At 71.5% G+C, this 82,476-nt stretch carries 79 protein-coding genes and 1 pseudogene; 45 read left to right on the top strand and 35 right to left on the bottom strand.

Annotation, left to right across the window (positions count from 1 at the left end):
• The first annotated feature begins 245 nt into the window (after window positions 1–245).
• Together ACZ7MG_RS20110 and ACZ7MG_RS20105 are read left to right on the top strand one after the other, a co-directional pair.
• Window positions 246–1,439, top strand: coding sequence for an acyl-CoA dehydrogenase family protein (locus ACZ7MG_RS20110; protein WP_471393449.1), 1,194 nt, complete (start codon window positions 246–248; stop codon window positions 1,437–1,439).
• Window positions 1,440–1,458: 19 nt separating this feature from the next.
• Window positions 1,459–2,508 (top strand): Zn-dependent alcohol dehydrogenase, encoded by a 1,050-nt coding sequence (locus ACZ7MG_RS20105; RefSeq protein WP_471393452.1) that lies wholly within the window; start codon window positions 1,459–1,461, stop codon window positions 2,506–2,508.
• 10 nt (window positions 2,509–2,518) lie between these two features.
• On the opposite strand, the gene ACZ7MG_RS20100 is transcribed toward ACZ7MG_RS20105, so the two are convergent.
• On the bottom strand, window positions 2,519–3,544 hold the full coding sequence (locus tag ACZ7MG_RS20100; protein WP_471393455.1) for a GlxA family transcriptional regulator: 1,026 nt from the start codon (window positions 3,542–3,544) through the stop codon (window positions 2,519–2,521).
• 71 nt (window positions 3,545–3,615) lie between these two features.
• On the opposite strand from ACZ7MG_RS20100, the gene ACZ7MG_RS20095 reads away from it, so the two are divergent.
• Window positions 3,616–4,971 (top strand): MFS transporter, encoded by a 1,356-nt coding sequence (locus ACZ7MG_RS20095; protein WP_471393458.1) that lies wholly within the window; start codon window positions 3,616–3,618, stop codon window positions 4,969–4,971.
• 85 nt (window positions 4,972–5,056) lie between these two features.
• A complete protein-coding gene (locus ACZ7MG_RS20090) occupies window positions 5,057–5,605 on the top strand; it encodes a hypothetical protein (protein WP_471393461.1) in 549 nt (182 codons plus the stop codon).
• Here the strand turns inward: ACZ7MG_RS20090 and ACZ7MG_RS20085 are convergent.
• The 4 genes from ACZ7MG_RS20085 to ACZ7MG_RS20070 form a co-directional block, all read right to left on the bottom strand.
• Window positions 5,602–6,282 carry a flavin reductase family protein gene (locus ACZ7MG_RS20085; RefSeq protein WP_471393881.1) on the bottom strand — a complete coding sequence of 227 codons (681 nt, stop codon included), beginning with the start codon at window positions 6,280–6,282 and terminating at the stop codon, window positions 5,602–5,604. The two genes, ACZ7MG_RS20090 and ACZ7MG_RS20085, sit on opposite strands and share 4 nt — an antisense overlap.
• A gap of 72 nt (window positions 6,283–6,354) precedes the next feature.
• Window positions 6,355–7,239: an enoyl-CoA hydratase/isomerase family protein gene (locus tag ACZ7MG_RS20080; protein ID WP_471393463.1), complete on the bottom strand. Its 885-nt coding sequence runs from the start codon at window positions 7,237–7,239 to the stop codon at window positions 6,355–6,357.
• A gap of 76 nt (window positions 7,240–7,315) precedes the next feature.
• Complete coding sequence (locus tag ACZ7MG_RS20075) at window positions 7,316–9,586, bottom strand: acetate--CoA ligase family protein (protein ID WP_471393466.1); 2,271 nt, start codon at window positions 9,584–9,586, stop codon at window positions 7,316–7,318.
• Between the two features lie 260 nt (window positions 9,587–9,846).
• Window positions 9,847–11,079, bottom strand: coding sequence for a flavin-containing monooxygenase (locus ACZ7MG_RS20070; protein WP_471393469.1), 1,233 nt, complete (start codon window positions 11,077–11,079; stop codon window positions 9,847–9,849).
• A gap of 345 nt (window positions 11,080–11,424) precedes the next feature.
• Between ACZ7MG_RS20070 and ACZ7MG_RS20065 the strand changes: the two genes are divergently transcribed.
• The 5 genes from ACZ7MG_RS20065 (at window position 11,425) to ACZ7MG_RS20045 (ending at window position 15,278) form a co-directional block, all read left to right on the top strand.
• On the top strand, window positions 11,425–12,816 hold the full coding sequence (locus ACZ7MG_RS20065; protein WP_471393883.1) for an AAA family ATPase: 1,392 nt from the start codon (window positions 11,425–11,427) through the stop codon (window positions 12,814–12,816).
• Between the two features lie 128 nt (window positions 12,817–12,944).
• Window positions 12,945–13,394, top strand: a complete 450-nt coding sequence (locus ACZ7MG_RS20060; protein ID WP_471393471.1) for a DoxX family protein — start codon at window positions 12,945–12,947, stop codon at window positions 13,392–13,394.
• On the top strand, window positions 13,394–13,810 hold the full coding sequence (locus tag ACZ7MG_RS20055) for a Zn-ribbon domain-containing OB-fold protein (protein WP_471393473.1): 417 nt from the start codon (window positions 13,394–13,396) through the stop codon (window positions 13,808–13,810). Before ACZ7MG_RS20060 ends, ACZ7MG_RS20055 begins: the two co-directional genes overlap by 1 nt.
• 24 nt (window positions 13,811–13,834) lie before the next feature.
• Window positions 13,835–14,446, top strand: coding sequence for a GNAT family N-acetyltransferase (locus ACZ7MG_RS20050; protein ID WP_471393476.1), 612 nt, complete (start codon window positions 13,835–13,837; stop codon window positions 14,444–14,446).
• The gene (locus ACZ7MG_RS20045) at window positions 14,433–15,278 is read left to right on the top strand and encodes a class I SAM-dependent DNA methyltransferase (protein WP_471393479.1); all 846 of its coding nucleotides are present in this window, start codon (window positions 14,433–14,435) and stop codon (window positions 15,276–15,278) included. Before ACZ7MG_RS20050 ends, ACZ7MG_RS20045 begins: the two co-directional genes overlap by 14 nt.
• 14 nt (window positions 15,279–15,292) lie before the next feature.
• Here ACZ7MG_RS20045 and ACZ7MG_RS20040 read toward each other — a convergent pair whose 3' ends face one another.
• The 5 genes from ACZ7MG_RS20040 to ACZ7MG_RS20020 form a co-directional block, all read right to left on the bottom strand.
• Entirely contained in the window at window positions 15,293–16,006 is a 714-nt protein-coding gene (locus tag ACZ7MG_RS20040; RefSeq protein WP_471393482.1) for a pyridoxine/pyridoxamine 5'-phosphate oxidase, read from the bottom strand.
• Window positions 16,007–16,019: 13 nt separating this feature from the next.
• On the bottom strand, window positions 16,020–16,445 hold the full coding sequence (locus ACZ7MG_RS20035; protein ID WP_471393485.1) for a pyridoxamine 5'-phosphate oxidase family protein: 426 nt from the start codon (window positions 16,443–16,445) through the stop codon (window positions 16,020–16,022).
• 137 nt (window positions 16,446–16,582) lie between these two features.
• Window positions 16,583–16,921, bottom strand: coding sequence for an XRE family transcriptional regulator (locus ACZ7MG_RS20030; protein ID WP_471393487.1), 339 nt, complete (start codon window positions 16,919–16,921; stop codon window positions 16,583–16,585).
• Entirely contained in the window at window positions 16,918–17,295 is a 378-nt protein-coding gene (locus ACZ7MG_RS20025; protein WP_471393489.1) for a type II toxin-antitoxin system RelE/ParE family toxin, read from the bottom strand. The genes ACZ7MG_RS20030 and ACZ7MG_RS20025 overlap by 4 nt, the downstream gene beginning before the upstream one ends.
• Window positions 17,296–17,373: 78 nt before the next feature.
• A complete protein-coding gene (locus tag ACZ7MG_RS20020; protein WP_471393492.1) occupies window positions 17,374–18,579 on the bottom strand; it encodes a thiolase C-terminal domain-containing protein in 1,206 nt (401 codons plus the stop codon).
• Window positions 18,580–18,703: 124 nt separating this feature from the next.
• Here ACZ7MG_RS20020 and ACZ7MG_RS20015 point away from each other — a divergent pair, with 124 nt between their 5' ends.
• Together ACZ7MG_RS20015 and ACZ7MG_RS20010 are read left to right on the top strand one after the other, a co-directional pair.
• Complete coding sequence (locus ACZ7MG_RS20015) at window positions 18,704–19,954, top strand: acyl-CoA dehydrogenase family protein (RefSeq protein ID WP_471393494.1); 1,251 nt, start codon at window positions 18,704–18,706, stop codon at window positions 19,952–19,954.
• Between the two features lie 26 nt (window positions 19,955–19,980).
• On the top strand, window positions 19,981–20,457 hold the full coding sequence (locus ACZ7MG_RS20010; protein WP_471393496.1) for a nitroreductase/quinone reductase family protein: 477 nt from the start codon (window positions 19,981–19,983) through the stop codon (window positions 20,455–20,457).
• Window positions 20,458–20,589: 132 nt separating this feature from the next.
• On the opposite strand, the gene ACZ7MG_RS20005 is transcribed toward ACZ7MG_RS20010, so the two are convergent.
• Window positions 20,590–21,237, bottom strand: a complete 648-nt coding sequence (locus ACZ7MG_RS20005) for a TetR family transcriptional regulator (RefSeq protein ID WP_471393498.1) — start codon at window positions 21,235–21,237, stop codon at window positions 20,590–20,592.
• 448 nt (window positions 21,238–21,685) lie between these two features.
• On the opposite strand from ACZ7MG_RS20005, the gene kbpA reads away from it, so the two are divergent.
• The 3 genes from kbpA (at window position 21,686) to ACZ7MG_RS19990 (ending at window position 25,586) form a co-directional block, all read left to right on the top strand.
• Window positions 21,686–22,585, top strand: coding sequence for an AfsK-binding protein KbpA (gene kbpA / locus ACZ7MG_RS20000; protein ID WP_471393501.1), 900 nt, complete (start codon window positions 21,686–21,688; stop codon window positions 22,583–22,585).
• A gap of 350 nt (window positions 22,586–22,935) precedes the next feature.
• Complete coding sequence (locus tag ACZ7MG_RS19995; protein ID WP_471393502.1) at window positions 22,936–25,278, top strand: outer membrane protein assembly factor BamB family protein; 2,343 nt, start codon at window positions 22,936–22,938, stop codon at window positions 25,276–25,278.
• 80 nt (window positions 25,279–25,358) lie between these two features.
• A complete protein-coding gene (locus ACZ7MG_RS19990) occupies window positions 25,359–25,586 on the top strand; it encodes a type II toxin-antitoxin system VapB family antitoxin (RefSeq protein WP_471393505.1) in 228 nt (75 codons plus the stop codon).
• Window positions 25,587–26,035: 449 nt separating this feature from the next.
• On the opposite strand, the gene ACZ7MG_RS19985 is transcribed toward ACZ7MG_RS19990, so the two are convergent.
• Window positions 26,036–26,482, bottom strand: a complete 447-nt coding sequence (locus ACZ7MG_RS19985) for an ATP-binding protein (RefSeq protein ID WP_471393507.1) — start codon at window positions 26,480–26,482, stop codon at window positions 26,036–26,038.
• 191 nt (window positions 26,483–26,673) lie between these two features.
• Between ACZ7MG_RS19985 and ACZ7MG_RS19980 the strand changes: the two genes are divergently transcribed.
• The 6 genes from ACZ7MG_RS19980 to ACZ7MG_RS19955 all read left to right on the top strand — a co-directional run bounded on the left by ACZ7MG_RS19980 (window position 26,674) and on the right by ACZ7MG_RS19955 (window position 31,091).
• Window positions 26,674–27,543 carry a helix-turn-helix domain-containing protein gene (locus ACZ7MG_RS19980; RefSeq protein ID WP_471393509.1) on the top strand — a complete coding sequence of 290 codons (870 nt, stop codon included), beginning with the start codon at window positions 26,674–26,676 and terminating at the stop codon, window positions 27,541–27,543.
• A complete protein-coding gene (locus ACZ7MG_RS19975) occupies window positions 27,540–27,749 on the top strand; it encodes a DUF397 domain-containing protein (RefSeq protein WP_471393512.1) in 210 nt (69 codons plus the stop codon). The genes ACZ7MG_RS19980 and ACZ7MG_RS19975 overlap by 4 nt, the downstream gene beginning before the upstream one ends.
• A gap of 82 nt (window positions 27,750–27,831) precedes the next feature.
• Entirely contained in the window at window positions 27,832–28,416 is a 585-nt protein-coding gene (locus ACZ7MG_RS19970; RefSeq protein WP_471393885.1) for a hypothetical protein, read from the top strand.
• Between the two features lie 56 nt (window positions 28,417–28,472).
• Complete coding sequence (locus tag ACZ7MG_RS19965; protein WP_471393514.1) at window positions 28,473–29,219, top strand: RNA polymerase sigma factor; 747 nt, start codon at window positions 28,473–28,475, stop codon at window positions 29,217–29,219.
• Window positions 29,216–30,460, top strand: coding sequence for a CU044_5270 family protein (locus tag ACZ7MG_RS19960; RefSeq protein WP_471393516.1), 1,245 nt, complete (start codon window positions 29,216–29,218; stop codon window positions 30,458–30,460). The genes ACZ7MG_RS19965 and ACZ7MG_RS19960 overlap by 4 nt, the downstream gene beginning before the upstream one ends.
• Window positions 30,461–30,572: 112 nt before the next feature.
• On the top strand, window positions 30,573–31,091 hold the full coding sequence (locus ACZ7MG_RS19955; RefSeq protein WP_471393518.1) for a hypothetical protein: 519 nt from the start codon (window positions 30,573–30,575) through the stop codon (window positions 31,089–31,091).
• Window positions 31,092–31,111: 20 nt separating this feature from the next.
• Here the strand turns inward: ACZ7MG_RS19955 and ACZ7MG_RS19950 are convergent, their stop codons facing one another.
• From ACZ7MG_RS19950 to ACZ7MG_RS19940, 3 genes are read right to left on the bottom strand one after another with little or no spacing between them, the layout of a single operon-like run.
• Window positions 31,112–31,897, bottom strand: a complete 786-nt coding sequence (locus tag ACZ7MG_RS19950; RefSeq protein ID WP_471393521.1) for an enoyl-CoA hydratase/isomerase family protein — start codon at window positions 31,895–31,897, stop codon at window positions 31,112–31,114.
• Window positions 31,894–32,310 carry a Zn-ribbon domain-containing OB-fold protein gene (locus ACZ7MG_RS19945; protein ID WP_471393888.1) on the bottom strand — a complete coding sequence of 139 codons (417 nt, stop codon included), beginning with the start codon at window positions 32,308–32,310 and terminating at the stop codon, window positions 31,894–31,896. The genes ACZ7MG_RS19950 and ACZ7MG_RS19945 overlap by 4 nt, the downstream gene beginning before the upstream one ends.
• Window positions 32,311–32,331: 21 nt before the next feature.
• On the bottom strand, window positions 32,332–33,480 hold the full coding sequence (locus ACZ7MG_RS19940; RefSeq protein WP_471393523.1) for a lipid-transfer protein: 1,149 nt from the start codon (window positions 33,478–33,480) through the stop codon (window positions 32,332–32,334).
• A 138-nt stretch (window positions 33,481–33,618) separates the two neighbouring features.
• On the opposite strand from ACZ7MG_RS19940, the gene ACZ7MG_RS19935 reads away from it, so the two are divergent.
• Window positions 33,619–35,274, top strand: a complete 1,656-nt coding sequence (locus ACZ7MG_RS19935) for a fatty acid--CoA ligase family protein (RefSeq protein ID WP_471393890.1) — start codon at window positions 33,619–33,621, stop codon at window positions 35,272–35,274.
• A gap of 38 nt (window positions 35,275–35,312) precedes the next feature.
• Here ACZ7MG_RS19935 and ACZ7MG_RS19930 read toward each other — a convergent pair whose 3' ends face one another.
• From ACZ7MG_RS19930 to afsR, 3 genes are all read right to left on the bottom strand, one after another.
• On the bottom strand, window positions 35,313–35,750 hold the full coding sequence (locus tag ACZ7MG_RS19930; protein ID WP_471393526.1) for a DUF6247 family protein: 438 nt from the start codon (window positions 35,748–35,750) through the stop codon (window positions 35,313–35,315).
• A gap of 70 nt (window positions 35,751–35,820) precedes the next feature.
• Entirely contained in the window at window positions 35,821–36,069 is a 249-nt protein-coding gene (locus tag ACZ7MG_RS19925; RefSeq protein WP_471393528.1) for a hypothetical protein, read from the bottom strand.
• Between the two features lie 295 nt (window positions 36,070–36,364).
• Window positions 36,365–39,370: an SARP-family global regulator AfsR gene (gene afsR / locus ACZ7MG_RS19920; RefSeq protein WP_471393531.1), complete on the bottom strand. Its 3,006-nt coding sequence runs from the start codon at window positions 39,368–39,370 to the stop codon at window positions 36,365–36,367.
• Between the two features lie 189 nt (window positions 39,371–39,559).
• Between afsR and ACZ7MG_RS19915 the strand changes: the two genes are divergently transcribed.
• Together ACZ7MG_RS19915 and ACZ7MG_RS19910 are read left to right on the top strand one after the other, a co-directional pair.
• A complete protein-coding gene (locus ACZ7MG_RS19915; protein WP_471393533.1) occupies window positions 39,560–40,864 on the top strand; it encodes an amidohydrolase family protein in 1,305 nt (434 codons plus the stop codon).
• Window positions 40,865–41,061: 197 nt separating this feature from the next.
• Window positions 41,062–42,018, top strand: coding sequence for an LLM class F420-dependent oxidoreductase (locus ACZ7MG_RS19910; RefSeq protein WP_471393535.1), 957 nt, complete (start codon window positions 41,062–41,064; stop codon window positions 42,016–42,018).
• A gap of 103 nt (window positions 42,019–42,121) precedes the next feature.
• Here ACZ7MG_RS19910 and ACZ7MG_RS19905 read toward each other — a convergent pair whose 3' ends face one another.
• From ACZ7MG_RS19905 to ACZ7MG_RS19895, 3 genes are all read right to left on the bottom strand, one after another.
• Complete coding sequence (locus ACZ7MG_RS19905) at window positions 42,122–42,520, bottom strand: hypothetical protein (protein WP_471393538.1); 399 nt, start codon at window positions 42,518–42,520, stop codon at window positions 42,122–42,124.
• Window positions 42,521–42,691: 171 nt separating this feature from the next.
• Window positions 42,692–43,141, bottom strand: coding sequence for a hypothetical protein (locus ACZ7MG_RS19900; RefSeq protein WP_471393541.1), 450 nt, complete (start codon window positions 43,139–43,141; stop codon window positions 42,692–42,694).
• Window positions 43,142–43,179: 38 nt separating this feature from the next.
• Window positions 43,180–43,980, bottom strand: coding sequence for a hypothetical protein (locus ACZ7MG_RS19895; RefSeq protein ID WP_471393543.1), 801 nt, complete (start codon window positions 43,978–43,980; stop codon window positions 43,180–43,182).
• A 359-nt stretch (window positions 43,981–44,339) separates the two neighbouring features.
• On the opposite strand from ACZ7MG_RS19895, the gene ACZ7MG_RS19890 reads away from it, so the two are divergent.
• Entirely contained in the window at window positions 44,340–45,017 is a 678-nt protein-coding gene (locus ACZ7MG_RS19890; protein ID WP_471393893.1) for a LuxR C-terminal-related transcriptional regulator, read from the top strand.
• 109 nt (window positions 45,018–45,126) lie between these two features.
• Here the strand turns inward: ACZ7MG_RS19890 and ACZ7MG_RS19885 are convergent, their stop codons facing one another.
• Window positions 45,127–45,918, bottom strand: coding sequence for a hypothetical protein (locus ACZ7MG_RS19885; protein ID WP_471393545.1), 792 nt, complete (start codon window positions 45,916–45,918; stop codon window positions 45,127–45,129).
• Between the two features lie 60 nt (window positions 45,919–45,978).
• Complete coding sequence (locus ACZ7MG_RS19880) at window positions 45,979–46,716, bottom strand: hypothetical protein (protein ID WP_471393548.1); 738 nt, start codon at window positions 46,714–46,716, stop codon at window positions 45,979–45,981.
• 197 nt (window positions 46,717–46,913) lie between these two features.
• On the opposite strand from ACZ7MG_RS19880, the gene ACZ7MG_RS19875 reads away from it, so the two are divergent.
• From ACZ7MG_RS19875 to ACZ7MG_RS19850, 6 genes are all read left to right on the top strand, one after another.
• Window positions 46,914–47,669: an SDR family NAD(P)-dependent oxidoreductase gene (locus ACZ7MG_RS19875; RefSeq protein ID WP_471393550.1), complete on the top strand. Its 756-nt coding sequence runs from the start codon at window positions 46,914–46,916 to the stop codon at window positions 47,667–47,669.
• A gap of 146 nt (window positions 47,670–47,815) precedes the next feature.
• A complete protein-coding gene (locus ACZ7MG_RS19870) occupies window positions 47,816–48,934 on the top strand; it encodes an LLM class flavin-dependent oxidoreductase (protein ID WP_471393553.1) in 1,119 nt (372 codons plus the stop codon).
• A 107-nt stretch (window positions 48,935–49,041) separates the two neighbouring features.
• Complete coding sequence (locus ACZ7MG_RS19865; protein WP_471393555.1) at window positions 49,042–50,772, top strand: N-acyl-D-amino-acid deacylase family protein; 1,731 nt, start codon at window positions 49,042–49,044, stop codon at window positions 50,770–50,772.
• Window positions 50,769–52,235 (top strand): aldehyde dehydrogenase family protein, encoded by a 1,467-nt coding sequence (locus ACZ7MG_RS19860; protein ID WP_471393556.1) that lies wholly within the window; start codon window positions 50,769–50,771, stop codon window positions 52,233–52,235. Before ACZ7MG_RS19865 ends, ACZ7MG_RS19860 begins: the two co-directional genes overlap by 4 nt.
• A gap of 120 nt (window positions 52,236–52,355) precedes the next feature.
• Window positions 52,356–52,946, top strand: a complete 591-nt coding sequence (locus ACZ7MG_RS19855; RefSeq protein WP_471393557.1) for a hypothetical protein — start codon at window positions 52,356–52,358, stop codon at window positions 52,944–52,946.
• Entirely contained in the window at window positions 52,946–53,479 is a 534-nt protein-coding gene (locus ACZ7MG_RS19850; protein WP_471393559.1) for a P-loop nucleotide/nucleoside kinase family protein, read from the top strand. The genes ACZ7MG_RS19855 and ACZ7MG_RS19850 overlap by 1 nt, the downstream gene beginning before the upstream one ends.
• 21 nt (window positions 53,480–53,500) lie before the next feature.
• Here the strand turns inward: ACZ7MG_RS19850 and ACZ7MG_RS19845 are convergent, their stop codons facing one another.
• Window positions 53,501–54,067 carry a hypothetical protein gene (locus ACZ7MG_RS19845; RefSeq protein ID WP_471393561.1) on the bottom strand — a complete coding sequence of 189 codons (567 nt, stop codon included), beginning with the start codon at window positions 54,065–54,067 and terminating at the stop codon, window positions 53,501–53,503.
• 99 nt (window positions 54,068–54,166) lie between these two features.
• Between ACZ7MG_RS19845 and ACZ7MG_RS19840 the strand changes: the two are divergent.
• From ACZ7MG_RS19840 to ACZ7MG_RS19830, 3 genes and pseudogenes are all read left to right on the top strand, one after another.
• Window positions 54,167–54,589: pseudogene (locus ACZ7MG_RS19840) on the top strand (SAM-dependent methyltransferase); the annotation flags it as partial.
• A 58-nt stretch (window positions 54,590–54,647) separates the two neighbouring features.
• Window positions 54,648–55,436, top strand: coding sequence for an alpha/beta fold hydrolase (locus ACZ7MG_RS19835; protein ID WP_471393562.1), 789 nt, complete (start codon window positions 54,648–54,650; stop codon window positions 55,434–55,436).
• Between the two features lie 62 nt (window positions 55,437–55,498).
• Window positions 55,499–55,822, top strand: coding sequence for a hypothetical protein (locus ACZ7MG_RS19830; RefSeq protein ID WP_471393565.1), 324 nt, complete (start codon window positions 55,499–55,501; stop codon window positions 55,820–55,822).
• A gap of 34 nt (window positions 55,823–55,856) precedes the next feature.
• Here the strand turns inward: ACZ7MG_RS19830 and ACZ7MG_RS19825 are convergent, their stop codons facing one another.
• Entirely contained in the window at window positions 55,857–56,834 is a 978-nt protein-coding gene (locus ACZ7MG_RS19825; protein ID WP_471393566.1) for a phage baseplate protein, read from the bottom strand.
• A gap of 165 nt (window positions 56,835–56,999) precedes the next feature.
• Window positions 57,000–57,395, bottom strand: a complete 396-nt coding sequence (locus ACZ7MG_RS19820; RefSeq protein ID WP_471393569.1) for a nitroreductase/quinone reductase family protein — start codon at window positions 57,393–57,395, stop codon at window positions 57,000–57,002.
• A 74-nt stretch (window positions 57,396–57,469) separates the two neighbouring features.
• Here ACZ7MG_RS19820 and ACZ7MG_RS19815 point away from each other — a divergent pair, with 74 nt between their 5' ends.
• Window positions 57,470–58,402: an endonuclease/exonuclease/phosphatase family protein gene (locus ACZ7MG_RS19815; protein ID WP_471393571.1), complete on the top strand. Its 933-nt coding sequence runs from the start codon at window positions 57,470–57,472 to the stop codon at window positions 58,400–58,402.
• A 58-nt stretch (window positions 58,403–58,460) separates the two neighbouring features.
• Here the strand turns inward: ACZ7MG_RS19815 and ACZ7MG_RS19810 are convergent, their stop codons facing one another.
• Window positions 58,461–59,291, bottom strand: a complete 831-nt coding sequence (locus ACZ7MG_RS19810; protein WP_471393573.1) for an SAM-dependent methyltransferase — start codon at window positions 59,289–59,291, stop codon at window positions 58,461–58,463.
• A gap of 182 nt (window positions 59,292–59,473) precedes the next feature.
• Window positions 59,474–61,048 carry a CehA/McbA family metallohydrolase gene (locus ACZ7MG_RS19805; RefSeq protein ID WP_471393895.1) on the bottom strand — a complete coding sequence of 525 codons (1,575 nt, stop codon included), beginning with the start codon at window positions 61,046–61,048 and terminating at the stop codon, window positions 59,474–59,476.
• 272 nt (window positions 61,049–61,320) lie between these two features.
• Here ACZ7MG_RS19805 and ACZ7MG_RS19800 point away from each other — a divergent pair, with 272 nt between their 5' ends.
• The 5 genes from ACZ7MG_RS19800 (at window position 61,321) to ACZ7MG_RS19780 (ending at window position 69,808) form a co-directional block, all read left to right on the top strand.
• Window positions 61,321–62,208, top strand: coding sequence for a serine hydrolase domain-containing protein (locus tag ACZ7MG_RS19800; RefSeq protein WP_471393575.1), 888 nt, complete (start codon window positions 61,321–61,323; stop codon window positions 62,206–62,208).
• Between the two features lie 147 nt (window positions 62,209–62,355).
• Window positions 62,356–63,213 (top strand): LLM class F420-dependent oxidoreductase, encoded by an 858-nt coding sequence (locus tag ACZ7MG_RS19795; protein ID WP_471393577.1) that lies wholly within the window; start codon window positions 62,356–62,358, stop codon window positions 63,211–63,213.
• A 342-nt stretch (window positions 63,214–63,555) separates the two neighbouring features.
• Window positions 63,556–66,228, top strand: a complete 2,673-nt coding sequence (locus tag ACZ7MG_RS19790) for a bifunctional FO biosynthesis protein CofGH (RefSeq protein ID WP_471393579.1) — start codon at window positions 63,556–63,558, stop codon at window positions 66,226–66,228.
• 151 nt (window positions 66,229–66,379) lie between these two features.
• The gene (locus tag ACZ7MG_RS19785) at window positions 66,380–68,512 is read left to right on the top strand and encodes a LamG domain-containing protein (protein WP_471393581.1); all 2,133 of its coding nucleotides are present in this window, start codon (window positions 66,380–66,382) and stop codon (window positions 68,510–68,512) included.
• Between the two features lie 372 nt (window positions 68,513–68,884).
• Entirely contained in the window at window positions 68,885–69,808 is a 924-nt protein-coding gene (locus tag ACZ7MG_RS19780; protein ID WP_471393582.1) for a helix-turn-helix domain-containing protein, read from the top strand.
• Between the two features lie 68 nt (window positions 69,809–69,876).
• Here the strand turns inward: ACZ7MG_RS19780 and ACZ7MG_RS19775 are convergent, their stop codons facing one another.
• The gene (locus ACZ7MG_RS19775; RefSeq protein ID WP_471393584.1) at window positions 69,877–70,398 is read right to left on the bottom strand and encodes a DUF2165 domain-containing protein; all 522 of its coding nucleotides are present in this window, start codon (window positions 70,396–70,398) and stop codon (window positions 69,877–69,879) included.
• 176 nt (window positions 70,399–70,574) lie between these two features.
• Between ACZ7MG_RS19775 and ACZ7MG_RS19770 the strand changes: the two genes are divergently transcribed.
• The 4 genes from ACZ7MG_RS19770 to cpt all read left to right on the top strand — a co-directional run bounded on the left by ACZ7MG_RS19770 (window position 70,575) and on the right by cpt (window position 75,968).
• Window positions 70,575–73,286: a tetratricopeptide repeat protein gene (locus ACZ7MG_RS19770; RefSeq protein WP_471393587.1), complete on the top strand. Its 2,712-nt coding sequence runs from the start codon at window positions 70,575–70,577 to the stop codon at window positions 73,284–73,286.
• Window positions 73,287–73,541: 255 nt separating this feature from the next.
• Window positions 73,542–74,657: an ADP-ribosylglycohydrolase family protein gene (locus tag ACZ7MG_RS19765; RefSeq protein WP_471393589.1), complete on the top strand. Its 1,116-nt coding sequence runs from the start codon at window positions 73,542–73,544 to the stop codon at window positions 74,655–74,657.
• Between the two features lie 88 nt (window positions 74,658–74,745).
• Window positions 74,746–75,204 carry a GNAT family N-acetyltransferase gene (locus ACZ7MG_RS19760; protein ID WP_471393591.1) on the top strand — a complete coding sequence of 153 codons (459 nt, stop codon included), beginning with the start codon at window positions 74,746–74,748 and terminating at the stop codon, window positions 75,202–75,204.
• A 230-nt stretch (window positions 75,205–75,434) separates the two neighbouring features.
• Window positions 75,435–75,968 carry a chloramphenicol phosphotransferase CPT gene (gene cpt / locus ACZ7MG_RS19755; protein ID WP_471393594.1) on the top strand — a complete coding sequence of 178 codons (534 nt, stop codon included), beginning with the start codon at window positions 75,435–75,437 and terminating at the stop codon, window positions 75,966–75,968.
• Between the two features lie 28 nt (window positions 75,969–75,996).
• Here cpt and ACZ7MG_RS19750 read toward each other — a convergent pair whose 3' ends face one another.
• The 3 genes from ACZ7MG_RS19750 to ACZ7MG_RS19740 all read right to left on the bottom strand — a co-directional run bounded on the left by ACZ7MG_RS19750 (window position 75,997) and on the right by ACZ7MG_RS19740 (window position 79,331).
• Entirely contained in the window at window positions 75,997–76,536 is a 540-nt protein-coding gene (locus tag ACZ7MG_RS19750; protein ID WP_471393596.1) for a hypothetical protein, read from the bottom strand.
• A 213-nt stretch (window positions 76,537–76,749) separates the two neighbouring features.
• On the bottom strand, window positions 76,750–78,333 hold the full coding sequence (locus ACZ7MG_RS19745; RefSeq protein WP_471393599.1) for a sodium:solute symporter family protein: 1,584 nt from the start codon (window positions 78,331–78,333) through the stop codon (window positions 76,750–76,752).
• A 209-nt stretch (window positions 78,334–78,542) separates the two neighbouring features.
• Window positions 78,543–79,331: an SDR family oxidoreductase gene (locus tag ACZ7MG_RS19740; protein WP_471393601.1), complete on the bottom strand. Its 789-nt coding sequence runs from the start codon at window positions 79,329–79,331 to the stop codon at window positions 78,543–78,545.
• Window positions 79,332–79,455: 124 nt separating this feature from the next.
• Here ACZ7MG_RS19740 and ACZ7MG_RS19735 point away from each other — a divergent pair, with 124 nt between their 5' ends.
• Window positions 79,456–80,313: a hypothetical protein gene (locus ACZ7MG_RS19735; RefSeq protein WP_471393603.1), complete on the top strand. Its 858-nt coding sequence runs from the start codon at window positions 79,456–79,458 to the stop codon at window positions 80,311–80,313.
• A gap of 64 nt (window positions 80,314–80,377) precedes the next feature.
• Here ACZ7MG_RS19735 and ACZ7MG_RS19730 read toward each other — a convergent pair whose 3' ends face one another.
• Window positions 80,378–80,512 carry a hypothetical protein gene (locus ACZ7MG_RS19730; RefSeq protein WP_471393604.1) on the bottom strand — a complete coding sequence of 45 codons (135 nt, stop codon included), beginning with the start codon at window positions 80,510–80,512 and terminating at the stop codon, window positions 80,378–80,380.
• 41 nt (window positions 80,513–80,553) lie between these two features.
• Between ACZ7MG_RS19730 and ACZ7MG_RS19725 the strand changes: the two genes are divergently transcribed.
• The gene (locus tag ACZ7MG_RS19725; protein WP_471393607.1) at window positions 80,554–80,868 is read left to right on the top strand and encodes a Scr1 family TA system antitoxin-like transcriptional regulator; all 315 of its coding nucleotides are present in this window, start codon (window positions 80,554–80,556) and stop codon (window positions 80,866–80,868) included.
• A gap of 84 nt (window positions 80,869–80,952) precedes the next feature.
• Here the strand turns inward: ACZ7MG_RS19725 and ACZ7MG_RS19720 are convergent, their stop codons facing one another.
• Complete coding sequence (locus ACZ7MG_RS19720) at window positions 80,953–81,144, bottom strand: DUF397 domain-containing protein (RefSeq protein ID WP_471393609.1); 192 nt, start codon at window positions 81,142–81,144, stop codon at window positions 80,953–80,955.
• 232 nt (window positions 81,145–81,376) lie between these two features.
• Window positions 81,377–82,234, bottom strand: a complete 858-nt coding sequence (locus ACZ7MG_RS19715; protein ID WP_471393610.1) for a helix-turn-helix domain-containing protein — start codon at window positions 82,232–82,234, stop codon at window positions 81,377–81,379.
• Window positions 82,235–82,476: the final 242 nt, after the last annotated feature.

Below are 82,476 nucleotides of genomic sequence, written 5' to 3'. Positions count from 1 at the left end.
CCCTCCCAATCTCTCCTTTCCCGTGCGTTGGCGGGTGCGGGTCCGGTGGGGGCTGGTCGCGCAGTTCCCCGCGCCCCTGAAAAGCCGGGGCTGCGCCCCGTGCTTTTCAACCCCCGTCCCCAGGTTGCCTTTCAGGGCTGCGGGTGCCTGGTCCTTTAGGGGCGCGGGGAACTGCGCGAGAAGCCCCGCCGGGCCCGCGGTCGGCAACGCACCACCATCACCACGGCGGTCATCTTGGAGGTGGCATGGACTTCGGGTTCGGGGAAGAGGATGAGGCGTTTCGGGGGGAGGTCAAGGCATGGTTGGGGGCGCACGCCGGCGTGGGCGCGGAGCGGCGTGCGTGGGAGCGGATGCTCGGGGCCGCCGGGTGGATCGGGCTCGGGTGGGCGGAGGGCGGGTACGGGAACCGTACGGCCACGCTCACCCAGCAGGTCGTATGGGCGGAGGAGTACGCGCGGGCCGACGTACCCACCCGGTCGGGCCACATCGGCGAGAAGCTGCTCGCGCCGACGCTGATCGCGTTCGGGAGCGAGGAGCAGAAGCGGCGGTTCCTGCCCCCGATCGCACGGGGCGACGAGCTCTGGTGCCAGGGGTACAGCGAACCCGGCGCCGGGTCCGACCTCGCCGGCGTACGGACCAGGGCGGAGCGCGCGGAGGACGGGGCGTCGTACCGGATCACGGGGCAGAAGATCTGGACCTCGCTCGCCCATGAGGCCGACTGGTGCTTCGTGCTGGCCCGGACCGAGGCGGGGTCCCGGCGGCACCACGGACTGTCGCTGCTGCTCGTGCCGATGGACCAGCCGGGCCGGATCGAGGTGCGGCCGATCCGGCAGCTGACCGGGACGAGCGAGTTCAACGAGGTGTTCTTCGACGGGGCGCACGCCCGCGCGGAGCATGTGGTCGGCGGCGAGGGCAACGGCTGGCGCGTCGCCATGGGGCTCCTCGGCTTCGAGCGCGGGGTGTCGACCCTGGCCCAGCAGATCGGGTTCGAGGCGGAGTTGGGGGGCGTCGTACGGGCTGCCGTGGACAGCGGGGCGGCGGACGACCCCGTCGTACGCGATCGACTCGTACGGCAGTGGGCGGAGTTGAAGGTCATGCGGTGGAACGCCCTGCGGACGCTCGGTGGGGCGGAAGGGGGCGCGGAGCCGGGTGCGCCGAGTGTGGCCAAGCTGCTGTGGGGGCGGTGGCACCGGCGGCTCGGGGAGCTGGCGATGGAGGTGCGGGGCGCGGGGGCGGTGGTCGGGCCCCGGGAGTGGTCGGCCCAGGAGCCGTACGTGCTCGATCCGTTCCAGTACCTGTTCCTGTTCAGCCGGGCCGACACCGTCTACGGCGGTTCGGACGAGGTGCAGCGCACGATCATCGCCGAGCGCGTGCTCGGTCTGCCGAGGGAGCCGAGAGAGCAGCGAGAGCCGAGAGAGCAGGGACAGTCGAGAGGCTGAGACGCTGAGAGGCGGAGCCATGCGCGGAGTGGTGTTCGACGGGAAACGGGCCGAGGTCGTCGACGACCTGGAGGTACGGGAGCCGGGCCCCGGTGAGGTGCGGGTGGCGGTCTCGGCCGCCGGGCTCTGTCACAGCGATCTGTCGGTGGTGGACGGGACGATCCCCTTCCCCGTTCCCGTGGTGCTCGGGCACGAGGGCGCGGGCGTCGTCGAGGAGGTGGGGGCGGGGGTCCGGCACGTCCGGCCCGGGGACCATGTGGCCCTGTCCACCCTCGCCAACTGCGGGGCCTGCGCCGACTGCGACCGGGGGCGGCCGACCATGTGCCGGCGGGCCATCGGGCGGCCCACCCGGCCGTTCTCGCGGGGCGGGCGGGAGGTGTTCCAGTTCGCCGCGAACTCCGCCTTCGCGGAGCGGACCGTGGTCAAGGCCGTGCAGGCCGTACGGATCCCGGACGACATCCCGCTGACCTCCGCCGCGCTGATCGGCTGCGGGGTGCTGACCGGGGTGGGCGCGGTCCTCAACCGGGCGCGGGTCGACCGGGGGGAGAGCGTCGTCGTGATCGGGGTCGGCGGGATCGGGCTCAACGTCGTCCAGGGGGCGCGGATCGCGGGGGCCACGCGGATCGTCGCCGTGGACGCCAACCCGGAGAAGGCGGCGGTGGCACGGCTGTTCGGGGCCACGCACTTCCTCACCTCCGTGGACGGCGTGCGGGAGATCCTCCCCACCGGCGCCGACCACGCGTTCGAGTGCGTCGGCCGCGTCGCACTCGTCCGCCAGGCCATCGACCTCCTCGACCGCCATGGCCAGGCGGTCCTCCTGGGCGTACCGCCCGCGACCGCCGAGGCGTCCTTCCTCGTCTCCTCCCTCTACCTCGACAAGTCGATCCTGGGCTGCCGCTACGGCTCCGCACGGCCCCAGCACGACATCGCCCTCTACGCCGACCTGTACCGCGAGGGCCGACTGCTGCTGGACGAGCTGGTCACGGCCACGTACCCGGTGGAGGACTTCGCGAAGGCGGCCGAGGACGCGGGCGAGGGCCGGGTGGCACGGGCGGTGCTCACGTTCTGAGCGTCCCGCGTCACGTACGGCTGTCGCGGAACGTCCGGCGGTAGGTCGTCGGGGTCACGCCCAGGACGCCCTGCAAGTGCTGGCGCAGGGACTGGGGTGTGCCGAAGCCCGCGTCGTGGGCGATCTGGTCGATGGTGAGGTCGGTGGATTCCAGGAGGTGGCGGGCGCGTTCGACGCGCTGCCGGGTGAGCCACTGGCCGGGGCTGATGCCGGCCTCCTCGCGGAAGCGGCGGGTGAAGGTGCGCACGGACATGGACTCCCGCGCGGCCATGTTGCGGAGCTGGATCGGCTCGTGGAGGCGGGCCAGGGCCCAGGCGCGCGCGGCGGTCGTGGTCGAGGTCTGCGGCTCGGGCAGGGGCCGCTCGATGTACTGCGCCTGCCCGCCGTCCCGGTGCGGCGGTACGACCGTGCGCCGGGCCACGTCGTTGGCGACGGCGGTGCCGTGGTCGCGTCGGACGAGATGCACGCACAGGTCGATCCCGGCCGCGACGCCCGCCGAGGTGAGGATGTCACCGTCGTCGACGAAGAGGACGTCCGCGTCGACCCGTACCTTCGGGAAGAGCCGCTGGAAGTGCTCGGCGTGGAACCAGTGCGTGGTCGCCGGGCGGCCGTCGAGGTAGCCCGCGGCGGCCAGGACGTAGCCGCCGGTGCAGATGGAGACCAGCCGGGTGCCGGGGCGGATGTGGGCGAGGGCGGCGGCCAGTTCCGGGGTGAGGACGCCCTCCTCGTGGACCGGGCCCACCTCGTACGAGGCGGGGACGACGACCGTGTCGGCGGTGGCGAGGGTCTCCGGGCCGTTCGCGACGAGGATCTCGAAGTCGGCGTCCGTCTCCACCGGGCCGGGCGGCCGGACCGAGCAGGTGACGATGTCGTACAGCGACCGCCCCGCCGCGTCCCGCGCCTTGCCGAAGATGCGCTGCGGGATGCCGAGTTCGAAGGGGAGCAGGCCGTCGAGGGCCAGCACGACGACGCGGTGGCGGCCGTCAGGTGCGGGGGTGGGCTGGGTAGGCGGCTCGGTGGTCGGCTCGGCGGTCATGGCCCGATCCTAGCGAAGGCTGTCCCTCCGGCCACTCGTCCGGGATGACCGCAGGTCGGAAGCTTGACGTCATGACCCAGACAGCGGACGACGCCCCGATCGCCCAGCCGGAGCCCGAGAGCGACGCCGACGACCCTCGTGACGCGGCCGCCGCTGCCGTTCGTCCCGGCCGTGTCCGGATCCACCGTGCCTGGTTCGTCGCCGCCGTCACCTTCGTGACGATCATCGGGGCGGCGGCCTTCCGTTCGCTGCCGGGGCTGTTGATCGATCCGTTGCATCAGGAGTTCGACTGGTCGCGTGGCACGATCGCGTCGGCGGTCTCGATCAACCTGGCGCTGTACGGGCTGACGGCCCCCTTCGCCGCCGCGCTGATGGACCGCTTCGGTATCCGGCGGGTCGTCGCGGTGGCGCTGACGGTGATCGCGGTCGGGGCCGGTTCGACGGTGTGGATGACCTCGGCCTGGCAGCTGATGCTCTGCTGGGGCCTGCTGGTGGGGCTCGGCTCCGGCTCGATGGCGCTGGCGTTCGCGGCGACCGTCACCGACCGCTGGTTCACCGAACGGCGTGGCCTCGTCTCCGGCATCCTGACCGCCGCCTCGGCCTCCGGCCAGCTGATCTTCCTGCCGCTGCTGTCGTGGATCGTCTCGGAGCACGGCTGGCGGCCCGCCTCCGTCACCGTGGCCCTCGCCGCGCTGGCCGTCGTCCCCTTCGTCTGGCTGCTGCTGCGCGACCATCCGGCGGAGGTGGGGCTGAAGCCGTACGGGGCGAAGGAGTTCGTGCCGAAGCCGGCGCCGGTGCGGGGGGCCGCGCGGCGGGCGGTGACGGTGCTGTTCTCGGCGATGCGGACGGGGCCGTTCTGGTTGCTGGCCGGGACGTTCGCGATCTGCGGCGCCTCCACCAACGGCCTCATCCAGACGCACTTCATCCCCGCCGCCCACGACGCGCACATGCCCGTCACGGCTGCGGCCTCGCTGCTCGCGGTCATCGGCGTCTTCGATGTCCTCGGCACGATCGCCTCGGGCTGGTTCACGGACCGCTTCGACTCCCGGCGGCTGCTGGCGGTGTACTACGCGTTCCGGGGCGTCTCGCTCCTCTTCCTCCCCCTCCTGCTGGCACCCACCGTCCAGCTCCCGATGATCTTCTTCATCGTCTTCTACGGCCTCGACTGGGTCGCCACCGTCCCGCCCACCATGGCCCTGTGCCGCGAGCACTACGGCGAGGACAGCGCCATCGTCTTCGGCTGGGTCCTCGCCTCCCACCAGGTCGGCGCCGCCCTCGTCGCCTTCCTCGGCGGCCTCGCCCGCGACACCTTCGGTACGTACGACGTCGTCTGGTACGCCTCGGGCGCGCTGTGCGCGGCGGCGGCGCTGATGGCGCTGGTGATCCGGCGGCGGCCGGCGGGACGGTTCGGGGCGGCGACCGCCTGACCCCTCCCGCCGCTCCGGCCGGGCCCCGCGCGGAGCAACCGTTTCGGCCGGGGCACACTCCCTGTAGGAGGGGAGGGAGCCGGTGATGTACATGGCAACGGCGGGGGCGGTGGACGAGGACGCGGCCGGGCGGGGTGCCGCGCCGTCGGCGGTGTCCATGGCGGTGCTCGGCGTGGAGGGCGCGCTGCTGTGCGCGGTGCTGTCCCTGGCCGCGCTCGACGGCGACTCGGGGCCGGGCGACGCGCTCGGTGGGTCGTCCTTCGGGGCTCTCCTGCTCTCCCCGCTGCTCCTGCTGCTCGTCCTCTTCGCGGCCACCGTACTGACCGTGGCGTACGTCCTCCCGGCCGTCCTGCTCGCCCACTGGACCGCCCGGCAGCTCACCGGCCGTACCGCCTGGTGGTGGATCCCGCCCGCCTGCACCCTGTGGGTACTGCCCGCCCTCGCCGTCCCCTCCTGGCACCTCACCGCCCTCGTCCTGTACGCGGCGGTCCTGCCCCCCGCCCTCGCCGCTCACCACACCCTCGTACGGGCCGAGGCGGGCCGCCCCGTCCAGCCCTGCGCGTCGATCCTCACCTGGGGCGCGTTGGCCGTGCTGTGTGTGGTGGTCGTGGGTGGCGTGGTGACGTCGGCCTAGTCGGTCGTGAAACCGCCGAACCGCCCTCTGTGGAACAGCAGGGGCGCCACCGTCTCGTCGTCCGTCCCCAGCGACTCCACCCGGCCCACCACGATCAGGTGGTCGCCGCCGGTGTGGACGGCCTGGATCGTGCAGTCGATCCAGGCCGTGGCGCCGATGAGGCGGGGCGAGCCCGTGGTCGGCGCGGGGGTGTGGGGGACCCCGGCGAACTTGTCCGTGCCGCTCGCCGCGAAACGCCGGCACAACTCGCCCTGGTCCGCGCCGAGTACGTTCACGCAGAAGACGCCCGCGCGCGCGATGCGGGGCCAGGTCGTCGACGTACGGCCGACCATGAAGACCACGAGGGGCGGGTCCAGGGAGAGCGCGGAGAAGGACTGGCAGGCGAAGCCGGCGGGGCGGAGGTCGGTCGGGTGGCTGTCGGGGGCCCCGTCGCTGGTGTCGGCCTCCGGGGCCGGTGCCGGGGCGGTGATCACTGTGACGCCCGTCGCGAAGGTGCCCAGGACGCGGCGGAACTCGGTCTGGTCGACCGGGGCCCGCTCGTGCTCGCCGACACAGCGCAGGTCGGGGCGGGGGAGCGCGTCCACGGCCGGTGGTCCGCTCGTCGTCCTGCGGCTCCTGTCCGCCGGGTCCGCTCTCAGGTAGCGGACGGCGGCGGCTGCCATTCCCGCGTGTCCCATCATGTCTACGATTGAAGCTGACGGACCGTCAGAAGTGAAGTGCCGTTGCCTGTCAAGGTTGTTCGACTGCCGTCAGCGGCCCTCGAAGCGCGGTGTCCGTCGCTCCACGAAGCTCGTCACGCCCTCCTGCGCGTCGGCCGTCGTCATGTTGATCTCCTGGGCGGCGGCCTCGGCGGCGAAGGCGGTGGCGCGGTCGGTGTCGAGGGAGGAGTTGACCAAGTGTTTGGTCAAGGCGAGGGCGCGCGTCGGGCCGGCGGCCAGACGTTCCGCCCATTCCCGGGCCGTCTTCTCCAGGTCCTGGGCGGGGACGACACGGTTGACGAGACCGAGGCGCTCCGCGTCGGCGGCGGACAGGGCGTCGCCGAAGAACATCAGCTCCTTCGCCCGGTGGGGGCCGATGAGGCGGGGGAGCAGATACGCGCCGCCGCCGTCGGGGACCAGTCCGCGCCGTACGAACACCTCGATGAAACGGGCCCCTTCGGCCGCCAGGACCAGGTCGCAGGCGAGGGCGAGGTGGGCGCCGAGGCCGGCCGCGGTGCCGTTGACCGCCGCGATCACCGGCTTCTCGCAGTCGAGGACGGCCGCGACGAGGCGCTGGGCGCCGAGCCGGATCATGCGCGCCACGTCACCGGGCGCCCGCGCCCCACCGTCCGCCGCGCCACCGTCCGCCGCGCCGCCGTTCGCCGCCCCGCCCCGCAGGTCCGCTCCCGCGCAGAAGCCGCGGCCCGTCGCGGTGATGACGACAGCGCGGACGGCGGGGTCGGCGGAGGCGTCGGAGAGGAGGCCGATGAGGCGTTCTCGCTGGTCGGGGGTGAGGGCGTTCATCGCCTCGGGGCGGTTGAGCGTGATCCACGAGACGGCGTTGTCAGTGGCGTGCTGTAACAATGAGTCACGGGATTTTTCCGGCTGTTCGGGCTGTTCCGGCAGTTCCGGCTGTTCGAGGGGGGAGTTGGACATGTGGGTGCTCCTGTTCTTACGGGGAGTGAGGGGAGCGGTGGGGGAGGTGCTGGGGGCGTGGTGGCGCCGGCGGCGCTCAGCGGCACACCGCCAGCGCGTCCAGGGCCACCGCCCCTTGCCCCCTCGGCAGCACCATCAGCGGGTTGATGTCCAGCTCCGCGATGTCGTCCCCGAGTTCCAGCGCCATGCGCTGCACCCGGAGCACGACCTCCACGAGGGCGTCCACGTCGGCCGGGGGAGCCCCGCGGACCCCGTCCAGCAGGGCCCGCCCGCGCAGTTCGGCGAGCATGGCGTGGGCCTGGTCCTCGGCGAACGGAGGGACGCGTACGGCGGAGTCGCGCAGGACCTCCACGAGGACACCGCCGAGGCCGACCGTGACCGTGGGCCCGAAGAGGTCGTCATGGGTGACGCCCACGACCATCTCCACGCCCCGCTCGACCATCTGGCACACCAGCACCCCGTCCAGGGGGACGTCCTCGTAGCGGGCGATGTCGGTGAGTTCGCGATAGGCGTCGCGGATCTGGCTCGCGGAGGTCAGCCCGATCTTCACCAGGCCGAGTTCCGTCTTGTGGGCGATACGGGCGCCGGACGCCTTCATCACCACCGGGTAGCCGACGAGGCTCGCCGCGCGTACGGCCGCCGCCGCGCTGGTCACCAACTGCTCGCGCGGCACCCGTATCCCGTACGCGCGCAGCAGCTGCTTGGCCGCGTGCTCGCTCAGCTGCTGCCCCGGCCGCATCAGCGCCTTCGCCTTGCGGAAGGAGGGCGAGGGGGAGCGCGGCGCCTCGTCGAAGGGGGAGCGGTAGGCGGTGGTGAAGCGGCTGTGGTCGAGGTGGGCGCGGACGGCCGTGATGCAGTTGGCGAAGGTACGGAAGGTCGCCACCCGGGACGAGCCGAGCAGCGTCTCGCGGTACGCGGCCTCGGTGCCCACCGGCGACCCCCACACCACGCACACCAGCTTGTCCGTCCGCTCGGCCGCGGCCACCAGGTCCTGGGCGAGTTTGTCGCTCATGGGCGGGAAGGGGCCGGTGATGGGACAGATCAGCACCCCCACCTCCGGGTCGTCGAGGATCGCGTCCAGGATGCGGGGGCCGCGCCAGTCGCCCACGGGGTGGCCGCCGTTGTCGACGGGGTTGGCCACGCTCAGATAGTCGGGGATCCACTGGTGCAGCTCGGCCTGCTTGGCCGCGGAGAGCGTGGGCAGGGGCAGCCCGGCCTCGGTGGCCAGGTCGGCGAAGTGCGCGCCCGTGCCGCCCGAGATCGAATACACGACGACGCCCTCGGGCCGGGGGTCGGCGGCTGAACCCGGAGTGGTCGAGGCCGGGGTGCGAGGACGGCGTGCCCGGGCCAACAGGGTGGCGGTGTCCTGGAGTTCGTCGAGGCCGTCGACGCGGATCACGCCGTACTGCCGCATCGCCGCGTCGACCACCGCGTCCGCGCCGGTCAGCTTGCCGGTGTGGGAGGCGGCGGTGCGGGCGCCGGTCTCGGTGCGGCCGACCTTGACGGCGACGACGGGGACACCGCGCCGGGCGGCCCGGTCTGCGGCGAGGAGGAAGGCGCGGCCGTCCTTGAGGCCCTCGACGTAGGCGGCGATGGCGCCCACCTCGGGGCGTTCGGCGAAGTAGGAGATGAAGTCGGCGGTCTCCAGATCGGCCTCGTTGCCGGTGGGGGCCCAGTGGGAGAGGCGGATACCGAGTTCCTGGAGGGCGAAGACGGGGCGGCCCTGGTGGCCGGACTGGGTGATGAGCGCGATGGCCGGCCCGTCGAGGTCGTCCCGGAACCGCTCGAAGGCGTTGAGGTTGGTGTTGGGGCCGAGCAGCCGCAGACCGTCGGCGCGGGCCACAGCGGCGGCCAGCCGCTCCTGCGCGGCGGCGCCCTCCGCACCGGTCTCGGCGAAACCGGAGGCGAAGGCGACGGCGAACCTCACCTTGGCCGCGGCCAGTTCGTCGATCACCGGGAGGGGGTCGGAGAGGAGCAGGACGGCGAGGTCGACCTGTTCGGGCAGGGCGGCGACGGAAGGGACGCAAGGGATGCCGAAGACCGACTCGCGGGTGGGGTGCACCGGGTGGAGCCGGGCGCCGACCCGTTCCGACCAGGCGAGCAACTGCCGGGTGATGCCGGTGTTGGGCCGGCCCTCCGCGTCCGAGGCGCCGACGACGGCGACGGATTCCGGGCGGAAGAAACGGTCCAGATCGGGGACGTCGGCGTACAGCGGGCGCCCGCTGACGTCCAGGTCGCCGGCCTCGGCGGGCCTGCCGTGCACGACCTGCGCGGGATGTTCGCCGCACGCGACGGTCCGGGCCCGGCGGGAGTCGGTGGTGAGGGTGCCGTGGGTTGATCCAAGCATCGGTCCGCCCGCTCCTGTGTGACAGCCAATTCAGTGACGTGACGAGTGACGTGTCGTGACGTGACGTGAAGAGCGACGTGACGCGTTCACGAATCTGACGACACGTCAGATTTCAGACTACTGAACTGACGCCCAGTCAGGAATGGGCGTGCGAGCAAAGTTACGCGGCGGTAAGGGGGTTCGAAGGGGTTGTACCCGCGCGGGGCGCGGGTCAGACGTGTACGACGGGGCCGGTGTGGAGGTGGTGTGCGGCCGTCGGCTCAGGGGGTGGTGCGGACGCGGACCGTGATCGCGTCGCGGGTGGCGACGCCGCCCCTCTTCGCGACGGCCTTGGCGATCTTCTCGGCGTCGAGGGCGAGTTCGCGGAACATGCCGCTGATGGGGTTGGTGAAGCCGGTGAAGTAGAGGCCGGGCGCGTTCTCGGGGGAACGGGCGCCGTGCACGACCGGTCTGCCGCGGCCGTCGAGGACGTCGAGGTGTCCGACGAGCCCCTCCAGGGCGCGACGGTAACCGGTGGCGGCGATCACGGCGTCGGTCTCGATCCGGCCGCCGTCGCCGAGGACGACCTTGCCGTCCTCGAACCCGTCGACCGGGCCGACGATCTCGACCTTGCCCTTGCGTACGGCGTCGATGAGGCCGACGTCCTGCACGGGGATGGAGCCGTCGGTGACCCGGGAGTAGAGGCCGGTGTCGGGGCGGGACAGGCCGTGCGCCGACAGGTCCGGCACGCTGAGCTTCGCCATCGGCTTGGCGAGCCGGTCCACCAGGGCGACCGGCAGCCGCCGTACGAGGACGCCCGTGTACTGGGCCGCCCACCCGGCGGTCGACCGGCGCACGATGTGGGGGGCCGTCCGCACCGCGAGCCGTACGCGCCGGGCGCCGCCCTCGACGAGGTCGACGGCGATCTCGGCACCGGTGTTGCCGATGCCGACGACGAGGACGTCACGGCCGGCGTAGGGCTCGGGGTTGCGGTACGCGGAGGCGTGCACCAGGTTGCCGGTGTACCCGTCCCGGCCGGGCCAGTCGGGGAGGTGGGGTGTGTGGTTGTGGCCGGTGGCGACGACGACCGCGCTGCCGGTCAGTTCGCGGCCCCCGGTGGCGTGCAGCAGCCAGCCGGTGCCGTCGGCGGTCCGCTCGACCCGGGAGACCTCGACGCCGGTCACGATCTCCAACTGGTGCACCTCGGCGTACTTCTCCAGGTACCGCACCACGTTGTCCCGCGACACCCACCGGCCGAATCGGCGCGGCATGGGCAGGCCGGGCAGGCCCGACAGCCGCCGGGTCGTGTGCAGGTGCAGCCGGTCGTAGTGCCGCCGCCAGGACGCCCCGACCCCGTCCGCCTTCTCCAGCACCACGGCCCGCACCCCCTGCGCCCGCAACGCGTACGCCACGGCCAGCCCACCGGGACCGCCGCCGATCACATAGACGGGGCGGTCCGAGGCGGCAGGGGTCACGGATCCCGCGGATTCAGCGGATGTTCTGGAGTCGGCCATGTGCCAGAGCGTATTCACGCCCTCACTTGTTGGGTCTCGGTCAAGACCGGAATTGGTTGCGGATTGATCACGGCTGTAGGAGGGCTGGGTGGGATCTGTGGCGTAGGTCTCTTGGAACGTGGAGGGGGCGTGGTGGTGAACGTGCGGTTCGATCAGTGAGGGGTGCGCTCCTTAGGAGTACACTCCTTAGGAGTGTGTTCCTAAGGAGTGCTCGTGAAGCGTCCAGCTGAGGCGGTCAAGCCTGTTCACGTGTTCGACCGGGGGCCCGAGTGGGCGGCGCTCGCCGCCTTCGTGGACCGGCCCCTGCCGCAGGCCATGCTCGGGGTGGTCAGCGGTCGGCGCCGGATGGGCAAGACGTACCTGCTGAGGGCCCTCGTCGAACAGCGAGGGGGCTTCTACTTCGGGGCCACGGCGGGCACCGCCACGGAGTCGCTGCGTCAGTTCAGCGCCGCTCTGGCCGAGCACGTGGGTTCCCCGGCGTCCTTCTCCTTCGCGACGTGGGACGACGCCATCACCTATCTCTTCGGCCTCGCGCACCCGAACGAAGAAGGAGCGGGAGAGACGCCCTCGCGTCTCGTCGTCATCGACGAGTTCCCGTATCTGGTGAAGGTCGCCCCCGAACTCCCCTCCCTCATCCAGCGCGAGATCGATCGTCATCAGACGACGGCGAGCGGAATGCGGCTGCTCCTCTGCGGTTCGGCGATGTCGGTCATGGGCGGGCTGCTGGCGAGCACGGCGCCCCTCCGGGGCCGGGCTCAGCTCGAACTAGTCGTGAGGCCCTTCGGGTACCGGGCCGCCGCGGAGTTCTGGGGCGTGGCCGAGGACCCCGCCCTCGCGGCCCGGCTGCACGCCGTCGTCGGCGGTACGCCCGCGTACCGCCGACAGTTCCTGGCGGACGACGTGCCCGAGAGCCTGCGCGCGTTCGACGACTGGATCTGCCGTACGGTCCTCTCGCCGTTCAGCCCGCTCTTCCGTGAGGCGCGCTATCTGCTGGCCGAGGAGGCCGACATCCGGGACACCGCCCTGTACCACTCGGTCCTCGCGGCCGTGGCGCAGGGCAACGCGACGCGGGGCGGCATCGCGGGGTACATCGGCCGCAAGTCCGTGGACATCTCGCACCCGCTGAACGTCCTGGAGGACAGCCACCTCCTGGTGCGGGAGTCCGACATCTTCCGGACCGGCAAGTCGCAGTACCGCATCACCGAACCGCTGATCAACTTCTATGAGGCCGTCATGCGGCCCGCCTGGGCCCGGCTGGAGAGCGGTCAGGCCGCGGAGGTGTGGGGGCAGGCGGCCGAGCGGTTCGCGGCGCAGGTGGCCGGCCCGCACTTCGAGGCCGTGTGCCGGGAGTACGTGATCGGGCCGGGCCGGTCGCTGCTCAGCGCGTCCCTGGGTGAGGTCGGCACCGGGATCGTGACCGACTCGGCCGCCCGGAAGCAGATCCAGGTCGACGTGGCCGTGGTCGAGCCGGGCTCCGGCGGGCGCCGGCCCTCTGTCGCCCTTCTGGGGGAAGCGAAGTGGGGCACCGTGATGGGAGTCGGCCATCTGGAGCGACTCGGCCGGGCCCGTGAGCTGCTCGCCGCGCGGGGGTTCGACACCGGACACTGCGGGCTGGCGTTCTTCAGCGCCGCGGGCTTCAGTGACGCGCTGCGCACCGAGGCGGAGCGGGGCGGAGTTCTGCTGGTCGGTCTGGACGAGCTCTACGGGCGGGCGATGCCGACCGGGTTCGTGCCCTAGGCCCGTCGGGTCGGGTCGGCCCGTCCGTCCCCCTTGCGGATGTACCCCCCGTCCGCTGAACTGACGTACCGTCAGATACTCCTTCGGGAACCCGCGCGGATACGGAAGGGCGGCGATGTCCGGTGTCCATGGACACGATCTGGCTCAGCGGTGCCGAGTGGCTGGCGGTCCTGCGGATCGGGCTCGGGCTGTGGTGGCTGGAGAGTTGGCGGCACAAGGACAAGAAGGCCTGGTTCCGGGAGGGGGCCGGGATCGCGTGGGCGGCGGGGGTGGCGGAGAAGCATCGGTGGGGGGCCGTGCGGAGCGGGTTCGACGTGGTCGTCAGGCCCCGGCCCAAGGTCATGGCCCATGTCGTCGTGTACGCCGAACTCGCCCTCGGACTCGGGCTGATCCTCGGCGTGCTCACGCCGGTCGCGCTGGTCGGCGGCCTGGTGCTCAACCTGCTCTACCTCGTCCTGATGATCCACGACTGGGCCGAGCAGGGGCAGAACTCGATGATGGCGCTGATCTCGGTGGTGGGGCTGTTCGGGATGTCCTGGCAGACGTGGTCCGTCGACAGCGCGCTGGGATGGTTCTGATGGGCGCGCGGTTCGATCTGCCGGAGGTCGACGCGTTCAGCCGTACGTACTGGGAGGCCGCCGCCGACGGGCGGTTGCTGCTGCGGCGTTGTGGGGCCGCGGGGTGCGGGCGCGCCCATCACTGTCCGCGGGAGTTCTGCCCGTACTGCTGGAGCGAGGACGTGCGCTGGGAGGAGGCCTCCGGGCGCGCCACGCTCTACACCTGGTCCGTCGTCCACCGCAACGACCTGCCGCCCTTCGGGGAGCGGACGCCGTACGTCGCCGCCGTCGTCGATCTCGTCGAGGGGCCGCGGATGATGACCGAGGTGGACGAAGACGGTAGCGGGGGCTGGGAGTTGTGGGCCGGGATGGAGCTTGAGGTCGGCTTTCGGGACGTCGGGGGGTTTGTGGTGCCCGTATTTCGCGCGCGCTCGTGACGGGGTGCGCGTTTCAATGGGGTGATGAGCCGTACTGATGAGCGAACCGCCGCCGAGCCGCACGGCTACGGCCTGCGGCTGTGTGCCTGGGACGCCGGGTCGGAGGCGGACGTCGAGGCGTGGTTCCGGGGGCGTACCGATCCGGACTTCCGGCGGTGGAACACACCGCTGCTGTGGGACGAGAGCTTCGAGGGCGCCCGGGAGTCCCTGCGGCAGCGGGTCGAGTCCGACGCGGAGGGGAAGACCGTGGCGTTCCGGATCACGGACGCCGCGACCGGCGTGACGCTCGGACAGGTCGGGCTGAGCGGTATCGACGCGCATCTGCGCCGGGCCGTCGTCGGCTACTGGGTGCTGCCCGAGGCCCGCGGCCGCCGCGTCGCCACCCGCGCCCTCGACCTCGCCGCGCGCTGGACCTTCACCGAACTCGGCATCCACCGGCTCGAACTGGACCATGTCGTCGACCACGCCGCGTCCTGCCGCATCGCCGAGCTGTGCGGCTTCCGGTACGAGGGGACCATGCGCGGGGCGGCGTTCGACGAGGGACGCCACGACGCCTTCCGCGACGCCCATCTGCACGCACGACTGGCCACGGACCCGGCACCTGAGGGGATTTGGGGAACTGATGAGCGCGCATGACGGAAACAGCCAGGGGGGCGGCTTCGCGGACGGCTACGAGGGCGGCTACGAGGACGTCGCCGACCCCGACGGGTACTTCGGCGAGGACGTCGCCGCGCACTACGACGACCCCTCCGGTGATCCCTTCGACGACGTGTTCGGCCCGGAGGCCGTGGACCCCGTCGTGGAGCTGATCGCCGGTCTCGCGGAGGCGCCCGGCGTCGAAGGGGGCGCGCGGGCGCTGGAGTTCGGGATCGGGACCGGGCGGATCGCCCTGCCGCTCGCCCGGCGGGGGGTTCCGGTGCACGGTATCGACCTGTCGCGGGCCATGGTGGAGCGGCTGCGGGCCAAGCCGGGCGGCGCTGACATCGGCGTCACCATCGGGGACTTCGCCACGACCCGGGTGGACGGGCCCGGCTTCACCGTCGCCTACCTCGTCTTCAACACGATCAACAACCTGACCACGCAGGACGCCCAGGTGGACTGCTTCCGCAACGCCGCCGCGCATCTCGTGCCCGGCGGCCGTTTCGTGATCGAGGTCGGGGTGCCGGACCTGCGGCGGCTGCCGCCGGGGCAGAACGCGGTGCCGTTCCGGGTCGGGCCGGCGCGGCTGGGGTTCGACACGTACGACGTGGCGACACAGGGGATGCGGTCGCACCACATGACGCTCGTCGAGGGCCGGCCGGTGTACCGGTCGATCCCGTTCCGGTACGTCTGGCCGGCCGAGCTGGACCTGATGGCCCGGCTGGCCGGGATGCGGCTGCGGGACCGGTGGGAGGGGTGGAAGGGGGAGCCGTTCACGCACGACAGCACCCGGCATGTGTCCGTGTGGGAGAAGGTCGAGAAAGTCTGAGGGCTGTGCCGCCGTCAGGGCCACAGCAGTTCCGTGGTCCAACGGCCGCCCTCCCGGCGGTAGTCGAGCCGTACGTGGCGGCGCCGGGCGTCGCCCTGGAAGAACTCCACCTCGTCCGGTTCCACGAGGTACGCCGTCCAGGACGGTACGGCGACGTCCGGTTCCCGCTCGGCCCGGGTCCAGGCGGACTCCGAGGCGCGCTCCAACTCCTCGTAGGAGCCGAGGACTTCGCTCTGCCGGCCGACGAGGGCGGCGGCCAGCGCACCCGTCGAGCGGGCGTGCAGGTCGGCGTGGGCGACCTCGGCGGGTTCGACGGTGACCGGGCCGCGCACCCGGACCTGGCGGCCGAGCAGGGGCCAGTAGAAGCCGAGGGACGCGTACGGGCGGGCCGCGAGCTGGCGTCCCTTGCGGCTGCCGGAGTGGGAGGCGAAGTGCCAGCCGCGGGCGTCCACGTCGTGCAGCATCACCGTACGGACGTCCGGCCGGCCCTCCGCGTCCGCCGTGGCCAGCGACATCGTGTGCGGCTCCACCTCCCCGGCCGCCACGGCCTCGCCGAACCAGGCGGCGAAGAGCGCCACCGGCTCGGCCGGGGCCGCCGCCGGGTCGAACGACGGCAGGGCGCTGACCTGCGGATCCCACACCCGCAGCCCGCGCAGGGCCCGGCCGACCTCGGACGGCTCGGAGGGGGGCCGGGACTGGGACTGAGAGGGGGAAGGGGGTTCGATCATGGGTGGGACGGTCTCACACCGAGCCCAGATCGGACGAGACCCACCTCTCGGGACGCATCCGGACGATGACCTGCTCGCCGTGGTTCTTCGACGCGAACTCCACGTACCCGTCGACCTTCTCGGCGGGCAGATAGCGGGCGGAGATCTCCCGGAGGTCGTCCGGGGTGGCGGGGGTCGTGCCGGTGACCGGGCCCTCGACGGAGACGTAGCGGATGGTGGGTTCGAGCCGGTCGATCATCAGGGAGAAGCGTCCGGCGGCCTGGATCAGCTGGTTCTTGCGGCTGTCCCGCCCGGTCATGACCCAGATGTCGCCGCCGGGTGCGTACTGGTACCAGATCGGCACCGTCAGCGGTGCCCTCCCCTCTCCGGCGTCCACCGCCAGCGCGGCCACCTGGGCCTCGGCCAGAAACTCCTCGCGCTCCTTGCGGGACAGTGCCATGCCACTACCTCCGGAATGCTCAGCGACGCCTCGGGACGACTCCTCCGCCGATACGCTTCAGCACCCCCGCCCCGCCCCCTATTCCGGCCCCCCACCCCACGACCCACCCCACGACACCACCCACCCGCCCACCACGGTCACCCGACGGTGTAGGCCGCGTCGCCGAAGTCCGCGATCACCCTTAGCTCCCCGCCCAGCGCACGGACGTAGGCCCGCAGGGTCGCCACCTCGGTGCGGTCGATCTCGCCGTTCTCGATGGCCGAGATACGAGGTGCCGAGACCCCCATGGAGTCCGCGATGTCACGCTGCGTGAGATCTTGCTCCCGCCGGACTTCGGCGAGCTTGTAGGCGCGGATTTCGGCGAGGAGACGGTCCATGTCGGCCCGCTTCTCCTCGTCCGATCGCACCGGCAGCCCGGCGGCCCGCCGCTGCTCGTCGGCTCGGCGCTTGACTTCCTCCCAGCGGATGGTGCTCATTCGTACTCCCTCGTATCCAGTTCGGCGATGTGGTCCTGGTACCGCTTCTCGGCGATCGGGATGTTGGTGTCGTACCAGCCGCTCCAGTTTCCGGCCTTGTCCCCGGCGACCAACAGGACGGCCCGGCGTACGGGATCGAAGGCGAACAGGATCCGAATTTCAGACCTGCCGGATGAGCCGGGCCTCAGTTCCTTGAGGTGATGCTGTTCCGCGCCCTTGATCCGGTCGACGAGCGGGCGGCCGAGTGTGGGGCCGAGCAGAGCAAGAGCATCGATGGCGTCCTCCACCTGATCTGCACTGCCATCGTCGGATTTGACCAGATCACCGAACCACGTCGCCACTTCCGCGACGAGAATCACTTCCCATTGAGACATGCGAAGGAAATTAATGCAAGCATTAATCTGGTGGCTCTGATCAGGCCTGATTCACCCGAACGGGTAGCCGGGAGAGCCTCATCCCCGTCCCAGTACCACCGTTCCCGAGGAGCAGAACCAGCCGCCCGTGCCGGAGGCGACGGCGAGGTGGGGGAGGTGGCCGGTGGGGGTGTGGAGCTGGTGGGTGCCGGCCTCGCCGCGTAGTTGGCGTACGGCTTCGACGAGGAGGAAGAGGCCGCGCATGCCGGGGTGTTGGGCGGAGAGGCCGCCGCCGTCGGTGTTGACGGGGAGGTCGCCGGTGAGGGTCAGGCGGTTCTTCTCCACGAAGGCGCCGCCCTCGCCCTTGGCGCAGAAGCCGAGGTCCTCCAGGGTCACGAGGGTCATATAGGTGAACGCGTCGTAGATCTCCGCGAAGTCGATCTCGGCCGGGGTGACCCCCGCGCGCTCGAAGGCCAGCCGCCCGCTGACCGCCGCCGGGGAGATGGTGAAGTCGTCCCACTCGGACATGGTCGTGTGGGAGACGTACTCACCGGTGCCGAGGATCCAGACGGGGGTGGTCGGCCGGCAGTCCCGTACGTACTCCTCGGCCGCCAGCAGGACCGCCGCGCCCCCGTCGGAGCGGATGCAGCAGTGCAGCTTGGTGAACGGGTCCGCGATGGGCGGGGAGGAGAGGACGTCGTCGACCGTGATCGGGGTGCGGAACATCGCCTCCGGGTTCGCCGCCGCGTTCGCCCGTGCCTGGACGGCCACCGAGGCCAGCTGTTCCAGGGTCGTCCCGTACTCGTGCATATGGCGGCGCGCGGCCATGGCGTACTTGGCGATCAGGGTGTGCCCGTAGGGGACCTCGTACTGCAGGGGGCCGCGCGCCCCGAAGGAGAGGTTGCCGGTGCGGCGGCCCGCCTTGACGTCCGCGCGGGCCGTGGAGCCGTAGACGAGGAGGACGACGTTCGCGTGCCCGGCGGCGATCGCGTCCGCCGCGTGCGCCGCCATGACCTCCCAGGTCGCGCCCCCGACGGACGTGGAGTCCACCCAGGTGGGCCGCAGGCCCAGATACTCCGCCACCTCCACCGGCGCCAGCGTGCCCAGACCGGCCGAGGCCAGCCCGTCGATCGCCGTGCGCTCCAGCCCCGCGTCGGCGAGCGCCCGGCGCGCGGCCTGCGCGTGGAGCGCGTACGGGGTCGCGTACGGGGTGGAGTGTTGGGTTGAGTGCGGGGTCGTGTCGTCCAACCGGCCGCAGTCGGAGAGTGCGGCACCGACGATCGCGACCTTCCGGCCTCCAGTCATGAAACTGACGGTACATCAGATGTGCCGCCCGGCAACCCTGTGCTTCCGGTGGCTTCTTGCCTAATATGACGGACCGTCAGATCTATCGGGAGTCGTAGCTGGGGGAGCAGAAGGGGGACCGGCCATGGATGCCCGCTTCACCGCCGAGCAGGAGGAGATCCGGCGCACGGTACGGGAGTTGCTGATCAAGCGCTGCGGCCCCGAGGACGTCCGGGCCGCCGTGCGCACCGGGGAGGGGTACGACGGCGCGCTCTGGGCCGCCCTCTCCGAACAGCTCGGACTGCCGGGCCTCGCCCTCCCCGAGACGTACGGCGGTGTCGGATGCTCGGTGACCGAACTCGCCCTGGCGGGAGAGGAGTTGGGCCGGACGCTCACCCCCTCCCCGCTGTTGTCCACCGCCGTCCTCGTCGCCCCCCTGATCCTCGCCCTCGGCACCGAGCGGCAGCGCGCCGAGCTGCTGCCCCGCCTCGCCTCGGGCCGCCTCACCGCGGCCCTCGCCGTACCGGGCCCCGTCCTCACCACCGCCCTGGCGCTGACCGGCGACAACGGGGGCGCGTGGGCCGGCGGCGGCCGGGCGGGGGGCGTGCAGGCGCGGCGCGTCGGGGACGGATGGCGGCTCTACGGCGAGGCCGCGCAGGTCCTCGACGGGCACAGCGCGGGGCTGCTGCTGGTGGCCGCGCACGCCGGCGGGTACGCCCGCTCGCGGACGCTGCTGTTCCTGGTGCGGGCGGAGGGGGAGGCGGGTCCCGGCCGGGGGCTCGTACGGGCGCGGCAGACTTCCATCGACGAGACCCGGCCGGTGGCTCGGCTCCAACTCCGGGATGTGGGCGGGGAGTTGCTGGGCACCGTCGATGGTGGCGGCGTGGACGTGCCGCGTGCCCTGGCCCGGGTCGGGGACCTGGCCGCCGCCGTGCTCGCCGCCGAAGCCGTGGGGGCGGCCGACCGGGCGTTGGAGCGGACGGTCGCGTACACGCGGCAGCGGGAGCAGTTCGGGCGGCCGATCGGGTCGTTCCAGGCGGTGAAGCACCGGCTGGCGGATGTGTACGTGGGGGTGCGGGCGGCCCGGTCGGCGGCGTACTACGCGGCCTGGGCCGCCGCCGCCCCCGCGTCCGGCGGGGAAGGCGGCGAGCGGGTCGGCGGGCTGGCGCTCGCCCAGGCGCTGGAGGCGTTGCGGGTGGCCGCCGGGGAGGCGATCCAGTTGCACGGGGGGATCGGGTTCACCTGGGAGCACGAGGCGCATCTGTACTTCAAGCGGGCGGCCGGGGACGAGGCGCTCTTCGGGCCGGTGCACCGGCTGCGGGGGCGGGCGGCCGACGCGGCGGGGGTCTTCACGGCCACCGGTGGACGGGACGTACGCGGGGAGGTGCGGGGCTGATGACTTCGCGGAACGGGAGCAGAGGTATGGCCGGGATGGGTGTGCGGCTGGTGCAGAAGGTGTCGTCGGCCCCGGTGTTCGCCCGGGTCGCGCCGCATGTCATCCCGGCGCTGGACCGGGCCGTGCACCGGGTCACCCGGGGGCGGGTGCTGCTCAGCGCGCAGCTGCTGCCCGGGGTGGTCCTGACGGCGACCGGGGCGCGCAGCGGGGTGCCGCGGCGGACTCCGCTGGCCTGTATGCCTGAGGAGGGGAAGGGCAGTTGGGTGCTCGTCGGGTCGAACTTCGGCCGCCCCGGGCACCCCGCCTGGAGCGCCAACCTGCTGGCCCACCCCGACGCCGAGATCAACTGGAAGGGCCAGGACATCCCCGTCACCGCGCATCTGCTGGCGGGTGCGGAACGGGCCGCCGCGTGGCAGGAGTTGCTGCGGTTCTGGCCGCCGTACTCGACGTATCAGGCCCGGGTGGACCGGGAGATACGGGTGTTCCGGATCGTACGGCGGTGAGGGCGCCCCCTGGCCCGGTCGCCGTCCCCCGAGTCTTCAAGTCCCCCTGAACGCGGCAGGCGGCACGCCTCGGTGGAGGGTGCCGGCTGCGTGACAGGAATCGCGTCCGGGGCGTGCCCGGGTGCTCCCGCCCTACTTCGTGGGTTTCTTGCCGGTGATGCCCAGGTGGACCAACAGGGCCAGGTTGGGCTTCAGTTCGGCCTGCTTGACGCCCCAGGTCTGGAAACCCTTCTGGTGTCCGGAGACCGAGGCGAGCATCGCGACGAGGGAACCGGCGACGGCCCCCGGGTTGACGTCCTTGTCGACGCGGCCCTTGGCCTGGAGTTCGGCGACCGTCTCCGAGAGGGAGTTGGTGACCGAGTTCAGGATCTTCATCCGGATCTTGTAGAAGCGTTTGTCGCCCTCGGCGGCGCCCAGGTCGACGACGCGGAGGATCGCGTCGTTCTTGCGCCAGAACTCCAGGAAGCCGTCGACGAGTTCCTGGGCGGTCTGCCAGCCGGCCTTGCCGACCCAGGAGCGGCCTTCGAGGAGGCTCGTCAAGGTGGCGCCCTCGGTGGCCATTTGCTCGGCGATCTCCAGGACGGCGCCCTCGACGTCCGGGAAGTACTGGTAGAAGGTCGCGGGTGAAGTGCCCGCCTTCCGGGCGACATCAATGACTTTGACGTCCCGGTAGGGCGACGAGCTGAGCATCTCGCTGAGGCAGTCGAGCAGCTTCTGCCGGGTCGCCTGCCCTCGTCGGCCGGCCACGCGGCCGTCGACGGTACGCACTTGTCCTGTCATGCCGTCAGCTTACCGAGGGGTGATCGGAGCGCGATTCGGCCGACTGCAAATGGGGAGTGGGGGCTTTCACCAAGGGGTTCGCCGGGAGACCGCCGGGCGCGTTGGCGTATTTCTTTCGCCCCCGCCGTGCCCTCCGGGTGGGGGCGGGTGGGTGAGCGGGGGTTCGGGTGCGTTTTCGGGTGCGGGTCCGGTGGGGGCTGGTCGCGCAGTTCCCCGCGCCCCTGAAAAGCAGGGGCTGCGCCCCCTGCTTTTCATCCCCGCCACCGGTCGCCTTCAGGCCGCGGAGGCCTGGTCTTTCAGGCCCGCAGGGGCCTGGTCGTTTAGGGGCGCGGGGAACTGCGCGAGCAACCCCCACTCACCCGCACCCGGCGACGCACCCGTACCCCCGAGCTCCCTCCGCGCGAGATCCCGACGCGCGCATCCCCAGGGTCCCCCTTAGCTTGGCCCTATGGCCGATGAGACGGGAGTCGCCGCCGACACGGGAAGCCCGTATCCCGAGGGTGTGCCCTGCTGGGTGGATGCCCAGTTGCCTGACGTGGAGGCGGGGAAGCGTTTCTACGGGGAACTCTTCGGGTGGGCCTTCAAGGTCGCACCCGGCGACGGCGCGCACGAGGTGTGGGCGCACATCGAGGGCGCCCCCGTCGCCGCCCTCGCGCCCAAGCCCGACGGCCGCCTCCCCACCGTGTGGACCGTGCACTTCGCGACCCCGGACGCGTTCGCGCTCACCGCCCGGATCACCGCGGCCGGCGGTCAGGTGATCACCCCGCCGACCCCGGTCGGCACGCTCGGCACGGCCGCGCTGGCCACCGACCCGGAGAACGCCGTCTTCGGTCTCTGGCAGGCCGGGACGCACCACGGGTTCGGCCGCCGCCACGAGCCCGGCACGTTCGTCTGGGCCGAGCTGTACACACGGGACACCCAGGCGGCCAACTCCTTCTACGCGCACCTCTTCCACGACGCGCTCTTCGGCCCGGACGCGGCCCCGGACTTCGGCCGGGCGACCCTCACGGACGTCTTCCCGGCCGAGATGCCCCCGCACTTCCTGGTCCACTTCGGGACGGACGACTGCGAGGCCGCGCTCGGGACCGTCAGCCGGCTGGGGGGCCGGGTACAGGTGCCGCCGTTCGAGACCTCGTACGGAAATGTGGCGGTCGTCACGGACAATCAAGGGGCGTCGTTCGCGCTGCTCCAGCGGAGGAACGCGGGCGGCTGGCGGGAGGCGTCGCAGGGGTCGGATCAGGTCGAACAGCGTCCGGACGAGCTGCGGCAGCAGGGGGACGGGGAGGCCGAGGACGAGACCCCGGCGGGCGGCGAGCGCGGGGCGCGCGGTCCGGCGGACGACGGCTGACCAGCGAGAAGGCGGTGGGCGACCGGGAGCGGGGGCGCGGGTCGGGCCGTACGCTCCCGGGGGCGTGACGGGGGAGTGACCAGGGGGTTGCGCGGGCGGACGTACGGGGTTGTGCGCCGGTGGTACGCGGCCCGCCGAACTGTCCCACCATCCGGGCTCCCGCTTCCCGAGAGGCGGACGACGTGGTTTTGTCCTGAGACACCCCGTTCCGCGCCCGGGTTAGCAACCTGCCCCCGGTAGCAGGAAGAATCGGGGTGCGTGCCGCCAGGGCGGTGCGGTGGTGAGACGCTGCACGGGGTCGCGTACAACTACGAGGACGACGCGGTCCGTACGGGGAGGTGGCAGGGCAAGTGGTGGATCAGCTGACGCAGCACGATCCGCGGCGGATCGGGCCGTTCGAGGTGCTGGGACGGCTGGGTGCCGGCGGCATGGGGCTGGTCTATCTGGCGCGCTCCGCGTCGGGCCGGCGGGTGGCGATCAAGACCGTGCGGACGGAACTGGCGGAGGACCAGCTCTTCCGGGTCCGTTTCACCCGCGAGGTCGAGGCGGCCCGCGCGGTGTCCGGCTTCTACACGGCCGCCGTGGTCGACGCCGACCCCCGCGCCGCCGTGCCGTGGCTGGCGACCGCGTACGTCCCCGCGCCCTCCCTCGAAGAGATAGTGAACGACTGCGGACCGATGCCGGTCCAGGCCGTCCGCTGGTTCGCCGCGGGTGTGGCCGAGGCCCTGCAGTCCATCCACGGCGCCGGACTCGTCCACCGCGACCTGAAGCCGTCCAACGTGCTCGTCGTCGAGGACGGGCCGCGCGTGATCGACTTCGGTATCGCCTCCGGCGTTTCGAACACGCGTTTGACGATGACGAACGTCGCCGTCGGGACGCCCGCGTACATGTCGCCCGAGCAGGCGAAGGACTCACGGAGCGTCACCGGCGCGAGCGATGTCTTCTCGCTCGGCTCGATGCTGGTGTTCGCCGCCACCGGGCACGCGCCGTTCCACGGGGCCAACCCCGTCGAGACCGTCTTCATGCTGCTGCGGGAGGGGCCGGACCTCTCCGGGCTTCCGGAGGATCTGCGCCCCCTCATCGAGTCCTGTATGCAGATGGACCCGACCGCGCGCCCCAACCCCGCCGACCTCCAGGCCCAGCTGGCGCCCCATCTCTTCGGCTCCGGCTCGGACGACAGCGGTACGGCGTCGGCGTGGCTGCCTGAGAAGGCGGTCAGCCTGATCGAGACCCGCCGCGGCGGCCGTGCGGCGCCCAAACAGCAGACCTCCGCCGGTCGCAGCGGCGGCGGGGCCCGTCCCGCGCCCGTACCGCCGCCCCCGCCCTCGTACGACCCCGCGCCCGTCGGTCTCGGCGCCCCCGACACCGGGCCGGTACGGCTCGCCGGCGGGCAGGTGCCCATCGGTCCCGGTCCGCGGGTCGCCGACGCCCGCGCCGCCGCCGTGAAGGCGCCGCCTCCCGAGGCCGGCCTCGCCGCCTCCTGGTCCCGGCCGCGCGCCGGTGTGAACGGCGCCGACCCCGCGCCCTCCGCGACCGCCCCGCCCGCCCCCGAACCGGCCGCCTCCGGCTGGCGCCCCTGGCGTTTCCGCATGTCGAACGACGTCTGGGGCACCCCGTCGGTCGCCGACGACCTCGTCTACGTCACCTCCTTCGAGGTGCACGCCCTGGATGTGGCCACCGGTCGGCGCCGCTTCAAGACCCGGGACGTCGCCTGGTCGATGGCGGTCGCGGACGGCCGTATCCACGCCTCCGACGGCCCGACCCTCTTCGCGCTCGACGCCCGCGAGGGCGCGGACCTGTGGCGGCTGTCCACGGAGGCCTGGGTGTACTCCCTGAAGGCCGACCGGGGCACGGTCGTCACCGCGACGCGGGGCGGCGGCGTCCAGGGCTGGGAGGCCTCCAACGGGCAGAAGCTGTGGGAGCTGACCGGCGCGCAGACCGACTTCGAGTCGCCGGAGGCCGGGCCGGTCGTCCAGGACGGCACGGTGTACGTCTGGAAGGACGCCCGGCTGCGCGCGCTGGAGGCCCGTACGGGTGAGGAGCGCTGGTCGTACCCCATCGGCGACGCGGCGTCCTGCGGCGGCGTCCCGGTCCGGCTGACCCCGGCCTCGGACGGCTACGTCTACATCTCCGCGGGCAGCCGGGTCCTCGCCATCGACATCGCGGGCGGGCATGTCCGCTGGCACTTCGAGGCACCGGCGGTGTTCCTGTCCGCGCCCACGTTCGCGCCGGGCCCGGCGGTCACGGGCGGCGGCGTCTACCTCGCCGACTACCTCGGCACGGTCTACGCCCTCGACGCGACGGACGGCCGCGACCGCTGGCGCATCGCGACCGAGTCCCGCTCCGCGGTGGACCCGGTCCTCGTCGCCGCCGGACACGTCCACGTCGGCAGCGGCAAGGGCCTCTACACCCTCGACGCGGTCACGGGCACGCCCAAGTGGCGCTTCCAGGCGGGCGGCGAGATCGTCGGCTCCCCGTCGGTCGCGGACGGCCGTATCCACTTCGGCTCCACGGACCACTTGCTCTACACCCTGAAGGCCGACGACGGCCGCCTCCGCTGGAAGCTCGCCACGGGCGGCGAGATCACCGGCTCCCCCGTCGTCAAGGACGGTGTCGTGTACGCGTGCAGCAAGGACCGCTGCGTGTACGCCCTGGACGCGGAGAAGGGGACGGGGACGGCGCGGACGTCGTAGGGGCGCCGGTGAGCAGGCGGCGGCGTGGTGCTGGGGCGTGCCTGGACCCGGAGACCGGGTCTCCACGCGAAGGGAGTCCATTGGCCAGAACCGTCATCGACCTCGATGAAGAAATGGTCGCCGAGGCCATGCGCATCTTCGGTGCCAGAACGAAGGCGGAAGCCGTCCGTCTGGCGATGGAGGACACCGTGAAGAGGCACCTCCGGCAGGAGGGCTTCGACGCGATCGAGGCCGGCGAATTCGACTTCAGCGAGATCGTCGAGAACACCGGGCCGCGCAACGCGGACGGTTCCCTCCAGCGTGCTTGACGCGGGGAAGTCGTCATCGCCTCTCTCGATCGCGCGAGCGTACGGTTCTGGCAGCCGCGCGGTGCCGGTCGGCGAGCCGCGCCGAGTCGTGACAGTGGCGGCTCGGTGTGCGGCGGCATTCGTGGCAGACGAGGACGTGGTCGAGCCAGTCGTCGAACGCGGCTCTGACCGGGGACGGGCCTGGGGGCGGGGCATGCGCTTCGTTCAGGCCCATTTCGGCGGCCTCTCTCCCAAGTGGGCCGTCACGTACGGCCGTACGAGGTCCCGTTCGGTGTGCTCGGGAGGCTCGGCGGGTGGGTTCACGTGTGCACGGGGTGGATTCCAGCAGGGGTCGCGGGGCGGCATCGGCAACCACCGTCCGTAGGCCGCCCAGTGGCTTGCCGCGCGGGCGGCCCAGCGGCGCCACCGGGCGCGTTCGGGGTTGAGCGGCGCAGGGGGCGCCGGGGGCGTCAACTGCCGCACGGTGACTGCTCCCCGGGCAGCACGAAGTAGGCCCACACGCACTTGGTGAAAGGCCGTACGTCGTGGCCCCACCGCTCGGACAGCGCGTGCACGAGTACGAGTCCGCGCCCGCCGTCGCCCTCCGGGGTGCCCTCGGTGTAGGGCGCCGGAAGTCGCTCCCGGTCGGGGTCCGACACCTCAAGCAGCAGCCCACAGCCCCGGATGGAAACGGCCACCTCGATCTCGGCGAGGGGCACTCGGCAGTGGCGTACGGCGTTGGTGACCAGCTCGGTCGCCACGGTCGCGATGTCATCGGCGAGTTCGGCGTCGACGGCCCAGTCCTTGAGGACGCGCCGCACGTTGGCACGGGCTTCGGGGACGTGTCTTCTGCGCTTGGGGATACGGAAGCTGTCGCGACGCGGGTGGGTGTGGCTGCGGGCGGTGGGTGCGGGCATGGCGAGGGACCCCCTGACGTGTCGTCAAGACCGGCCGCTGGGGAGCGGCGCGTGCTTCGAAGCTAGGTCCAAATTCGGGACTCGTGCAATGAGAACGACTGAATACATGCACCGGTGCGGCTCGATGGAGTGATGCGGTCCTACGGTTGACGCCGGACGTGGCATGGTTTCCGGAGGAGAGGGGAGCGTTCATGCCCGCAGGTGGACGGCCGACCGTGCGCAGTAGGCGGTTGGGATCGGCGCTGAGGAGCTACCGGCTGACGGCCAAGCTCGACCAGCCGCAAGCAGCCGAGGTGATCGCGTCGAGTCAGGCCAGGATCAGCCGCATCGAGACAGGGCACGCCACCCCTCGCGTCATCGAGGTGCGGCTGCTGCTGGATGCGTACGGCATGGCCGACCTGGAAGTCCGCGACAAGCTGGAGGACTTGGCCAAGCACTCGAAGAACCGGGGCTGGTGGCTCGAACACGCGGAGCATCTACGGCCGGACTACCTCGACCACATCGCGTTGGAGGACGACGCGACGTACATCCGTGAATGGTCTCCGGTGCTGGTGCCAGGGCTTCTGCAGACCCAGGCCTACGCGGAGGCGGTCATCTCGGAGACACCCCACTACATCGCTCCGGACCGGATCGCCCATCTGGTGAAGGTGCGTACGGGGAGGCAGGCGAAGATCGAGGAGGGCGGTGCGACGTACGCCGTCATCATCTGGGAGGCGGTGATCACGCATCCTGTGGTGAGCCCCGAACTCCATCGGGAGCAGCTCACCAGGATCCTGGAGGTGGGGAAGCGGAAGAACGTCACCGTGCAGGTGCTGCCGTTCAGCGCGGGAGCGCTGGCAGGGCTCACCGATCCCTTCTCCTCCTTCAGCTTCGAAGCCGAGCCGGTCGTCGAAGCGGTGACCCTGGAGAACCTGCGCGGCACTTCGGTCCTCGAAGCACCCGAGGACCTCGCGGCTTACGCCCATGCGCACGACCATCTACGATCGGCAGCACTGGCACCCGACGCCAGTGCGCGGCTCGTCCGGAGCGCACTGCGAAGTAGCAAGGAAGACGCATCGTGACCGAGGTCATAGGCCCCTTCCGGAAGTCCTCCCACTCCGGAGGGGAGGGCAACTGCGTCAAGGTCGCCCCCCTCCCCACCGGCGCCCGAGCCGTCCGCGACAGCAAGGACCCCGGCCGCCCCCTCCTCCACTTCGGCCCCGACAGCTGGCACGCCTTCCTCGACGGGGCCAAGGGCGGAGCCTTTGGCTGGGCGGCCGTGTCCTAGGTGGCTGGAGAAAGCTTTGCGGGACGGGTTTTCCGACGGGTTCTTCACGCGGCTGGCGCACGAAGCGCATCCCGTGGACCTGATGTGTCTCTATCTGCGGCATGGCTCGGTCGAACGGATCCCCGGTCTGTTGGCCGGACGGGAGACGTTGTCGTTCGAGTACCTGAGTCGGCGCGTCCGCGCCGTGGACCGCTGGACCCATGACGACGCGGACACGTTCTCGCTCCGCGTCAGGAGGAAAATCCGCGGGCGGCTGTACGGCCTGGAGTTCAGGATCTATTTCATCGGCGGTGAGCCGTATGCCGACGCGGTGATTCCGTTCGGCGCGGCTGTCGACCTGCCCCGGTTCATGCACCGGTTCCGTGCGCACTACGCCTCTGGAGGAGCCCCGGGTGACTGGGACTTCGACGTGTACACCGATGTGCGTGATCTGCGGGAGAGTGTCGTGCTGTTCGGCAACCACCGCGAGGCCTGGTTCCAGGTCCACCGGGGCCGGCTGGTGACCGGCCGCCTGCACGGGAACCGGTTCGGGACGAACGCCCAACTCCACGCGGGAGGAGTGATGTTCCCCGACCGCCTCGCCGCCGTCGCGGCCACCTCGGCCGAAGCCCGGGCATACCGGCGGTATGTGGCCAGGCTCCGCGATCCACTTCCCCTGCCCCTGTAATAAGTGGGCCCCCGCGCGCATTGCTCGGTGAGACAGCCGAGATGAAGGGGCGGCGCGTGACGGATGCGCAACGGTTCAGGGAGATCTACGAGGAGTGCTATCCACGCGTCCTCGCCTATGCCACCAGCCTCGTGGGGCGGCAGGTGGGGGAGGACATCACCAGCGAGACGTTCACCGTGGCGTGGCGGCGGGTGCGGGACATGCCCGACCCCGCGCTGCCATGGCTGCTCGGCGTCGCGCGCAACCTGGTGCGTGAGCTGCGGCGGAGGGACAGTCATCAGTACACCCTCGCCGCCGAGGAGGCCCGCCGGATCGGCCGGGGTGAACACGCCGACGTCGGCGATGTCGCGGCGGACGTCACCGACCGGGCCGCCGCGCTGCAGGCACTCGCGAGCCTGTCCGACGCCGACCGGGAACTGCTGACGCTCATCGCCTGGCACGGGCTGAGCACCAAGCAGGCCGCACGCGTCCTCGGCTGCACCACCGCGACGCTGACCGTCCGGCTGCACCGGGCCCGCCGCCGGCTGGAGAGGGCCTTGGAAGCCCTGGATCCGACACAGCGGGCGGACAACACGGCCACGGCACCCGCACGGGATGCGGCACCCGCACGAGATGCGGCACCCGCACGAGGCGCGGCACCCGCACGAGGCGCGGCATCCGCATGGGGCGCGAAGCTCGCACCGGACGCGGCACCCGCACGAGACGCGGCACCCGCACCGGACACCGCACCGGCACGAGACACCGCACCCGCCCCACTCGCCCACACCCCCCGCCGCCCCGGCCGAAAGGGAGCACTCACGTGAACACTCGTACACACAACACCCGTGGACGGTCCGGGCGTACCGACGTCATGGCCGTGCTCGCCGACGCGCGGCCCGACGAGCTGGACCCGTCCCGGCTCGCGGGATCCGCGCGGCAGCGGGCGGACCTGGCGCGGATCATGGCCATGGCCGAGGCGGCGGACGAGCGCCCGGCGCGGGGCGGGGTGCCGGGGTGGTTCCGGGGCGGGATCCGGCCGCTCGGGGCCATGGCCGCCCTCGCGGCCGTCACCGCGTCCGCCGTGGTGGTGAGCACGCTCGACCGGGATCCGCTGGGCGTACGCCCCGGCGCACCCGCGCAGACCTCCGCCGCCGAGCCGGACTCGTCGACCGCCGATGTCCGCCTCGAACTGCTCAGCGCGGCGAAGAAGGCCGGCGCGGCGGCCGGTACGGGGACGTACTGGCAGACCACCACCCGCTCGGAGGACGTGAACGTCGTGGGCGCGGCCGGAGGCAAGGGCGGGCTCTTCGCCGTGCGTGACACGGGGACCTCGGAGTGGTCGGTGGGCGTGCGCCCGGGGACCCGGAGTCTGATGGTCACCGGTCTGGACGCCGAGATCACCCCCAGGACCGAGGCTGACGAGGCCCGCTGGAAGGCCGCCGGTTCCCCCGCGTCGCTGGAGGCGGAGGTCCCCGGGAACGAGGGCGGCGGCACGCTCGGGTACACCCTCGGCACCCGCCCGCCGCTGGTGATGCGGACGGACGCCGACGACAAGATCTATGCCATTGGTCCCCGGAATGTTTCCTACCAGGACCTGCTCGAACTCCCCTCCGACACCGCCGAGTTGCGCCGAGCGCTGGAGCGCGGGTACGCGGAGGAGGGCGACGGCGCCGAGATCACCGACCGTACGGCCTATGTGCTGCGCCAGGCGGCCGACCTCATCACCATGCCGGTGAAGCCCGCCGTCCGGGCCGCCGCGTACCGGGTGATCGCGGAGCAGCCCGGCGTCCGGGGGCTGGGGCGGGTCGCCGATCCGCTCGGGCGCGAGGGTGTCGGCGTCGCGTTCCCCGGTACCCACGCGACACCGCTGGGGAGCGTGGAACAGCGGGTGATCGTGGACCCGGCCACCGGCGAACTGCTCTGCGACCTGCTCGTCCTGACCGAACCCTCCGCCAGGGCCGGGGAGGCCGGTCTCGACGCCGGCACGACAGTCAACTACACGGCCACGACCAGCATGGGCTGGGGCGAGCGGCAGATCACGGTGCCGGAGGACGCCCGGAACTGAGTGCGGTCGGCTGGTCCCCCGTGCTGTTAGGGTGACGTGCGCCTGTCAGCGGAGTGATCGTGTTTGCGGGCGTATACATCAAAGTGACGCTACTCAACGGGGGTTGAGCAACGTGAAATCTCGTCATGTCCGGGCTGTCGCCGTCTTCGGTATCGCCGTCTTCGCCCTGACCGGAGCCCGCGGCTCCAGCGGGGGAGGCTGCTCCGGCGGCTCCTCCTCGTCCCACTCGTCCGGCTCGTCCAGCTCCAGCGGTGGGAGTGACAGCGACAGCAGCAGCGGGGGCACGACCACCACGGGCGGGAGCACCACCACGGGGACGGGTGGGACGTCCAGCGAGCAGCGGAGGCTCGCGCGGGATCTGCAGATCGAGGCCTGTGAGTACGACAACGGCCCGGTCGCCCGTGTCCGCGCCACCAACAGTTCGGGCAGCAACTACACCTACAGTTTCGATGTCGAGTTCACGGACGCGAGCGGGAGCGTCCTCCACACCGCTGAGGACAACGGGATCCTTTCCGTGCCCGCGGGTTCGTCCGACTTCATCGAGGTCACTGTGCCCGCGAGCGTCGTGAGCGACAGCGACTTCGGCGGCGGCAGCTGCAAGCTCGCCGATCTGTCGGGCTACGCCGCGTGAGCGGCTGACAGCCGGCGTTTCTACCTGATCCAGGGCTTGCGGGCCGTCGTCCGGCGGCCCGCGAACAGCCCGGACTGGCGGTCCTCCGGCAGGTTGCCCAGCGACACCAGGTGCGGGGCGTACGCCAGCGCGTGCGCCCTCGCCGCCTCCCGGGCCGACCAGCAGGCGCGCACCGTGCCCTGGACGGCCTCCGGGGGATACCCGGCGATGACCTCGGCGCAGCGCACAGCCGCGGCGACCGACTCGCCGGGTTCCGTCACCTCCGACACCAGGCCCACCTCGTACGCCCGGCGCGCGGACATCCGCTCGGCGGTGCCCATCAGCGCCATCCGGGCGGCCTCCCCGTACGGCATGCGCTGGGCCATCAGGATCGACTCGAAGGCGCTGACCATGCCGTAGGTGGTGTGGGGGTCGAAGAAGGTGGCGGCGGGGTCGGCGACGAGGAAGTCCGCCTCGCCGAGCAGGTAGAAGGCGCCTCCGCAGGCCATGCCGTTCACGGCTGCGATCAGTGGTTTCCAGAGGTCGTTCGACTTGGGGCCTACGCGGAGGAGCGGGTCCTCGATCGTGTAGGGGGAGTTCGGTTGGGGGACCGCCGAGGCCGCGTCCCGGTCCAGGCCCGTGCAGAAGGCGCGGTCGCCGGCGCCGGTCACGACGATCGCCCGTACGGTGTCGTCGTATCTCAACTCCCGCCACGCGAGGGTGAGTTGCTCTGCCGTCGGTAGGTCGATCGCGTTCAGTTTCTCCGGGCGGTTCAGGGTCAGGAGCGCTACGCCCGTGTCCTTGTCCGTCGTCGTCAGCAGGGTCATGGGCGCTCCAGTACCCACTGGGGGAGGCCCGTGGACGTGAACACCACCTGCACCCTCGCGCCGATCCGGATCCGCTCCACCGGTACCGAGTCCAGACGGGCGCCCGGGGCGGTCACCAGGTTGCCGACCAGGCGGATGCGGGGGGCGTCGAGGAGTTCGACGAGGACGACGTTGTACGGGGCCTGCTCGGCGTAGTCCGGGAGGAGGGGTGGATGGGGGCGGACGTACGACCAGATGCGGCCCCGGCCGCCGACCCGGTGCCAGTCGGTCGCGAAGGAGCGGCAGTGGGGGCAGCAGGGGCGGGGCGGGAAACGGGGTTCGCCGCAGTCGGCGCAGGCCTGGACGCGGAGTTCGCCCCGGGCGGCGTACCTCCAGAAGGGGGCGCCGTCGTCGTCCACGACGGGGGACAGCAGGGACACGGTTCGCTCAACTCCTCAGTTCCTCAGTAGCAGGGCCGATGTCGGGACACCCTCGCCCGCCGTGACCAGGCACGTCGCCGCGTCCGGTACCTGGGCGGTGCTCGTGCCGCGCAGCTGCCGGACGCCCTCGGTGATCAGGTTGAAGCCGTGGACGTACGCCTCGCTGAGGCCGCCGCCGGAGGTGTTGAGGGGCAGCCGGCCGCCGATCTCCAGGGCGCCGCCCTCGGTGTAGGCGCCGCCCTCGCCGCGTGCGCAGAAGCCGTAGCCCTCCAGGGAGAGGGGGATGAGGGCGGTGAACGCGTCGTAGATCTGGGCGACGTCGATGTCGTCCGGGGTGAGGTCCGCGTGTTTCCAGAGGTGGCGGGCGGCGGTCCAGGCGGGGCCGGTCAGCGGGTCGTCGTTCCAGTAGTTGACCATGCCGTGGTGCTGGGCGGGCAGGCCCTGGGCGGCGGAGTGGACGTAGACGGGGGTGCGGCGGCAGTCGCGGGCGCGCTCGGCGCTCACCACCACGCACGCCAACGCCCCGTCCGTTTCGAGGCAGTTGTCGAAGAGGCAGAGGGGCTCGCTGATCCAGCGGGAGTTCATGTACATCTCGCGGGTCAGCGGGCGGTCGTACATCATCGCGGCCGGGTTCTGGTTGGCGCGGTTGCGGCAGGCCAGGGCGACGTTGAAGAGGTGGTCGCGGGTGGTGCCGTACTCGTGCATATGGCGGCGGGCCAGCATGGCTATCTCGTCGGCGGGGCGGAGCAGGCCGTAGGGGCGGGTCCACTGGGCGGGCGTGGGGAGTTGGACCGTGGTGTTCTTCCACGGGCGGGGGCCCGAGCCGCGTTTGCGGGACCGCCAGGCGACGCCGACCGTGGCCTGGCCGGTGGCGATCGCGGCGGCGAGATGCGCGACCGTGGCGCACGAACCGCCGCCGCCGTAGCCGACCTTGCTGAAGAAGGTGAGGTCGCCGAAGCCGACCGCCTTCGCCACCTCGACCTCGTCCGTCTCCTCCATCGTGTAGGAGGCGAGCGCGTCCACCTCGTCGGGCGCGATACCCGCGTCGTCGAGTGCGGCGAGGATCGCTCGGCACGCCAACGCCCGTTCATTCTCCGGGAGTTGCTTGGCAAAAGGGGTCTGGCCGATGCCGACGATCGCCGTCGCGTCCTTGAGTACGGTCATGGGCGCACACCTCCGCACAGGCAAGGACACTGGGGGATTCCGGCTGCTGACAGTCCGTCAGCGTACAGCTAATCTGACGGGTAGTCAGCTACGGAGTCAGCTACTGGTTTCTCGGTACGGAGGCCTGCTGTGAGCGCTGTGAGCGGTGACGTGGAGGGGCGCGGAGACCTGGTGTGGGGGACCGTCCCGGGGCTGGTCCGCTCGGCGGCCGAGCGGTTCGGCGGGGTCGAGGCCGTCGTCGACGGGCGTACGCGGGTGTCGTACGCGGAGCTGGGCGCGCGGGTCGAGCGCGCGGCGGCGGCGTGTGTCGCCAACGGGGTCCGGGTCGGCGACCGGGTCGCGCTCTGGGCGCCCAACTCCCTCGACTGGATCGTGTCCGCGCTCGGCGCGGTCTCGGCGGGCGCGGTGCTCGTGCCGCTCAACACCCGCTTCAAGGGCGGCGAGGCGGCGGACGTGCTCGCGCGCAGCCGGGCGAAGCTGCTGTTCATCACCGGGACGTTCCTGGGGACGTCGTACGTGGCCTCGCTCCGGCGCGCGGCGGGCGCGGACGGGGGGCGGCTGCGGGCGCCGGGCGCCGGGAGCGTGTGCGAGCGGCCGGGGCCGCTGCCCGGGCTCCCGCATCTGGAGCAGGTGGTGGTGCTCTCGGACGACGCGCCCGCCGACTTCCGCACCTGGAAGGACTTCCTCGCGAGCGGTGACGGGGTGGGGGCGGCGGAGGTACGGGCGCGGTCGGCCGAGCTGACGGGCGACTCGCCCTCCGACCTCGTCTTCACCTCCGGCACGACCGGCCGCCCCAAGGGCGCGGTGATCACCCACGCGCAGACGCTGCGGGCGTACGAGGTGTGGTGCGACCTCGCCGGACTCCGGCAGGGCGACCGCTATCTCATCGTGAACCCGTTCTTCCACACCTTCGGCTACAAGGCGGGCGTGATCGCCTGCCTGATGCGGGGCGCGACGATGATCCCGCAGCCGGTGTTCAACGTGGAGACGGCGATGGCGAACGTGGCGGCCGAGCGGGTCTCCGTCCTCCCCGGCCCGCCCACCCTCCACCAGTCCCTCCTGGACCACCCCGCCCGCGACGACTACGACCTCGGCGCGCTGCGGCTGGTGGTGACGGGCGCGGCGGTGGTGCCGCTGCGGCTGGTCGAACAACTGCGGGCGGAGCTGCGGGTGGAGACCGTACTGACGGCGTACGGGCTCTCCGAGGCGTCCGGCATCGTGACGATGTGCCGGCGCGGCGACGAGCCGTCGGTGATCGCGTCGACGTCCGGGCGGGCGATCCCGGGGACGGAGGTGCGGGTCGTCGATCCGCTGGGGTCCGCCCTGCCGCCCGGTACACCCGGGGAGGTCCTCGTCCGTGGCTTCAACGTCATGCGCGGCTACTTCGAGGACCCCGCCGAGACCGCCCGCGCGGTCACCGCCGACGGCTGGCTCCGCACGGGGGACGTGGGGGTGCTCGACGAGGACGGCAACCTCCGGATCACCGACCGGATCAAGGACATGTTCATCGTCGGCGGCTTCAACGCGTACCCGGCCGAGATCGAGCAACTGCTGGGCCTGCACCCGGATGTGGCGGACGTCGCCGTCATCGGCGTACCGGACGCGCGGCTCGGCGAGGTCGGCAAGGCGTACGTCGTACGGCGGCCGGGGTCCCTCCTCACCTCCGACGACCTGATCGCCTGGTCCCGCCGCGAGATGGCCAACTACAAGGTGCCGAGGGCGGTGGACTTCCTGGCGGAGCTGCCGCGGAACGCGAGCGGGAAGGTGGTGAAGGGGGAGTTGCGGGGGAGGTGAGAGGCCCGGGGGCCGGCCGGGATCGGGTGCGGCCGGGCTCAGCCCGTGGTGAGTGACTCCCGGGCGGTGGCGTGGAGGGTGTGGATCTCGTCCATGGCCTCGCGCCAGGCGGGGTCGTCGGGGTCGACGGTGCGGGCGGTGTGTTCGGCGGCGCGCAGCCGGGCGGCGGTGGCGGGGACCCTGGCGATCTCGACGGCCACGGCCCAGGTCTCCAGGAACCGGGTGATCGGGCCGAGGCTGCCCGTGCGGGCGGCCACGGTGATCGCCTCGTCCTTCTGCCGTTCCATCTCGGGGAGGCGGTGCGGGGCCACCCGCTCCAGGGCCGCGCGCAGTGCCGGTGGTGTCCGCTCCGGCCGTGGGGCGACGGGAGCGCCGGGCCCGGCCTCCGTTGCGACCATCGTGGTCCCTTCCTCGGTCACACCGGTGACGACGCGGCTGATCACGCCGCTGATCGCGCCGGTTCGGTTCCCGGACACACCTCGGCCGCGGTGGCTCCCCCTCCGCGCCACCGCGGCCGATCCCCGTGGGTACGGAAGTCCGGTGTGCCTACTTGCCGCCGTCGAGGTCGAGGGCGGGCGGGGCGGGCATGCTGTTGTCCAGGGTGGTGAGGGCGTCGGTGTCGACCGGCTCGCTGGGCATGCTGTTGTCCAGCGGCTTGACCACCGGGTTCTTCTTCGGCGGCGTGGGCATGCTGTTGTCCATCGTCGTGATGGTCTCGGCCTCGGACCTGGCCGGCTCGCCGGGCATGCTGTTGTCCAGCGTGGTGACGTCCGAGTCCGTCTTCTTGTCGCTCATGGCCTGTGTTCCTCTGCTGTGGTGACCAGTCAGGAACGCCCGTCCGGAAGCTCCCCCGAGGGCCGCCGGACGGGCGTGTCGGAGCCGCACCCTAACCGGTTGCGCTCCCGTTCAGACCGCCTGCCCCCCGACGCGACGGTCTGGCACGTAAGAGACTGCCGGGCGGAGATAAACGAATGCTGAACGGCCTCGATCGCGCCGCCGATCGACCACGACCGCCCCCGCGCGACCGAGCCCTTCCCCGCGCGACCGCGCCCTTTCCCCGCGCGCGCCCCGCCCGTGCGCGGCCCCGCGCTCAGGCCGCCGTGGAGGGGGCGATCAGGGCGCGCACGGCGGCGGCCTCCTCGGCGGCACCGCTCTGTTCGTACAGGTTGATCGCGTCCCGCCAGCAGGCGTTCGCCCGGTCCGTCTGTCCGACCGTGGACAGGGCCCGCCCGAGGAGCGTCACGATGTGACCGCGCATCCGGTCGCCCCCGACACAGCCCAGCGCGAGCGCCTGTTCGGCGTGCTGGGCGGCGCGCGCGGGGCGTTGGGCGGCGAGGTGCACCTCGGCCTTGCGGAAGTGGGTGTTCCCCTCCCAGAGCCGCTGCCGGTGCTCGGCGAAGATGTACTGGGCGTCCGAGAACTGATCGAGCGCCTCGCTGTGACGGCCCGCGCTGGTCAGCGCCAGACCGAGGGCGAGATGCGCGTTGCCGCGGCGCATGGGCCGGCCCATCTCGGCGTGCACGTCGAGGCTGTGCCGGGCGATCTCGATCGCCTTCGTGACGTTGCCCATGCCCAGGTACGCCCGGGAGAGGTTGGCCAGGGTCACCGCCTCGTTGAGCCGGTTGCCGGCCGCCCGGTAGCCCTCGATCGCCTGCTCCAGGAAGGTCTTGCCGTCCGTGTAGCGGCCCTGGTGCATGGAGATGAGTCCCCAGTCGTTGGCCACCCAGCTGGAGGCGACGTCCTGGGCGCTGGCCGTGAGGTCCATGGCGAGCTGTGCCTGGTCCCCGGCCTGCTGGATGCGTCCCGAGACCAGTAAGACGTTGGTCAGCATCGTGCGCGCCCGGCCCTCCGCCCGCACGTCCCCCGCCGCCCGCGTCGCGTCGCACATCGCGCGCGCCGTGGCCTCGTACTGGTGGGAGTTGGCGCCGGACTCCGTGAGGTCCTTCGCGGCCCACAGCAGATCGACCGCGCGGCGCAGCCGGTCCGTGCCGGCGGACTGGCGGACGCAGGCCAGCAGACAGGCCGCCTCGTTGTAGAGCCAGTCGAGCGCGGCGGAGCCCTCGGCGAAGCGCAGGCCCGGATAGTCGGTGGGCTCCAGGTGGTCCACGAGCCGGTCGCCGGGACGTTCGATCGCGTACACCCGCGACGCCGTCGCCAGATAGAAGTCCAGCAGCCGCGACATCGCCGACTCCCGCTCGCTCGGCGGCTGTTCGTCGCGTTCCGCGCATGCACGCGCGTAGAGGCGGACGAGATCGTGGAAGCGGTAGCGGCCGGGGGCGGCGGATTCCAGGAGGGAGGTGTCGACGAGGATTTCGAGCAGGTCCTCGGTGTCCTCCTGCGGCAGATCCAGTACGGCGGCCGCGGCGGCCAGGGAGATGTCGGGGCCGTCGGCGAGGCCGAGGAGGCGGAACGCCCGTGCCTGGGCCGGTTCCAGCTGGCCGTAGCCCAGTTCGAAGGTGGCCTTCACCGCCAGGTCGCCGGCCTGGAGTTCGTCCAGGCGGCGGCGCTCGTCCGCCAGCTTCGCCGCCAGGACGGACACCGTCCAGGTGCGGCGCGCCGCGAGGCGGGAGGCCGCGATGCGGAGGGCGAGGGGAAGGAAACCGCAGGCGGCGACGACATCGAGCGCGGCCTTGCGCTCCGCCGCGACCCGCTCCTCGCCGACGATCTTCGTGAAGAGCTGGAGCGCCTCGTCGGGTGACATCACATCGAGGTCGACGAGATGGGCCCCGGCCAGGTCCACCATGCGCACCCGGGCGGTGACGAGGGCCGCGCAGCCCGCCGTACCGGGCAGCAGGGGCCGTACCTGGGCGGCGTCCCGCGCGTTGTCGAGCAGGACCAGCACCCGGCGGCCGTCCAGGACGGACCGGTACAGCGCGGCCCGCTCCTCCAGGGAGTCGGGGATCGCGGAGTCGGCCGTGCCGAGCGCCCGCAGGAACGAGCCGAGGACCGTCTCCGGCTCGGCGGGCCGGGCGCCGGCGCCCTGGAGGTCGACGTACAGCTGGCCGTCCGGGAAGTCCGCTCTGGCCCGGTGCGCCACATGCACCGCGAGGGTCGTCTTGCCGACCCCGCCGATGCCCGCCAGCGCGGACACGGCCATCACCTGGCCCTCGGCGCCGGACGCCTCCGCCAACACCTTCCTCAGGTCGCCCACGAAGGAAGCGCGGCCGGTGAAGTCCGGGACGGTGGCGGGGAGTTGAGCGGGGCGGACCGGGGTGGCGGCGGGTTCCGGGGCGAGCGGCGCGGAGGGTTCGGCCAGGCCCGGGTCCGCCTGAAGGATGCGCTGCTGCAACTCCCGCAGCCCCGGGCGCGGGTCCACGCCCAGCTCGTCGGCGAGCAGCCGGCGGGTGTCGGCGTACACCGCGAGGGCCTCCGCCTGCCGCCCGCTGCGGTACAGCGCCAGCATCAGCAGTTCGCGCAGCCGCTCCCGCAAAGGGTGCGCGGCGGTGAGGGCGGTCAGCTCCGAGACCGCCTCCGCGTGGCAGCCCTGCTCCAGGTCCATGTCCAGCCTGGTCTCGACGAGTTGGAGCCGCCACTCGTCGAGCCGGGCCCGCTGCGTCTCCGCGTACGGCCCCGGAACGCTCGCCAGGACCTCCCCGTCCCACAACCCCAGCGCCTTGTTGAGGAGTTGGCGGGCATGGCACAGATCGCCGGAGCTCTTGGCCTTCTCCGCGTCGGCCGCCAGCTCCTGGGCGACCGCGAGGTCCAGCGCGCCGCCGGCCGGCCCGCGGACCGCGTACCCGCCGGACTCGCTGACCAGGACGTCCGGGGAGAGCGCCTTGCGCAGCCGCGAGGCGTACGTCCGTACGGCGGCCAGCGCCTGCGACGGCGGATCGTCGCCCCACAGGGCGTCGATCAGCTCGCTCGCGGTGGCCGTCCGCCCCTCGCGCAGCAACAGTGCGGCCAGCAGGGCGCGTTGCTGGGGCGAACCGGTGGCCAGGGGTTCGGCTCCGCGCCAGGCCCGTACGGGACCGAGCACGCTGAAGCGCAGCTCGGCCGAGGCCTGGGCGTCCGGTTGCGGAAGCTCAGCGGCCACGGCAACCCTTTGCTCCGGCACTCGCGGCCCACCGACCTCCGGCACTCCCGGTTCACCGCCCATCGACAGCCCCCTAAGGCTTACCTGACAACCAGGCCAGTTTGCCTTGTTCATGGCAGATCCGTCAGCCGTGCGAGAGGTCGATCACAGGGAGGCGCGCGGGATATCACGAGGCTCACACACGTTCTTCGCAGCCGGGTTGTCGGTGAACCATTACTGACGGGTCGTCAGATCAGCGCTACCGTGGCGGACATGGACACCATGGAGACGAGCGCCAAGGATCCCGCCCCTACCCCCGGCCCTGCCCCCGACGCCGCCCGCGCCCCGGCGGACGCCGATCCGGTCCCCTTCCCGAAGATCATCTCCGTCGACGACCACACGGTGGAGCCGCCGCACGTCTGGCAGGACCGGCTGCCGAAGAAGTACCTGGACATCGGGCCCCGCGTGGTCCGCGCGCCGTTGAAGGAGATGACGTTCCTCGGCGGCCGCTTCAAGCCCGTCATGGGCGCCCCCGGCGACGACGGCCCGATCGGCGACTGGTGGGTCTACGAGGACCTGCACCGCCCGCTGACCCGCCTGGACACGGCGGTGGGATACAGCAGGGACGAGATCAAACTGGAGATCATCACCTACGAGCAGATGCGCCCCGGCTCGTACGACGTCCCGCAGCGGCTCGCGGACATGGACGTCAACCACGTCCAGTCGGCCCTCTGCTTCCCGACCTTCCCGCGCTTCTGTGGCCAGACGTTCACCGAGGCCGCCGACCATGAGCTGGGGCTGCTCGGGGTCCGGGCGTACAACGACTGGATGGTGGAGGAGTGGTGCGGGCCGCAGGCTCAGGGGCGCCTGATCCCCCTCACCCTCATCCCCCTCTGGGACGCGGAGCTGGCGGCGGCGGAGGTGCGCCGCAACGCGGCCCGCGGGGTCCGGGCGGTGGCCTTCTCCGAGATACCCCCGCACCTGGGCCTGCCCTCCGTCCACACCGACGACTGGGACCCCTTCCTCGCCGCCTGCGACGAGACGGGCACGGTCGTGGCGATGCACATCGGCTCGTCCAGCCGGATGCCGTCCACGTCGGCGGACGCGCCGCCCGCCGTGGGCTCGACGATCACCTTCGCCAACTGCTGCTTCTCGATGGTCGACTGGCTGATGAGCGGCAAGTTCGAACGCTTCCCCAACCTCAAGGTCATGTACGCGGAGGGGCAGATCGGCTGGATCCCCTACATCCTGGAGCGCGCGGACGTGGTGTGGGAGGAGAACCGGGGCTGGGGTGGCGTCGCCGACAAGGTCCACCGGCCGCCGTCCGAACTCTTCGCCGACCACGTCTACGGCTGCTTCTTCGACGACGCGTTCGGGCTCCGCAACCTCGACGCGATCGGCGTCGGCAATGTCCTCTACGAGACCGACTACCCCCACTCCGACTCCACCTGGCCCGAGTCCCGGCAGGTCGGGGAGGCGCAGATGGGGCACCTGGACGCGGACGTGGTGGACCGCATCGTGCGCCGCAACGCGATCGAGTTGCTGGGGCTCACGGGGGAGGGGCTCTGGGCGGGGTAGGGGGTGGGGGTGATGTTCGGGGGGTGAGATGCGGGGTGCGTTGCCGGGTGTGCGTCCGGTGGGGCTTCTCGCGCAGTTCCCCGCGCCCCTGAAAAGCAGGGGCTGCGCCCCGTGCTTTTCACGCTGAGCGGCCGAAGCGTTGGCTGACGGACACCGAGGACCCAACGGACCCAACGGACCCATCACCAGGAGTGACCGTGCGAACACCTCAGGACAGCGGCCCGGGTCGGCCCGGCCGACTCGCCTACGGAATACAGCTCCCCGTCCAGTCCCAGAGCACCCTCTACGCCGAGCCCTGGGAGGCGGACGCCGGTCCGGAGGACCTGGCCGAGATCGCGCGGGCCGCCGACCGGGCGGGGTTCGCGTACATCGCCGTCTGCGACCACGTGGCCATCCCGCGCCGCCTCGCCCCCGCGATGGGCACGGTCTGGTACGACCCGGTCGCCACGCTCGCCTACCTGGCCGCCGTCACCGAACGGGTCCGGCTGCTCAGCCATGTCGCGGTCGTCGGCCTGCGCCACCCCCTCCTCACCGCCAAGCAGTACGCCACCCTCGACCATCTCTCCGGGGGCCGGCTGATCCTCGGTGTGGGCGCCGGACACGTCCGGGAGGAGTTCGAGGCGCTGGGGGTGGACTTCGACCGCCGGGGAGCCGTGCTGGACGAGTGTGTCGACGCGCTGCGGGCCGCCCTGGGCCCGGACGAATTCCCCTCCCACCACGGCAAGTCGTACGACTTCGAGGACCTGGGCCAGCGCCCCCGCCCCGCCCAGGACCGGGTACCGGTCTGGGTGGGCGGTTCGTCCCCCGCCGCCGTACGCCGGGCCGCCGTCCGTGGCGACGGCTGGCTCCCCCAGGGCGACCCCCGCGACCGTCTCCCGGCTCAGATCACCCGCCTCCGCCGGCTCCGGGAGAAGTCCGGCGTCACGACCCCCCTCACCATCGGCGCGATCACCGAGCCGCTGTACGTGGGCGAGCCGAACCGGGACGTCGGCCACCGCACCCTCACGGGCAGCCCGACCGCGATCGCCGAGTCCTTGCGGGCGTACGGGGCGATGGGGGTGGACCAGATCCAGGTGCGCTTCCGCAGCCGTAGTCGGGACGAACTCACGGATCAGGTCGGGCAGTTCGGTGAGGAGGTGGCCCCGTTGCTGTGAGGACTGCGGGGCCGGCCCCGTCTCTCACCCCGCCCGACAAGCCGTGACGGCCCGCCGGACGAACCGGCGAGCCGTCACGGACGACGTGGATCTAGATCTGGATCTAGGCCACGCCCGAGCCGTACCCGAAGTGGGCCGTGTTGCTGCCCCAGTACTCGTACACGGTCACGTTGACGGCCGTCTCCTCCAGGAAGAAGTTGCCGATCGCCGGCTCGCATTCCCCGTTGTTGGACGGATCGGTCACGACGTACGCGACGGCGCCGTCACCGTCGTAGCCCTGCACCACGGCCTCGGTACCGCGGCCGTCGGTCGTGTTGTCGCAGACGGTGATCTTCTCGAGGCCCGGGTAGCCGTTCAGATCGGCGTCGAAGTACACGGCACCGCTCGAATTGCTCGTGTACACCCAGCCGCTGTTGGACGACGCGTGTGCCTGGGTGGCGAGGCCGATCGTCGACATCAGCGCGATTCCGGCCACCATCGAGGCTCTTCGCAACGTTCGCATGATTCCCTCCCGTTTCTGCTTCGCCTCCGTCGGAGGCACCGAGAATTCAGCTGTGGGAGATCTTTCGTCCGTGCGATGACCCTGGCAAGGCGGTGGCAGGGGTTGTGGACGCTGCGGCAACCGGCTGTGAACTCTGTGGCAACGAAGGGGAGTTGAGGCCCATGGTGTACCTCAGTCGGCGGTCGGCCACATCTGGACAACCCACACCTCAAGGGGATCGTCGTGCGGCCCTTCGGGAGGGAAGGGGTCCAGTGACAGCGAAGCCTCGACATGATCCCGCCCTCGGCAGAGCAGCCGCAGGTGATAGCGCCCCGGCTGCAGCCGGATCTCGCCGTAGCAGACGCCATTCAGGTCGAGCACCGAGAGGCGATCGGCCATCGGAGAACGGAAAGCCCGTTCGTACTCCCAAGTGCCTGATGGCCGAGAAGCGGGACCGTCCCACACCTCCAATCGCACCAGTGGGTAGAAATCGTTGTCGCTGGAGGTGAGACTCCAGCCTTCCCCGGGGATCTGAACAAGGTCGTCCTCAGCCGGCGCCTGTTCGAAGAGGATGGGGCCGATCTGGATGGTCCTGTAGAACACACGCGGACGGACATCAACAGCGTCGATCATGGTGGGCACTTACTTTTCCCCTCGTCGAGCGAGCAGGACCCCTCAGGCTAGCCCCGACCTGAGAGATCGCGTGACGAGCGCCAAGGCTGACCCCAACTCACCGGTCGCATCAGGTGCAGATCCTCTCCCCAGGCGTCCAGCACCGTGCCGTGTCCTGCCCCTCGGGCGACGGATTCGACCCGGGCGAAGAGACGGCGCTGTGCGGGTGCGTCGGCCGTGTCCGAGATGTGGGCCAGGGCGTCGAGGAGGGTGGCCGTGTTCCAGTCGGGGAGGGGGAACCGGGTCAGTTCCCACTCCAGGTACTTGTTGTAGGGGCGGGGTCGGCGGTCCAGCGCGAAGAGGAACTCCAGCAGGGAGGGGATGCTGTCGGCGGCGTCTAGGCGGGCCGCGAGGGGGTGTCCGTCGCGGGCGTTCTTGAGGGCGCGGTAGAGGGAGTTGGCGTAGGCGTCGAGCCAGGCGCCCGCCTGCTGGAAGGCCTCGTCCGGGTCGAGCCGGGCCTTGGCGGCCAGGACGCGGGCGATCTCTCCGTCCAGGCGGTCGAGGACGATCCGGGCGCGGGCGAGGGCGTAGCGCTCGAAGCCGGGCATGCCGACGGCGCGGAACTCGTCGAGGGTGAGGAGGACGAGGTCGAGTTCCGGGGTGCGGTGGCCCGCGAAGCGGGTGGTGAGGTCCGTGGGACGCGTGGGCGCGTCGTTGGCCAGGACGACGTACAGATCGTGGTCCGAGTGGACGGTGGGCATGCCCTCGTGGGCCTGGGAGCCCTTGAGGACGAGGCCGACCACGGCCGGGTCGGCGGCGGCGAGTTCGATGAACTCCCGGTAGGACATGGTGGATTGACGAGGCGTCATGGTGCGAACTCCGGTGTGACGGTGGCGGACATGGCCAACCGGGCGGCCCCGGGACTCGCCGGGGTCACCCGCACCCTCTGCGGTGGCACACGGCCAACCGCCCGTCGGATCAACGCACGTGGGGAGCCTAGCGGCGGACCGGTCGTCGCGCAGGGCTCGTACCGGAGATCGGCCCCGGACTGAATTATTGAATGTTCGAGCAATTTACGCCGGAGCCACGTATGTAAGGGCGTCATGGCTTCGGCGGAAGGACCCGCGAGGTGCGATCCCCCCGGCACGTCAGAACGTCCCAGCACGCAGGCACCACCGGTTCGGCTGTTCCCGTACGTCCGCCCCGGCTCCCCGCTCACCATCCCCGCATACCGGCGCAGCCCTCCACCGGCCCTGACTCCGGCGGCCTGTCCGTCGCGCTCGCCTGCGCCGAGGAGCAGTGGCCGCACGACGACTGGCCGGCCCCCGACGACCAGTACGTCGACAGCGCGCTGCACGTCCCGCCGCCGTACCGCGCGCTGCCCGAGACCGAGGTGGACGTCGTGGTTCTGCGCTGCGAGGACCCCTCGGTGTCCTTCGCGGCGCTGCTGAAGGCCATGGGTTCCATGAGCGCGCCGGTGATCGTCGTCAGCCCGAGGCGGGACCCCGAGACGGTGGTGGAGGTGTTCCGGGGCGGGGCCGGATATCTCGTCGAGGGCGACTACTGCACCTGCATGCTCTCCTCGGCGGTCGTCGCCGCCACGGTCGGCCACACCTATCTCTCGCCCGCCGCCTGCTCCGCCCTCCGGGACGCGGCCCGACGGATGCCCGGCCAGGAGGAAGCGGCGAGAGAGCGGCTGCGCTCCCTGCTCTCCCCGCGGGAACGCCAGATCATGGAACTGCTCTCCACCGGCCTCGGCGCCCAGGAGATCGGACTGCGGCTGCGGCTCAGCGAGAAGACCGTCCGCAACAACCTCAGCAACATCTACGCCAAGCTCGACGCCCGGGGGAGTACGGAGGCCGTCCTGCGCTGGCTCGGCGCGACGACCCCCGGGGTTCGCGTCTGAGAACGATCAGAGAAACGTCGTAAAAGACGCCGGAGAAAAACGGCCAATGGCGAGAAGACGAGGCCCCCGCGCACATGCACGGGGGCCAATTCGGGTTCTCTGTATCCGGTTACTCCACCGCGATATCCGTCAGTGCCACCTCGACGTCCGTCACATTCGTGCCGCCCTCGCCGAAACCGGGCTCCGCGCGGACGCTTCCCTCGCTGTTCAGGATTCCGTTGGCCTGGGGCGTCCCGCACTGCACATTGCGGAGCCAGAGACGGCCGTCCGGGGTGCCGTTGGAGAGGAGCTGCGGATAGAAGGCGTGGATGGTGGTGGCGTTCTCGCTGGGGGAGAAGAACACCTTCTGACCGTCCTGCTCGTCCTTGTACGTGGCGCGGAGGAAGCCGCTCACATCGGTGCGCTTGTGGGACCACATGAAGAAGGCGATGTGGTCGGGCTTCACCACATCACTGCGCTTGAAGGTGAACGAGGACGACGTCTCGTCGGTCTTGATGTTGAAGTCCGTGACGTTGAAGGTGACACCGACCTCGAAGAACGAGTTCCCCAGCTTGGTGTCGCCGCTGACGCTGAAGCCCTCCTCCAGCTGGATGACCCGGGCCACGGAGGCCGTTCCGCTGAATTCCTTCTTCGCCTCGGTGTCGATACCGCAGTTGTCGGTGACGGTGGTGACCCGTTCGTTGGGGCCGAAGCTGTCGCGCTTGTTCTGGACGGGAACGAACTCGCAGTTCTCCAGCTTGTTCGAGTCCGTACGGCAGTCCGTGGCCACCTCGTCGGGGGTCGCGGCGCCGGCGCTGTACATCAGCGGGACGGCCATGCCGAGGGCCACGACCGGCGCCAGGGCGAGGGTGATGCGCTTCTTCTTGCTCCGGTGGTTGCCGCTGCGGCCGGTGCGTGACATGCGTGTCTCCTGTGCGAGGGGAGGGGGGAAGGGGGGTCGGAGGGGGTGTCGGGCAGGGCCTCAGCAGTCGGTCAGTACGGCCTTGGAGGTGCCGTCCACGAGCCCGGGGGTGCCCGCCGCGCCGGGGCGGATGACCGGTCCCTCGACGACGTCCGGGGCCACGAAGTTCTTCTCGGGAGAGGGGTTCACGGCGAAGGACCCGGGGTCGGCGTCGATCCGTACCCGCCATTCACCGGTCATCCGCTGCATCTTCGGCGTGAACGTGACGTGCAGGACCTTTCCGACGGGCACCTGCCGCTGTTCCGACTCGGTCGCGGTCGCCGACTTGGTGGTCAGGTCGAGCGTGCCCTTGTGCTTGACCCAGGAAAGACCGATGGCGCCGAACAGCCCGCCGAGCGCGCCCTGCTGGGTGGCGGTGTAACGGCCCTGGCCCTGACCCACCGTCTGGGAGAACTCGGTGGTGACCTCGGACGGTTCGGTGGCGTTCGGCTCGCAGTTGGGGAAGTCGACCGTCACCTTCTCCGTGGGGCCGTCGAAGGTCTCGAAGTTCGTCTCGACGAAATCGCAGTTGTCGGCGGCGAAACCGTCGGCGAAACCGCCTCCGAAATCGCTCACCGACTGCTGCTTTCCATTGAGGACGGCGGACCTCTCGCACATCGCGACGATCTGCTCGGGCGTCTTCTCGTCGGCCGCGTTGGCCGACGGCAGCAGGACGGTCGCGACGGCGGTCACGGTCACGATGGAGGCGCCGATCGTGACGTAACGGACCTTCTTGTTCCTGAAGCGCCTTTTGGCCATGACCGGTTCTCTCCTTGGGGGTGGCTTTACCTTCCGTTGGAGAATTATTGAGGTCTCCATCAATGCGCCGACAGGGTCAAATGTCCCTACTTCCAGGTCACTTGGCGTTGCATATGCGAGTGACATGACGACATCTGACGCTCTATCAGATTCGGCGGTACGCTGACCTCGGCCAACGCACCCCGAAGGGAGTCCCCATGGGCAAGCTCGACGGACGTGTCGTCCTCGTCACAGGTGCCGCGCGCGGTCAGGGCGAACAGGAGGCCCGGCTGTTCCGGGCGGAGGGCGCCGAGGTCGTCGTCGCCGACGTCCTCGACGACCAGGGGGAGGCCCTCGCCAAGGAGATCGGCGCGCTCTACGTCCACCTCGACGTGAGCGAAGAGGGCGACTGGGCGTCCGCCGTGGCCGCCGCCAAGAACGCGTACGGCCGGGTCGACGGCCTCGTCAACAACGCCGGCGTGCTGCGCTTCAACTCCCTCGTCGACACCCCCCTCGACGAGTTCATGCAGGTCGTACGGGTCAACCAGGTCGGCGTCTTCCTCGGTATCAAGACCCTCGCCCCCGAGATCGAGGCGGCCGGCGGCGGCACCATCGTCAACACCGCCTCGTACACGGGCATGACGGGGATGGCGTACGTCGGCGCGTACGCCGCGACCAAGCACGCGATCGTCGGCCTCACCCGCGTCGCCGCGCTGGAGCTGGCCCGCAAGGGCATCCGGGTCAACGCGGTCTGCCCCGGCTCCATCGACACCGCGATGACCGACCCGGGCGACGAGGCGTCCGCCGAGGCCGTCGCCAGGCTCTACCGCAAACGGGTGCCGCTCGGCCGGATCGGCCGCGCCGAGGAGGTCGCCCGGCTCGCCCTCTTCCTCTCCTGCGAGGACTCCTCGTACATCACCGGGCAGCCCTTCGTGATCGACGGCGGCTGGCTGGCGGGGGTGAGTCTGGGCTGATGTCCCGGCCGACATCCGAGCTGATCCTCGGCCGACGTCTGGGCTGACGACGCGTCAGCTATTGACCCTCCACGGAGCCGATGGAACAGTCGGCCTATCAGAATCTGACGTACCGTCAGATCAGGCCGTGGGGACGGTGAACCTCCGTGGAATTCGGGCTCTTTGTACAGGGATACGTGGGCAAGCGGGCCGAGACCGACCCGCTCGCGGAGCACAAGGCGCTGATGGAGGAGACCGAGTACGTCATCCAGGCCGACAAGTCCGGTTTCAAGTACGCGTGGGCCTCCGAGCACCACTTCCTGGAGGAGTACTCCCACCTGTCGGCCAACGACGTGTTCCTCGGGTACCTGGCCCACGCCACGGACCGCATCCACCTCGGCTCCGGCATCTTCAACCCGCTCGCCCAGGTCAACCACCCCGTGAAGGTCGCCGAGAAGGTGACCATGCTCGACCATCTCAGCGAGGGCCGCTTCGAGTTCGGCAGCGGGCGCGGGGCCGGTTCGCACGAGATCCTCGGGTTCATCCCCGGGGTGACCGACATGAACTACACCAAGGAGATCTGGGAAGAGACCATCGCCGAGTTCCCCAAAATGTGGCTCCAGGACGAGTACGTCGGCTTCCAGGGCAAGCACTGGTCCCTGCCACCGCGCAAGATCCTGCCCAAGCCGTACGGGAAGTCGCACCCCGCGATGTGGTACGCCGCCGGGTCGCCACCGTCGTACTCCATGGCCGCGCGCAAGGGGCTCGGGGTGCTCGGCTTCAGTGTGCAGAAGGTCTCCGACATGGAGTGGGTGCTGGAGCAGTACAAGACGGCGATCGTCGACGCCGAGCCGATCGGTGACTTCGTCAACGACAACGTGATGGTGACGACGACCGCGATCTGCGCGCCCACGCACGACGAGGCGGTGCGGATCGCGGTCAACGGCGGGCTGCACTATCTGCCGTCGCTGGTGTTCCGGTACCACGACACGTTCCCCCGGCCGGACGGGTTCCCGGTGTGGCCGGAGACGCTGCCCGAGTACAACGAGGAGTTCATCGAACTGCTCATCGAGGAAGAGCTGTTGATCTGCGGGGATCCGGACGAGGTGGTCCGGCAGTGCAAGCGGTGGGAGCAGGCGGGGGCGGATCAGTTGAGCTTCGGGCTGCCGGTGGGGGTGCCGAAGGACGCGACGCTGCAGACGATTCGGCTTGTCGGGGAGCACGTGATTCCGAAGATCGATACGGATCCTGTGCATCGGACTTCGCGGTTCCGGGCGGCGGGGTGAGGTTCGTATGGCGGCTGCGGGTTCGATGTGGTTGCTCGCGCAGTTCCCCGCGCCCCTAAAAGCTTCCCGGCACCCCAATCTCACCAGGCACCCGGAAGGAGTGAGTCGTGCTCGACCATGTCGTCAAAGGTGTGACCGTCGTCGATGGGACCGGTGCGCCCGCGTACATCGCTGATGTGGGGATACGGGACGGGCGTATCGCCGTCATCGGGGACGTGACGGAGGAGGCGCGGTCGTCGGAGGACGCGCGCGGGCTCGTGCTCGCGCCCGGCTTCGTGGACCCCCACACGCACTACGACGCGCAGTTGTTCTGGGACCCGTACGCGACGCCCTCGCTCAATCACGGGGTGACCACGGTCGCGGGCGGGAACTGCGGGTTCACGCTCGCGCCGCTCAACCCCGACCGGCCCGAGGACGCGGACTACACGCGGCGGATGATGTCCAAGGTCGAGGGGATGTCGCTGGTCGCGCTGGAGGAGGGGGCACCCTGGAACTGGAACGGGTTCGGGGAGTACCTGGACGCGCTGGAGGGGCGGATCGCGGTCAACGCCGGGTTCATGGTGGGGCATTGTGCGCTGCGGCGGTATGTGATGGGCCCGGACGCGATCGGCGGGCAGCCGAGCGGTGAGCAACTGGACGCGATGCTGCGGCTGTTCCACGAGGCGATGGAGGCGGGGGCGTGGGGGCTGTCCACCACGCAGTCGTCGACGCACAGCGACGGGGACGGGCAGCCGGTCGCCTCCCGGCACGCGAAGCCCGACGAACTCATCGCGCTGTCACGGGCGGTGGGCGAGCACGAGGGCACCCAGATCGAGGCGATCGTGGCCGGGTGCCTGGACCAGTTCAGCGACGAGGAGATCGACCTCTTCGTCGAGATGAGCGCGGTCGCCGGGCGCCCCCTCAACTGGAACGTCCTCACCATCGACTCCGCCGTCCCCGAGCGCGTGCCCAGGCAGCTGGAGGCGAGCGAGCGGGCACGGAAGGCCGGGGGCCGGGTGGTCGCCCTGACCATGCCGATCCTCACGCCGATGAACATGTCGCTGGGCACGTTCTGCGCGCTGAACCTGATCCCCGGCTGGGGGCCGATCCTGGGCCTGCCCGTGCCCGAGCGGATCGAGCGTCTGCGCGACCCGGCCGTACGGGCGGAGATGCTGCGGCGCGCGGACAGCAAGGAGGCGGGTGTCTTCCGGCGGCTCGCCAACTTCGGGCGGTACGTCATCGGCGACACCTACAGCGAGGCCAACGAGGGCCTCACCGGGCGGGTCGTCAAGGACATCGCGGCCGAGCGCGGCCAGGAACCGTTCGAGTGCCTGGTCGAGATCTGCGCCGCCGACGACCTCCGTACGGTCCTGTGGCCCATGCCCACCGACAACGACCCCGGCTCCTGGACCCTGCGCGCCGAGACCTGGCGGCACGAGGACGTCCTCCTCGGCGGCTCCGACGCGGGCGCCCATCTGGACCGGATGTGCGGCGCCCCGTACACCACCCGGTTCATCGGGGACTGTCTGCGCGGCCGGAAGCTCGTCGGGCTCGAACAGGCGGTGAAGATGCTGACCGACGACCCGGCACGCCTCTTCGGCCTGCGTGAACGGGGTCAGGTGCGGGAGGGGTGGCATGCGGACCTCGTCCTCTTCGACCCGGAGCGCGTCGACGCCGGCAAGGCCACCCTGGTGCACGACCTGCCGGGCGACAGCCCGCGCCTGGACTCCCGCGCGATCGGCGTACGGGCGGTCTGGGTCAACGGCGTCGAGGCGATCCGCGACGACGTGGTGACCGGGTCGGTGCCCGGGAAGGTGCTGCGCAGCGGGCGGGACACGCGGACGGTGAGTACGAGGTGAGTCCCGAGGGGTCTTCGGAGCGGCGGCGGTTGTTCATCGGCGGCTCCTGGGTGGAGCCCGGCGGTGGGCACTACGAGGTGGTCGACCCGGCGACGGAAGATGTCGTCGGGTGGGCGCCGGAGGCCACACGCGAGCAGGTGCACGCGGCGGCCGCCGCCGCCCGGGAGGCCTTCGGCCCGTGGTCGCGGACCCCGGCCGCCGAACGGGCGGCGATCCTCGCCCGCACGGCGGACCAGATACGACGCCACCTCGTCCCGTACGCCGAACTCGCCCAGGCCGAGAGCGGGGCGACGACCGGGACGGCGCGGGGCATGCAGGTGGGGGTGGGCGCGGCCCGCTTCCAGCGGTACGCGCGCGTGGAACCGGTCGAGGAGCCGATCGCGCCCCAGATCAACGAGGCGGGCCCCTTCGGCAAAGCGGCCGTGATGGGCGCGCTCGCCGTACGGCAACCGGTCGGTGTGGTCACCTGCGTGACCTCGTACAACAACCCCTGGGCCAACCCGGCGGGCAAGATCGCCCCCGCCCTGGCCATGGGCAACACGGTGGTCGTGAAGCCGGCCCCGCAGGACCCGCTCTCCGTGTACCGCATGGCGGAGGCGTTGGAGGCCGCCGGTGTTCCGCCGGGGGTGGTGAACGTGGTGAGTGGGTCGGGCGCGGACGTCGGGGAGGCGGCCGTGGACTCGCCGGACGTCGACATGGTCAGCTTCACCGGGTCGACGGCGGTCGGGCGGCGGATCGCGGAGGTGTGCGGGCGCGGGATGAAGCGCCAGCTGATGGAACTGGGCGGGAAGGGCGCGGCGGTCGTCTTCGACGACGCGGACGTGGGCGCGGCGGTGGCCGGTATCGCCACCACCTTCACCTTCTACAGCGGGCAGATCTGCACCGCCCCGACCCGGGTGATCGCGCAACGCGGTGTCTACGACCGGCTGGTGACCCAACTGGCCGCGTACGCCGCCCGGTTGCCGGTCGGCGACCCGCGCGAGCCCGGCACGGTGGTGGGGCCGGTGATCTCGGCGGCCCACCGGGACCGGGTCGAGGCGTATGTCGAACTGGGCCGCAAGGAGGGCGCGCGGGTGGTGGCGGGCGGTGAACGGCCGCCGTACGACCGGGGTTTCTATGTCGCGCCCACGCTGCTGGTGGACTGCACGCCGGACATGCGGGTGGTCCGCGAGGAGATCTTCGGCCCGGTCGTCGTCGTCCTCCCCTTCGACGACGAGGAGGAGGCCGTCGCCCTCGCCAACGACAGCGACTACGGCCTCATCGACTACGTCTGGTCCGGCGACGTGGCCCGAGCCTTCCGCGTGGCCCGACGCCTCCGGGCGGGCGGCGTCGGCGTGAACACGGTCGGCCGCAACATGGAGGCCCCGTTCGGCGGCTTCAAGCAGAGCGGGGTGGGGCGTGACGTGGGCTCGTACGCGCTGCACGCGTACAGCGAGGTGCAGGCGATCGTGTGGCCGGGGTGAGGTCTTCCCTTGGGATCGCCGGGGACGTAATGATGTTCGAATGTGGGACTGGTCGCGGGACGGGCGCGTCGGGTACATCGGGATCACCGGGTGCTCCGTGCGTGGTGGACGTGTGTCGTGGTGAGCCCGCGGCCTCTCCTCTACCTGGATGTGGACGGCCCCTTGAACCCGTACGCGGCGAAGCCCGAGCGGAGGCCCGCCGGTTACACGACGCATCGGATGAAACCGCAGGGGTGGATCGCACAGCATCCGGGGCAGCCCGCGGCATCCGTCAAGCCGTTGCGGGTGTGGCTCAACCCGGACCACGGGCGTCAACTGCTGCAGTTGGGTGAGCTGTTCGATGTGGTGTGGGCCACGACGTGGGTGGACGAGGCCAACACCTACATCGGGCCGGTCCTCGGGCTGCCGGAGCTGCCGGTGGTGGAGTGGTCCGGGGCGGGCGGGCCGGGGGCGTCCGGTGCGGCGCTGCCCCCGGGGGTGTTCTGGAAGACCCCCCATCTCGTCGAGCACGCGGCGGGGCGCCCGTTCGCGTGGGTCGACGACGAGATCGGCGCCCCCGACCGGGACTACGTGACCAGGCACCACCCCGGCGCCGCCCTCCTGCACCACGTCTCCCCCCGGCTCGGCCTGCGTGCACCGGATTTCGACACTCTCACCGAGTTTGTACGGACCACCACCACTGGCCCGGTGAGGACCGATACGGTCGGCTGATGATCGTATGGGTGAACGGGGCCTTCGGGAGCGGTAAGACCACGTTGGTCGAGGAGCTGCGGGGGCGGTGGCCCGAGGCGTTGGTGTGTGATCCCGAGGTGATCGGCTATGTGCTGAGGGAGATCGTGGAGGTGCCGACCGGTGACTTCCAGGATCTGCGGCTGTGGCGGCGGCAGGTCGCCGAGACGCTGGTGGGGCTGGTGGAGGAGTACCGGCAGCCGGTCCTCGCGCCGATGACCTTGGTGAACCCGCAGTACGCCGCCGAGGTGTTCGACGCGATCGGCGCCGCCGGCATCCCCCTCCACCACTTCTTCCTCAAGGTCCCCGAGGACGTACTGACCGCCCGCATCGACGGCCGCAGCTTCACCCCGGACGACCCCGAGCAGGACGCCCGGGTCCGCCGGTGGTGCAAGGAGCGCATCGCGGCGTGCACGGCCGCGGTCGACACCCTGCCCGCCGACACGGTGTTCCTGGACGGCGAGTCGAGCCCGGGTGAGCTGGCGGAGCAGGTGCTGCGCCGGGTGAGGGCGTGAGCCGCCGGCCTGGGACGGCCGTCAGCCGCTGAGGTCCTGCTCGCTCGGTTCGCCTCGGCCGACGGACAGGGACCAGCGGACACCCGAGGGGGCGGTGACGGAGACCGTGCCCGCGCGCTCCGCATCGTCCATGGCGAACTCGTTGGCGATGCTGGTCACTTCGCCGTCCAGGCAGTCCATGGGGAAGGAGGCGGCCAAGGGGCGAAGTACGACCTCGATCGTGCCCTCACCCGCGCAACTCACCGCCACGATGAGGGCGTTGCCATCGCCCTTCCTCGCCTCGCCGAACTCCAGGTGCGCGCTGCCCTGCGTCCGGTCCTGACGCAGGACGACACGGTCGGCGAAATTGTCCGGGGCGCGCTTCGCCAACTCACGGGGCACGTCGTCGGTCCCGGTCTCGGTCGCGGTCTCACTCGCGTCCGCCGCCGGCGTCGCCCGCGCCGGGCGATCGGCGTGCTGCTTCCGTGCCCCGGTGTCGCTGCCGGAGTCGGACGAGCAACCGGTCGTGAGGGCGAGGAGGCCGGCCGTCGCCAGCAGCGTCAGGGTGGTGGTGCGCGCCAGGTGTGGCATACGTACTGCGCGTGTCATGAAAGGCCCCCGTCAGTCGGCCCGTTGGTCGCGGGCGAGGCCGTGATCGTGGCACCGGGCCGAGAGCGGGGACAAGGCGCGGCGGCGGGTTCAGAGGATGATCTGGTCCAGGCGATCGTCGACCCGGAGGCGTGGCGGCGGACACTCGCGGGCGCCTACGAGGCCCTCCGGCCGGGCGGCCACCTGGCCTTCGAGACCCGCGACCCGGCCCGGCGGGCCTGGGAGGCATGGAATCGCGAGGACTCGTACACGGTCACTACCGGGGTACCCGGGTACGGCACGGTGGAGAGCTGGGTGGAACTGACCGAGGTCGACGGCCAGTTGGTGACGTTCCGCCGGCACTACGTCCTGGAAGCCGGCGGCACCACCCTCACCTCCGACTCCACCCTCAGGTTCCGCGAGCGGGAGGAGATCGAGGCGGAGCTGCTCGCGCATGGGTACGAGGTGGAGGACGTACGGGACGCCCCGGACCGCCCGGGGCGGGAGTTCGTGTTCGTGGCGTGTCGGCCATTGGCGTTTTGACCGATTGGGGCCTTTTCGCCGTCTCGGTGGGGCGGGCAGAGTCATCGCCATGGAGTGCATGGTGCAGGTCGAGAGCGGCGAGGTCTGGGCGGACGACACGGGCCCGGGCCCGGGGGTGGGTGCGGCCGGGCCTCCCCTCGTGCTGCTGCACCCGGGCGTCGGGGACTCGCGTATCTGGGACCGGGTGGTGGCGGGCGGCCTGGCGGCCCGGCACCGGGTGATCCGGTACGACGCGCGCGGGTTCGGCAAGTCACCGAAGCCGGGTACGTCGTACACGCAGACGGGCGACCTCCGGGCGGTCCTGGACCACTTCGGTGTTCCCCGCGCGGTGGTCGTCGGGTCGAGCATGGGCGGCTCGACCGCGATCAGTTTCGCCCTGGAGGAGCCCGGCCGGGTGGCGGCGCTCGGGCTGGTCGTCCCGGGGGTCAGCGGCTACGCGGGCCTGGAGTCGGCGGAGTTGACGGAAGAGATCGGGCGGCTCGCGAAGGCGGGTGACATGGACGGCCTGGTGGCGCTCGGGCTGGGCCTGTGGGGAGGGGCGGGCCCGTCCCCCGACACCGAGGCCGACGCGGCGCTGCGGGCGGCGATCCCCGCGTGGTTCACGACGTACGGCCACGACACCCCGGCGCCGCCGGCCTTCGACCGCCTGGGCGAACTCGCCCTCCCCGCCGCCCTCCTCCTCGGTGAGAAGGACCAGCCGGAGGTCGTCCGCTGCAACGAGGAGATCGCCGCCCGCCTCCCCGACTGCCACCTCGTCCGCCTCCCGGCCGCCGACCACTTCCCGACCCTCCGCGACCCCGACGCCGTACGGGACTTCATCGAGGAGCTGTACGAGCGGGTGGGCTGAAGCAACCCCTCCCGGGGATGCGGTGGTCTTACCGGGCGTCACCGACCGGAAGGGCGCACTCCATGGACCTCGTCCCCGATCCTGTTCCCGATCCCGATCCCGATCCCGATCCCGATCCCGATACCGACCCCGTTCCCGACCCCGACCTCTGCCTGACCGTCCCGCGAGGCTTTGACGACTCCGACGCCGAGAGTCAGGTCCACCCCATGGCCCGGAAGCTGTTCCCGGCCACCGCCGCCGCGGACGCCTTCAGAAAGGCCCAGGAGTGGGTGGCGGAGCACGACGTCTTCCTGGTCGACGTCTCCTGGGACTTCGCGCACGACGAGGACGAGCCCTACACGCTGAGCATCTACTTCACGTTCGAGCTGGAGCCCGGGCAGGCCTGACCGGCGGCCCACCCGGGCTCGGCCCGGACATGGCTCAGACCAGCGCCTTCTTGTAGAAGATGCTGGAGCGCCGGTCGCCCTCCACACCGGTGGCGAAGCCGATGAAGAGGCGGACCTCGCCCGCGTCGGTGCGGTAGACCGCCAGGCCCTCGGGCTCCCGGTGGTGGAGGGTCGAACCGGCCTTGCTGAGGACGGGGCCCTGCTTCACGTTGCCGGTGTTGACGTCGATGCTGGTGATGTAGGTGTTGCCGTCACCGGTGGGGGTGCCGTCGCCCGGGTACGCGTCGCCCGTCAGGTAGTACATGTACGAGCCGTAGAGGGCGTAGCCCTGCGGGGTGCCGGAGATCGTCGGCTGGGCGAAGTCGACCAGCGGCGAGCCGAAGTTGCCCGTCCGGAAGGCGGACAGGGGGTACACGGCGATGCGCTTGCCGGAGCTGGTGTTGTAGCGCACGATCATGCGGTCGTGGACCGGGTCGGCGGAGCAGGTGTACTCGCTGGCCCCGGAGATCGGCCGGTACGCGGCCGAGGCGGCCGGCGAGCCCAGGGTGGTGCCGCCCTGGTAGGTGATGGGGGCGAGCGCGGTGCCGTACCCCTTGGTGTTCGCGGCGCACTCGATCCACAGCTCGGTCCGGGAACCGTTCGGCAGCGCGGCGAAGGCGACGCCGTGGCCGAAGCCGTTGAGGTGCATGTACGAGAGGTAGTTGCCGTCGAAGTCCATCTTGCTGATGCACAGGTCACCGTCGGCCTCGGTGCTTCCGACGCGCTTGGTCGCCACGAACAGGAACTTGTTCTCCCAGTCGAAGGCGAAGCTCTGCTGGACCCGTACGCCGTGTGTCTCCTTGGACCGGAACAGGTCGTACGACGGCTGCGTGAGATCGAACCGCTTGGTGGTGGCCACCGCGGCGGAGGCGGTCTGCGCGCCGAGTCCCAGCCCGAGCGCCGCGAGTGAGGCGCCGGCGCCGGTGCGTATGAGGCCGCGGCGGGAGAGGGGGAAGCCAGGGGTGTGGTTCATGGGGGGACTCCAGGAGCGTAGGTCGGCGGCTGAAGTACGAGATGATAGCTATCGCGAAGACCGTGGGACGTGCCGGGTCCTCGGGGCAGTTGGGGCTCGGCTTCCCAGCGTCACAGGAGCGAAACGGGACCGTGCGCGGATCAACCGCCGTACGCCGGACGGTTCCTAGCCGCGCAGATCCACTCGTACCGTCAGCAGCTGTGACCCCAGGAGCCGGACCGCCGTGCTGTTCATGCGGGGGAGGGCGCGGAGGCGGGCGACCGGGTCGTCGTCGGGGAGGAGATGGGCCGTGCCCTCGTGCCAGCGGCCCCGGATACGGACGCGGACCGACGGGTTCGCCTTGATGTTGCGGATGTAGTGCGACTGTTCGCCGTACTCCGAGACCAGCCAGAACGTGTCGCCGACGCGACGCCCGCCGATGGGGGTGCGGCGGGGCAGGCCGGATGTACGGCCGGTGGTCTCCAGGACCGTCTGCACAGGGAGCCGGCGCAGCACCGGGTTGGCCACGTGGCGCTGGAAGGCCGTGACGACGCGCTGCTTGCGGTCCGGATCGCGGGACATCGGCTTGGTTCTCCTCGGGGGGTGGGAGGTAGGGGTTACAGGATCGGGTACGTGGTGAGGGTGGTGGTCGGCCGGTGCGGGTCGTGACATGGAACCTGTGGTGGCGGTTCGGACCGTGGCAGGAGCGGCAGAAGGCGATCCTCGCCGTGCTGCGTGAACTGCGGCCCGACGCGGTCGGGTTGCAGGAGGTCTGGCAGCGGGACGGGGAGAGCAGGGAGGGCGGGGAGAGCGGGGCGAACCTCGCCGGGTGGCTCGCCGCGGAGCTCGGCATGCACTGGGCCTGGGGCGAGTACGGCGACGTTGGGCGCTGGCGGCGGCGGATCGGGGACCCGGCCGTCGGGGCCGGGGTCGCCGTGCTGAGCCGGTGGCCCGTGCTGGAGCGGGACGCCATAGGCCTGCCCGCGGCGGACGGCGGCCGCACCCGCGGCGCCCTCTACGCCCTCCTCGACGCCCCCGGCGCGCCCGTCCCCTTCTTCACCGCCCACCTCAGCTCCGAGACCGAGGCCTCCGCGCTGCGCTGCCGGCAGGTCACCGAGGTGGCCGGATTCGTCGCCCGCCACCGGGACGGCAGCCCCCATCCGCCCGTGATCACCGGGGACTTCAACGCCTGGCCCGACTCCGACGAGGTCCGGCTCTTCGGCGGCTACAAGACCGCGCCCGCCGTACCCGGCCAGTGCTTCTTCGACGCCTGGGAGTTCGCCGAGCCGGGCGCGCCCTCCGCCACCTGGGACATCACCAACCCGTACGTCGGCGGGGCGTCCGGCCCGAGCGTGCGCGTCGACTACATCCACGTCGGGCCACCGGGTCCCGGCGGACTCGGCCACGTACGCGCCGTGCGCAGGGCGGGAGACGCCCCCGTCGACGGCGTATGGCCCTCCGACCACATGGCCGTCGTGGCCGACCTGGCGGACGGGGGTGCGGACGGGCGCGCTGACGGCGGTGCTGACGGGCGCGTTGATGGCGGTGCTGACGGCGGCGTTGACGGCGGCGCGGCTGGGACCCGCTGAGGGTCCCGGCCGCGCGCCCCGTCCACGGGTCCTACGGTTTCCTGCCCGGCTTCCCGCCCTACGGCTTCCGGCCCAGCCCCCCGTGCTGCCCGATCGGCTTCGGCTCGCCCGCGTCCGTGGCGTCCGGGCGCCACAGCGGTACGGAGACGATGCCGGGGTCGACCAGGTCGAGGCCGTCGAAGTAGCCGGTGATCTGGTCGATGGGGCGGAGGAAGTACGGGACGGCGCCGGTCTCGTTGTAGGCGTCCTGGGCCCGCTCGTAGTCCGGGTCGGTGCCCCGGGAGCCCTCGTTGATGTTGAGGTAACTGCCGGAGGGGAGACCGGCGAGCAGGCGGCGGACGATGTCGCGGGCCTCCTCGTACGAGCCGACGTGCCCCAGGATGCCGCTGAGGATCAGCGCGGTCGGCCGGGACAGGTCCAGCGTCGCCGCCGCGGCCTCCAGGATGCGCTCCGGGTCGTAGAGGCTGGCGTCTACGTACGCCGTGGCGCCCTCGGGGGCGGAGTACAGCAGCGCGCGGGCGTGCGCGAGGACCATCGGGTCGTTGTCGACGTAGACGATCCGCGACTCCGGCGCGCTGCGCTGGGCGACCTGGTGGGTGTTGTCGGCGGTGGGCAGCCCGGTGCCGACGTCCAGGAACTGTCGGACGCCCTCCACCTCCACCAGGTGCCGGATGCTGCGCCGCAGATACGCGCGGCTGCTCCGGGCGATGGTGACGATGCCGGGGAAGGCGCCGGCGTACGCGTCGCCGGCCGCCTCGTCCACCGGGTAGTTGTCCTTGCCACCCAGCCAGTAGTTCCAGATGCGGGCGGAGGCGGGCACCGAAGTGTCGACCTTCTCCTTCGCCGCCGAAGCCGCCGCCGGGTCGGGCGTGGTCGCGTTGTCGGTCATGGGCGCCGTCTCCTTGGCCATGCAGATGCGTCGTCACACATACAGACGCACGTACTGTGTCGAGCCAAACCTAAGGCCCAACACAGCTATTTCGTACGCGGGTTCCCCCTGACTTCCTGGTGGCTGCCATCGCCGCCCTCTTGCCGCCCCTATCGCCGCCCTATCGCCGCCCCATCGCCGTCCTATCGCCGCCCGAGGAAGATCGGGTTGGTGAAGGCCGCGAGCGGGCCCGGGAAGCCCGGGACGATCGGGGGCCGGCGGACCTCCGCGCGGACGTACGCCGCGTACGAGGCCGTCGTGCGCCACTCGGCCGAGCCCGTGCCGGAGGCCGGGATCTCGGCCGAGGTGAACAGGACGCCCTGGTCGGTGACGAAGCGGATCGTGCAGCCCGCGGAACCCGTCGCCTCCAGCCGGACGGTGACGGCGGCGTCCGCGTCCACCTTCAGCCGCTCCCCGATGCCCGCGTGCTCGCCCCGCGCCCCGGACGCCGTGAACGACACCGACACGTCCTTGGACTCGGCGACGTACGAACGGCCCGCGCGCAGCCCCTCCTGGATGGCCTCCCTGGTCAGATCGTCGGCGAGGACGACCGTCTGGGGGCGGCCCACGGGGTCGGGATCGCGGTGCGCGTCGCTGTTGCCCATCGCCGGAATCCAGTCCACGCGGCCCTCACGGCCCTCACGGCCCTCGCGCACGGCCGCCACGAGCATGCCGTCCCAGTCGGCGAGCGCCACCTCGTCCTCCGGCGAGTACGCGCCGTTCCACACCTCCACCGCGTCCGCCTCGCCGAAGCCGAACTTCCAGTTGCAGCCGATGCAGGTGGCGTGCGGATGCGCCGGTACGACCAGGCCCCCGGCGCGGCGGATCTGCCGCGCGTACTTGCCGAACCGGTTGTCCCGCGCCCGGTACCGCCAGTCGACGAACGTCCCCGGGTCGACCCCGAGCGCCACGACGTGACCGTTGCGGGTGGTGACCTCCTCGCCCAGCATGATCAGCAGGTCGTCACCGGCGTGCTCGGCCCAATGGGCGTGCGCGGACTGGGTGTTGTGCTCCGAGCTGTTGATGAAGTCCAGCCCCGCCGCGCGGGCGAGCGCCGCCAGTTCGCCGAGCGTGCGGCGGCCGTCGGAGTACCAGGAGTGCAGATGGCAGTCGCCCCGGTACCAGGCCCGGCCCCGCCCCTTGGCCCGCTCCGGCGGATACACCGGCTTCACGGCCGTGGCGGGCCGGCCGTAGGTGAGGGTGATCGTGATCTCGTACGGCAGTCCGTCCGGGGCCACCGTGTACGGGCCCAGCGCGATGTGCCAGGTGCCGGGGCGGACCGGGCCGGGGATGTAGCCCGGGGTCGCCTCGTCGGCACGGATGAAGAACTCGGTGCGCGCGCCGCCGGACCAGCCCCGGAAGCCCTTGCCGCCGAGGTCCGTGCCGCGCTCGTCGAAGACACCGATGTCGAGCGCGTTGCCCATGGTGCCGGCCGGGACGGTCGGTCTCTCGTAGCTGTACGAGACCTTCAACTCCCGTACGCCGGACGGAACTTCGACCGGCAGATACACGAAATCGGGGGAGCCGGGGGGAAGTGTCCCCCGGATCGTCTTCGTCTCCTGGTCACCGTGCGCGGCCTCGGCGCCGCTCGTCCCAAAGGTCACGCTTCCCAACGTAAGCGCGGCCGCCGCCGACGTCACGAACAGCGCACGCCTTCCGAGCCCGTTCCCGCTCCCGTTGACGTTCCCGTGCCCGTCGCCGTGGTCGTCGTCGCACATGCTGCTGCTCCCCGGGTCGGTCGTGAGTGACATGACGTGGGTGGTGCCTGGTGCGGGGGTGGTGCGTGCCACCTTCCTATGCGGTGGTGAACTGGCGGACAAGGGAAGGAAATCGCCGGTTTTCCTTACGACGTGCAGACGGCGGTCAGTTCGTCGGCGGCGGCGTCGATACGGCTGGTGTCGGACGACACATACGCTTTACCTTCCATCTCTCTTCCATCTCTCTTCGATCTCTCTTCCGTCCGACCCCGTCCGAGCAGGAGACACAGAACGTGCGGACACCGATCTGTCTGCTCGGCGGAGTTGGTATCACCGACCGGGTCGCCCATGGCCACGACGTGGACCGGTTCGTGGAGATCGGCTCCCTCACCAAGGTGGTCACGGGGACGGTCCTGGCCCGGCTGGAGGCGGAGGGGAAGGGGAAGGGGCGGATCGGGTTCGACACCCCGCTGGAGGAGTGCGTCGACGACGTCCCGGGCGGGACCGGCATCACCCTCCGGCATCTCGCCGAACACACCTCGGGGCTCCCCCGACTGCCCCGCCTGCCCCGCCTGCTCTCCGGGCCTACGGGCTTTGCGGACGACCCTTACGCCGGCTTCACGGAGGCTGCCCTGCGGGAGCAACTGCGCGATCTGCGGCGGCTGCGGACCGGGCGGCTGGGGGAGGAGGAGTACTCCAACCTCGGGTACGCCGTGCTCGGGCTCGCGCTCACGAGCGTCACGGGGCGCTCGTACCAGGAACTGGTGGAGACGTACGTCCTGTCGCCGCTCGGGATGGCGGCGGGGGCGATGACGGGGAGCCCGCCGGACGGGCGCCGTCTTGTGCCGCGCGACCTGTTCGGCAGGCCGCGTCCGCTGTGGACGATGACCGGTGCGATCCTGCCGGCCGGCGGGCTGTGGTCCAGTTGCCGGACGCTGGCGGAGCTGGTGGTCGCCCTGCTCGTGGACCGCCGGCTCGGCGAACCGGCACCCTCCTGGCAGCGGGGCCCCTCGCTCCGCTGGCACGACGGCGCCACCCGCGGCTCCTCCGTCGTCGCCGCCGCGTACGACGACGGCCGCTGGGCCCTCGTCCACCGCCTCGGCCCGCTGTCCCGCACAGACACGCTCACCAAACGCGCCCTGCTCGCGACGACACCACCACGGGATGCCGGGCGCGGCTGATCGGCACCGGGTGCCGATGCGAGGTGGGCCGACAGCGACACCGGGGCCGCCGGGTGGGCCGACTCCCCCCGAGCCCAACCGGCCGGCCCCCCTAAGTGCCGACCGGTCGGTATGGACATCCATGTCCTGAGCGGCTAGAGATGACACATGCGCATCTCCGTGACGATCTTCCTCACCGACGAGACGATCACCCCGACCCGACTCGCGCGCGAGTTGGAGCAACGCGGTTTCGCGGGGCTCTACCTCCCCGAGCACACGCACATCCCCGTCGAGCGGACGACGCCGTACCCGGCGGGCGGGGAGCTGCCGCGGGAGTACGGCCGTACCCTCGACCCCTTCGTGGCGCTCGGCCAGGCCGCCGCCGTCACCGAGCGGCTGGGGCTCGGCACCGGGATCACGCTGGTCGCGCAGCACGACCCGATCGACCTCGCGAAGCAGATCGCGACCGTCGACCACCTCTCCGGCGGGCGCCTCACCCTCGGCCTCGGCTACGGCTGGAACGTCGAGGAGGCCGCCGACCACGGGGTCGAGTGGCGCACCCGGCGGGAACTGGTCCGGGACCGCATGGCCCTGATGCGGGCGCTGTGGGCGGAGGAGCCGACGGCGTACGAGGGGGAGTTCGGGAGCGTACGGGCGAGTTCCGCGTACCCCAAGCCGGTGCAGAAGGCGCGCGGGCCGGTGGTCGGGCCGCGCACGCTGATCGGCGGGGCCGCGGGGCCCAAGCTGTTCGCGCACATCGCCGAGTACGCGGACGGGTGGCTGCCGATCGGGGGGCGGGGCCTCGGGGAGGCGCTGCCGGTGCTGCGGCAGGTGTGGGCCGACGCGGGGCGCGATCCCGCGGGGCTGCAGGTGGTGCCGTATGCCGTGCAGCCGAGTGCGGGGAAGCTGGCGTACTACGCGGAGTTGGGCATCGAGGAGGCCGTGGTCCAGCTGCCTCCGGCGGGGGAGGCGGAGGTGCTGGGGCTGCTGGACGAGTACGCGGGGTTCTTGGGGGAGGGTGCCTGAGAGCTCGCGGGTGCGGGTTTCGTCGGCGAGTGCGGGCCCGGCGGGGCTTCTCGCGCAGTTCCCCGCGCCCCTGAAAGACCAGGCCCCCGCGCCCGTGAAAGACCAGGGCCCCGCGCCCCCGAAAGACCAGGCCCCCGCGCCCGTGAAAGACCAGGACCCCGCGGCTCTGATAGGCAACCGGCGGCGGGTCCGAAAAGCACGGGGCGCAGCCCCTGCTTTTCAGGGGCGCGGGGAACTGCGCGACCAGCCCCCACGCACCCGCACCCGCCGACGAAACCCGCACCCCCGAGCTACGAGGCGCCCACCCCACCGGCGGAGCCAAGCCGCTCGTATGCTCGACGAATGACGACTTCCGCGACCTCTGGAACCGGACCCACCGACGACCGCACCGACGAGCGCACCAACGACCGCACCGGCACCGTCCCCGCCGTCCCCGCCGGCCCGACCGGCTCCCCCGGCCCCACCGAGAACGCGATGCGGCGCGCGCTCAAACGCGCCCGCGACGGCGTGGCGCTGGACGTGACCGAGGCGGCGGTGCTGCTACAGGCGCGCGGCGCGGCGCTGGAGGACCTGTCCGCGTCGGCGGCCCGGGTGCGGAACGCGGGCCTGGAGGCGGCCGGGCGGCCCGGCGTCATCACGTACTCGAAGAGCGTGTTCATCCCGCTCACCCGCCTGTGCCGGGACAAGTGCCACTACTGCACCTTCGTCACCGTCCCGGGCAAGCTCCGCCGCTCCGGCCACGGGATGTTCATGTCCCCGGACGAGGTCCTGGACGTGGCCCGCAAGGGCGCCGCACTCGGTTGCAAGGAAGCGCTGATCACCCTCGGCGACAAGCCGGAGGACCGCTGGCCGGAGGCGCGCGAGTGGCTCGACGCGCACGGCTACGACGACACGATCGCGTACGTCCGGGCCATCTCCATCCGCATCCTGGAGGAGACGGGCCTGCTCCCGCACCTCAACCCGGGCGTGATGTCGTGGACGGACTTCCAGCGGCTCAAGCCCGTCGCCCCCTCCATGGGCATGATGCTGGAGACGACCGCGACCCGGCTGTGGTCCGAGCCGGGCGGCCCCCACTACGGCTCCCCCGACAAGGAACCCGCCGTACGCCTGCGCGTCCTGGAGGACGCGGGCCGTTCCTCCGTCCCCTTCACGTCCGGGGTCCTCATCGGCATCGGCGAGACGTACGAGGAGCGCGCCGAATCCCTCTTCGCGCTCCGCAAGGTCTCCCGCGCCTACCACGGCGTCCAGGAACTGATCATCCAGAACTTCCGCGCCAAGCCGGACACCGCGATGCGCGGCATGCCCGACGCGGAACTGGACGAACTGGTCGCCACCGTCGCCGTCGCCCGCCTCCTCATGGGCCCGGCGGGCTGCATCCAGGCCCCGCCGAACCTGGTCGACAGCGAGTACGAGCGGCTGATCGGCGCCGGGATCGACGATTGGGGCGGGGTCTCCCCGCTCACCATCGACCACGTCAACCCCGAGCGCCCCTGGCCGCAGATCGAGGAACTCACCGAGCGTTCCCGCGCCGCCGGCTTCGAACTGCGCGAACGCCTCTGCGTCTACCCGGAGTTCGTCTCCCGCGGCGAGCCCTGGCTGGACCCGCGGCTGCTCCCGCACGTACGGGCGCTGGCCGACCCGGAGACCGGCCTCGCCCGCCCGGACGCGGTGGTCGAGGGCCACCCGTGGCAGGAGCCCGAGGAGGTCTTCGTCTCCACCGGCCGTACGGATCTGCATACCTCGATCGACACCGAGGGGCGGACGTCCGACCGCCGCGACGACTTCGACTCCGTCTACGGCGACTGGGGCGCGCTGCGGGAGGCGGCGGCGCCCGGGATGGCGCCGGAGCGCATCGACATGGACGTCCGCGCGGCGCTGGCGACGGCGGCCGACGACCCGACGAAGCTGACGGACGCCGAGGCGCTGGCCCTGCTGCACGCGGACGGCCCGGCCCTGGACGCCCTCACCCGGATCGCCGACGACGTCCGCAAGGCCGCCGTCGGCGACGATGTCACGTACATCGTCACCCGGAACATCAACTTCACGAACGTCTGCTACACCGGCTGCCGTTTCTGCGCCTTCGCGCAGCGCCGCACGGACGCCGACGCGTACACGCTCTCCCTCGACCAGGTCGCCGACCGGGCGCAGCAGGCCTGGGACCTCGGCGCGGTCGAGGTCTGCATGCAGGGCGGCATCCACCCGGACCTGCCGGGGACCGCCTACTTCGACATCGCGAAGGCCGTGAAGTCCCGCGTCCCCGGCATGCACGTGCACGCCTTCTCCCCGATGGAGGTGGTCAACGGCGCGACCCGCACGGGGATGTCGATCCGCGAGTGGTTGACGGCCGCGAAGGAGGCGGGCCTCGACTCGATCCCCGGCACGGCGGCGGAGATCCTCGACGACGAGGTCCGCTGGGTCCTCACCAAGGGCAAACTCCCCACCGCCACCTGGATCGAGGTGGTGACGACCGCCCACGAACTGGGCATCCGCTCCTCCTCCACGATGATGTACGGCCACGTCGACCAGCCCCGCCACTGGCTCGGCCACCTGCGCACGCTGGCCCGTATCCAGCAACAGACCGGCGGCTTCACGGAGTTCGTGACGCTCCCCTTCATCCACACCAACGCCCCGGTCTACCTGGCCGGCATCTCCCGCCCCGGCCCGACGATGCGCGACAACCGCGCCGTCATCGCGATGTCCCGCCTCCTCCTCCACCCCCACATCCCCAACATCCAGACCAGCTGGGTCAAACTCGGCACCGAGGGCGCCGCCGAAATGCTCCGCTCCGGCGCGAACGACCTGGGCGGCACCCTCATGGAAGAGACCATCTCCCGCATGGCCGGCTCCTCCTACGGCTCCTACAAGTCGGTGAAGGACCTCATCGCCGTAGCCGACACCGCAGGCCGCCCGGCCCGCCCCCGCACCACCCTCTACGGCGAGGTCCCGGAGGAACGCCAACGGGCGGCGGCCCTCTCGGACGGGCACCTGCCGGAACTGCTGCCGGTGCTGGAGTGACCTCCGTGGCAGGTAGACCACAAACAGGCAGGCACACAGGCAGACACGCAGGCGGGTCGGAAAACCCTTTCAGCAGTGTCAGCGCCCCCTGTTAGCCTCCTGCGGCCCGTGCGACCCACGGGCCGCAGAAAGCTCACAGGGGAGGGGACCGATGGAGCGGTTACGGAGATCCGGCGGCGGTGCGCTGCTGGCGATGGGGTGTTGTGTGGCAGCCCTGGTGACGACCACACCCACAGCGGCGCACGCGGCGGAGAACCTGCCGCCGAAGCAGCCGCTCGTACAGGATCTGAGGATGGGCGGCAAAGCCTGCGGAGCGGGCGATGCCAAGGCGTTCCTCGCCGAGTCGCGGCCGTTGGTCAACGCCGTCATGCACGACACCGACGGCGGTCGCGTCAGCGCGGAGTTCGAGGCATGGTGGACCGATGCCGAGGGCGCCGAGCAGCGCAGGACCCTCACGACCACGACGCTGTCGTCGGGCACTCCGACGACCTTCCGGCCGCCGTGGGAGGAAGTGCCCGCGAACACGGTCGTCTCCTGGCACGTCCGAGCCGACGACGGTACGGCGAAGTCGCCCTGGAGTTCTGAAGGCACCGGCTCGGTCTGCGAGTTCGTGTACGACGACGTGAACCCGGAGAAGGCGGTGGTCACGTCCCCCGAGTATCCCGAGGACGTGCTGTGGGTGGACGGCGTGGGCGTGTACGGCGAATTCACCATGGACTCGCCGTCCGAGGACGTCGTGGCCTACAGCTACGGCTTCCTCCGTGGTCCGCACGCGACCGTCCGCCCGAAGGAACCGGGCGGCTCTGTGACCGTCCCCTTCCTGCCGCTCACCTCGGGCCCGGACAGGCTGACGGTGCGTGCCCTCGACCGTGCCGGGCGCAGCAGCGGCGAGACCTCGTACCGTTTCTTCGTGAAGTCCGGCCGCGCGCCCGTCGCGCACTGGAACCTGGGTGACCCGGCGGGCTCCGCGACCGCGGCGGCCGAGACCGGCGCACCGGCCGACGCGGGCGGCGGCGTGACCTTCGGCGGACCGGCCCCCACGGGCACGGACCTCGCGTCCACCGCCACCCTGGACGGCAGCGGTGACGGCTATCTGACGCCGGACGCTCCGGCGGTCGCCGACCCGCGGAAGACGTTCGCGGTGAGCGCCTGGGCGCGCCCCGCGCGAACCGACCGCGACATGGCTGTCGCGAGCCAGGACGCGGCCGGGGACTCGGGCCTCTCCCTCGGTCTGACCGCTCGCGACGGGGCGCCCGTGTGGTCGTTCACCGTCGGCGGTGCCCACGTGTCGGGCGGCACACCCGAGACCGGGGAGTGGGCCCACCTGCTGGGCGTGTACGACGCCGAGACCGGCCGGGCCCGGCTGTACGTCAACGGCGACCCGGTCGCCACCACGGCCGAGGCCGCACCGGGGGCGGCCGCCGACGCCTTCCAGATCGGCCGTGCCCTCGACGGCGGCTCCTACCGGGACCACTGGCAGGGCGAACTCGGTGGCATCAGGGTCCACGACCGGGTCGTCGTCCCCGATGAGGCGACCGGACTGGCCCACCGCAAGCCGCGGGCGCTCGCCCACTGGTCGCTGGAGAACGCGTCGGACGGCGCCAGCCCCGAGCAGGGCGGCGGCGAGCCGCTGAAGCTGGGGCCCGGCGCGGCGATCCACCGAGGCCCGGACGGCTCCTGCCTCCCTGACCTGGACCCCGACTGCCCTGTCGTGCCGTACGCCCTCGTCGGTGACGGCCATCTGACGCTCGACGGCGAGACGGGGCACGCGTCCACGCAGGGGCCCGTTGTCGATACGACCGACAGCTTCTCCATCGGTGTGGTCGTGCGCCTGGCGGACGCCGAGCCGACGCGTCCGATGACCGTGCTGTCCCAGGGAGGTGAGCACACCGATGTGTTCAGGGTGCGGTACGAGCCCTCCACATACGCCTGGCAGCTGATCATGCCGCACGCGGACGAGCCGGGTGCGGAGGAGACCGTCGTCGCCCAGCTGGCGATGCCCGACGGCGGCGAGGGCGACGGGCACCGGATCGCGGTTGTCTACGACGACGCCACCGACAGGATCAAGCTGTACCTGGACGGCGCCCTCGACTCCGCGTCCACCGCCGACTTCGCGGACGGCGTGCCCGGCTCCGGCCCGCTCCAGGTCGGTCGCGCGCAGGTCGGCGCCGGCTGGGGCGAGCACCTCCACGGCGACGTCGACGAGGTGCACGCGTTCGCCGGAGCACTGAGCGACAGAGACATCGGCCAGCTCGGGTGGGGCACCGAGCCCTGCCTCTGCTGAGACATCCGGCAGGCGTGACCGGGTCCCGGGTACCCCCGACCCGGGTCGGGGGTACCCGGGACCCGGGTCGGCGCGGGCCGATTCGAGCTGGGTCCCTTGGGGCCGGGGTGGTGTCGCCGGGGCGCGGGGATCCGTGATGCGGCTGGTCAAGACGTCAAAGACCTAAGGAACTTGGGAAAGAACCCACCCGGCCCGGCCCCCGCCGCCCCCGCGAGGTCACCCTCACGAGTGATCGTTGCCGATTCGGCTGGCGCGGGAGGCCGTCGATGGTGCAACGTCTGCCGAGCGGTACAACCCCACCCATACTTCGGCCCTCGCAGGGACTGGCATCCCGGACGAGGGCCTGACCAACTAGGAAGCAGAACCTTCCCTATGGCTGATTCGCAGCCTAGCGCGCCCGCGTGCGCCCAGTCCCCGCATCCCGGAACCGTTCCCGGATCAGGTGTCGAACACTCCAACGAGCGCCATGACACGCACTTCACGATCGTCGGAAACCACCTCGCCCAGCACCCCGAGCTGTCCCTGACGGCGATCGGCCTGGCGACCCACATCCAGTCCCTCCCGAAGGGCACCCCGGTCGGGATCAAGACCCTGAGCGGGAAATTCCGCGAGGGGGAGGTGCGCATCGCCGCGGCCCTGCGGGAACTGGAAGCGCACGGCTACCTGACGCGGACACGCGAGAGGCTGCCGTCGGGCCGGATCGTGACGCGCACGGTCTCGTACAACAAGCCGCACGCTGAGAGCTCGGTATCCGCTTCCGCTCCCGTTCGCGATGCGAGGTTGACCGCGGCCGACGGCAAGGAGGAGGGCAGGGAGGCGGGCAAGGAGGACGACCGGCAGGTCCTTGCCCTGGGCGAGGTACGCGACGATCCGGAGCCACGGCCCGCCGCCGACCTGCCCCGGCACCGCACGGCAGCCCGGCTGTTGGCCGAACTGCGCACGTACGACTCGCGCCTCCTGCTGACCGAGCGGGACGTACGCCGTCTCGCACCGGACGTGGTCACCTGGCTGGAGCGCGGAGTCTCCCCGGCCGCCGTGCTGCGTGCTCTGACGGCAGGTCTGCCCGACGAGCCGCTGAGGCACCCGTCGGCCTTCCTGTCCCACCGCCTGACCGTCGACCTGCCACCCGCTGTCCGGCGACCCGCGGTCGAACCCCCCTCCCCGAGCCCCTCCTCCACATCCGCCGCCCCCGCTCCGTTCCAGACCTGCGAGGACTGCGACCGGGCGTTCCGGTCCCCGGCCCCGGGCCGCTGCCGCGACTGCCGTCTCCGGGTGGTCGAACGGGCGGTGGCGTAGGACATGCGGGGAGTGGATCAGGTGACCCGCGCCGAGTCGCGTCCCGGCGCTCACCCGGCATCTGTCGTTCAGTCGATCGCGCGGTCGTTCGTCGGCAGGTAGGTGACCACGAGGACCAGCCCGCTGAGCAGGAACACGCGGAGGGCGGCGTCGAGGCCGTTCCAGTCGGCGGACTGCCACATGACGAAGTACTCGCCGCCGATGGCGAGGAAGCCGGCGCCGAAGAGGAGGAGGACCATGAGGAGGCCGAGGGTGCTGTAGCGGCGGGCCGTGTGGAAGGTGCGGTGGCCGAGGGCGCGGGCCCAGAAGTAGGTGGCCGCGATCAGGACCAGGGCCGCGACGGTCTCCCAGACGATGATGAGGACGTACGCCGCGTCCTGCACGCCCTTCGACTCGATGGCCCGCCACATCAGGTCCTCGTCCTTGAACGTGGTGTCCATCGCGAAGACATGGTGGACGAACTGCTGATTCGTGCCGAAGTCGGTGATGTTGCTGAACGCCACGAGCGCCATGTAGAGGGCGACCGTGCCGACGAGCAGGGTCGAGGCCAGGGGAAGAAGTGAGCCGCGGGGGGTCTGGGATTCAGCCATGGTCCAACTATGTGCGCGCTCCCGGATCATCCCCAGGTGTTTTTCGGCGCGTTGGATCACAATGGGTGTCGCCGGTGGCGGAAAACCGTGGAGAGATCCGTCGCGGGATCCGTCGCGGGATCCGTCGCGTGATCTGTCGCGGGATCTGACGACCGAGGAAGGGCGGAGGGGTACGCATGGGGCGCGCGCAGCCGCCGATTCCCACGATGCGGGAGCTGATCCGGCGCCGCACCCGCCAGGGCTTCATCGGTCGGAACGCCGAACGGGCGGCGTTTCGCGCCAACTTCGACCTCCCCATCGAGGACGAGCGGCGCCGCTTCCTCTTCCACGTCCACGGCAACGCGGGCATCGGAAAGACCTTCCTGGTCCGGGAGTTGGAGCAGATCGCCCAGGAACGCGGCGCCCTCACCGCGTACGTCGACGACGGCGTCGGCAGCGTCCCGGAGGCCATGGCCGTCATCGCCGACCAATGCGCCCGGCAGGGACGGCGGTTCAAGGAACTGGAACGCCTGCTCACCACCCATCGCGAGCGCCGGTACGAGGCGGAGCTTGCCGCCGCCGTGGCCCTGCCCGAGGGGGAGCCAGGGGGCGCGGGGGAGATGGGGGAGGAGGCGGGCGAGGCCGGGTATGCGCGGCGCCCCGGGCCGCACCCAGGGCACCCGGGCCACTCGGACGGCGTCGCCGGAGCCGGCGCCGAGCCCTCCGCCGCGAGCATGGCCGCCGCTCGGGCGACCCTCGTCGCGCTCGGTCTCGTCCCGGTGGTCGGCCCCTTCGCCGGCGCCGTCGACCCGGCCCAACTCGCCCGCCAGGCCGACCGGCTGCGCACGGGACGCGGCGTACGGACACGCGGCCACGAGGACGCCGAACTGCTGCTCGCCCCCGAACTCGCGCTCACCCCGACCCTGTTGGACGAACTGAGCAGCGCCGCCGCCGAAGTCCCCTGGCTGGTCCTCCTCTTCGACACCTACGAGCGGACCGGCGCCTTCCTCGACCCCTGGCTCCACGACATCGTCTCCGGCGACCGCTACGACCCCCTCCCCGGCAACCTCGTCCTCGTGACCGCCGGCCAGCGCCCCTTCGACGCCACCCGCTGGGGCGGCCTCACCGACTTCGTCCTCGACCTCCCCCTGCGGCCCTTCACGGAGGCCGAGTCACGCGGCCTCCTCGCGGCCAAGGGCGTCCTCGCCGAGCCCGTCGTCGGCGAAGTACTGCGGCTCACCGGCGGGTTGCCGGTCCTCGTCTCCACCCTCGCCGAGGCCCGCCCCGCCGACCTCGACGACCTCGCCGACGCGGGCGACGCGAGCGCCACGGCCGTGGAACGCTTCCTGCGCGGGGAGCCGCACCCGGTACGCCGGGCCGCCGCCCTGACCTGCGCCCTGCCCCGCTGGCTGGACGCGGAGGTGTTCCGGGAGGCCGTGCAGGGGGCGGCGGGGGGTGCCGGCGCCGCCCACGGCGAACCCGGCCACGGCGAACCCGCCCCCGGAGACCCCGGCCACAGCGACCCCGACACGCTGTTCGCCTGGCTGCGCGCCCTCCCCTTCGTCACCGATCGCGGTGACCGCGTGGTGTTCCACGACGTCGTACGCGCGCCCATGGTGCGGTTGCAGCGGATGCGGTCGCCCCGGGGCTGGAGCGAGCGGCACCGGGGGCTGGCGGAGGCGTTCGCGGGGTGGCGGGCGGAGGCCGAAGCCGGGCCGGAGGGGGAGGAGCGGTGGGGCGCGCCACGGTGGCGGGAGCTGCGGCTGGCCGAGGCGTACCACCGGTTGTGCGCGGGGGAGCGCGGGGCGCTCGCCGGGGTGTTGCGGGATGCCGTGGACGCGTGCGGGGAGGGCACGGCCGTGGCCCGGCGCTGGGCCGAGGCCCTCGCGCAGGCCGGGCAGGACGCCGACGACGAGGACGCGGCCCGCTGGGGCCGGGAGCTGCTGACCGCGCTGGACCGGGGCGGTGTCCACGACGCGCTGGGTGCGCTGCTGCTCCGGGCCGGTCTCGACACCCGGCGGGAGGCGTACGCGCACGCCCTGCGCGGGCGCGCGCTGCACCGGGACGGCGCGCACGAGCGGGCGGTCGCCGAGTACGACAGGGCGCTCGCCCTCGACCCCGGGTCGGCCACGGCGTGGCAGGGCCGGGCGGTCGCGCGGGCGCACACCGGGGACCGCGCCGCCGCCGTGGCCGACCTCGACCGGGCCGACGCGCTCGCCCCCGACGACCCCACCACCCTCGTTCTGCGCGGCGACTACCACCGGCTCCTCGGCGACCCCGACGCGGCCGTCGCCGACCTCGACCGGGCGGTCGCCCTGGACCCCGTACGCCGTTCGGCCTGGGCCTCCCGCGGCGCGGCCCGGCATGCGCAGGGCCGTCTCGACGAGGCCCTCGCGGACCTGGACCGCGCCCTGGAACTGGACGGGGAGTACGTGTGGGCGCTCGTGCGCCGGGCGCGCGTACGGCGCTCCCGGGGCGAGCACGAGCGGCAGTTGGCCGATCTGCACCACGCCGTGGCCCTCGACCCGGACGCCCCCTTGGCCCGCTGCGAACGCGGTGACGCCCTGCGCGCCGCCGGCCGCGACGAGGAGGCCCTCGACGACTACGACCGGGCCCTCGCCCTCGACCCCCTGTACGCCTCCGCGTACGCCAGCCGAGGCGTCACCCACCTCGGGCTGGGCCGCCTCGACGAGGCCCGCGCCGACCTCGACGCCGCGCTCGCCCTGCTCCCCGACTACGCCTGGGCGCTGCGCCACCGTGCCACCCTCCACCTCGAACTCGGCGACCCGGAGCGGGCGTTGGCCGACGCGGTGCGGGCGCGCACGCTCCGCCCCGACGACCCGCTGATCACGGCCGTACACGACCGGGCCGTGCGGGCGACGGCGACGCGACCGGACCGTCCGGAGTGAACTGAGCGGCTTCGGCTGTTGCGCGAGCGCACGGTTTCTTCGAAAGTTGGACTTTGATACGCCGTCTGTTCAGATCTGTTCGCCTGGTGGTCGAACGACCCGATCGGGTGTGTCCTAAGTGACGTTTAGCGCTCCCCAAGAGCCCTGAACGGACCGTTCCTGTTCGATTACAGTGCTGGACTGTCGAGCCGTACGGGCGTACGGATGTACGGACGTATTGACGTACGGGTCGATAGGGGCCATGAGGAGGCCGGGGTGGGTGCGACAGCCGGTGCCGTCTGGGGGCGGGTCGAGCAGCAGGACTTCCGCAGCCGGGTGCGCGGGACGCTGCTGGGCGCGGCCGTCGGCGACGCGCTGGGCGCGCCGGTCGACCAGCTCACCCTCGCGCAGATCGGCGAGGCGTACGGGCCGGAGTGGCTGACCGATCTGGCCTCCGCGTACGGCAGACGCGGCGCGATCACCGATCTCACGCAGCTCACCCTGTTCACGGTCGACGGACTGATCCGCGCCCAGGTCCGCCGGGACACCGGCGCCTGGCACCCGCCGACCGATCTGCACCGGGCGTATCTGCGCTGGGCGGCGACCCAGCGGGACTGGGGTCCGGACGAGCGCCGTAAGGACGACGGCTGGCTCGCCCGCGAGGAGTGGCTCTACGCGCGCCGCGACCCCTCGCTCATCTGCCTCCTCGGCTTCGCCGACGGGACCATGGGCACGCTCGACGCCCCCAAGAACCCCGGCGCGTCCGGCGCCGAGGCCGCCGCCCGCTCCGCGCCGTTCGGACTCCTGGTGGGCTGGGAACCCCAGCTGGTCTTCCAACTGGCCGTCGAGTGCGCGGCGCAGACCCACGGCGACCCCACCGCGTATCTGTCCGCCGGCTCGTACGCCGTCATCGTGCACGCCCTCGCGCGCGGCGAGAGCCTCGACGCGGCTGTGCAGAAAACCCTGGTGCTGCTGGCCGCCCGCCCCGGCCACCAGCCGGTCGCGGACGCCCTCCAGCAGGCCGTCGCCGCCGTGCGCCAGGGGCCGCCGACGCCCGCCGTCGTCGAACAGCTCGCCGGTGACGGCGCGGCCGCGGGGCTGCTGGCCGTCGCCGTGTACTGCACCCTGGTCGGCGAGGACGTGCGCCACGGTCTGTGCCTCGCCGTCAACCACGGGGGCCCTTCGGGGGCCGCCGGTGCCCTGACGGGCGGCCTCCTCGGCGCCCTCCACGGCGAGACCGCCCTGCCCCCCGCCTGGCTCGCGGAACTGGAGGGCCGCCCCACGATCCTCGTCCTCGCCGACGACTTCGCCCTCGAAATGACCCAGGGCCCCTCCCTCCACGCCCCCGCCGGCGCGGTCCCGGGCTGGCTCACCCGCTATCCGCGCGCGTGACCGGTGACGCGACAGGAGCGGTCCCTCGGCCGCCGCGGCACCGCACCACGTCGAGGTCGTGATTCGGGCGCGGGATAGCGTGCCGGGCATGGGTGGCTGGAAGAGTGACTGGAAGATACGTCCGGCGCTGGCGACGGACGTCGAGCGCATCGCCGAACTGCGCGCCGTGGTGATGCGGCCCGACCTCGAACGCCTCGGCCGCTACGACCCCGACCGGGTCCGCCGGCGCCTCCGCGACGCCTTCGACCCGGCCCACACCTGGGTCATCGAGGTCGGCGGCACCTTCGCCGGCTGCGTGGCCCTCCGCCCGGCCCCCGACGCCCACTGGCTGGAGCACTTCTACCTGGCCCCCCACCTCCAGGGCACCGGCATCGGCACCGCCGTACTCCACACCCTCCTCACCCACCACGCCCCCACCCATCTCCCCATCCGCCTGAACGTCCTCCACGGCAGCCCCGCCAGACGCCTCTACGAACGCCACGGCTTCCACCTGGACACCGAGGACCCAGTGGACGTCTACATGGTGCGAGCCCCGACCGCGCCGTAAGCCGACACGGTCCGACCGACAGCGGACGCTCCACCCGCCCACTGGACCCCGCCGGCACCAGCACGGCACCCCCGCCGTCCCGGCCGCGCCCGGGAGTGACCAGGACCCTTTCCCAGGGCTCCGTCACCTCGTACTCGGCGACATCGACGCCCACGCCCGCCCCCTCACTTGTGCTGCAACGCCCGCAGAAATGGGTTTCGGTCGTGCGCGGAGCGCCCTACCGTGGCCCGGTGGCCACTCAGATGATCATCCTCAACGGCGGTTCCAGCTCGGGCAAGTCCTCGATCGTGCGGTGTCTGCAGGCCGAACTGCCGGACCAGTGGCTGGCGTTCGGGGCGGACTCCCTGATCGACGCGATGCCCGCGAGGATGCAGAGGGCCGACGGCGGTATCGGGATCTCCGGCGACGGCGAGGTCAGCATCGGAGCGGACTTCCGCGCCCTGGAACAGGCCTGGGCCCAGGGCGTCGTGGCGATGGCCCGCGCGGGCGCCCGTATCGTCATCGACGACATCTTCCTCGGCGGCGCCGCGTCCCAGCGGCGCTGGGAGAAGCTCCTCGACGGCGTGGACGTCCTCTGGGTCGGCGTCCGCTGCGACAGCGCCGTGGCCGCCGGCCGCGAGATCGCCCGCGGCGACCGCGTCCCCGGCATGGCCGCCGCCCAGGCCGACCTCGTCCACGAGGGCGTCCACTACGACCTCGAAGTAGACACCACCCACACCGAGCCCCTGACCTGCGCCCACACCATCGCCACCCACCTCACCTGACCGACGGACAGCGCCCACCCGCCGCTTCTCAGGCCCCGAACAGCGGCTCGTACGGCTCGCTCTCCGGCGTGAAGACGAGGACGTAGTCCTTGCCGAGGCCGACCGCCACCTCCCGGAGGCGGGCCAGCACCACGGCCTCGGTGTCCCCGGGGGGAAGTGCGAGGCCCAGAGCGGCGGCGGCACGGTCGCGGCGGGCCACCAGGTCCGGGATGTCCTCCAGGTACTCGGCGGCCAGTGCGCGGTTCTCCTCCGGTGTGAAGGTCCGGCAGCCGCGCCACCAGGGCGCGACCAGGAGGAGACGGAACAGCTCGGGCAGGCCGACGGCTATGAGGGCGGCGCCGCCCTCCGAGTCCGCGTAGAGAACGGGGCGTTCCTCGCCACCCTCGCCGCAGAAGAAGAACGTGCCACCGGCGCCGTCGCCCGCGAAGCCCGTCAGTGCGGCACCCGACGCGAGATGGACCTCTTCGCCGTGCTCGCCCCGGTCGAGGTCGAAGTCCCCCGGCCAGGCGAGGAAGCGCGCGGCCTCGTCGTGTTCGCGTACGGCGGTGATCAGTGATCCGGATCCCATGCACGGCACCCTAGCGACGACCACCGACAGACCCCGTCCCGCTCGCCTCCTCCCGGCCGGCCCCCACTCGACAGCCGTGAGGGCCGCCCCCGGTCACATGACCGGGAACGGCCCCCACTCGACAGCCGTGAGGGCCGCCCCCGGTCACATGACCGGGAACGGCCCTCACGGATTCACTCCGGACACGGACGGAGCCCCGTCGTCGCCGGGGCGTCAGACCCCGCTGGGCCTGGCCGCGTTCTTCTGGTGGTTTTCCTGGGGCGGGACGGCCGCCGCTCCGGCGCCGCCCTTGCCGTCCCCGTCACCGTCCGAGTTGATGATTTCGATGATGGCGAGCCGCTCGGGGGTGTCCTCGGGCTTGATGAAGCCGATGACGATGTAGAGGACCAGGGAGACGGCCAGGGGGATGGAGACCTGGTACTGGAGGGGGACGCCGTCCTTGAGGTTCCAGTCGATCGGGTAGTTCACCAGCCAGAAGGCGAACAGCCCGCACGCCCAGCTGGTGAGCGCGGCCGTCGGACCGGAGCGGCGGAACGGCCGCAGCAGGCCCAGCATCATCGGGATGGCCATCGGCCCCATCAGCCCGGCGACCCACTTGATGACGACGGTGATGATGTCCTTGAAGGCGGGCGAGTTGACCTGCGTCGCCGCCGCCATCGACAGGCCGAGGAAGACGACCGTCGTGATCCGGGCGACCCGCAGCCCCTGCCCCTCGCTCCACGTCCGCGCCCGCCGCCAGATCACCGGCGCGCAGTCCCGGGTGAAGACGGCCGCGATGGCGTTCGCGTCGGAGGAGCACATGGCCATCGTGTGGGAGAAGAACCCGACGATCACGAGGCCCAACAGCCCGTGCGGCAGCAGCTGTTCGGTCATCAGGGCGTACGAGTCGGAACCGTCGCCCTTCTCCGACGTCACCAGCAGCGGCGACATCCACATGGGGAAGAACAGCACCAGCGGCCAGACCAGCCATAGGGCCGCCGACAGCCGGGCGGAGCGCTCGGCCTCGTACGGGGTCGCCGTGGCCATGTAGCGCTGGGCCTGGTTGAGCATGCCGCCGTTGTACTCGAAGAGTTTGATGAAGAGGAAGGCGAGCAGGAAGACCGTGCCGTAGGGCCCGACGAGCGGTTCGGCGTGACCCTGCAGCTTCGGGTGGTCCCAGACGCCGAAGAAGCCGCCGTAGTCCCCGAGTTTGGCGACCACGGCGATGAACATCGCGACACCCGCGAGGAGTTGGATGACGAACTGGCCCAACTCCGTGAGCGCGTCCGCCCAGAGACCGCCGATCGTGCAGTAGACGGCCGTGATCGTGCCCGTGATCAGGATGCCCTGGTTCAGGGACACGCCCGTGAAGACGGACAGCAGGGTCGCGATCGCGGCCCACTTCGCGCCGACGTCCACGATCTTCAGCAGCATCCCGGACCAGGCCAACGCCTGCTGGGTGCCCAGGTTGTAACGGTTCTTCAGGTATTCGAGGGGCGATGCCACATGCAGTCGTGAGCGCAGCCGGTTGATGCGCGGCGCGAACAGCTTGGAGCCGATCGCGATACCGAGCGCGATGGGGAACGACCAGGTCACGAAGGAGGTGACGCCGTAGGTATAGGCGATGCCGGCGTAGCCGGTGAACATCACCGCGCTGTAGCCCGACATGTGGTGCGAGATACCGGAGAGCCACCAGGGCATCTTGCCGCCGGCGGTGAAGAAGTCGCTGACGTTGTCCACGCGCTTGTGCGACCAGACGCCGATGGCGACCATCACACCGAAGTAGCCGATGAGCACGGCCCAGTCGAGACTGTTCATGGGCCCCCTTCCAGGGTCCGCCGCCAGAGTCGGTCATGTGCACGGTCAGGCATGTGAACTCTGGGTTCGGTGGCATGCCCACGGCAAGGAAGGGGAAGGTCAAGAGGGGGCAAAGAAGTTCCGAGCGGTGACCTCGGTTCATGTATGTAAACAGCGAGTGGCCGAAAAGGATCACCTCCGTGTCCCGGTGTGGGGTCGGTGAGCGCAGGTCAGCGCATCAGTTCCCCGGCGTTGACGAGCAGCGACTGGCCGGTGATCGCCCGTGCGCGGTCCGACGCCAGGAACACCGCCGCGTCCGCCACATCCCCGTCCGTGGCCAGCTCCGGCAGCGCCATCCGCTCGGTGAGCCGCGCCAGCACCTCCGCCTCGGGTACCCCCTCGCCGTGCGCCGCGAACCGCACGTACGCCTCCACGGGCGGCCCCCACATCCAGCCCGGCAGCACGGTGTTGACGCGGATCCGGTGCGGCCCCAGCTCCCTGGCCAGCGAGTACATCGCGCTCGTCAGTGCGCCCTTGGACGCCGCGTACGCCGCCTGCCGCACCTGCGAGGGCGCGGCCACCGCCGACTGGGTGCCGATGATGACGACGGAGCCGCCGCCCGCCGCCTTCAGGCCGGGCAGACAGGCCCGGGTCATCCGCAGGGTGCCCAGCAGGTTCACATTGAGGACCGCCTGCCAGGTGGTGAAGTCGGCGTCCTCCAGGCCCCCGAAGTAGCTGTCCCAGGCGGCGACATGCACCACCGCGTGCACGCCCCCGAACCGCTCCCGCGCGAGCGCCGCGAGCGCCGTGCACTGTGCCTCGTCGGTGATGTCGGTCGCCTGGTACGCCGTGCGCGCGCCGTCCGGGTCCACCTCCGCCGCGGCCTTGGCCAGATTCGCCTCCGTACGCGCCCCCAGCACCGCGTTCCCGCCGTCCCGTACGACCGCCGCGGCCACCCGCTGGCCGAGCCCGGCCCCGACCCCCGAGACGACGACGGTCTTTCCCGCGAGCAGCGGCATCGGAGACATCGGAGACGTCGAAGACGTCGAAGACATCGAAGACATCGGAACCTCCCGGCTCTGGCGCTATATCTGACGGGGCGTCAGAGTATGGGCGACCGCAGGTGGACGGAAGGGGAAGCACATGAGCGAGGCCGAGCACATGAGCGACGACACCCGTAGCGGCACGTACGCCGAACTGGCCGCCGTCGGCCCGTACGGCGTCCGCCCCGGGCACGCCCTGATCACCATGGTCGAGCCGCACCCGGGCCACGAGTACGCGTACAACCGCTGGTACGAGGACGACCACTACTACGCGGGCGCGATGGCGATGCCCTGGATGTTCGCGGGCCGCCGCTGGGTCGCCACCCGCGATCTCCAACTCCTGCGTACGCCCGAGAAGTCGGCCATAGCGCAGCCGGTCACCGCGGGCTGCTATCTCTCCACGTACTGGATCACCGACGGCCGCTACGACGACCACATGCGCTGGACCGTCGCCATCAACAAACGGCTGAATCGCGACGCTCGCGTCTACCAGGACCGTACGCATGTCTTCACGGCCTTCCAGGACCACGAGGCGACCGTCTACCGCGACGGTGCCGCCGGGCCCCGCGACTTCCACGCCCTGGACCACCCGTACGCGGGCCTCGTCCTCCAGGTGATCGACGCCGAAGGCCCGGACGAGCGCGCGGAGTTGCTGGAGTGGCTGCGGGCCCGGCATCTCCCCAAGCGCCTCGCCGGCTCACCGTCCGCGATGGTCACCGTCTTCCGGCCGACCCCGCTGCCCCTGGACCGGATGTCGTACGTGAAGCAGGTCGAGGGCGTCGACACCCGCCTCACCCTCCTGTGGTTCCTGGAGGCGGACCCCCGTGACTGCTGGGAGTCCCACTTCGCCGGCCTGCCGGAAGCGGTCACCGAAGGCGGCCTGGGCCGGGTCGAGTTGCTGGCCCCCTTCGTGCCCACGGTCCCGGGCACGGACCGTTACGTGGCCGAACTGCGCTGACCGGGCGGGGCAGGGGCCGGTGGCATCCGACTCCGGGACGGGCATGTCCGGGAGTCCACGGCGATCAGGGACGTCGCCCGTAGCCGCCGTTGGTGAGCCAGCATCCCCAGGACAGGTCGTTGCCGCAGCGCAACTCGTACAGGGCGAGGCCGAATCGTTCCTCGTCCGGGGCGGAGAGGCGCTGCTCGACGGGGCGCATGGCCGGTGGGCGGTCGTCGAACCGGGCACGCAGTCGCGGACATGAACTCGGCTCGCCAGTCCATTTTGACGCGCGTGTCGGCACCCTTCGAACTGCACGTGTTGATCCAGGAGTCGGCTCTGCGCAATGAGTTCGCGGGGCAACAGCACATCATGCGAGATCAACTGCGGCGGCTCCTGGAGCTGATGTATGAAGGCGGCGGAGCCACCGTCTACAACGAACAGCTCGCGTCGAATCTCATGTCGAATGACGAACCTGAAGTGAGCGTGTACCGGACTTCGATGAGAAGCCTCAGCGATGACGGGGTGCTCTCGGTTGAGGATTCGGCGAAACTCCTCGCGGAACTGCTCGGCTGAGTGCAAGCCGAGCCCCCTCGGCCGGGACGGCGGGCCAGTCGAGAGGGCTCTGTCGGTCGTGCTTGTGGAGTTGTCGTGGTGGGGTCAGGCCTTGATCGACGCCACAAAGGCGTTCCACGCGTCGGTGGGGAAGGACAGGGAAGGTCCCTCGTGGACCTTGGAGTCGCGGACGCCGAGGGAAGCGGGGGCGGGTGACCTGACCTCGACGCACTCGCCGTTTCCGACAGAGTACGAGGACTTGATCCATTCGCCCGCGGTGCCTTGCTGAATTGCCATTTTCGCTCCGTGCAGGTTCGTCGCTCAGTTGCGGTCGCCGCTCCACGAATCCCTTCCGGGGTCGCGGAACGGTTTGCGCCAGGGGTGTTGCTCCCTGGCGTGATCGACGCTACTGGTCGGCATCCCTGCGCGAAGCGATAATTCACCCGTGCGGGTGGCATATTCTGCTGGGCTCTTCCGGTCAACCTTGTTGGTCGTGTATTCTCCCGCGCTTCCCTGAGGTAGGGGTGGTTCAGCGGGCGTACTCCTTTGCGACGTCCGAGATGAAGCGCTGGGTCTGGTCGGTTCCCAGGGCCTGCGCTCGCAGATGCTCGTACATCACGGTGTAGTTCTGGACGTCGGGTGTCTTCTCCAGATACAGATCGCTGGTGACGCCCTCGATGTAGACAACGCTCGAATCGGCGGTGTCCGGGAATTCGAGGATGGAATACTGCCCGTTCAGGCCGGGGTGGGCTCCCGCGCCGAACGGCAGGATCTGCAAGGTGACATGGGGCAGTTGGGACATCTCGATGAGATGTTCCAACTGCTCACGCATCAGAGACCGGGAGCCGACCACGCGTCGCAGCGCTGCCTCGTCCAACACCGTCCACAGCCGCAACGGGCCTTCCTCGGCGGTGATGCGGTCCTGCCGTCGCATGCGGACCTGGACCCTCTTCTCGATCTCCTCCACGGCGGTCTCGGGCAGTGCCCCCGTGATCACCGCCTCGGCGTACGCGCGGGTCTGGAGCAGCCCGGGAACGACCTGAGGGGCGAACACCCTGAGGTTGGCCGCGGCGGTCTCCAGCCCGATGTACACGCTGTACGGCACATCGCCGAACGCGTGCCACCAGCCTTGCTGGCGTGAGTCCTTGGCCATCTGCATCAGGTGGTCGACGATGCGCTGATCCTCGACCTCGTAGACATTGCACAGGTCGCGTACATCGCGTGGACTGATGCTGCGCCGCCCGTTCTCCAAGCGGCTGATCTTCGACTGGGAGACGAGTAGACGGTCGGCGACCTGTTCCGCCGTCAGGCCTTTGTCCTCGCGGAGCTTGCGCAACTCCTGGCCCAACCGGCGGCGCCGGACGGTGGGATTGACATTGGACGCCACGGGACGTGCACCTCCGGCTGCGTGCCTCTACTTTGCGTATCTGCTGCTGAGCAGATTGCCACCAAGGCGCGTAGTACCGCTGGAAAACAGCGGATATGCGCTGCGCACGCGCCGTTTGCGCCGGTGTTTTTCCGCCGTGGAGGGATCTCCGCCGGATATGCGCGCCATGGATGAGCCCGTGTTCGCGCCCACGGGCGTGAACATGCGGTCGCGCGGGGCGTGTGCGGCCGTACGTACGGCCG

This window comes from Streptomyces sp. NPDC107538, assembly GCF_055657445.1.
The sequence above is the reverse complement of the archived record's forward strand: the minus strand, read 5'-3'. Positions and strand labels throughout refer to the sequence as shown.

Coding starts and splice junctions, on each gene's coding strand:
- ACZ7MG_RS20100 (WP_471393455.1), bottom strand. CDS start 3,544: ATGACCGCCGAGCCGACCACCGAGCCGCCTACCCAGCCCACCCCCGCA.
- ACZ7MG_RS20020 (WP_471393492.1), bottom strand. CDS start 18,579: ATGACTGGAGGCCGGAAGGTCGCGATCGTCGGTGCCGCACTCTCCGAC.
- ACZ7MG_RS20095 (WP_471393458.1), top strand. CDS start 3,616: ATGACCCAGACAGCGGACGACGCCCCGATCGCCCAGCCGGAGCCCGAG.
- ACZ7MG_RS19885 (WP_471393545.1), bottom strand. CDS start 45,918: ATGTCACGCACCGGCCGCAGCGGCAACCACCGGAGCAAGAAGAAGCGC.
- ACZ7MG_RS19790 (WP_471393579.1), top strand. CDS start 63,556: ATGACGACTTCCGCGACCTCTGGAACCGGACCCACCGACGACCGCACC.
- ACZ7MG_RS19720 (WP_471393609.1), bottom strand. CDS start 81,144: ATGGCAATTCAGCAAGGCACCGCGGGCGAATGGATCAAGTCCTCGTAC.
- ACZ7MG_RS19805 (WP_471393895.1), bottom strand. CDS start 61,048: ATGTGCGACGACGACCACGGCGACGGGCACGGGAACGTCAACGGGAGC.
- ACZ7MG_RS19915 (WP_471393533.1), top strand. CDS start 39,560: ATGGACACCATGGAGACGAGCGCCAAGGATCCCGCCCCTACCCCCGGC.
- ACZ7MG_RS20035 (WP_471393485.1), bottom strand. CDS start 16,445: ATGGCACTGTCCCGCAAGGAGCGCGAGGAGTTTCTGGCCGAGGCCCAG.
- ACZ7MG_RS20065 (WP_471393883.1), top strand. CDS start 11,425: ATGGGCAAGACGTACCTGCTGAGGGCCCTCGTCGAACAGCGAGGGGGC.
- ACZ7MG_RS20060 (WP_471393471.1), top strand. CDS start 12,945: ATGGACACGATCTGGCTCAGCGGTGCCGAGTGGCTGGCGGTCCTGCGG.
- ACZ7MG_RS20040 (WP_471393482.1), bottom strand. CDS start 16,006: ATGATCGAACCCCCTTCCCCCTCTCAGTCCCAGTCCCGGCCCCCCTCC.
- ACZ7MG_RS20015 (WP_471393494.1), top strand. CDS start 18,704: ATGGATGCCCGCTTCACCGCCGAGCAGGAGGAGATCCGGCGCACGGTA.
- ACZ7MG_RS19835 (WP_471393562.1), top strand. CDS start 54,648: ATGGTGCAGGTCGAGAGCGGCGAGGTCTGGGCGGACGACACGGGCCCG.
- ACZ7MG_RS20090 (WP_471393461.1), top strand. CDS start 5,057: ATGTACATGGCAACGGCGGGGGCGGTGGACGAGGACGCGGCCGGGCGG.
- ACZ7MG_RS20055 (WP_471393473.1), top strand. CDS start 13,394: ATGGGCGCGCGGTTCGATCTGCCGGAGGTCGACGCGTTCAGCCGTACG.
- ACZ7MG_RS19970 (WP_471393885.1), top strand. CDS start 27,832: ATGTGTCTCTATCTGCGGCATGGCTCGGTCGAACGGATCCCCGGTCTG.
- ACZ7MG_RS19925 (WP_471393528.1), bottom strand. CDS start 36,069: ATGAGCGACAAGAAGACGGACTCGGACGTCACCACGCTGGACAACAGC.
- ACZ7MG_RS19825 (WP_471393566.1), bottom strand. CDS start 56,834: ATGAACCACACCCCTGGCTTCCCCCTCTCCCGCCGCGGCCTCATACGC.
- ACZ7MG_RS19820 (WP_471393569.1), bottom strand. CDS start 57,395: ATGTCCCGCGATCCGGACCGCAAGCAGCGCGTCGTCACGGCCTTCCAG.
- ACZ7MG_RS19850 (WP_471393559.1), top strand. CDS start 52,946: ATGATCGTATGGGTGAACGGGGCCTTCGGGAGCGGTAAGACCACGTTG.
- ACZ7MG_RS19795 (WP_471393577.1), top strand. CDS start 62,356: ATGCGCATCTCCGTGACGATCTTCCTCACCGACGAGACGATCACCCCG.
- kbpA (WP_471393501.1), top strand. CDS start 21,686: ATGGCCGATGAGACGGGAGTCGCCGCCGACACGGGAAGCCCGTATCCC.
- ACZ7MG_RS19980 (WP_471393509.1), top strand. CDS start 26,674: ATGCCCGCAGGTGGACGGCCGACCGTGCGCAGTAGGCGGTTGGGATCG.
- ACZ7MG_RS20050 (WP_471393476.1), top strand. CDS start 13,835: ATGAGCCGTACTGATGAGCGAACCGCCGCCGAGCCGCACGGCTACGGC.
- ACZ7MG_RS20025 (WP_471393489.1), bottom strand. CDS start 17,295: ATGTCTCAATGGGAAGTGATTCTCGTCGCGGAAGTGGCGACGTGGTTC.
- ACZ7MG_RS19770 (WP_471393587.1), top strand. CDS start 70,575: ATGGGGCGCGCGCAGCCGCCGATTCCCACGATGCGGGAGCTGATCCGG.
- ACZ7MG_RS19730 (WP_471393604.1), bottom strand. CDS start 80,512: ATGCGCCCCGTCGAGCAGCGCCTCTCCGCCCCGGACGAGGAACGATTC.
- ACZ7MG_RS19725 (WP_471393607.1), top strand. CDS start 80,554: ATGAACTCGGCTCGCCAGTCCATTTTGACGCGCGTGTCGGCACCCTTC.
- ACZ7MG_RS19940 (WP_471393523.1), bottom strand. CDS start 33,480: ATGACCGTACTCAAGGACGCGACGGCGATCGTCGGCATCGGCCAGACC.
- ACZ7MG_RS19775 (WP_471393584.1), bottom strand. CDS start 70,398: ATGGCTGAATCCCAGACCCCCCGCGGCTCACTTCTTCCCCTGGCCTCG.
- ACZ7MG_RS19740 (WP_471393601.1), bottom strand. CDS start 79,331: ATGCCGCTGCTCGCGGGAAAGACCGTCGTCGTCTCGGGGGTCGGGGCC.
- ACZ7MG_RS19745 (WP_471393599.1), bottom strand. CDS start 78,333: ATGAACAGTCTCGACTGGGCCGTGCTCATCGGCTACTTCGGTGTGATG.
- ACZ7MG_RS20005 (WP_471393498.1), bottom strand. CDS start 21,237: ATGACAGGACAAGTGCGTACCGTCGACGGCCGCGTGGCCGGCCGACGA.
- ACZ7MG_RS19760 (WP_471393591.1), top strand. CDS start 74,746: ATGGGTGGCTGGAAGAGTGACTGGAAGATACGTCCGGCGCTGGCGACG.
- afsR (WP_471393531.1), bottom strand. CDS start 39,370: ATGGGCGGTGAACCGGGAGTGCCGGAGGTCGGTGGGCCGCGAGTGCCG.
- ACZ7MG_RS19845 (WP_471393561.1), bottom strand. CDS start 54,067: ATGACACGCGCAGTACGTATGCCACACCTGGCGCGCACCACCACCCTG.
- ACZ7MG_RS20045 (WP_471393479.1), top strand. CDS start 14,433: ATGAGCGCGCATGACGGAAACAGCCAGGGGGGCGGCTTCGCGGACGGC.
- ACZ7MG_RS19735 (WP_471393603.1), top strand. CDS start 79,456: ATGAGCGAGGCCGAGCACATGAGCGACGACACCCGTAGCGGCACGTAC.
- ACZ7MG_RS20075 (WP_471393466.1), bottom strand. CDS start 9,586: ATGCTTGGATCAACCCACGGCACCCTCACCACCGACTCCCGCCGGGCC.
- ACZ7MG_RS19785 (WP_471393581.1), top strand. CDS start 66,380: ATGGAGCGGTTACGGAGATCCGGCGGCGGTGCGCTGCTGGCGATGGGG.
- ACZ7MG_RS20010 (WP_471393496.1), top strand. CDS start 19,981: ATGGCCGGGATGGGTGTGCGGCTGGTGCAGAAGGTGTCGTCGGCCCCG.
- ACZ7MG_RS19750 (WP_471393596.1), bottom strand. CDS start 76,536: ATGGGATCCGGATCACTGATCACCGCCGTACGCGAACACGACGAGGCC.
- ACZ7MG_RS20085 (WP_471393881.1), bottom strand. CDS start 6,282: ATGGGACACGCGGGAATGGCAGCCGCCGCCGTCCGCTACCTGAGAGCG.
- ACZ7MG_RS19905 (WP_471393538.1), bottom strand. CDS start 42,520: ATGCGAACGTTGCGAAGAGCCTCGATGGTGGCCGGAATCGCGCTGATG.
- ACZ7MG_RS19880 (WP_471393548.1), bottom strand. CDS start 46,716: ATGGCCAAAAGGCGCTTCAGGAACAAGAAGGTCCGTTACGTCACGATC.
- ACZ7MG_RS19810 (WP_471393573.1), bottom strand. CDS start 59,291: ATGACCGACAACGCGACCACGCCCGACCCGGCGGCGGCTTCGGCGGCG.
- ACZ7MG_RS19950 (WP_471393521.1), bottom strand. CDS start 31,897: ATGACCCTGCTGACGACGACGGACAAGGACACGGGCGTAGCGCTCCTG.
- ACZ7MG_RS20030 (WP_471393487.1), bottom strand. CDS start 16,921: ATGAGCACCATCCGCTGGGAGGAAGTCAAGCGCCGAGCCGACGAGCAG.
- ACZ7MG_RS20070 (WP_471393469.1), bottom strand. CDS start 11,079: ATGGCCGACTCCAGAACATCCGCTGAATCCGCGGGATCCGTGACCCCT.
- ACZ7MG_RS19875 (WP_471393550.1), top strand. CDS start 46,914: ATGGGCAAGCTCGACGGACGTGTCGTCCTCGTCACAGGTGCCGCGCGC.
- ACZ7MG_RS19985 (WP_471393507.1), bottom strand. CDS start 26,482: ATGCCCGCACCCACCGCCCGCAGCCACACCCACCCGCGTCGCGACAGC.
- ACZ7MG_RS19895 (WP_471393543.1), bottom strand. CDS start 43,980: ATGACGCCTCGTCAATCCACCATGTCCTACCGGGAGTTCATCGAACTC.
- ACZ7MG_RS20105 (WP_471393452.1), top strand. CDS start 1,459: ATGCGCGGAGTGGTGTTCGACGGGAAACGGGCCGAGGTCGTCGACGAC.
- ACZ7MG_RS19830 (WP_471393565.1), top strand. CDS start 55,499: ATGGACCTCGTCCCCGATCCTGTTCCCGATCCCGATCCCGATCCCGAT.
- ACZ7MG_RS19780 (WP_471393582.1), top strand. CDS start 68,885: ATGGCTGATTCGCAGCCTAGCGCGCCCGCGTGCGCCCAGTCCCCGCAT.
- ACZ7MG_RS20080 (WP_471393463.1), bottom strand. CDS start 7,239: ATGTCCAACTCCCCCCTCGAACAGCCGGAACTGCCGGAACAGCCCGAA.
- ACZ7MG_RS20110 (WP_471393449.1), top strand. CDS start 246: ATGGACTTCGGGTTCGGGGAAGAGGATGAGGCGTTTCGGGGGGAGGTC.